At 64.0% G+C, this 113075-nt stretch carries 112 protein-coding genes (2 of these 112 cut by a window edge); 52 read left to right on the top strand and 60 right to left on the bottom strand.

All coding sequences use genetic code 11. From position 1 onward, the window contains the following. The 3 genes from ACOJSI_RS12355 to ACOJSI_RS12345 form a co-directional block, all read left to right on the top strand. Positions 1-86, top strand: the 3' end of a protein-coding gene (locus ACOJSI_RS12355; protein WP_420138589.1) for a CopD family protein. The gene continues 373 nt to the left of window position 1, outside the view; only the last 86 of its 459 coding nucleotides appear in the window; its start codon lies beyond the left edge, outside the window; the stop codon is at positions 84-86. A gap of 253 nt (positions 87-339) precedes the next feature. After that, entirely contained in the window at positions 340-1596 is a 1257-nt protein-coding gene (gene rho, locus ACOJSI_RS12350; RefSeq protein WP_420138588.1) for a transcription termination factor Rho, read from the top strand. A 206-nt stretch (positions 1597-1802) separates the two neighbouring features. Further along, on the top strand, positions 1803-2447 hold the full coding sequence (locus tag ACOJSI_RS12345) for a TerC family protein (protein ID WP_420138587.1): 645 nt from the start codon (positions 1803-1805) through the stop codon (positions 2445-2447). Between the two features lie 20 nt (positions 2448-2467). Here the strand turns inward: ACOJSI_RS12345 and ACOJSI_RS12340 are convergent, their stop codons facing one another. Further along, positions 2468-3163, bottom strand: a complete 696-nt coding sequence (locus tag ACOJSI_RS12340) for a dienelactone hydrolase family protein (protein WP_420138586.1) — start codon at positions 3161-3163, stop codon at positions 2468-2470. Further along, on the bottom strand, positions 3160-3621 hold the full coding sequence (locus ACOJSI_RS12335) for a methylated-DNA--[protein]-cysteine S-methyltransferase (protein ID WP_420138585.1): 462 nt from the start codon (positions 3619-3621) through the stop codon (positions 3160-3162). The genes ACOJSI_RS12340 and ACOJSI_RS12335 overlap by 4 nt, the downstream gene beginning before the upstream one ends. Before the next feature lie 62 nt (positions 3622-3683). Between ACOJSI_RS12335 and ACOJSI_RS12330 the strand changes: the two genes are divergently transcribed. From ACOJSI_RS12330 to ACOJSI_RS12300, 7 genes are read left to right on the top strand one after another with little or no spacing between them, the layout of a single operon-like run. Further along, entirely contained in the window at positions 3684-3920 is a 237-nt protein-coding gene (locus ACOJSI_RS12330; protein WP_420138584.1) for a DUF6489 family protein, read from the top strand. Continuing rightward, the gene (mnmE, locus tag ACOJSI_RS12325; RefSeq protein WP_420138583.1) at positions 3875-5215 is read left to right on the top strand and encodes a tRNA uridine-5-carboxymethylaminomethyl(34) synthesis GTPase MnmE; all 1341 of its coding nucleotides are present in this window, start codon (positions 3875-3877) and stop codon (positions 5213-5215) included. Before ACOJSI_RS12330 ends, mnmE begins: the two co-directional genes overlap by 46 nt. A gap of 49 nt (positions 5216-5264) precedes the next feature. After that, positions 5265-7058, top strand: coding sequence for a tRNA uridine-5-carboxymethylaminomethyl(34) synthesis enzyme MnmG (gene mnmG, locus ACOJSI_RS12320; RefSeq protein ID WP_420138582.1), 1794 nt, complete (start codon positions 5265-5267; stop codon positions 7056-7058). Continuing rightward, positions 7055-7681, top strand: a complete 627-nt coding sequence (rsmG, locus tag ACOJSI_RS12315) for a 16S rRNA (guanine(527)-N(7))-methyltransferase RsmG (RefSeq protein WP_420138581.1) — start codon at positions 7055-7057, stop codon at positions 7679-7681. Before mnmG ends, rsmG begins: the two co-directional genes overlap by 4 nt. Then, a complete protein-coding gene (locus ACOJSI_RS12310) occupies positions 7678-8457 on the top strand; it encodes a ParA family protein (protein ID WP_420138580.1) in 780 nt (259 codons plus the stop codon). The genes rsmG and ACOJSI_RS12310 overlap by 4 nt, the downstream gene beginning before the upstream one ends. Positions 8458-8470: 13 nt before the next feature. Beyond that, a complete protein-coding gene (locus ACOJSI_RS12305; RefSeq protein ID WP_420138579.1) occupies positions 8471-9349 on the top strand; it encodes a ParB/RepB/Spo0J family partition protein in 879 nt (292 codons plus the stop codon). Continuing rightward, positions 9319-9708, top strand: coding sequence for a nuclear transport factor 2 family protein (locus ACOJSI_RS12300; RefSeq protein WP_420138578.1), 390 nt, complete (start codon positions 9319-9321; stop codon positions 9706-9708). Before ACOJSI_RS12305 ends, ACOJSI_RS12300 begins: the two co-directional genes overlap by 31 nt. Here ACOJSI_RS12300 and ACOJSI_RS12295 read toward each other — a convergent pair. Genes ACOJSI_RS12295 through ACOJSI_RS12280 form a run of 4 tightly spaced genes read right to left on the bottom strand, consistent with a single transcriptional unit; the run spans position 9705 to position 14696 of the window. Beyond that, the gene (locus ACOJSI_RS12295; RefSeq protein WP_420138577.1) at positions 9705-10757 is read right to left on the bottom strand and encodes a PepSY-associated TM helix domain-containing protein; all 1053 of its coding nucleotides are present in this window, start codon (positions 10755-10757) and stop codon (positions 9705-9707) included. The two genes, ACOJSI_RS12300 and ACOJSI_RS12295, sit on opposite strands and share 4 nt — an antisense overlap. A gap of 8 nt (positions 10758-10765) precedes the next feature. Further along, positions 10766-11440: a Fe2+-dependent dioxygenase gene (locus ACOJSI_RS12290; RefSeq protein WP_420138576.1), complete on the bottom strand. Its 675-nt coding sequence runs from the start codon at positions 11438-11440 to the stop codon at positions 10766-10768. Then, a complete protein-coding gene (locus ACOJSI_RS12285) occupies positions 11437-12207 on the bottom strand; it encodes a tetratricopeptide repeat protein (RefSeq protein WP_420138575.1) in 771 nt (256 codons plus the stop codon). The genes ACOJSI_RS12290 and ACOJSI_RS12285 overlap by 4 nt, the downstream gene beginning before the upstream one ends. After that, the gene (locus tag ACOJSI_RS12280) at positions 12207-14696 is read right to left on the bottom strand and encodes a TonB-dependent receptor (protein ID WP_420138574.1); all 2490 of its coding nucleotides are present in this window, start codon (positions 14694-14696) and stop codon (positions 12207-12209) included. The genes ACOJSI_RS12285 and ACOJSI_RS12280 overlap by 1 nt, the downstream gene beginning before the upstream one ends. Positions 14697-14890: 194 nt before the next feature. On the opposite strand from ACOJSI_RS12280, the gene ACOJSI_RS12275 reads away from it, so the two are divergent. Beyond that, positions 14891-17008, top strand: coding sequence for a RelA/SpoT family protein (locus ACOJSI_RS12275; RefSeq protein WP_420138623.1), 2118 nt, complete (start codon positions 14891-14893; stop codon positions 17006-17008). A 14-nt stretch (positions 17009-17022) separates the two neighbouring features. On the opposite strand, the gene ACOJSI_RS12270 is transcribed toward ACOJSI_RS12275, so the two are convergent. From ACOJSI_RS12270 to ACOJSI_RS12230, 9 genes are all read right to left on the bottom strand, one after another. Beyond that, positions 17023-17361 (bottom strand): hypothetical protein, encoded by a 339-nt coding sequence (locus ACOJSI_RS12270; protein ID WP_420138573.1) that lies wholly within the window; start codon positions 17359-17361, stop codon positions 17023-17025. A 161-nt stretch (positions 17362-17522) separates the two neighbouring features. After that, positions 17523-17975 (bottom strand): transcription antitermination factor NusB, encoded by a 453-nt coding sequence (nusB, locus tag ACOJSI_RS12265; RefSeq protein WP_420138622.1) that lies wholly within the window; start codon positions 17973-17975, stop codon positions 17523-17525. Continuing rightward, positions 17975-19258 (bottom strand): histidinol dehydrogenase, encoded by a 1284-nt coding sequence (gene hisD, locus ACOJSI_RS12260; protein WP_420138572.1) that lies wholly within the window; start codon positions 19256-19258, stop codon positions 17975-17977. Before hisD ends, nusB begins: the two co-directional genes overlap by 1 nt. 27 nt (positions 19259-19285) lie before the next feature. Continuing rightward, a complete protein-coding gene (gene hisG, locus ACOJSI_RS12255) occupies positions 19286-19951 on the bottom strand; it encodes an ATP phosphoribosyltransferase (protein ID WP_420138571.1) in 666 nt (221 codons plus the stop codon). Positions 19952-20030: 79 nt separating this feature from the next. Further along, positions 20031-20270: a hypothetical protein gene (locus tag ACOJSI_RS12250; RefSeq protein ID WP_420138570.1), complete on the bottom strand. Its 240-nt coding sequence runs from the start codon at positions 20268-20270 to the stop codon at positions 20031-20033. Positions 20271-20393: 123 nt separating this feature from the next. Then, a complete protein-coding gene (locus tag ACOJSI_RS12245) occupies positions 20394-21041 on the bottom strand; it encodes a hypothetical protein (RefSeq protein ID WP_420138569.1) in 648 nt (215 codons plus the stop codon). Positions 21042-21065: 24 nt separating this feature from the next. Then, positions 21066-21371 (bottom strand): hypothetical protein, encoded by a 306-nt coding sequence (locus ACOJSI_RS12240; protein WP_420138568.1) that lies wholly within the window; start codon positions 21369-21371, stop codon positions 21066-21068. A 213-nt stretch (positions 21372-21584) separates the two neighbouring features. Continuing rightward, positions 21585-22190, bottom strand: coding sequence for a DUF4328 domain-containing protein (locus tag ACOJSI_RS12235; RefSeq protein ID WP_420138567.1), 606 nt, complete (start codon positions 22188-22190; stop codon positions 21585-21587). A 61-nt stretch (positions 22191-22251) separates the two neighbouring features. Continuing rightward, complete coding sequence (locus ACOJSI_RS12230; RefSeq protein ID WP_420138566.1) at positions 22252-22881, bottom strand: DUF4328 domain-containing protein; 630 nt, start codon at positions 22879-22881, stop codon at positions 22252-22254. 233 nt (positions 22882-23114) lie between these two features. Here ACOJSI_RS12230 and ACOJSI_RS12225 point away from each other — a divergent pair, with 233 nt between their 5' ends. Next, positions 23115-24131, top strand: coding sequence for an alcohol dehydrogenase (locus ACOJSI_RS12225; RefSeq protein ID WP_420138565.1), 1017 nt, complete (start codon positions 23115-23117; stop codon positions 24129-24131). 79 nt (positions 24132-24210) lie between these two features. Continuing rightward, on the top strand, positions 24211-24507 hold the full coding sequence (locus tag ACOJSI_RS12220) for a hypothetical protein (RefSeq protein ID WP_420138564.1): 297 nt from the start codon (positions 24211-24213) through the stop codon (positions 24505-24507). 402 nt (positions 24508-24909) lie between these two features. Here ACOJSI_RS12220 and ACOJSI_RS12215 read toward each other — a convergent pair whose 3' ends face one another. The 3 genes from ACOJSI_RS12215 to ACOJSI_RS12205 all read right to left on the bottom strand — a co-directional run bounded on the left by ACOJSI_RS12215 (position 24910) and on the right by ACOJSI_RS12205 (position 28130). After that, positions 24910-25194, bottom strand: a complete 285-nt coding sequence (locus ACOJSI_RS12215; protein ID WP_420138563.1) for a hypothetical protein — start codon at positions 25192-25194, stop codon at positions 24910-24912. A gap of 122 nt (positions 25195-25316) precedes the next feature. Continuing rightward, positions 25317-26915, bottom strand: a complete 1599-nt coding sequence (locus ACOJSI_RS12210; RefSeq protein WP_420138562.1) for an FAD-dependent oxidoreductase — start codon at positions 26913-26915, stop codon at positions 25317-25319. A gap of 204 nt (positions 26916-27119) precedes the next feature. Then, positions 27120-28130 carry a cation diffusion facilitator family transporter gene (locus ACOJSI_RS12205; protein ID WP_420138561.1) on the bottom strand — a complete coding sequence of 337 codons (1011 nt, stop codon included), beginning with the start codon at positions 28128-28130 and terminating at the stop codon, positions 27120-27122. A 144-nt stretch (positions 28131-28274) separates the two neighbouring features. On the opposite strand from ACOJSI_RS12205, the gene ACOJSI_RS12200 reads away from it, so the two are divergent. Genes ACOJSI_RS12200 through ACOJSI_RS12185 form a run of 4 tightly spaced genes read left to right on the top strand, consistent with a single transcriptional unit; the run spans position 28275 to position 31435 of the window. Further along, complete coding sequence (locus ACOJSI_RS12200; RefSeq protein WP_420138560.1) at positions 28275-29411, top strand: 3-oxoacyl-[acyl-carrier-protein] synthase III C-terminal domain-containing protein; 1137 nt, start codon at positions 28275-28277, stop codon at positions 29409-29411. Then, complete coding sequence (locus ACOJSI_RS12195; protein ID WP_420138559.1) at positions 29408-30070, top strand: iron-containing redox enzyme family protein; 663 nt, start codon at positions 29408-29410, stop codon at positions 30068-30070. The genes ACOJSI_RS12200 and ACOJSI_RS12195 overlap by 4 nt, the downstream gene beginning before the upstream one ends. After that, positions 30063-30950, top strand: coding sequence for a DUF6999 family protein (locus ACOJSI_RS12190; protein WP_420138558.1), 888 nt, complete (start codon positions 30063-30065; stop codon positions 30948-30950). The genes ACOJSI_RS12195 and ACOJSI_RS12190 overlap by 8 nt, the downstream gene beginning before the upstream one ends. Then, positions 30947-31435: a lysozyme inhibitor LprI family protein gene (locus tag ACOJSI_RS12185; RefSeq protein WP_420138557.1), complete on the top strand. Its 489-nt coding sequence runs from the start codon at positions 30947-30949 to the stop codon at positions 31433-31435. The genes ACOJSI_RS12190 and ACOJSI_RS12185 overlap by 4 nt, the downstream gene beginning before the upstream one ends. A gap of 7 nt (positions 31436-31442) precedes the next feature. Here ACOJSI_RS12185 and ACOJSI_RS12180 read toward each other — a convergent pair whose 3' ends face one another. Further along, positions 31443-31889, bottom strand: coding sequence for a hypothetical protein (locus ACOJSI_RS12180; protein WP_420138556.1), 447 nt, complete (start codon positions 31887-31889; stop codon positions 31443-31445). Between the two features lie 92 nt (positions 31890-31981). Here ACOJSI_RS12180 and ACOJSI_RS12175 point away from each other — a divergent pair, with 92 nt between their 5' ends. Beyond that, positions 31982-32584 carry a TetR/AcrR family transcriptional regulator gene (locus tag ACOJSI_RS12175; RefSeq protein ID WP_420138555.1) on the top strand — a complete coding sequence of 201 codons (603 nt, stop codon included), beginning with the start codon at positions 31982-31984 and terminating at the stop codon, positions 32582-32584. A 21-nt stretch (positions 32585-32605) separates the two neighbouring features. On the opposite strand, the gene ACOJSI_RS12170 is transcribed toward ACOJSI_RS12175, so the two are convergent. Next, positions 32606-34285: a DUF4153 domain-containing protein gene (locus ACOJSI_RS12170; RefSeq protein ID WP_420138554.1), complete on the bottom strand. Its 1680-nt coding sequence runs from the start codon at positions 34283-34285 to the stop codon at positions 32606-32608. A gap of 119 nt (positions 34286-34404) precedes the next feature. On the opposite strand from ACOJSI_RS12170, the gene ACOJSI_RS12165 reads away from it, so the two are divergent. The 6 genes from ACOJSI_RS12165 to ACOJSI_RS12140 all read left to right on the top strand — a co-directional run bounded on the left by ACOJSI_RS12165 (position 34405) and on the right by ACOJSI_RS12140 (position 38853). Further along, positions 34405-34941: a hypothetical protein gene (locus ACOJSI_RS12165; RefSeq protein ID WP_420138553.1), complete on the top strand. Its 537-nt coding sequence runs from the start codon at positions 34405-34407 to the stop codon at positions 34939-34941. Between the two features lie 337 nt (positions 34942-35278). After that, the gene (locus ACOJSI_RS12160; RefSeq protein ID WP_420138552.1) at positions 35279-36040 is read left to right on the top strand and encodes a lysozyme inhibitor LprI family protein; all 762 of its coding nucleotides are present in this window, start codon (positions 35279-35281) and stop codon (positions 36038-36040) included. Positions 36041-36077: 37 nt separating this feature from the next. Beyond that, positions 36078-36491 carry a hypothetical protein gene (locus ACOJSI_RS12155; RefSeq protein ID WP_420138551.1) on the top strand — a complete coding sequence of 138 codons (414 nt, stop codon included), beginning with the start codon at positions 36078-36080 and terminating at the stop codon, positions 36489-36491. A gap of 121 nt (positions 36492-36612) precedes the next feature. Further along, positions 36613-36996, top strand: a complete 384-nt coding sequence (locus ACOJSI_RS12150; protein ID WP_420138550.1) for a hypothetical protein — start codon at positions 36613-36615, stop codon at positions 36994-36996. A 62-nt stretch (positions 36997-37058) separates the two neighbouring features. Further along, a complete protein-coding gene (locus ACOJSI_RS12145; RefSeq protein ID WP_420138549.1) occupies positions 37059-37601 on the top strand; it encodes a DUF4189 domain-containing protein in 543 nt (180 codons plus the stop codon). Between the two features lie 163 nt (positions 37602-37764). Then, positions 37765-38853 (top strand): DUF5694 domain-containing protein, encoded by a 1089-nt coding sequence (locus ACOJSI_RS12140; protein WP_420138548.1) that lies wholly within the window; start codon positions 37765-37767, stop codon positions 38851-38853. 25 nt (positions 38854-38878) lie between these two features. Here the strand turns inward: ACOJSI_RS12140 and galA are convergent, their stop codons facing one another. Both galA and ACOJSI_RS12130 read right to left on the bottom strand, forming a co-directional pair. Next, positions 38879-41788 (bottom strand): beta-galactosidase GalA, encoded by a 2910-nt coding sequence (gene galA / locus ACOJSI_RS12135; RefSeq protein WP_420138547.1) that lies wholly within the window; start codon positions 41786-41788, stop codon positions 38879-38881. Continuing rightward, the gene (locus tag ACOJSI_RS12130) at positions 41785-43026 is read right to left on the bottom strand and encodes a glycoside hydrolase family 27 protein (protein ID WP_420138546.1); all 1242 of its coding nucleotides are present in this window, start codon (positions 43024-43026) and stop codon (positions 41785-41787) included. Before ACOJSI_RS12130 ends, galA begins: the two co-directional genes overlap by 4 nt. Before the next feature lie 248 nt (positions 43027-43274). On the opposite strand from ACOJSI_RS12130, the gene ACOJSI_RS12125 reads away from it, so the two are divergent. Next, positions 43275-44027, top strand: coding sequence for a FadR/GntR family transcriptional regulator (locus ACOJSI_RS12125; protein ID WP_420138545.1), 753 nt, complete (start codon positions 43275-43277; stop codon positions 44025-44027). An 11-nt stretch (positions 44028-44038) separates the two neighbouring features. Here the strand turns inward: ACOJSI_RS12125 and ACOJSI_RS12120 are convergent, their stop codons facing one another. The 3 genes from ACOJSI_RS12120 to ACOJSI_RS12110 form a co-directional block, all read right to left on the bottom strand. Then, positions 44039-45562 (bottom strand): tryptophan halogenase family protein, encoded by a 1524-nt coding sequence (locus ACOJSI_RS12120; RefSeq protein ID WP_420138544.1) that lies wholly within the window; start codon positions 45560-45562, stop codon positions 44039-44041. A gap of 2 nt (positions 45563-45564) precedes the next feature. Further along, complete coding sequence (locus ACOJSI_RS12115; protein WP_420138543.1) at positions 45565-47112, bottom strand: tryptophan halogenase family protein; 1548 nt, start codon at positions 47110-47112, stop codon at positions 45565-45567. Between the two features lie 111 nt (positions 47113-47223). Further along, on the bottom strand, positions 47224-50253 hold the full coding sequence (locus ACOJSI_RS12110; protein WP_420138621.1) for a TonB-dependent receptor: 3030 nt from the start codon (positions 50251-50253) through the stop codon (positions 47224-47226). 475 nt (positions 50254-50728) lie between these two features. Between ACOJSI_RS12110 and ACOJSI_RS12105 the strand changes: the two genes are divergently transcribed. Beyond that, on the top strand, positions 50729-53575 hold the full coding sequence (locus ACOJSI_RS12105; protein WP_420138542.1) for a TonB-dependent receptor: 2847 nt from the start codon (positions 50729-50731) through the stop codon (positions 53573-53575). Positions 53576-53763: 188 nt separating this feature from the next. Beyond that, a complete protein-coding gene (locus ACOJSI_RS12100) occupies positions 53764-54738 on the top strand; it encodes a hypothetical protein (protein WP_420138541.1) in 975 nt (324 codons plus the stop codon). Here ACOJSI_RS12100 and ACOJSI_RS12095 read toward each other — a convergent pair. The 4 genes from ACOJSI_RS12095 to ACOJSI_RS12080 all read right to left on the bottom strand — a co-directional run bounded on the left by ACOJSI_RS12095 (position 54735) and on the right by ACOJSI_RS12080 (position 58177). Next, on the bottom strand, positions 54735-55463 hold the full coding sequence (locus tag ACOJSI_RS12095) for a 2OG-Fe(II) oxygenase (RefSeq protein WP_420138540.1): 729 nt from the start codon (positions 55461-55463) through the stop codon (positions 54735-54737). The two genes, ACOJSI_RS12100 and ACOJSI_RS12095, sit on opposite strands and share 4 nt — an antisense overlap. Positions 55464-55529: 66 nt before the next feature. Continuing rightward, positions 55530-55910 (bottom strand): VOC family protein, encoded by a 381-nt coding sequence (locus ACOJSI_RS12090; protein WP_420138539.1) that lies wholly within the window; start codon positions 55908-55910, stop codon positions 55530-55532. A 124-nt stretch (positions 55911-56034) separates the two neighbouring features. Next, positions 56035-57264 carry an MFS transporter gene (locus ACOJSI_RS12085; RefSeq protein ID WP_420138538.1) on the bottom strand — a complete coding sequence of 410 codons (1230 nt, stop codon included), beginning with the start codon at positions 57262-57264 and terminating at the stop codon, positions 56035-56037. A 52-nt stretch (positions 57265-57316) separates the two neighbouring features. Further along, positions 57317-58177, bottom strand: a complete 861-nt coding sequence (locus tag ACOJSI_RS12080; protein WP_420138537.1) for an SDR family oxidoreductase — start codon at positions 58175-58177, stop codon at positions 57317-57319. Between the two features lie 75 nt (positions 58178-58252). Here ACOJSI_RS12080 and ACOJSI_RS12075 point away from each other — a divergent pair, with 75 nt between their 5' ends. Beyond that, positions 58253-58669, top strand: a complete 417-nt coding sequence (locus tag ACOJSI_RS12075; RefSeq protein ID WP_420138536.1) for a winged helix-turn-helix transcriptional regulator — start codon at positions 58253-58255, stop codon at positions 58667-58669. Here the strand turns inward: ACOJSI_RS12075 and ACOJSI_RS12070 are convergent. Next, complete coding sequence (locus ACOJSI_RS12070) at positions 58666-59010, bottom strand: hypothetical protein (RefSeq protein ID WP_420138535.1); 345 nt, start codon at positions 59008-59010, stop codon at positions 58666-58668. The two genes, ACOJSI_RS12075 and ACOJSI_RS12070, sit on opposite strands and share 4 nt — an antisense overlap. A 149-nt stretch (positions 59011-59159) precedes the next feature. Here ACOJSI_RS12070 and ACOJSI_RS12065 point away from each other — a divergent pair, with 149 nt between their 5' ends. The 5 genes from ACOJSI_RS12065 to rutA are packed head-to-tail and all read left to right on the top strand — an operon-like array spanning position 59160 to position 63751. Further along, a complete protein-coding gene (locus ACOJSI_RS12065; protein WP_420138534.1) occupies positions 59160-60632 on the top strand; it encodes a tetratricopeptide repeat protein in 1473 nt (490 codons plus the stop codon). A 56-nt stretch (positions 60633-60688) separates the two neighbouring features. After that, complete coding sequence (gene rutB, locus ACOJSI_RS12060; protein WP_420138533.1) at positions 60689-61438, top strand: pyrimidine utilization protein B; 750 nt, start codon at positions 60689-60691, stop codon at positions 61436-61438. 56 nt (positions 61439-61494) lie between these two features. Further along, complete coding sequence (gene rutC / locus ACOJSI_RS12055) at positions 61495-61881, top strand: pyrimidine utilization protein C (protein WP_420138532.1); 387 nt, start codon at positions 61495-61497, stop codon at positions 61879-61881. Beyond that, positions 61874-62680: a pyrimidine utilization protein D gene (rutD, locus tag ACOJSI_RS12050; RefSeq protein ID WP_420138531.1), complete on the top strand. Its 807-nt coding sequence runs from the start codon at positions 61874-61876 to the stop codon at positions 62678-62680. Before rutC ends, rutD begins: the two co-directional genes overlap by 8 nt. Before the next feature lie 12 nt (positions 62681-62692). Continuing rightward, positions 62693-63751, top strand: a complete 1059-nt coding sequence (gene rutA / locus ACOJSI_RS12045) for a pyrimidine utilization protein A (RefSeq protein ID WP_420138530.1) — start codon at positions 62693-62695, stop codon at positions 63749-63751. 213 nt (positions 63752-63964) lie between these two features. Here the strand turns inward: rutA and arfB are convergent, their stop codons facing one another. Beyond that, positions 63965-64378 (bottom strand): alternative ribosome rescue aminoacyl-tRNA hydrolase ArfB, encoded by a 414-nt coding sequence (gene arfB, locus ACOJSI_RS12040; RefSeq protein WP_420138529.1) that lies wholly within the window; start codon positions 64376-64378, stop codon positions 63965-63967. Between the two features lie 135 nt (positions 64379-64513). Here arfB and ACOJSI_RS12035 point away from each other — a divergent pair, with 135 nt between their 5' ends. The 4 genes from ACOJSI_RS12035 (at position 64514) to acnA (ending at position 70596) form a co-directional block, all read left to right on the top strand. Further along, on the top strand, positions 64514-65989 hold the full coding sequence (locus tag ACOJSI_RS12035; protein WP_420138528.1) for a circularly permuted type 2 ATP-grasp protein: 1476 nt from the start codon (positions 64514-64516) through the stop codon (positions 65987-65989). Continuing rightward, positions 65990-66925, top strand: a complete 936-nt coding sequence (locus tag ACOJSI_RS12030) for an alpha-E domain-containing protein (protein ID WP_420138527.1) — start codon at positions 65990-65992, stop codon at positions 66923-66925. Between the two features lie 23 nt (positions 66926-66948). After that, positions 66949-67761, top strand: coding sequence for a transglutaminase family protein (locus ACOJSI_RS12025; protein WP_420138526.1), 813 nt, complete (start codon positions 66949-66951; stop codon positions 67759-67761). 150 nt (positions 67762-67911) lie between these two features. Beyond that, the gene (gene acnA, locus ACOJSI_RS12020; protein WP_420138525.1) at positions 67912-70596 is read left to right on the top strand and encodes an aconitate hydratase AcnA; all 2685 of its coding nucleotides are present in this window, start codon (positions 67912-67914) and stop codon (positions 70594-70596) included. A gap of 401 nt (positions 70597-70997) precedes the next feature. On the opposite strand, the gene ACOJSI_RS12015 is transcribed toward acnA, so the two are convergent. Further along, positions 70998-71732 (bottom strand): YgfZ/GcvT domain-containing protein, encoded by a 735-nt coding sequence (locus ACOJSI_RS12015; RefSeq protein ID WP_420138524.1) that lies wholly within the window; start codon positions 71730-71732, stop codon positions 70998-71000. Positions 71733-71760: 28 nt separating this feature from the next. On the opposite strand from ACOJSI_RS12015, the gene ACOJSI_RS12010 reads away from it, so the two are divergent. The 3 genes from ACOJSI_RS12010 (at position 71761) to ACOJSI_RS12000 (ending at position 75025) form a co-directional block, all read left to right on the top strand. Continuing rightward, on the top strand, positions 71761-73104 hold the full coding sequence (locus ACOJSI_RS12010; RefSeq protein ID WP_420138523.1) for a dihydroorotase: 1344 nt from the start codon (positions 71761-71763) through the stop codon (positions 73102-73104). A 61-nt stretch (positions 73105-73165) separates the two neighbouring features. Further along, on the top strand, positions 73166-73441 hold the full coding sequence (locus tag ACOJSI_RS12005) for a DUF3297 family protein (RefSeq protein WP_420138522.1): 276 nt from the start codon (positions 73166-73168) through the stop codon (positions 73439-73441). 264 nt (positions 73442-73705) lie between these two features. Beyond that, positions 73706-75025, top strand: a complete 1320-nt coding sequence (locus ACOJSI_RS12000; RefSeq protein WP_420138521.1) for a cystathionine gamma-synthase family protein — start codon at positions 73706-73708, stop codon at positions 75023-75025. A 23-nt stretch (positions 75026-75048) separates the two neighbouring features. Here ACOJSI_RS12000 and ACOJSI_RS11995 read toward each other — a convergent pair whose 3' ends face one another. After that, on the bottom strand, positions 75049-76560 hold the full coding sequence (locus ACOJSI_RS11995) for a glycosyltransferase family 39 protein (RefSeq protein ID WP_420138520.1): 1512 nt from the start codon (positions 76558-76560) through the stop codon (positions 75049-75051). Positions 76561-76662: 102 nt separating this feature from the next. On the opposite strand from ACOJSI_RS11995, the gene ACOJSI_RS11990 reads away from it, so the two are divergent. Continuing rightward, on the top strand, positions 76663-78273 hold the full coding sequence (locus ACOJSI_RS11990; protein ID WP_420138519.1) for a hypothetical protein: 1611 nt from the start codon (positions 76663-76665) through the stop codon (positions 78271-78273). Here ACOJSI_RS11990 and ACOJSI_RS11985 read toward each other — a convergent pair. The 3 genes from ACOJSI_RS11985 to ACOJSI_RS11975 are packed head-to-tail and all read right to left on the bottom strand — an operon-like array spanning position 78189 to position 80349. Continuing rightward, positions 78189-78911: a class I SAM-dependent methyltransferase gene (locus ACOJSI_RS11985; protein WP_420138518.1), complete on the bottom strand. Its 723-nt coding sequence runs from the start codon at positions 78909-78911 to the stop codon at positions 78189-78191. The two genes, ACOJSI_RS11990 and ACOJSI_RS11985, sit on opposite strands and share 85 nt — an antisense overlap. Before the next feature lie 23 nt (positions 78912-78934). Next, the gene (locus ACOJSI_RS11980) at positions 78935-79909 is read right to left on the bottom strand and encodes a glycosyltransferase family 2 protein (protein WP_420138517.1); all 975 of its coding nucleotides are present in this window, start codon (positions 79907-79909) and stop codon (positions 78935-78937) included. A 38-nt stretch (positions 79910-79947) separates the two neighbouring features. After that, positions 79948-80349, bottom strand: coding sequence for a GtrA family protein (locus tag ACOJSI_RS11975; protein ID WP_420138516.1), 402 nt, complete (start codon positions 80347-80349; stop codon positions 79948-79950). A gap of 68 nt (positions 80350-80417) precedes the next feature. Here ACOJSI_RS11975 and ACOJSI_RS11970 point away from each other — a divergent pair, with 68 nt between their 5' ends. The 4 genes from ACOJSI_RS11970 (at position 80418) to ACOJSI_RS11955 (ending at position 87671) form a co-directional block, all read left to right on the top strand. Then, positions 80418-82199 (top strand): AcrB/AcrD/AcrF family protein, encoded by a 1782-nt coding sequence (locus tag ACOJSI_RS11970; RefSeq protein ID WP_420138515.1) that lies wholly within the window; start codon positions 80418-80420, stop codon positions 82197-82199. Positions 82200-82274: 75 nt separating this feature from the next. Then, the gene (locus ACOJSI_RS11965; protein WP_420138514.1) at positions 82275-83006 is read left to right on the top strand and encodes a hypothetical protein; all 732 of its coding nucleotides are present in this window, start codon (positions 82275-82277) and stop codon (positions 83004-83006) included. After that, a complete protein-coding gene (locus tag ACOJSI_RS11960) occupies positions 83003-85264 on the top strand; it encodes a hypothetical protein (protein WP_420138513.1) in 2262 nt (753 codons plus the stop codon). The genes ACOJSI_RS11965 and ACOJSI_RS11960 overlap by 4 nt, the downstream gene beginning before the upstream one ends. A gap of 139 nt (positions 85265-85403) precedes the next feature. Further along, positions 85404-87671 (top strand): hypothetical protein, encoded by a 2268-nt coding sequence (locus ACOJSI_RS11955; protein ID WP_420138512.1) that lies wholly within the window; start codon positions 85404-85406, stop codon positions 87669-87671. A gap of 12 nt (positions 87672-87683) precedes the next feature. Here the strand turns inward: ACOJSI_RS11955 and ACOJSI_RS11950 are convergent, their stop codons facing one another. From ACOJSI_RS11950 to gluQRS, 12 genes are all read right to left on the bottom strand, one after another. After that, the gene (locus ACOJSI_RS11950; protein WP_420138511.1) at positions 87684-88796 is read right to left on the bottom strand and encodes a rhomboid family intramembrane serine protease; all 1113 of its coding nucleotides are present in this window, start codon (positions 88794-88796) and stop codon (positions 87684-87686) included. 142 nt (positions 88797-88938) lie between these two features. Then, a complete protein-coding gene (locus ACOJSI_RS11945) occupies positions 88939-89574 on the bottom strand; it encodes a MarC family protein (RefSeq protein WP_420138620.1) in 636 nt (211 codons plus the stop codon). A 25-nt stretch (positions 89575-89599) separates the two neighbouring features. Continuing rightward, positions 89600-90490, bottom strand: a complete 891-nt coding sequence (gene folD, locus ACOJSI_RS11940) for a bifunctional methylenetetrahydrofolate dehydrogenase/methenyltetrahydrofolate cyclohydrolase FolD (protein WP_420138510.1) — start codon at positions 90488-90490, stop codon at positions 89600-89602. Continuing rightward, positions 90487-90786 carry a YggT family protein gene (locus ACOJSI_RS11935; protein ID WP_420138509.1) on the bottom strand — a complete coding sequence of 100 codons (300 nt, stop codon included), beginning with the start codon at positions 90784-90786 and terminating at the stop codon, positions 90487-90489. The genes folD and ACOJSI_RS11935 overlap by 4 nt, the downstream gene beginning before the upstream one ends. Before the next feature lie 38 nt (positions 90787-90824). After that, a complete protein-coding gene (gene argB / locus ACOJSI_RS11930) occupies positions 90825-91694 on the bottom strand; it encodes an acetylglutamate kinase (protein WP_420138508.1) in 870 nt (289 codons plus the stop codon). A 10-nt stretch (positions 91695-91704) separates the two neighbouring features. After that, a complete protein-coding gene (locus tag ACOJSI_RS11925; protein ID WP_420138507.1) occupies positions 91705-92352 on the bottom strand; it encodes a queuosine precursor transporter in 648 nt (215 codons plus the stop codon). A 73-nt stretch (positions 92353-92425) separates the two neighbouring features. Next, positions 92426-93295, bottom strand: a complete 870-nt coding sequence (locus ACOJSI_RS11920; protein ID WP_420138619.1) for a 3-hydroxybutyryl-CoA dehydrogenase — start codon at positions 93293-93295, stop codon at positions 92426-92428. A gap of 37 nt (positions 93296-93332) precedes the next feature. Continuing rightward, positions 93333-94325 carry an L-histidine N(alpha)-methyltransferase gene (egtD, locus tag ACOJSI_RS11915; RefSeq protein WP_420138506.1) on the bottom strand — a complete coding sequence of 331 codons (993 nt, stop codon included), beginning with the start codon at positions 94323-94325 and terminating at the stop codon, positions 93333-93335. Further along, positions 94325-95593, bottom strand: coding sequence for an ergothioneine biosynthesis protein EgtB (egtB, locus tag ACOJSI_RS11910; protein ID WP_420138505.1), 1269 nt, complete (start codon positions 95591-95593; stop codon positions 94325-94327). Before egtB ends, egtD begins: the two co-directional genes overlap by 1 nt. A 71-nt stretch (positions 95594-95664) precedes the next feature. Further along, on the bottom strand, positions 95665-96237 hold the full coding sequence (locus tag ACOJSI_RS11905; RefSeq protein ID WP_420138504.1) for a cob(I)yrinic acid a,c-diamide adenosyltransferase: 573 nt from the start codon (positions 96235-96237) through the stop codon (positions 95665-95667). Between the two features lie 4 nt (positions 96238-96241). Further along, positions 96242-96481, bottom strand: a complete 240-nt coding sequence (locus ACOJSI_RS11900) for a hypothetical protein (protein WP_420138503.1) — start codon at positions 96479-96481, stop codon at positions 96242-96244. 9 nt (positions 96482-96490) lie between these two features. Then, positions 96491-97348: a tRNA glutamyl-Q(34) synthetase GluQRS gene (gene gluQRS / locus ACOJSI_RS11895; RefSeq protein WP_420138502.1), complete on the bottom strand. Its 858-nt coding sequence runs from the start codon at positions 97346-97348 to the stop codon at positions 96491-96493. 188 nt (positions 97349-97536) lie between these two features. On the opposite strand from gluQRS, the gene ACOJSI_RS11890 reads away from it, so the two are divergent. From ACOJSI_RS11890 to ACOJSI_RS11875, 4 genes are all read left to right on the top strand, one after another. Next, entirely contained in the window at positions 97537-98103 is a 567-nt protein-coding gene (locus ACOJSI_RS11890) for an HNH endonuclease (RefSeq protein ID WP_420138501.1), read from the top strand. Positions 98104-98270: 167 nt separating this feature from the next. After that, the gene (locus ACOJSI_RS11885; RefSeq protein WP_420138500.1) at positions 98271-99458 is read left to right on the top strand and encodes an acyl-CoA dehydrogenase; all 1188 of its coding nucleotides are present in this window, start codon (positions 98271-98273) and stop codon (positions 99456-99458) included. After that, complete coding sequence (gene pdxH / locus ACOJSI_RS11880; RefSeq protein WP_420138499.1) at positions 99458-100036, top strand: pyridoxamine 5'-phosphate oxidase; 579 nt, start codon at positions 99458-99460, stop codon at positions 100034-100036. The genes ACOJSI_RS11885 and pdxH overlap by 1 nt, the downstream gene beginning before the upstream one ends. After that, positions 100033-100815, top strand: coding sequence for a PhzF family phenazine biosynthesis protein (locus tag ACOJSI_RS11875; protein ID WP_420138498.1), 783 nt, complete (start codon positions 100033-100035; stop codon positions 100813-100815). Before pdxH ends, ACOJSI_RS11875 begins: the two co-directional genes overlap by 4 nt. An 8-nt stretch (positions 100816-100823) precedes the next feature. Here the strand turns inward: ACOJSI_RS11875 and mnmA are convergent, their stop codons facing one another. Then, a complete protein-coding gene (gene mnmA / locus ACOJSI_RS11870) occupies positions 100824-101930 on the bottom strand; it encodes a tRNA 2-thiouridine(34) synthase MnmA (protein ID WP_420138618.1) in 1107 nt (368 codons plus the stop codon). A 164-nt stretch (positions 101931-102094) separates the two neighbouring features. Here mnmA and ACOJSI_RS11865 point away from each other — a divergent pair, with 164 nt between their 5' ends. After that, a complete protein-coding gene (locus ACOJSI_RS11865) occupies positions 102095-102349 on the top strand; it encodes a GlsB/YeaQ/YmgE family stress response membrane protein (protein ID WP_420138617.1) in 255 nt (84 codons plus the stop codon). Between the two features lie 59 nt (positions 102350-102408). Here the strand turns inward: ACOJSI_RS11865 and ACOJSI_RS11860 are convergent, their stop codons facing one another. From ACOJSI_RS11860 to ACOJSI_RS11850, 3 genes are all read right to left on the bottom strand, one after another. Then, a complete protein-coding gene (locus ACOJSI_RS11860; RefSeq protein ID WP_420138497.1) occupies positions 102409-103101 on the bottom strand; it encodes an SIMPL domain-containing protein in 693 nt (230 codons plus the stop codon). 120 nt (positions 103102-103221) lie between these two features. Then, positions 103222-105294 carry an NAD-dependent DNA ligase LigA gene (ligA, locus tag ACOJSI_RS11855; protein ID WP_420138616.1) on the bottom strand — a complete coding sequence of 691 codons (2073 nt, stop codon included), beginning with the start codon at positions 105292-105294 and terminating at the stop codon, positions 103222-103224. A gap of 46 nt (positions 105295-105340) precedes the next feature. After that, on the bottom strand, positions 105341-106264 hold the full coding sequence (locus tag ACOJSI_RS11850) for a LysR family transcriptional regulator (protein ID WP_420138496.1): 924 nt from the start codon (positions 106262-106264) through the stop codon (positions 105341-105343). A gap of 115 nt (positions 106265-106379) precedes the next feature. Here ACOJSI_RS11850 and ACOJSI_RS11845 point away from each other — a divergent pair, with 115 nt between their 5' ends. Together ACOJSI_RS11845 and wrbA are read left to right on the top strand one after the other, a co-directional pair. Continuing rightward, positions 106380-107078 (top strand): pirin family protein, encoded by a 699-nt coding sequence (locus ACOJSI_RS11845; RefSeq protein ID WP_420138495.1) that lies wholly within the window; start codon positions 106380-106382, stop codon positions 107076-107078. 84 nt (positions 107079-107162) lie between these two features. Beyond that, positions 107163-107762, top strand: coding sequence for an NAD(P)H:quinone oxidoreductase (wrbA, locus tag ACOJSI_RS11840; RefSeq protein WP_420138494.1), 600 nt, complete (start codon positions 107163-107165; stop codon positions 107760-107762). 40 nt (positions 107763-107802) lie between these two features. Here wrbA and ACOJSI_RS11835 read toward each other — a convergent pair whose 3' ends face one another. From ACOJSI_RS11835 to trpD, 8 genes are all read right to left on the bottom strand, one after another. After that, positions 107803-108756: an alpha/beta hydrolase gene (locus tag ACOJSI_RS11835; protein WP_420138493.1), complete on the bottom strand. Its 954-nt coding sequence runs from the start codon at positions 108754-108756 to the stop codon at positions 107803-107805. A 140-nt stretch (positions 108757-108896) separates the two neighbouring features. Beyond that, complete coding sequence (locus ACOJSI_RS11830) at positions 108897-109418, bottom strand: DUF1697 domain-containing protein (protein ID WP_420138492.1); 522 nt, start codon at positions 109416-109418, stop codon at positions 108897-108899. A gap of 9 nt (positions 109419-109427) precedes the next feature. Continuing rightward, positions 109428-109772: a VOC family protein gene (locus ACOJSI_RS11825; protein ID WP_420138491.1), complete on the bottom strand. Its 345-nt coding sequence runs from the start codon at positions 109770-109772 to the stop codon at positions 109428-109430. 1 nt (position 109773) lies between these two features. Further along, the gene (gene lexA, locus ACOJSI_RS11820) at positions 109774-110451 is read right to left on the bottom strand and encodes a transcriptional repressor LexA (protein ID WP_420138490.1); all 678 of its coding nucleotides are present in this window, start codon (positions 110449-110451) and stop codon (positions 109774-109776) included. Between the two features lie 57 nt (positions 110452-110508). Further along, positions 110509-111687, bottom strand: coding sequence for a molybdopterin molybdotransferase MoeA (locus ACOJSI_RS11815; RefSeq protein WP_420138489.1), 1179 nt, complete (start codon positions 111685-111687; stop codon positions 110509-110511). After that, positions 111684-112154, bottom strand: coding sequence for a cyclic pyranopterin monophosphate synthase MoaC (gene moaC, locus ACOJSI_RS11810; RefSeq protein ID WP_420138488.1), 471 nt, complete (start codon positions 112152-112154; stop codon positions 111684-111686). Before moaC ends, ACOJSI_RS11815 begins: the two co-directional genes overlap by 4 nt. Next, entirely contained in the window at positions 112151-112939 is a 789-nt protein-coding gene (gene trpC, locus ACOJSI_RS11805) for an indole-3-glycerol phosphate synthase TrpC (protein WP_420138487.1), read from the bottom strand. The genes moaC and trpC overlap by 4 nt, the downstream gene beginning before the upstream one ends. A gap of 48 nt (positions 112940-112987) precedes the next feature. Next, on the bottom strand, positions 112988-113075 hold the end of the coding sequence (gene trpD, locus ACOJSI_RS11800; RefSeq protein WP_420138486.1) for an anthranilate phosphoribosyltransferase. 905 nt of this gene lie beyond the right edge of the window; the window shows 88 of its 993 coding nt (coding positions 906-993); the start codon falls outside the window, past its right edge — the gene reads right to left on this strand; it ends in the stop codon at positions 112988-112990.

Raw genomic sequence — 113075 nt, 5'->3', positions numbered from 1 at the left:
GCGGCAAGGCGTTGCGCCTGATGAACGAAATTCCGGGAATCGTGACCGCGGCGATCGTCATCCTCGTGGTATTGAAGCCTTTCTAAAACGCGTGCTCCTTAGCGGAGCGGTCCGCGGAGGTCATGGTCGCGCCCGAAAAGGCCCACCGACGGGGCGGATGGCACTTGAAGCCGATCCGCTCCGGCACCATCTCCCGCTTGACGATGGCGTCGCCGTCACTTACGCCGCGACCACCTTGGGCCCGCATTCCTTGCGAGCGCCCGATTAGCCATCCAGCTTCGAACAGTCGCTTGCCTGCGCGGTTCTTCCCTCAAAATCTCCCCACCGGATACGCACCAGATGCACCTCAAAGACCTCAAAAAGAAATCTCCCGCCGAACTCGTCGCCATGGCGGAAGAGCGCGGCGTCGAGGGTGCATCGACGATGCGCAAGCAGGACCTGATGTTCGGCATCCTCAAGGCGGAAGCCGAGGAAGGCGAGACGATCCTGGGCCTCGGCACGATCGAGGTTCTGCCCGACGGTTTCGGTTTCCTGCGGTCGCCCGAGGCCAATTATCTGGCCGGTCCCGACGACATCTACGTCAGCCCCAATCAGGTTCGTAAGTTCGGCCTGCGCACCGGTGACACGGTCGAGGGCGAGATCCGGGAGCCGAAGGACGGCGAACGCTATTTCGCGCTGACGAAGCTGCTGCAGGTCAATTTCGACGATCCCAGCGTGGTGCGTCACCGCGTCAATTTCGACAATCTGACGCCGCTCTATCCCGAACAGAAGCTTACGCTCGATCCCGCCGACCCGACCGTCAAGGACAAGTCGGCGCGCGTGATCGATCTGGTCAGCCCCCAGGGCAAGGGCCAGCGCACCCTGATCGTGGCGCCGCCGCGCGTCGGCAAGACCGTGATGCTGCAGAATATCGCGCGCGCGATCACCGACAATCATCCAGAAGTGTTCCTGATCGTGCTGCTGATCGACGAGCGGCCGGAAGAAGTGACCGACATGCAGCGTTCTGTGCGCGGCGAGGTCGTGTCCTCGACCTTCGACGAGCCCGCCACGCGCCACGTCCAGGTTGCCGAGATGGTGATCGAGAAGGCCAAGCGCCTGGTCGAGCACAAGAAGGACGTCGTGATCCTGCTCGACTCGATTACGCGTCTGGGCCGAGCTTACAACACCGTCGTGCCGAGCTCCGGCAAGGTACTGACCGGCGGTGTCGACGCCAATGCGCTGCAGCGGCCGAAGCGTTTCTTCGGTGCCGCGCGCAATATCGAAGAGGGCGGTTCGCTTTCGATCATCGCCACCGCGCTGATCGATACGGGCAGCCGCATGGACGAGGTTATCTTCGAAGAGTTCAAGGGCACCGGTAACTCGGAAATCGTGCTGGACCGCAAGGTCGCGGACAAGCGCATCTTCCCGGCACTCGACGTCGGCAAGTCGGGCACGCGCAAGGAAGAGCTGCTGCTCGACAAGGCCAAGCTATCGAAGATGTGGGTGCTGCGCCGCATCCTCATGCAGATGGGCACCACCGACGCGATGGAATTCCTGCTCGACAAGATGAAGGATTCCAAGACCAACGAAGACTTCTTCGACTCGATGAACCAGTAAGAGGCATCGCGATCGGCGCGTCCTTTCCGGGGCGCGCCACCTTTGCTCGTGATCGCTACTCGTGGATGGCAGGCGCGTAATCGCTATGCCGGCGGTGCTGACGCGGCCGATCTTTGCTGCACCTTTTCTGCGATACAGGGCCGAAGAGGATCTATTTCCGCGTGTCTATCATCGACAGGCCCGGTCCGGTTCAATAACATCCTCATATGACTGAACTTTGGCAGCATATCGTCGCGGACTTCGCGAACATCGGTTCGCCCGCGGCGCTGTCGGCGTTCTTGCAGGTGTTGCTGATCGACATCATGTTGGCCGGCGACAATGCGATTGTTGTCGGTGCCATTGCGGCTGGGCTGAGTGCGGATCAGCGCCGCAAGGTCATCATGATCGGCATCATCGCCGCGCTGGTGCTGCGCATCGCCTTTGCGCTGGCGGTCACGCAATTGCTGCAGATCGTCGGTCTCACATTCGCCGGCGGATTGCTGTTATTGTGGGTCGCCTGGAAGATGTGGCGGGAATTGCGCGGCGATCATGCGGAGACGCATGACGGGCTGAAGCCCGCAAAAAGCTTCGCAGCTGCTGCCTGGGCGGTGGCCGTTGCCGACGTTTCGATGAGCCTGGATAATGTGTTGGCCGTCGCCGGCGCGGCACATGCCCATCCCGGCATCCTTATCATCGGCCTGATCCTGTCGGTCATCCTGATGGGCGTCGCCGCGAATTTCCTGGCCCGACTGATCGAACGGTATAGCTGGATCGCTTATGTCGGCTTGGCTGTCATCTTCTTCGTGGCCGTGAAGATGGTGTATGAAGGCGTGGTCAATCCCAAGGTGGGCGTCCTGACCTTATTCACCTAAGCGGTTGTGGCGCGTGCCGCTCAGGCAAGATGCTGCGCGACGAAAGCCTCCGTCCTGGCATCCGCTTGCTGCGCGGCAGACACGTTGCGACGCTGACCGAAGGTCGCTGCGAAGCCATGGCCCGCCCCCGCATAATCATGAATCTCAACGCGTGGACTGCCGCTCAGCGCCGTCCGAACGTTGGCGCGCATCTCGGCGGGAATGGAGGCATCCATCTCCCCGAAATGCAACAGCAGCGGCCTCGCAATCGCATGCGCTTCGTTGAGATGATCCGTAATCTGCCGCCCATAATAGCCGACGCAAGCATCGGCATCGGTACGGGTGGCGGCGAGGTAAGCGACGCTGCCGCCCCAGCAAAAGCCGACGACGCCGACCTTGCCGCTGGCGCCGATCACTGCGCGGGCATGGCGGATCGCCGCCTCGACATCGGCCACGGCCTGGTCGAAATCGAAATGGGTGCGGAGCGCCATGGCCTGTTCGAGCTGATCGGGAATGTCGGGATCGGCGTCGAATCCGGGTGCGAAGCGCCAGAACATTTCAGGCGCAATCGCAAGATAGCCAAGCGCGGCCCAATCATCCGCTTTGCGCCGGATACCGGCGGTCAGGCCGAATATCTCCTGGACGACGATGATTGCGGCCTTGGGCGGGCCGGCCGGCTCGGCGAGATAGGCGGGAAAGCGATCTTCGCCATCGAACGTCACGATGTTGATCATCATGCCCATAGATCACCTGCCTCATGTGCCAGCAGCCATTGCTTGGTCTTAACGCCGCCACCCCCGGAATAGTTACCCAGCCCCTTGCTTGGGAGCACACGGTGGCAGGGGATGATGAGCGGTATGGGATTGCGTGCGCATGCCTGTCCGACCGCCCGAGCGCTTGAGCCGATCCGCGTAGCGAGATCGCCATATTGTGCCGTCTCGCCGTAGCTGATCCCGACAATAGCGGCGCGCAAGGCGGCGCCGCGCGGAGTCGCAAGCGGCGCCAAAGCAAGATCGAAGTGACGGCGACGCCGATGAAAATATTCGTCGAGCTGTGTCGCCGCCTGATCCAGCAAGGCGTCGTCGCCGGCAAGATCGGGCTCGGGCGGCGGGTTGATCCGTAGCGTGGTGATATGTCCCGCTTCGCTGAACAGGCGAAGCGGCCCGATGGGGCTGGCGATCGTTCGTTGCGGCATGGACGCTCTCCCGCGCTTGTTCTACCAGTCGGCTGCAGCAGTAACATGGGAAGGCGCGGGCGATGAACATCACTATGAACATCGAATGTTCGCCCGAGGAAGCACGTCGGTTCATGGGCCTGCCCGACATGACCCCGATCCACGATTTGTATCTCGACAAATTGCGTGAAGCCATGACCAACGGGATGACGCCCGAGCTTCTGGAAAATATGATGCGAAGCTGGTCGCCCATGGGCGAGATGGGCATGAATGCGTGGCAGAAGATGATCGAACAATTGACGGGCACCGCCAAGACGTGAGTGCCGGCGCAAGCGCGCAATCCACCATCTTTGCGCTGTCCAGTGGCGCGCTGCCCGCGGCGATCGCCGTAATCCGGGTGAGCGGAACTGCGGCGGGAGCGGCCTTACGCCAGATTGCGGGACGCCTTCCGCCAGCGCGGCGCGCCGTAACGGCTACGTTGCGCGATTCCGATGGCGCAATGCTGGATCGCGCCCTGGTTTTGTGGCTGCCGGGGCCGGGAACCGCGACCGGCGAGGATAGCGCGGAGTTTCACCTGCATGGAGGACGTGCGGTTGCCGCAGCCGTATTGTCCGCCTTGGCGGCGGTGCCCGGCCTGCGCATGGCTGAACCGGGGGAGTTTACACGGCGTGCCTTCTCCAATGGCCGGCTCGACCTTGCACAAGCGGAAGGCCTGGCTGACCTGCTTGCGGCGGAGACCGAAGGTCAGCGGCGTCAGGCGCTACGTCTGGCGGAGGGCGGGCTCGGTCGCCGTGTGGGGGAATGGCAGGCCAGATTGCTGGCGCTTTCGGCCAGGATCGAAGCCGCCATCGAATTCGAGGAGGATGAGGACGATGTCCCTGCGTTGAGCGCCGCTGATCAGCGGGAGTTGGACGGCTTGGCTCAGGACCTTGCGGCCGCTCTGGCGCAACCGCCCGCCGAGCGTTTGAAAGATGGCGTCCGCATTGTCGTTGCCGGCCCGACCAACGCGGGAAAATCAAGTATTATCAATAGCTTATCAGGGCGGGAAGTGGCGATTGCGTCAGCCGTCGCGGGCACGACCCGCGACATAATCGAAGTGCCACTGACGTTGAATGGGATGCCGTGTGTGCTGATCGATAGCGCAGGGCTTCGGCGTTCGGCGGGCAAGTTGGAGCAGATCGGGATCGCGCGGGCGTTCGCGGCGATCGAGGATGCGGATCTTCTTCTCTGGCTCGGCAAGCCGGAGGATTGTCCGCGCCTGCACGATATCGTCCAGCTACATGCGAAAGCGGACCTCGATAAGCGGGCTGGGGCGGGGGCGGCGGGTTTGCCGGTGTCGGTGATTACCGGGGAAGGTTTGGACGCGCTACGTTCGATTTTGGCCGAGCGGGTTGCGGCGCTCCTCCCAAGGGAAGACCTAATCGCACTGAATGCACGACACCGGCAGCTGATTGCCGAAAGCGCAGATGAACTCGCTGCTGCACGGCAGCAGGATCCGCTCCTTGCCGCCGAACATCTCCGTAATGCGCGAACGGCTTTGGATCGCATTACCGGACGCGCTGGTGTAGAGGAGATGTTGGACGCGTTGTTCGGACGTTTTTGCATCGGCAAATAATGTTCCACGTGGAACATCGTCCGAGCTCCCTATAAGCAGAGCCGAGTAGATGCAGAATTTTGATGTCATCGTCATTGGCGGCGGGCACGCCGGATGCGAGGCAGCCACGGCTGCAGCGCGCAGAGGCGCACGCGTTGCCTTGGTGACAATGGACCCGCGCCAGATCGGCGCCATGTCGTGCAATCCCGCAATTGGGGGCGTCGGAAAGGGGCACCTTGTTCGCGAACTCGACATCTTCGACGGCCTGATGGCACGTGCTGCAGACGCGGCAGCGATCCATCACCGGATGTTGAATCGCAGTAAGGGCGCGGCCGTTCATGGCCCCCGCGTTCAGGCGGACCGCCGACGATTCAGAGATGCCGTTCAGGCGTTAACGGCTCGTCAGTCCGGCCTTTCGATCCTTGAGGGCGCAGCCGAGTCGCTCCTTATAGATAGCGGCACGGTGGTCGGGGTTGTGCTAGCCGATGGCCAGCACCTGTCCACACGGGCGGTTGTCCTCGCTACGGGTACGTTCCTGGGTGGACGGTTGCACCGCGGCCTGGAACAGGTGGCGGGAGGACGAACCGGCGAGCCAGCATCGATCACGCTGGCGGCGCAGCTGCGCGAACTGGCGCTGCCGATGGGGCGGCTCAAGACGGGAACGCCACCGCGCCTCGACGGAAGGACGATCGACTGGGCGCGGCTGGAACGGCAACCGTCCGACACGGTCGCATGGACAATGTCACCGCTGACGCGCGAAAGACAGCTGCCGCAGCTTGCCTGCGCGATCACGCGCACGAACGAGAAGACGCACGACATCATCCGCGCTGGGCTCGTCGAATCGCCGATGTTCACCGGCGCGATCGAGGGATCGGGTCCGCGCTATTGTCCGTCGGTCGAGGACAAGGTGGTCCGCTTTGGCGATCGTGACGGCCACCAGATCTTTCTCGAACCGGAAGGGCTGGACGACCCGCTGATCTATCCCAACGGTATTTCGACATCGTTGCCGGTGGTGGTCCAGGCAGAGATGATCCGCTCGATCGAAGGGCTGGAGCGGGCGGAGATTGTCAGCCCGGGTTATGCGGTGGAATATGACTTCCTTGATCCCCGCAGCCTGTCCCACACGCTTGAGCTGCGTGCTCTACACGGGCTCTTCTGCGCGGGGCAGATCAACGGAACGACAGGGTATGAGGAAGCGGCAGCCCAGGGGCTGATTGCGGGACTGAATGCCGCATCCCATGCATGCGACCTTATGCCCGTGCTCCCTGACCGGGCGGATTGCTATATCGGCGTGATGATCGATGATCTCACGCTGCAGGGCGTGACCGAGCCATATCGGATGCTCACGGCTCGGGCGGAATATCGCCTGAGGCTGCGGGCGGATAACGCGGTATCCCGACTCGGGCAGCTGGCTATTCAGAGCGGCGCGATCGGGCAGGAGCGCCGGGAGATGATCGAAGCCCGTTTGGCGCACATCGAACATGTAAGCGAGGTGGCGCATGTACGGGGCCGCGGTGGGATTTCGCTGGCAGATCGCGTTCGCCAGAATGAGGATGTCTTGACCGAGCTGAAGAGTAAGGTGCCGCAGGTGGATGACGATGTGCTAAGCGAAGTCGTGGATGACGCCCGCTATGCGCCTTATCTCGAGCGCCAGAAGTTGGAGGTGGAGCGCATACGGGCAGAAGCGTCAACCTCGCTTGATCGAATCCACAGCTACCGTGCGATTGGCGGTCTCTCGGCCGAAATGGTCGAGCGGCTCGAAGCCGCGCGGCCTGCCAATCTGGCGGCAGCAGGACGGATTCGAGGAATCACGCCGGCAGCACTCGCCGCTATTCTGGTTGCAGCGCAGCGTCGTGCCGCGTGACGGAGGAAGAGGCGCTCGAATGGCTGGCAGTTCGCAATGTTCCACGTGGAACATTGGATAAGCTGGATCTGTATACGCAACTGCTGAGGCGTGAAGCTTCCGCACAGAATTTGGTTTCGGCATCCACGCTGGATGCCATCTGGTCGCGTCACATTGTCGATTCGGCGCAGCTGCTCGACCATGCTGGATCATGGGGAAAGTGGATCGACCTTGGCTCCGGCGCTGGTTTTCCTGGGCTGGTGGTCGCGCTGATAGGGCAGGGGAAGGTGACGCTGGTGGAAGCGCGGGCCAAGCGCGTGACCTTTTTGCGCGAAGTTGCCGCTGCCACTGGCATCGAAGACCGTGTCACTGTCATTGCCGGGCGTGTCGAGACCGCCGAAAAACGGCGCTTCGATGTCATCAGCGCGCGTGCGTTCGCGCCATTGGAGAAGCTGCTTACCTTGGGACTTCCCTTCTCCGACAAAGCGACGCGATGGGTGCTTCCCAAGGGCAAAAGCGCCGCTGAGGAACTGGCAGCATCCCATGGATCGTGGCAAGGTAGCTTCGAACTGGTCCCCAGCGTCACCGATTCCCAAGCGTCGATTATCGTCGCGACGGGCGTCGCCTCAAGGAAGCGCCGATGATCCGCATCGCCATTGCCAATCAGAAGGGCGGGGTCGGCAAGACGACGACCGCGATCAATCTTGCGACGGCGTTGGCTGCCACCGGATTTCGCGTCCTGCTGATCGACTTCGATCCTCAGGGTAACGCCTCGACGGGGCTAGGTGTCGAGCGCAGTGCGCGAGAAACATCGATTTATCAAGTACTTATCGGTGAAAGCGAACTTAATGCAGCCGCCATTGCCACCCAGGTGCCGCGGCTGGACGTGATCGCTGCCACGCAGGATCTTTCCGCCGCCGAAATCGAGCTGTCCGATCTTCCCGACCGCACACGTCGGCTCGATAAGGCAATCGAGCGCGCCGAAGCCCGCTGGGATGTTTGCCTGATAGACTGTCCGCCCTCCTTGGGCCTGCTGACGATCAATGCGCTGGTCGCGGCGCGCAGCCTGCTCATCCCGCTGCAATGTGAGTTCTTCGCATTGGAGGGCATGAGTCAGTTGCTCCACACGGTCGAACGGGTGCGCGGCAGCTTCAACCCGGATCTTGCCATCCTTGGCGTTGCGCTCACCATGTATGATCGGCGCAACCGCCTTTCCGAACAGGTGGCTGCCGATGTCCGGGAGGTGGTCGGCGATCTGGTTTTCCAGACCGTCATACCGCGGAACGTGCGCCTGTCGGAGGCTCCCAGCCACGGCCTCCCGGCGCTGGTCTATGACCACCGGTGTCCCGGATCGGAGGCGTATATCGCGCTGGCGGGAGAGATGATTGCGCGGCTGCCGGTACCCGCGGTCGCGGCATGAGCAAGGACACAGCATGAGTGAAGTGAAACGGGGGCTGGGACGGGGCTTGTCGTCGCTGCTCGGGGAAGCAGCGCGCGAACAGCCGATTGCCGCGGATGCACCGCGCGCGGCTGGCGTGCAGATGATCGCCATCGCGCAGATCGTCGCGAACCCCGATCAGCCGCGCCGCCATTTCGACGACGCGGCGTTGGACGAGCTTGCGGATTCGTTGCGGGAGCGCGGCTTGATCCAGCCGATCGTGGCGCGGCCGGTTGCGGACGGCAAATATCAGATCGTTGCAGGGGAGCGGCGCTGGCGCGCAGCCCAGCGCGCACAATTGCACGAACTGCCGGTTATCGTCCGCAAGCTCAATGATGCTGAGACGCTCGAACTGGCGATCATCGAAAACATCCAGCGGCAAGACCTCAACGCGATCGAAGAGGCGGAATCCTACCAGCGCCTGGCGCGCGAATATGGCCACAAGCAGGAAGCGCTGGCCAAGATCGTCGGTAAATCGCGCAGTCACGTGGCGAACCTATTGCGGTTGCTGGACCTTCCGGAGAGCGTGCGAGCGGCGGTGGCGGACGGCCGGCTGACGATGGGGCATGCCCGTGCGCTGGCGGCTGCCGGCGATCCTGCCACGCTGGCGAGCGAAGTGATGCGGCGGAGCCTGTCAGTTCGTGAAACCGAGGAACTGGCGCGCGGCGGCAAGGCCCCCCGGGAACGCCAGCGCGTGCAGGCTCCGGCGGCCGTAGATGCCGACGTGGCCATGCTGGAGCGTCAGCTACGCGACCAGCTAGGTCTCAAGGTGGGCATCGCGCACACCGCCAAAGGCGGCAGTGTCACCATCACTTACGCAACGCTAGATCAGCTCGACATGGTGTGCCAGCGGCTTACCGGAGATCGCATCTGACTCCCGACGGCTGGGCCTTTGCCCGGAGCTGGGCGGAGGCCTGGAACCGCCACGATGTGGAGGCGGTGATCGGTCTGTTTGCAGAGGATGTCGTTTTCACATCTCCGCTGGCGCGGTCGCTGCCGGGCTTTCCCGACGGGGAAGTGCGCGGCAAGGCGGCTTTGCGCGATTATTGGACGGCCGCGCTGGCACAGGTGCCGGATCTGCGTTTCGATATCCGCTTCGTGCAGGTCGGCATCGACCTCATCATCATCGGATTTCGCAATCAGCAGGGGGTGGAGCGCTGCGAAATCCTGAAGCTTCGTGATGGCCTGGTGCTGGAGGGGCATGGCACGTATCCTGCCCCGTTCGGGGCTTAGACTGTAGCAGCCCGTCGCCGCGCGACGTCGCTCCGCCATTTGCGCGTTCGCAGCCACATCAGGATTCCGGTCACACCCAAAAGGGCAGGTGCGATCCCCGCCAGGAAGATGATCAACTGGAAGACGAAGCCCATATTCGTGCCGTCGTGCAGCCTGCGATAGAGCGGGCGCGTACGGGGGCGCTCCGGTTCCTGGTCTTTTGGCGCAATCGTGCCGCTGGCGTCGTCGATCTTGATGAGCGCGCCCTTGTCGCCGCGGATCGTCCAGGTCGCGCTCTTGTCGGTCGGCCAACTGATCGTCGCCTTGCCCTTCACAGCCGCCGCCGCGAGCGCCTGATCCACGCTGAGCCGTGGTGAAGACAGGGGTGTCGGCATCTGCCGGCGCGCGCCGCCGGCGCCGATCATCTGCGGCCATGCGATGATGATGCCCGTCAGCGACAGCAAGGCGAGCGGCAGCGACATCCAGAAACCGACCATATGATGCAGATTGCCGTCCAAAGCGGGCTGCCGCCGCCACCGGAGGCCGCGTGTCCACCGGCCGGAAATGGGCCACCACAGCCAGATTCCGGTCAGCGACGAGATGAGCATCAGCACGCCCAGCCAGCCCACCACCGCGCGGCCGGACGCGGGCAATTGCAGGCTGCCATGGAAGATATGCGCCCAGCGCAGCAGCGGGCTCGCCGCCGGGCCCGCGTCGATCAGCGTTCCCTTGGCGGGGTCGATCCAGGCCGCCAGGCGCGCCGGGGGCCCGCGCCTCTGGCCGGGCTTCGGCACCGTGGCCGTCACCATCACCGGCCCTTCGCCGATCGACAGGCCGGAAATGACACTGCCCTTCGGCAGCGCCTCCCGGGCGGTCGCAACATAGGCAGAGGCGGGGAGGGCGGCCGGGCCCAGTTCGGCATGATGCGCAGGCTGCAGCAGGCGGTCGAGCGGTTCATCCCATACCAGCATGGATCCGGTGAAGGATAAGGGGATGAAGATGATCGCGACGATGATGCCGATCCATTTGTGGATCTGAAACCAGAGGTTCCTCAACTGCCCCTTCGTCATCCTGCCCCCTAAAGCTCCGCCCAGCGGCGTAGTAAATTGTGATAGACGCCGGTCAGTCGAACGAGCGCCGGGGCGCCCGCCCCTGCCACGCTGGTCAGCTGCTGGATCGACCGGTCGAGATCGAACAGCATGTCGCGCGCGCTCTGGTCGCGCACCATCGACTGGATCCAGAAGAAGCTCGCGCAGCGCGTGCCACGCGTCACCGCCGCGACGCGATGGACGGTCGACGCCGGGTAGAGGATCATGTCGCCCGCCGGCAGCTTAACCGGTGCATGCCCCTCCGCGATCAGCTCGCCACCGTCATATTCGGCGGGATCGTTGAGGAAGAGCGTCGCGGACAGATCGCTCCGCACGCGAAAATCGCTACCGGCGCGGATCCGTACCGCGCTGTCGACATGATCGCCGAATGTTTCGCCGACGCCATATCGGTTGAACAGCGGCGGATAGATTTTGAGCGGCAGGGCAGCGGCGATGAACAGCGGTGAGCGCCCGAGCGCATCCAAAACGATATTGCCCAGCTTTCGGGCTTCGGGACTGTCCTCGGCAAGCTGCCGGTTCTTCTTGGCGAGCGCCGATTGATGCCCCGACGTGGCATTGCCGTCGACCCACTCCGCCGACGCCAAAGCTGCGTTCATGCTGCGCAGCAATTCGGCATCTGCCACCTGCGGGATGACGATCATCAATGGGCTCCCGCGAGCCTGGCTGCGGCCGCAGCATAAGCGTGACCTTGTGTGCGAAGATGGTCGATCATCTGGCGGCGGAAGCGTTGATTGCCACCGGCCCAGGCACGCTCCATCCACGCGATCGCATCGTCGTGCGCCCCGCGCATTGCCAGGATGCGGCCATGATTGAACTGTCCGCGAAAATCCCCGCCCGCGGCCGCAATGGCATAATGACGCGCCGCTTCCTCCATGTCGCGATCGACAACCCAGCCATCTTCGTAAAAACTGCCGACGAAATTATGCGCCTTGGCAAAGCCGTCGTCCGCTGCCTCGCGGAACAGCAGCAAGGCCGCGGCCTTGTCTTCCGGAACGCCTCGGCCCAGCGCGAGCATGGTCGCATAATTATACTTGGCCCAGGTCAGCCCGCGCGCTGCGGCCTGGCGGAACCAGCCCGCAGCATGGACGTGATCGACCTCCACGCCCCAGCCAAGATCATAGCAGCGACCTACCATATTGGCGGCCTCCAGATGCCCCGAACGTGCGGCCCGTTCGAACCAGTGGAACGCCTGCTGCGGATCGCGGCCGACGCCGTCTCCGTCCAGCAGCATCTGACCGAACCGCGCTTGTGCTTCCGCCGATCCCGCCTGCGCGGCGGTGGCGACGAAGGCGGCGACGTCCTCGCGCGATCCCGACAGGCGGCGCTGGATGTCCTCTACGCTCAGCGCGTTGAGTGCATCGATCGCGACGGCGGGCCGCCTAACATTGCTCCGCTCGGACAGGCCCACCATCAATAATCGAAGCTCAAGGTACCGAAGACGGTGCGGCCGGGCGCGATAGACGCATAATGGCTGGAATAGGCCTGGTTGAAGTAGCGCTTGTTGGTAAGGTTCTGCGCATTCACGCTGAGCTCGACATGATCGTTGAGCTTGTAGCTCGCGCGCCCGTCGAAGCGCCAATAGCTCGGGATAGATCGGGCGAGGATGGTTGTGGCGGGGTTGATCGTCACCACGCCGGCGGCGTTCTGCGTCGCCGTGCGGTTGTCACTGAAACCGCCGAACACGCGGCTGGTGTAGAAGGCGCCGCCGCCCAGTGAAAAGCCATGCGTTTCATAACTGGTCCAGGCGGTGAAACTGTCCTTGGCGGTTTGCGGGAAGCGGCGGCCATTATTGACCGAGGGTACATAGACGGTCTTTTGGGCCTGGCCGGCAACCGCGGCGACGGTGAGCGCGGTCATGCCGGCTTCGCGGATCTTGGCGTCGAGGTGCGAATAGCCGCCGAACACGGTCCAGCCATTGATGATGCGGCCGTTGAAGCCGATCTCGAACCCGTTGACGCGCTTCTTGCCGATGAAGGCGACCGTGTTGGCGTCCACGGATACGCGGGCATTCGTGCTTTCGGTCCGGAAGATGGCGGCGGTCAAGGACAGTCGCTCATCGAAGATGTCTGCCTTCGCACCGGCCTCCAGCGACTTGGTCTTTTCAGGCTTTAACTGGTCCAGCAGCGGCGTGACCGTTGTGCCGAGCGAATTCTGCTCCTGGCCTTCGCCCAGCAGGCTGTTGGGCGGCGTCGTGCTGGTCGCGTAGGACAGGTAGAGACTGCTGTTCTTGGTGGGCTTGGCGACGAGGCCGGCCTGATAGCTCCAGTTGCGATCGCGCCGGCGCAATTCGATCGAAGGCGCGGTCGGGGTCGCGCGACCGGGGCGGATCTTCGATGTGAAATCATCGTACCGCACGCCGAGGTTAGCGATCAGCCAATCGTCGAGCGAGATGGAGTCGAAGAGGTAGGCCGCGCGGGTGATGCCGGTATTGGCGGTGTCGCCGTAGCTGGGGCTGCGCACCACCGGCGTCTGCACGGTGGAGGTGTCGCTGGCATAATTGACCCATGGGTCGTTCGGGTTGGGGTCGAACAGCGACGTGCAATAATAACGCGCGATCGTGGTGCTGTTGCAGCGCGGACTGATGCTCGCGCCGTTGGACATGACGTAGGTGCCACGGCGCGCGTCTTCGCTGGAAAATTCCAGGCCGGTGGCCACGCTATGCTTGAGCGGTCGGGTGGCGAATTTGGCGGTCAGGTCGGTCTGGTTGATCAGGCTGTTGGTGACACCCGCACGGGTATTGGCGCGACGCCAGACATAGCCGCCACTGGTGAATTGAGTAACGCCGCCAACGACCGCGTTGGTCGTCGTCGTGCCGATGACATTGCCGGTGGAATCGTCGGGCAGCAGGAAGCTGTAGCCCTGCCAGGTATGGCTGAAGCGCGCCGTGTTGCGCAGCATGACGTTGCTGCCGAAATCATGTTCGGCCCGCAGCGTGAACTGATCCGTGTTCGATTTGCGGAAGTCGCGATCCTTCAGCCCGTAGAAGGTCGAATAGGGAACCGTGCCGGTGACGCCGCCTGTGGTGGTGACCTTATGGACCGGTTCCGACAGCACGAAATTGCCGGCTGGCGCGTTGCAGATCGTAGCCGAGCAGACATAGCCGTAGGGCAGGCCACTGTCCGGCAGCTCGTTGGTGTGGAGATGGTAATAAGATGCGGTCAGCCGCGTCGGCGTGCCGAGCCCGATCGCGATCGACGGGGCCACGCCCCAACGCTTCTGCCAGATCGCATCGCGGCCGGCGACATCCTGATCGTGCCACATGCCTTCGATCCGCACCGCGATCATGTCGTTCAGTTGGTGGTTCACGTCGATCGTGCTGCGCTTGTAATCGGCGTTGCCGTAACTGGCATCGGCGTGGACGAAATCGGCCTGCTTGGGCAGCTTGGACACGATGTTCAGCGTGCCGCCGGCCGAACCGCGCCCGCCCAGCACGCTGTTGGAGCCCTTCACGACCTCGATCTGCTCGACCGCGAACACTTCCCGGCTCTGCGCGCCGATGTCGCGCACACCATCCAGATAGGTCGAACCCTGGCTGTCAAAGCCACGGATGAAGGGACGATCGCCGATGGGATTGCCGCCTTCGGCAGCACCGAAGGTGATACCGGGAATGGTGCGCAGCGCATCGACCAGGCTGGCGGAGCCGGTGTCCCGGATCAGCGATTCCGGCAAGATGGTGATCGAGCGCGGCGTATCGATCAGCGGTGCGGTGAGCTTCAGGTTTACCGGCGCTTCGTGCCGGCCGGTGACAATCACGTCGGATCGCTCGGCGGCGTCGGCATCGCCCGGGTCGGCTGCTGCGTCGGCAGTGGCATGGGCTGAGGAGACAAACCCCACACACGACAAGGCCAGAAAGGCCGGCTTAGCCCAATCGGACGGCTTCGGTTCAGCAACGCGCGCCATGATTTCCCTTTGCTTTTCGGGGCAATTGTTTCGCCTCTGATGCGGAATCCCGCTAATGCGAATCGTTCGCAAGGTCAACCTTATTGAGAACCGCTCGCATTGTTGCTGCGGTTTGGCGATGGCGGTGGCGAGTTTCTGCATTCCGAACAGGATGATGCTTGCGTTGTGCCCGCCTCAAACCCCATCTTGTTGGGATGCTGCGCCAATATGAGCTCGTCGATCGGGTCCTGAGTTACGATCCCACCGCCGATGAGGCCCTGCTGAATCGCGCCTATGTTTTCTCGATGGCGGCGCATGGATCGCAAAAGCGGGCCAATGGCGATCCCTATTTCAGCCATCCGATCGAGGTGGCCGGTATCCTGACCGATCTCCATCTCGACGACGAGACGATCGCAACCGCGATTTTGCACGATACCGTCGAAGACACCGTCGCCACGCCGGAGCAGATCGAGAAAAGCTTCGGGCCGTCGGTCGCGCGGCTGGTGGATGGGGTCACCAAGCTCAGCAAGATCGAAGCGCAAAGCGACAATGAGCGTGCTGCGGAAAACCTCCGCAAATTCCTGCTCGCCATGTCGGATGATATCCGCGTGCTGCTGGTCAAGCTGGCGGACCGGCTGCACAATATGCGCACGCTCAAGTTCATCCCGGCCGAGGCCAAGCGCCGCCGGATCGCGCGCGAGACGATGGATATCTATGCGCCGCTCGCCGAGCGGATCGGCATGTACGAATTCATGAAGGAGATGCAGACGCTCGCTTTCGCCGAGCTCGAACCGGAAGCGTTCGATTCCATCACCAAGCGGCTCGAACAGCTCAAAAAGGGCGGTGGCGATCAGGTTGCGCGTATCTCGTCCGGCATTCGCCTCCTGCTTGCCCAGAAGGGGATCAAGGCGGAGGTCGAGGGGCGGGAAAAGCATCCTTATTCGATCTGGCGCAAAATGACGGAGCGCCACATCAGCTTCGAGCAATTGTCCGACATCATGGCGTTTCGCGTCATCGTGGACGAGAATGAGCAATGCTATCGCGCGCTCGGCTTGCTGCACGAACGTTGGCCGATGGTGCCCGGACGGTTCAAGGATTATATCTCGACGCCCAAGCGCAACGGCTATCGCTCGCTTCACACCGCGGTCATGCACCACGAGCGCGTCCGGATCGAAATCCAGGTGCGGACGCAGAAGATGCACGCCGAGGCGGAATTCGGGGTGGCCGCACATTGGGCCTATAAGGCCGGCGGCATGATCCAGCCGGACGTGAATTCGCGCTGGATCCGCGATCTGGTCGAAATTCTCGATCACGCCGCCAGCCCGGAAGAGCTGCTCGAACATACGCGCATGGCGATGTATCAAGACCGCATCTTCGCCTTCACCCCGCAGGGCGAACTCATCCAGCTGCCCAAGGGATCGACCCCGGTGGATTTCGCTTATGCGGTCCACACCGACCTGGGCGACCAGACCGTCGGCGCCAAGATCAACGGGCGGGTCGTGCCGCTGCGCACCGAGCTGAAGAATGGCGACCAGGTGCAGATCCTGCGATCCAAGGCACAGGAGCCACAGGCCGCGTGGATGGGCTTTGCCGCCACCGGCAAGGCGCGCGCGAAGATTCGACGCTTCGTACGCCAGAAGGAACAGGCGGAGATGATCGCACTGGGCCGGCGCTTTTATGACGCGATCGTTGCCCGCATGCCCGCGCCTTTGTCGAGCGATGCGCTGGCCGAGGCGCTGAAACGGCTGAAATTGCCTGACGCGGACCGCCTGATGGAGGATATCGCGCGGGGTGCGATCGATGACGAGCAGGTGATGGAGGCGCTGATGCCGGGCTCGACCGGCGGCCTCAGCGCCAGCGTCCGCCGCGCGCCGCGCAGCGCGATCTCGATGAAGGGGCTGACGCCCGGTGTCGCCTTCACGCTGGGTGCCTGCTGCACGCCGGTGCCGGGGGATCGGATCGTCGGCGTCCGCCGACACGATGCGGCGGTGGAGGTCCATGTGATCGAATGCCCGGTGCTGCAGGCGGCACCGGAAGAGGACTGGGTCGATCTCGCCTGGGGCGACAGCAGCGAGGGCGGGACGGGCCGCTTACGCGTGATCGTGCGCAACGAGCCGGGCTCGCTCGGCATCATGGCGGGCATTCTTGGCGCGCAGGGCGCCAACATCGTGAACATCAACCTGTCGGAACGCGATGCGAGCTTCCACACATTCCAGGTGGTGGTGGAGGTGCATGACGTTGCCCATCTGATGCGGATCCTCGCTGCGCTCCGCGCCGCCGACGCGATCGTCAGCGCCGAACGCCTCGAGCCGCGCGCACCGCTCGCGGCGTGAACGGCAAGACAGGATCAGCCGCTTAGGCGGTCGTCCCCGTTGCTGATCTTCGCCCTATAGCGATAGACGGCAGCCCAGGCGGCGGTAAGGCTGATGGGCGTCGCCATAATCGCCCCGATGAGAGATCCCGAAAGCGCTATGAAGGGTTCATCGCTTTTCGGATATTCGGCATGCTCGCGGTGAAAGAAACCCAAGGCCAGCACGAAAAAGCCCAAGGGAAGGATGAGGCCCGAGATAAGAATAGCAACCGCGCGGAGCTTGGCAGCAACCAGCCTGATCGTCACCGCCGTCAGCAAATAACTGCCGGCCGCGGCTGCCGCGAGCGCGCCGATCACCACGGCTAACTCAACCATTTCGTCCCACCGATTTGAGGCACGTGCTGCGTCAACGCTATAGCCCAGGGTGATATCACCTTCCAGTCGATGGCCGGTTGTGCTGGGCTCTGATCTTGGTGCACACGATTGAGCGATGCAAAAACGAGCCTACCCGAAGCTGATGCTCATCAAGGACGCTGTTACGCGCGGACGTCCTTGGCAACGGAATCGAGCAGGCCGTTGACGAAGCCAATTTCGCGCTTTTCGTAGAAGGCGTCGGCCACGTCGACATATTCGCTGATGATCGTCGCGGTCGGTACATCCGCGCGGGCGATCAGCTCATAGCCGCCGGCGCGCAAGATCGCGCGCATGGGCCGGTCTAGCCGCGCGAGGCTCCAGCCGGCGCTCAGGCGCTTGGTCAGGGCTGCGTCGATTTCGTCGCGGCGGGCATCGACGCCGCGCACCACATCGTCGAAGAAATCGACCTCGGCGTCGGTATATTCGACATCCTCGATCGTCGCGCCCAGGCGGTGCTGATGGAATTCATCCAGCAGCCTGGCCATCGGCGTGCCTTCCATCTCCTGCTGATACAGGGCCTGCACCGCAGCCAGCCGCGCCGCCGAACGGGAACGCGATCGTCCACCGGGCCGCATCACAGCCGGATCGCCACGGATGCGGCGTGGGCGGGCAGCCCCTCTGCCTGGGCAAGTGCGACGGCGGCCGGTCCGATGGCGGCCAGCCCGCGCCGATCGCAGGCGATGAAGCTCGTCCGCTTCATGAAATCGAGAACCGACAGGCCAGACGCGAAACGGGCGCGGCGACCGGTAGGAAGGACGTGATTGGGGCCTGCAACATAATCTCCCACAGCCTCGGGCGTGTAGCGGCCGAGGAATACCGATCCAGCGTGGCGGATCTTCGCGAACAAGTCTTCGGGGTCATCGACCGCAAGCTCGAGATGCTCGGGCGCGAGCCGATCAACCAGCGGCAGCGCCGCATCCAGCTTCGGTACCACAATGATGGCACCATTGTCGTCCCATGCGGTGGCGGCGGCGTCGCGCGTGCTCAGCCCGGCCAATTGCGCGGCGACCGCCCGTTCGACCGCGTCGGCAAAAACCGCGTCATCCGTGAACAGGATGGACTGGCTGGTCGGATCATGTTCCGCCTGGCTGAGCAGGTCCGCCGCGATCCAGGCGGGATCGTTCGCGCCATCGGCGACGACCACGATTTCCGAAGGCCCGGCGACCATATCGATGCCGACCACGCCGTATAATTGGCGCTTGGCCTCCGCCACCCAGGCATTGCCGGGCCCGACGATCACGTCGACCGGGCGGATACGATCGGTCCCATAGGCCAGGGCCGCAATCGCTTGGGCGCCGCCGACGCGCCAGATCTCATCGACCCCGGCGATCTCTGCTGCAGCGAGCACCAGCGGGTTGATCTCGCCATTCGGGGTCGGCGTGACCATCGTCACGCGTGCTACGCCTGCCACACGCGCCGGAATTGCATTCATCAGGACGGTAGAAGGATAGGCCGCACGGCCGCCCGGCACGTACAGGCCCGCCGCGTCGACCGCATTCCAGCGCGCGCCCAGCCGTACGCCGGCAGTGTCGGTCATGTCGCGGTCGGCGGGCTTCTGATCGCGATGATAGGCCGCGATCCGCTCTGCGGCGAGTTCCAGCGCCTGACGCAGCGCGGGATCGAGCGCGTCCAAGGCGGCGCGGCGTTCGGCCCGGCTGACATCCCAGCCGGTTACATCCAGATCATGCCCGTCGAAATCGCGTGTATAATCCCTAAGCGCGCCGTCCCGCGCCACCCGAACCGCGCGGATGATGGTGGTGACGTCGCGCGAGACGTCGCCATCCGCCTCCCGTCGTGCGTCGACAAGCGTCGCAAACGCCGCTTCGAAGCCGGTGTCGGCCGTATCGAGCCGGATCATGCGTCTGCTCCCGTACGACAGCGTAAGTCAGGCTGCACAGCGCATTCCCGCAGCATCGCGAAAGCCCTCGATCAGCGGCAGCACGTCCCGTGCGCGCGTCTTGAACGCGGCGCGATTGACGATCAGCCGGGCGCTGACTTCGGCAATCGTCTCCACCTCGACCAAGCCATTCTCTGCCAGTGTGCGGCCGGAGGAAACGAGATCGACGATACGGCTCGATAATCCCAGCACTGGGGCGATCTCCATCGCGCCGTTCAATTTGACGCATTCCGCCTGAACGCCCCGCGCCTCGAAGTGGCGGCGGGTGACGTTGGGATATTTCGTCGCAACGCGAACATGGCTCCAGTCGCGCGGATCGTCGCGCGCGGCCAGTTCGCGCGGCTCGGCGACGCTCAGACGGCAATGGCCGATGCCGAGATCAACAGGCGCGTAGAGCTCCGAATAATCGAATTCCATCAGCACGTCGGATCCGACGATGCCGAGCTGCGCGGCGCCATGTGCAACGAAGGTGGCGACGTCGAACGCGCGCACACGAATCAGGCCGATATCCGCGCGATTGGTCGCAAAGCGCAACGCGCGACTATCCTCATCCGCAAAGGCGAGTTCGGGCACGATCCCCGCGGCCGCAAATAGCGGCATTACTTCCTTCAGGATCCGCCCCTTGGGAACGGCGATGATGATTGGCTCAGCCATAGCGGCGCGGCTTTACGGTTCTCGGCGCAGCGGAGCAACCTGCGAGGGGCAGCTGGGCTGCTATCGCAGGCTGACGGGTTCAGCTGGCGCGGCGCGCCACGCGAAAGAGGATCGCACAATAGAGGATCGAGGCGAGAATGAGACCCCAGATGCTGATCCGCTGCTTGTCGGCGACGCATTGCCGCATCGCCTCGTCCGTGCCCGCGCAATGTCCGTGCAGGATGGTCGTAAGACCTAACAGCATCAACGCGGCGAGCCAGTAGACGGCAGATATGCCGATCAGCCTGGTCTTCATGTCCACCTGCTTGCGCTCTACCATATTCCTAGCCTGGATCGTTCAACTCCATCTGGTCAACAACATGGGCTACCTTTTGGGCCGCCCATGTTGTCGATTGGCTTGTTCTTGGCGGAACCGGCTGTTTTGCCAGCCGGTCCTCATCCGTCACAGGATCGATGGTTCGCGACGAGAGGCGGCGCGATCGCGCTCGATTTCCTCCGGGCTATACGGCGCGGCCGTTTCGTCGAAGCGGTTCCAGCCCGCCTGACGGTAGGCCGATCCCCGCGTTGCCGCGGTCACACCGCGGTTACCGTCCAGCACGGCTTCGGCCTGACCCACGAGATGGTCGTCAACCTTGGCGCTGACGAGGGTGCCACCGCGCCGAACGCCTTCGGAATAGACATTGGCCTCGTCTTCGCTGTGGCCCGCATTCTTCAGCGCACCGACCAGGCTGCCCGTCGCCGCACCCCCGACGCCGCCGATCGCCGCGCCGGCGGCGGTCGATGCCAGCCAGCCCGCTGCGACGATCGGGCCCAGCCCCGGAATGGCCAGCAAGCCGAGGCCCGCCAGCAGGCCGCCGACGCCACCCAGCACCGCACCGGTCGATGCGCCGCGACTGACGTCACCATGCTCGTTCACATCGGTCACGTCATGGTCGCCCTCCCGATGCGCGCCATCGCGGCCGTGAAGGCCGTGCGCATTGTTGGCGAGGATGCTGAGATTATCATGGGGGATGCCCAGCCGTTCCAGTTCGGTGACGGCGGTTTGGGCGTCCGCATAATCGTCGAACAGCCGCGTAATGGTGCGGGTCATAAGCCTTACTCCTGAATTCGGGGATTAGCGGGCGGTCACATTGCCCTTGTAGTCGAGCGTCACGACGACCGATTTGCCGTTGCGCGTGGCGCGGCCCTGCCAGCTGCCGGCATCCGTCTTGCGCAGCTCACCAATGTTGGTGAAGCCGGCCTTGGCGATGCGCCCGCGTGCCTGATCTTCGGTGAAGGAACTGCTCCCGCGTGCGGGCGCGGGGACGGTATGGACCCTGCTGTCCTTCACGATCGGATTGTGGGATCCGCGCTGATCATGCTGCGCCAGTGCGCCCGTACCGAGCGCGGCCGCGAGCGCCGCGGCGGTATAGATATTCATGGACGATCCTCTCTCCGGATCCATCACCGCAGCCGCGACAAATCGTCCCCAAAAGGCGAGGAAAGTCACCGCTAAATGCGGTTATGGTGTTGCGAATATTGGGTTAACCCTTGAGCGGCGGCTTAGGGTGCAAGCCCGCGAAATAAAGCTGCCGCTACGCGCTGTCGGTGAGGCAGTGCGCCTGCTTGCCCGGAGAGGAACTGACGATCCTCGCTATGCAAATACGCCTTGATTGCGAGTTGCGTCCTGGTTGGCAGCGATGTCGCGCATGAGCTGGATCAGGATGAACGACAGCGGCACTGCTACTACCCCCTGGAGAAGGTTTAACACAGCGCTTGGCCCTGCCATCCTGCTGGCAAGCTGACCCGATGCATTGCCGGCAAAAGAGAAGAACAGCCACAAGGCCCACCATGCCGTCAGGCGCCCGGGGGCTTCCTGCGACTGCCAATTGAGACCGAAACGGCTGGCCAGCCAGATCTCCTTCATCGCCTGGAACGGCTTGAACAGGTTGGCGACCGGAATAAAATACCATCCCACCGCCCAGCCGGCCTTGATCGTGAGATCCGGCGCGATCGTATGCGCATTGGCACTGGCCCGGTAGATCCACATCCCGATCACGATGAGGCATATCAACATGCAGAAGAAGCTCAGCAGGCCTACGATTTCGGGCAAGCCGACGGCCGTCTCATTGAGCGACGGCACGCGCATAACATTCTGTAAATAGTCGAGAATACCGTAGAGCAGCAACAATGGCATAAAGATCCACAGCGCAATTGTTGCGCCGCGGGTGAGACGGGACAGATCTCGAAAGACGTACATCGCTTCCCACCATGATCGTCGAGTTTATTCGTCGGCTCTCAAGCCGGTCGAGCAACGTGCGTCAAGCCGCGCCGGAAGCGTCCTGCTCCGCCGGCCGAAATGTTAGCGCCGCCCGGTCCTGCGCGCTTGCTACATTCCGAACGATATTGATCAGCAGCAGGCAGAGCGGCACGTTGAGCACGCCTTCGGTCAATCCCAGCTTCGCCGCCAGCGCCCAATTTCGGTCGGCCACATAGCCCGCCATGTTGTGCAGGCACAGCGTCACGACCCACAGGCCCCACCAGACCAGCAACCGCAGGGGCGCCGCATGGCCCTGCCAATTGCGCGGATCATGGCTGGCCAGCCAGATTTCCTTCATCGCGTCGAACGGCTTGAACAGGTGCGCGATGGGGATGAAGTACCAGCCGACCGCCCATCCGGGGCGGACCGTGAGGTTGCCCGCGAGGGCGTGCGCATTGGCACTGGCCCGATAGATCCAGCAGCCCATGACGATCACGGTCGCTATCGCCCAGATCAGCGGCAGCAGCATCAGCTGATCCATCCATGCCGTGGCGGTCGGCGCATCGTGCTGTCCGGCCGGACGCGAATGGTAGAATAGATAGGCGCCGACCCAGAGCTGAGGGACCATATGCACCCACAGCATGATCGTGGCCATCCGGGTGAGGCCGTCGATATTCCGAAACCGGTACATCGGCTCCCTTCTTGCTCGAGGTCATCCAATCCCCGGCAACCCTGCCGCAACCCGATCGGGAAGATCAAGCCGACAGGATCGGCATCGCTGATAGCGCTGGACGCCATTGGCGATGGACCGACACCCCCAGATCCCATGCTTGATGCCTGTCCGAAGCGGGCTCAACAGCGCCTCGATGTTTCAATTGTAATGTTGGCCGCTATCATCGCGCATCCCCTTCTGGAGACGATGCCATGGCGACGATGCGTGCGATGCAATTCCCCGAACCCAATGCACCGCTGCAATTGGTGGAGCGTAGCCTGCCCGAGCCTGGCCGGCGCGAGGCGCTGGTCACTGTGCAGGCCTGCGGTGTTTGCCACAGCGACACGGTCACCGGCCGCGGTCTGGTGCCTGGCCTCCAATATCCGCGCATCCCCGGGCATGAGGTGATCGGTACGATTGCCGCGCTCGGCGCAGATACCGATGGCTGGTCGGTCGGCGATCGCGTTGGCGTGGGCTGGTTTCCGGGCGCCTGCGGCCATTGCCCGCATTGCCGCCGTAGCCAGGCGTATGCCTGCGACAATGTGCATGGCGCGACCGGCGTTACCCGTGACGGCGGCTATGCCAGCCACATGCTGGCCGACATCTCAGCCTTGGCGCATATTCCAGCCTCGCTCGACTCGATCGAGGCGGCACCCCTTATGTGTGCGGGCGTGACGACCTTCAACGCGATCCGTAACTCCGGCGCGAAGGCGGGGGATCTGGTCGCCATCCACGGCGTCGGCGGCCTTGGTCATCTTGGCATTCAGTTCGCGGCGAAGCTCGGCTTCCGCACCGTTGCGGTCAACCGGGGTCGCGACAAGGAAGCATTGGCCCGTCAGCTCGGCGCGCATGACTATATCGACAGCACGGCCGGCGATCCCGCCCAGGCATTGCAGGCGCTGGGCGGCGCCAAGGCAATCATCGCCACCGTGACCAACGCCGATGCCATGCAGGCTATTGTCGGGGGCCTGGCAGCAGGCGGTACGATGATGTTGATCGGCGCGACCGGCCCGATCAGCATCAGCCCACTCGAACTCTTGTCCAAGAATGCAGGCGTGCGCGGCTGGTATTCGGGCGTCGCGGCCGATTCCGAAGATACGTTGGTTTTCAGCGAGCTTCATCAGATTAGCTCGATGAACGAAGTCTTCACGTTCGAGGAGGCGCAGGCCGCCTATGATCGCATGGTCAGCGGTGACGCCCGCTTCCGTGTCGTGCTCAAGATGGATTGACGTCGTTCCGAGCGGCGGCAATTCTGGCATGTGCCACCGGTAAGTTGCGTCTTGTTCACGTTCATCGACAGGGCATAATGTGACACGATCTGGCGCAACTTTTCCGGCGATCGTCAAGGTCTTCCCCTTGCTCGCCTCGATAGCGGCGCCCTTGATCGCTGCGCCGCGCCCGTCCTATTTTCCAGCGGTTGCCGCACGATCGGATCGACTTTGCTTCCATAGCTTGCTGGAGTTGCCGACCAAGGAAAGGTTGGACGTTCAGGCATTGAACGAGCGGGCCTCACCCTATCTGGCGGCCCTGCACGAGCCCCAACTCTTTCGGACAAGCCTGGCGCTCGCAGATCGGGCGCTGGTGCGCTCCGGTTCATTTTCCTGACAAGCCGCTACGAGAATATCGTGGTGCGCGTCGCTTGGAAGCGAAACCAGGCGGTGCGGCTGATCGGCGCCGTGCTTTGGGATGATGGCAGTAGGTTTACGATCCGGCATCGCGTCTATCGCACCCTCACGCGGGCCGAGGTCTCCGAGCTGCGGAATGTCCTTGTCCGAACGCGTGCACTGGATGCGGCGGGCCCCAACTGCGAACTGGGAATGGATGGCCAGACCTAGCTGTTCGAAAGCAGGAGCGATGCAGGATATAGGCTACTGGAGCGATGGAGCCCGCGACCGGGGCCGCATTATGACCTAGGCCGCGCGCTGGTGCGCCTTTCCGGCTTGCCGCACCGCGAGATCGAATAGCCTTGAAGCCGCGTCGTCACCGCCAAGTGCGTGACGCGATGGCTCATTCCGCCGGGTCAGGGAGCGGGGTGGTTCCATCCGAGCGCGCCACATGCAGCACCGCCACCTTGCAGCCATGCGCCCATGCCAGCCCCGCGGATTCCGCTGCGTCATAGGTCGGATACGGATCGCTCGCGATCAGGCTGACGGATTCGGCGATATCCTCGGCATCGGCAGGTGCCAGCAAATTGCCTTCCAGCGCAAAGGCGCCTCCCGGCAGTTCCTGGATGCGGATACAGTCGGCGTCGGCCGGAGCAGCGATTCCCACCGGCAGCTTCACGATCTCCATGGTCTTCCTCTCTGCCACGATCGGAAACAACAAAGGATGCGTGCTACCCGTTCCCATGGGCGGTATCGCGCCTTACGAGCTGATGACCCCTATCGGTGTCATGCCCGGTTGACCCGCATCGCTTAGGCCGCCTGAGGCTGACGCGCCCGGTCGCCCAGGATGTGATCGGCGGTGCGCATGGCCAGGGCCACGAGCGTCAGCGTCGGGTTGGCCCATCCGGAGGTGGGAAACAGCGAACTGCCGGCGATGTAGAGATTGGCCATGCCGTGGACGCGGCCGAAGCCGTCGGTGACGCCGGTCTTGGCGTCGGCCGACATGCGCGTGGTACCCATATGATGATAGCCGCCGATCGGATGGGTGCTGATCAGAGGATCGGTGACCCACTCGCGCGCCTTATGCTTCAGCCAGGGAGCGGCTTCGACGTCGCCCCATTGGAGCCGCGACAATTCCCGCCCGACCGCCGAGACGAGCCCGGACACGCTGTCGACATCGAGCGGGACGGTACGCCAGTCGAGTGCGACGCGCGGGACCCCAAGGGCGTCGGTTTCGCGGGATAGCACCACCCGGCTATCCGGATTGGGGGCCTGTTCGGCCCGCACGAACAGCGCGAGGTCCAATTGTCCGGTCTTGTGGAGCAGCCATGGGCGCACCGGATCCACCACTTTCTGCGCGGCATGGACGGTGCGTTTGACGCCCTTCCACAAGGCGCGGCCCACACGCGTCGGATCGGCGCGGTGCTTCGCATGAAGGTAGGCGCGCATCGCCCAGGCATGTCGACCTTCCGTTGGACGCGATGGCGCGATCGTGAGCGATGTGTTGAGCAAGCCTTCCTTGGACTGCAGCGCGGCGGAAGGCGCGATCAGCGCTGCGACGTTTCGCCCGGCGTGGCGCCGCTTTCCGAAAGCGGACAGCAGCTTCCAGGCGGCGCCATCCACCACCCGGCCGCCGCGCGCGTGGGGATGCTCCATGAAGAAGCGACCGACCAGATCATTGTCGTTGCCGATCCCCGCCGGGTGCACGCGTTGCGAGGCGAGCAGGATACGCGGATTCTCGATGCCGCCTGCTGCCAATATGTAGGTCTGGGCCTTCACCTGCAGCTGGTGGCCGCGCAGGCTGGCCACCGCGAGCCCCTCGACATGGCGCCCCGCCGTGCCGGAGACGATTTCGCGTACGGTGGCATGGGTGACGACGGTTGCGTGGGGATGCCGCGCGAGATCCTTGCTGCGCGCAAAGGAGAAACGATCGCCCTGATTGTCGAAGGACCAGATCGGGGTCACCAACTCGTCGTTGGAGAAAGCGGGAAGAACATCCCGCAGGTCGGCGGAAGTCGGCGGCTGCAATCCGAACGACGCCCAGGCTTGCCGGTAATAAGGCTGGAGCTCAGCGTGGGAGAATGGCCAGCCGGAATGCGGGACCCAGGGCCGTCGCTCGAAATCGATGGGATCCAGTTCGGCGCATCGTCCGCCCCAGATCGCGGTCGTCCCGCCGAAGAAGCGCAGCCGCGCATGATCCAGGTCGTAATAATCCTGGCCGACATTCTCGCCGACATTCAGATCGGCCGTGGCCTTTTCGTAATCCAGCCCCCCGCTTTCCAGCAGGACGACGGACAGGCCGCCATCGAGGAGCCGGCGCGCCATGGTCAGCCCCGCCGCGCCCGCGCCGATGATGGCCACATCGGCAGAAAGGCGCTCGGGCCCGCCAAGATCCAGGTCAATCAACATGCTAGTGGGTCAATCGCCGCATGCCGGTGGGCGGCAACTGCCGGCATGCCGTATCAGGAGCGCGCGCAACGCCGCCCGCCGGGACAGGCCCGGCCGCATCAACAAGGTTGCCCCGCGTCATGACCCACATACGCGTTGCGCTCAGGCTTTATTCCCTCGGCCCGATCAGATTTTACACGATGGGATGAAGGGGCCGGCGCGAGGCTATAGGATTGGGTCGTCCCGGCGGATCACGTCATCCTCTTCGTCCCGCTCGAGCGCGTCCACATCCTCGCCAATGCCCTGCAGCGCATCGCGATGGCGATCGCTGGACTGCGCCTCGATATAGACGCGGCGCACCTCGGCAAATTCCTGGCGAATTCCGTCCTCGACGTCGGAGACGATGCGTTCGACCGTTCCGGCCAGCGTGTCGTCGACGAAATCCGCCGACACGAGCACCAGCACCTCCGACGGACCGAAATGCATGGTGCGGACTTCGTTGACCTGCTCGATCGGCTTCACCCGGGCAAGGATTTCGCGAAGCCGGTCCTCAATGGCCGGATCGGCCGCCTGCCCTGTCATCAGCACGTAGCACCGCCGCGCCAAGCTCAGCGCCGTTATCGCCAGGATCACACCGATGATGATCGAGGTCCAGCCGTCGAGCACCGGCATGTCCAGCAGCACGGCCAGCCCGATTCCGATCAATGCCGCGAACAAGCCCGCAAGCGCGGCCGTCTCCTCGTAGACCACCGCAAACACCGTCGGATCGCGGTGGCGGCGCAGGGTATCGCGCATGGACAGACCGCGGCGCCGTGCTTCCTGGCGGACGTGGCGCAGCGCCACCGTCAACGACGACCCTTCCAGCAGGATCGCCACCAGCAGGATGACCACATTGACCCAGGCGCTGTGGATCGGCTCCGGATGCGCGACTTTCTCCGCGCCTTCGTAGATCGCCACGCCCGATCCCAAAGCGAATACCGCCATGGCAACGACGAAACCCCAGAAGTAGAGGCGCAAGCCATAGCCGAAAGGATGGGACGCATCCGCCGGCCGGCTGGCATCCTTCATGCCGAACAGCAGCAGCACCTGGTTGCCGGTATCGACCAGGCTGTGGATGCCCTCGGATGCCATGGCTGCGGATCCGGTGTAGGCGGCGCCGGCGAATTTCGCGATGGCAATCCCGGCGTTGGCGGCAAGCGCGGCAAATAGCGTGGCCTTAGAGGCATGTGCGGACATATCTGCCCCTATGGCCGCAATGGGATCGCCGCGCCAATCGCCAATTGGATGCGCTCCCGATACAAGCAGCCTCTATTGAACGTTGATCAATTCCTGCTATAGCGCCTGCGAGGTGCTGATCGCGCCGTGCCAAGGGAGCGATTGATGGAGGCCTATGTCACCGGCAGCGGGCAATGCCTGCCGGGCCCCCCCATTAGCAATGCGCAGATGGAAGCGCATATCGGCCATCTCTCGCCGCGTGCGCGACGCATGGGCCAGCTCATGCTCCGGCGCAACGGCATCCGCAGCCGCCATTATGCGATCGATGCCGAAGGGCGCAGCGACTGGACGGTCGCGAAGCTTGGGGCTGCGGCGATCGCGGATCTGCTGAGCCGCGCCAATCTGGATCCTGCCGCCATCGGCTTTCTCGCCACCGCGACGACGCAGAATGACCTGATGGTGCCCGGGCTTGCCAGCGGCGTGCAGGCGGAAAGCGGACTGCCGCCGTTGGAAGTTGCGAGCCTGCAGAGTGTCTGCGCCAGCTCGATGATGGCGATGAAATCGGCCGCCTTGCAAATTGCGGCGGGTGAACATCGCGCAGCGCTCGCGGTGGGGGCTGAATTTGCCAGCCGCTATTTTCGTTCCGGCCAGTATCGCGATACCGATACGTTGGCAGACGACATGACGCTGGCGAGCGACGCCGAATTCCTGCGTTGGACGCTGAGTGACGGCGCGGCGGCACTTCTGATCGAGGATCGGCCTTCGGCGCGCGGCCTCTCGCTCCGGATCGACTGGGTGTCCCAGCGCTCCTTCGCCGATCGGTTCGCGCCCTGCATGACCGGCGGGGCGATCCGCGGCGCTGACGGTTCGATCACGCCCTGGAGCATGGTGGGGGACATCCACGCGGCGGCCCGGGCCGGCGCCTTCCAATTGCGCCAGGATGTCGACGCGCTCCATCGCATGCTGCCGGTCTGGCTGGCGGAATTGATGCGGCTGATCGATGAAGGACGGGTGGTGCCCGAAGAGGTCGATTGGTTCCTCTGCCATTTTTCGGCGCATGCGCTGCGCGAGGAAATGACGCGGCTCGCCACGCGCGCCGGCTGTATGATCCCGGCCGAGCGCTGGTTCACCAACCTGTACGACAAAGGCAATGTCGGCGCGGCATCGCCTTTCTTGATGATCGACGATCTGTTGCGTTCCGCTGCGTTGACGCCAGGCCAGCGCGTCCTGTGTGCCGTGCCGGAAAGCGGACAATGCATCATGGCCTATGCCATGCTGACCGTCGTGGGAGAAAGGCGATGAGCGTCCATGTCGAAGCCGCCCATCGCGGATTGGCGCGTGTGTGGATCGATTTCGAAAGCGGTCTGGCGCAGGTGCCGATCATCGCCCGCTTGCTGTCCGGCCGATTGCGCATCGAGGATTATCGCAGCCTGTTGTTCAATCTGCGCCAGCAAGTGGTCGATGGGGGACGCTGGATCAGCCGCGCCGCGTCCAACCTGTCCCAGGAAGACTTGCGGTCGCTGTTCATCCGCCACGCCGCCGCGGAACATCGCGATTATCGCCTGCTGGAGGATAATTATGTCGCCGTCGGGGGCGACCGATCAACGATCCGTGGCGGGACCAAGAATATCGGATCGGAAGCCCTGTCGGCCTTCATGTTCCACGCCGCTTCGCAGAACGAGCCGGTTGGCCTGCTCGGCGCCATGTTCGTGATCGAAGGACTCGGCAACCGGCTGGCGGGCCCGTGGGCGGACGCCATCCGGACGCAGCTGAATCTCGCGGAAGATGCCGTCAGTTTTCTCGCTTATCATGGCGCGAATGACGAGGACCATCTTGCGATGTTCGATGACGCGCTGGCGCTGGCCGTGACGGATGCGGCGACGGCGTCCAGCATCGTGCGCCACGCCAAGGTCGTGGCACGATTATACCGGCTGCAGCTGGAGGAGCTGGACAATGTCTAAAGATCTCCGGCTGGAAGATTGGGATCGCAGCGATCCGGATCCGTGGCTGGCGCTGATGATGGATCGGTCGCTGCCGATCGACCCAGAGGCCAAACGCGCGTTGCTGCGCGACCAGCGTTCCCGCAGCCGCCAATTCCTGCTGCCGTTCGCGCGGCCGATCGCGCGGCTTTCGATTATCGGCGCGCAATTGCTGCACACGATCAGTCCCAATTGGCCGCATGCCCCTAAATTGCTCCACCGGACGATCGCCTATGGCATGCGGCATTTCCTGACGCCCGACGCCAATCGGCTGATCCTGCGGCATTTCCACCTCGGCTCGCAAATCCTGCGTTTCATTGCCGATAACGCCACTCCCGGATTTCAGCCCGAATTGTGGCCGATGCGCCCGCGCCGGATTGACGACGTTCGGGACGACCTGTTCCTGCGCCACGACCTCAACATCTACAATTTCCTGATCGCCTTGAACGCCGAACTGGATCGGCGCGGCGGATCGATCGGCCGGGTGGAGGCGCTTAATTTCTCGGCGATCGAGGACGAGATAGCGCTGGATCCGCTTCCTTCAGGCCGCTTCAACGTGATCGATCTGCAGACGGCGATCGAACTTTACACGCCGGCCTACGCCCTGCTGCTGACCGATCGCGATTTCTGGCGCGCCACCAATTCGCTTCAGCTGGACGAGACGATCGGTCTGTATGTTGCCCGCCTGACGGGGGAGGAAAAGCATTTGGCTTTGGTGGTCAATGGCCACCCCATGGTGCCGCACTCGACGCTGCGGGCAGGCTTTCGCCTGGTGCTGCATGGGCTGTCGACCGAATTGCTGCACGGCTTCCTGCGCGAGTTGAAAGCCAGGCATGCGCAACCGCCCGTCGCATCCGGATGAGATACGCCGCGCCGTCCCGCCCAGCAAGCCTGGGCAATCTTACCTTCCTTTCGGAGACGCAGATGATGAAGTTCCGCCTGGCTGCGACGATAGCCGCGATCGCAGCGGCCTTCCCGGCCGGCGCGCAGACCCGCGCGCAGGTGGATGCTGCTTATTCGCCGGCATTCGACAGCTGCATGAAATCCGGCGATGCGGCGCAGGGCGTGACAGCCGCCATGATGGATTGCCACGGCCAGGAGAACAGGCTTCAGGACGAGCGCCTCAATCGCGCATACCGCACGGCCATGGCCCCTTTGCAGCCAGCCCAGAAGACAGCCTTGCGCGCCTCGCAGCGCCTGTGGCTGGGCCAGCGCCGCAAACGGTGTCAGGACGCTGCCGATGCGGCGGGTGGCGGCTCGGCGTCAGGCCTGATCTACAGCAGCTGCTTCCTGGACGAGACGGTCAAGCGCAAGATCTGGCTGCAGCACTATCAGCCGAAAGGCTGATCGGTCATCAGGGCGCAGGCTTGTCCTCCATTGGCGCATAACCTTCCAGCGCATAGCCCTGCGTACTCGTGCCGCGCAGGTGCTTGCCGGCGCATTCATAGCGCCGCTGATCATAGCTGTACGTGGTGCGGATCTGATGGGCGTCGGGCACGGGTACGCGAAACTGCCATCCTTCCTCGACCGCATATTCGGCATGCGTTGCATCGATCGGGATCACGCCCTTCGTGGAGATCAGGGTCTGACGTTCGCCGCCGTTTGCGGCAATGGGTTTCGGGTCTGCCTTGGCGATATCCTGATGCCATATCGCCTCCAATGCTGCTCGGCAGGCAGCGAAGCTTGCCAGGTTGCGATCCTCGAGCGGGAGGGGCGGCATTTGTCCACTCGCGGTCGCGGCGGATGCAACGGATGTTGCAACCCCTATTGCCAGCAGTCCATTGCGGGTAAGGAACGCCACAAGCTCTCTCCTTCGTTGCAGGAGTAGCTTACGAGTGAGCGGCGTTCAATTGTTGAAATCGACGCGGTCCAAATTCCTGCTATGATATTGTAATGGGCAGAAGATCCGATCACTCCCGGCCGGAGATCGAGCGCATGCTGGTGGTCGAGGGCCACAAGCATCTCGCCGAGGTCGGCTTTGCGCGCTTTTCCGCGCGGGAGGTTGCGAAACGGATCGGCTATTCGATCGGTACTCTCTACAATGTGTTCGGCACCTATGACCGCTTTCTGGTGGCGCTGAACACGCGCACCTTCCAGCTATGGGCCAAGGATCTGCGCACCGCGTTGGATGCCTGCGAAGGCGATCGGATCCGCTGCCTGGTCGAAAGCTATTTCCGCTTTGCCCATGCCAATCGTAATCTGTGGCTCGCTATTTACGACCACCATCTGCCGGCCGACTTCGTCATGCCGGAAGAGCATGATTGGCTGCGCAGCGAACTGACGCACATCGTGGTTCATGAAGTGACCGCGGTGCTGCCCGAGGCGGTGAAGCCGGACGCGCCCACGCTTACCCGGTCGCTGCTCGCCTCCGTTCACGGCCATTGCGTGTTTGATCTGAGCGGCAGTTTCGCCTTGATGGGTCAGGAAGAGCCGGTTGAGATGGCACTGGCGCGCGTGCGCGACACGCTCGCGATGGCAGGCGCGGCGGAGGCCTAAGCGTCCGCCGACGCGAGCGCCTTATTCAAACGGATCTCCGACCGGCTTGCCACCGACGAAAACCTGACGGCGTGGAACGGTGCGAATTTCGACGTCGCCGCGACCGACAGCATCCTTGGCCGGCCCGGTGAGGCTGGCATTTGCCGGCTCTTCGGCGCGCCATTCCTTGCCGTGCGCACGCCAGCGTTGCACGCGCTGGCCACTAAGGATCACCGCCTCGTCCCCGTCCGGCTGTAGCAGCACAACGCACGTGTCGTAGCTGAAACAGGCGTCATAATCGGGCAGATGCGCCTGGAGGTCCGTCGGCACTTTGGTACCGCGCGGCAGTACGACCAGGTTCTTGAGGTCGACCCGGCGCGGCTCGGCAAAAGAGACCCAGCGCTCCTTTTTTTGAAGAGCGGCCTTTGCCGCATCGCGGATGGCGGGGGTGGAGCCGTGCTGGGCCAGATTCTGCAGGATCGCCACGCCGGCGGGACCATAGTCGAACCGCATCGCCTTCCAGTCAAAATCTTCCACCGTCACGACACCGCGTGCCAGGCGGCCCGCCTGATCGTTTGCCGACAGCCGTCCGAAGGCCGCCAGCGGCGTCGAGAGCAATAGCGCCAGCGTACAGACCCCAAGCGCGAGCCGCACATTCGCGTCGCGTAGGCCGGCTGCCAATCCGGCCCGCCGTCGTACCAACACCACCGCATAGGCCAGGGCATAGGCGCAGGCGAGCGCGGTGAAGGTCAGCGCCCAGAGCCGGTCCGGGGTGAGCCCATGCTGATGGATCCGCAGGCCGGTCGACACGGCGGCGATCAGGCCGAGCGGCAGCATCGCGCCGCTCAGGATCATCACGCTCACCCGCAGGACCATAGGGCGGGGATCATGTTCCGGCACGTCGCCGATCACCGCATTGGCGAGGATCAACGCGCCGGCGATGCAGGAGAGCAGGATCGGTGTGGTCGCGCGGGTTGCCTGCCACAATGGGGCGAGGCCGGTGAAGGGCAGAGCGACCAGAAACAGGAGCAGACCGGTCGCCAAGACAGGTGCCAATACCGCCAGGATGGTCATGACGACACGCTGCAAGAGGCTCATCATCGCGACACGATCGCGCAGCAAACCGATACCGGCGCCAAATGCTGCCCCCGTCAATGCCCAGATCACTGGGTCGCGGCCAAGCAGCTTGCGCAGGAAGCCCAGGCCGATCAGGCCGAACAACTCGCCCAACAGCAAGGCAAGTGCCCATACGACGGCCACGAAAAGCCAGCCACCAAACCAGAGCACTACGCCGGTCCAGGCATGGCGATGGACATCGGCATAGGGCCAGCGTGGCGAGCCACCATGCCAGCTTTGAAACAGGGGAATGGCGATGCCCGCGGCTAGCACGGCACACAGCATCCGCCAGGGGTCGGACGAATAAAGCGGCGTGGCGGGGATGTTCCACCAGACGATCAGCGCCAGGATCGCGCCAACGAGCGCGGCAAAGCAAAGCGAGCGGGCGATCGCCTGCCGTTGCACCACGAAGGCTGCGACCAGCCCTGTGACGGCGAGGAAGGTCGCGATCGCATAATAGGCGTCGCGCATGGCGCCGGCCGGCCCGGCTCGATCCAGCAGGAACTGGATGGTCAAGCCGATCACCCCGCCTGCAAGGCACAGCGCCCAGCTGCGCTGGGGCCATTCTTCGCCGCGATCCAAATCGCTTGGCGATATTTCGGTCATCGTCTCTCTCCACTCGAGCCAGCAGAGTAACAATAAATTGAACGCCGTCTATATTTTTATTGAACAGTGGATGGGTGGGTGATAGCGGCGTTGCAGCGACACGATCGAACGGCGGGAGAATGAAGATGGTGCGTTTTGCCTGGATGGCGCTTGCCACCATGCTGCTGGCCACTCATGCTGCGGCCGAGGTGCATGGCGAGGACCACCCGCTCCTGCCGCGCTATGACGGTGCCGAGATCAAGGACTATCGCGCCCCTTCGCTTGATGAGGTGACGATCCCGGTCGCCCGCATTGGCGATGCCGACGCCACCACCGGCGTCCGTCGCATGGAAGGGACTGTCACGCATATCGATTATGCCGTCACGCCTGCGACGGCGACGCTGCAGATCGGCCGTTACTATGAGACGCTTCTGCAAAGCGCGGGCTTCCGCTTCGTCTTCACTTGTGCCGGCGAACAGGCGTGCGGCGGCGACATGGGCAAGCTCATCTTCAATTCGGGCAAGGTTGCGCCGACCGGATTTGCCGATGGCCTATTCGGCGATCGTATGCGGGTGATCGTTGCACAACGCGGCGCCACCTGGGTGCTGCTGCACATCTACGAAGGTCCTGACCGTTCGACCATCTACGAAGTCGTGGTGGACGGCGCGACGGGGTGATCTGCGGATCGCGCAACACATTCCATGATCGGTGGGGAGATCAAAGGGTGATGTCCTTTCGCATGCTGACCATGACATCGCAGCCTGCCTGGGCCACGGTGGCCTACCCCCCTATCGGCTGGATCGAGGGCGCCATCGCCACGCTGCGCACCCAGGCGACCAAAAGCTATGCGCGGCCGGATATCCGTAACGGGACGCTGGTGGACCTCGATGGACGGCCATCGAGCGTCTCGACGGAGCCGTCGCGTGCTTGGTTCCAAGTCGCTTGCGATGTTGGCGGGGCGAACTGCGCTGGCCCGCACTTGCTAGCTCATGGCGTACGGACTCATTGATCGCGATGCCTGTTCCGCTGATATCGCTCCTCCTCGCGCTGGCCTCTGCAACGCCGGAAGGCAGCAAGGCGGCGGGGTCGTTTGATCGCTGCCTGAAGCAAGCCTCCTCCATGCTGGAAGATGCTGCCTGTTATTCGACGGAACAGGAACGGCTGGAGAAAGAGCAGCAATTGCTTCTCCAGGGTCTTGCCGCGCGCCTGCGTCGGCCTGGCCTTGCCGTCACCGATTATCCTCCCGCGATAAAGTTGCTGGCCAGGGCGCAGGCGGCCTGGACCGACTATCGCGATGCCGATTGCGAGGTCATGGACCATGTGTTCGGCGCGGGAAATGCGGCGGGGTTGGCGGGCGCCACGTGCGTGATCGACCATGACACCAACCGCAATGCCGAGTTGCGGGCTCTGCTCCAGAAGGATCATGGCGAGGGTTGTCCACGCAATCCGCATGCATCCCACCCTGAGACGGTGGATTGCTTTCAGCAGGAGCGCGAACGGCTGGAGGTCGAGCAGGGAATCCTGCTGGAGCGCGTGACATCGCGTCTGAAGCAGCCGGGGCCACCCTCTACGGATTATGCAGCGGCCGCCGCCGCAATGGCACGGGCGCAGGTGGCGTGGACGACATATTTCGCCGCGGAGTGCGCCATCGACGATCACCTGCAGGTTCGGGTTGGATCCCCAGCGTCAAGCTTCGCGCGCTGTGTCGTTGACCGCTACCGCACCCGTAATGCCGTACTGCGTGCTTGGCTGGAGGATTATATCTCCGGTGCCTAAGCGATCCAGGCGACCTCTTCCTCACGCTGTAGGACTGTTGATCGCCACCGGCGTCAGCGCGTTCTTTCTCTCGTCCCCATCGATCGCGGTCGCATCGACGGAGAAGGCGCCGACGCCTGCGGACCTCGCGTCCTTGCAGCGGCAAGCCTTCAAGGCCGCGGCGGTGCAGGCGATGCGGGTGAATCGCTTGTCCAATATCGGCCGGCTATGTCACTTGTTATCACCAGAGCAGGATGCCGCCATTCGCCGCCATGCCCAAGCGATGGTGGATGATGAGCGTTCGCTGCTTGCGCCTGAGGATCGCGGGTTTGCGGAAGCCTATAGCGAAGGCTTGCAGGATGGCGCCTTCCGCGCGGCCGACCTGTTCGACCAAATCGGCGAGGAGAATTGCCGCCGCTTCGCCGCACCGGATGGGCCGTTGGAGAAGATCAAAACCTGGCAAGGGCGATAAGCGCCAGCTGGCCTCACCCTAAAAGCGTGATCGGAGTCCGATTGCATATTGAACATCGATCATTTTAGGGCTAATGCCAAACTGCGGCGTCGGGGAACGTCGTTCAGAAAAGGATCGTATCGTGCGCGTATCCGCTATCCTGCTGCCTCCATTCCTGCTCATCGCATCGGCAACCCACGCCGCGACACCGGCAGACCCGCAGTCGACCAATGCCGCGGCCGGGCCCAAAGTGCATGCCTCCAAATCGAAGGACGTCACCGATTGCGGAAAGACGTCTGGCGGGATCCGTTCTGTAGCTGGCCTGGCGGGCGGCGCATTGCTGGGTAACAAGGCCGCGCGGACACCAATGGGAATTTATGGCGGCGCTGCGGCCGGTAATGCGATCGGCGATGCGCTGGATCGTCAGGATCGCTGCGGCCCGAAGGCGACCATAGAGAACAATGCCGCCGACGGCGATGCGCCGAAAAAGAAGAAGATCAGTCTCAGGGGGATTCTGGGCCACTGATCGTCCTTCGTCGCGCAGCGGCGCGGCGGACAGGATCTTCCATTGATGATGGGGACTTTGTCGTGAAATCCAGAGCCATCCTGATCCCGATCCTTCTGTCTCTTCTGGTTGCGGCAGCGTGGATGTTCGGAACGCGATCAGCCTTTGCGCAGCAGCAGACGGTGTTCATCTGCAACGGGGTGGCCCAGGGCAGCCCCAATTGCGCGCCCCCTACGCCAGTATTGAAGCATTACATCCACGTGGATCGATCCTTTGGCGCGCTTGCCTATGATGAGGCCAAAGCCTTCTGGTACGGCAGCTATCAATATCCCTCGAAATCGTCGGCGCAGAAGGGCGTCATCGAAAATTGCGAGGCGAATGGCGGCACGGCGTGCAAGCTGATGCTATCCTATACCAACCAATGCGCGGCGGTGGCGCGAGCGGTCGATCACGGCGTGGCGATCAAGGGCAAGGATACGGTCAATACGGGCAGCACCCAGGAAGAGGCCGAGGCCAATGCCAGGAATTCCTGTGTCTCGGATTGGGGTGTCAAAGGTTGCGCGGTGGAATTGTCCAACTGCAGCCACCATAGTGTCACCCGCTGGAGCCAATGGGTTTACGAGTGACGGGGAAACAGCGATCACGCGTGGTTGACGCCGAGATTGAGCTGCCGTCCTAAAAACATGGGCTGATCTTCGCCCGGCGAAGCAACTTATACACTTTACCAGTGGCCAGCCCAATCCAGCTGTCGTACCGTATTATATCGGTGTGACAGCTGGGGAGTGACGGATGCGTGTCGTGCTAGCGCTAGGCGCGTGTTTCCTGATGATGGGCTCGCCCCTATCGGGTCGGGATTATCATCCACGCTTTCGACCGGAGGCGCTGAAAGGCCCGCCTGCCGGACCGGCCAACCAGGTGCTGGTACTAGGATCGACACACCTCTCTGCCGCGCCGTCTTCCTTCGCACCATCGATGCTCGAGCCGCTGCTCGTTCGACTGGCGGCGTGGCGCCCGACGGCGATCGCGACGGAGGATCTGTCCGGCCTGCAATGCGATGCTCTCCGCCGCTACCCATCCCGCTATGCTCAGACGGTCGAGGATTATTGCCCGGATGTCACGCGCGCTGGACTGGCAACCGGCCTGGACGTGCCTGCCGCCAATGCCGAGGCGGAGCGTCTCCTCGCCGCGTGGCCGGCAGCGCCCCTCGCTGGCGACCGCAGGCATCTCGCCGCCATCTTTCTCGCGGCGGGCGAACGCAATTCGGCGCTCGTCCAGTGGCTGCGGCTGCCCGCTGTCGAGCGCGGCGCCGGTGACGGCCTGACCGAAGAACTGGTCGCGATGCTGATCAAGCTCGCGACACGCCGTAACGAATCGTCGCTGATCGGCGCGACACTGGCCGCTCGGCTCGGATTGGAGCGCGTGTGGAGCGTGGACGATCATTCGGCCGACACGCCCGACAGCCCGGATCCCACCGAGCATAAGGCGGCCACCGACGCGATGACACGCATGTGGGACAATCCTGTCACCCGTGCCCGGCAGGTGGAGGATGCGCGGCTGGACGCCGGGCTGCAAAAGCCGGACGGGATTTTGACGATGTACCGCGCCATCAACCGGCCAGGCATCCCGATGATCGCCTACCGATCGGATTTCGGAGCGGCTCTCACGGAGCGCTCGTCGCAACACTTTGGCCGCCAATATCTCGGCTTCTGGGAGACCCGCAACCTACGCATGGTCGCGAACATACGCGACGTGCTGGGCCGCTATCCGGGCACGCGGATGCTCGCGATCGTCGGTGCGTCGCACAAAGGCTATTACGAAGCCTACCTCGACCAGATGCACGACGTGCGGCTGGTCGATCCCCTCACCGTCCTGAAATAATTGGACGGACGGCTGGCCTTCCCGATCAACGGGCCGCCACGTCCCCTCCACTGTTATAACGCAGCGAAACGGTGGCGGGACGTAGCCCAGGCGCGCTTGCCGTCAGTGTCGCAAGCGGATGTGCCTTGTCCAGCTTCACGATGATTTGCGCGTGACCGCTGAACAATTTGCGGTGCCAGCCGCCGGCAGGCGTGACGGTCTGCAGATAGGCGACATTCTTGCCGCCGATGCCGACATTTTCCAGGGCACTTAGCGCCGCCTCGACCCGGCCGGGTATGACGATTACCAGATCGATCGTGCCGCCGGCTTGCCCGTCCAGCGGGACCGCCCAGCCAGTGCCGTCACGCCGTGCCGATGCGGTCAGATCGACGCCATTCACAATCAGGCGCTGGCCGTCCACGAGATGGGGCAGGAATAATGTGCGACGCCCCGGTCCACCTTCGCCGGGCTGGGCCAGCCGTCCGCGCAGCGCGAACGCCTGCGGCGTCGCCGGGCCAGTGCCGGGCGCGTACCAGCGGAACGGATCGCGCCAGCTGAGCGTGGCCGCGTCCGGCATCGTCGTGGCGCCAGCGGGAAGATCCGCAATCTGCCAATTGTCGAAGCTCTGGATTGCATAGGCATCGATGAAGCGATCGGCCTCATGGCTGCCCGGGTCGCCATTGCCGACGCCCAGGATTTCCGCATCATTCGTCGAGAAGTGCACATCGTCCGCAGCGATGGGGACGATCCGGCCCGTTGCGTCGCGTGCCGTAACGTCGACAACGGCGATATTGCCCTTGCCCGCAGGCGTGTCCGGGCGATCCACCGACAATGACAGGGCACGCGCCGCACCGGTGGTGACAACCTCATCGGCCGAGACGCGCTTGCCGGCGCGGTAGCTGATCGCGATCAGCTTGCCTGGGGCATAAGGCACCTGCCATTCGGCATGGCCGTTGGCCGGAATGGCGCGGCGGCCGAGACTGTGCCCGTTCAGCGTCAATTCCGCCGCATCGGCATTGGCATAGACCCAGATTGGGATCGGCTGGCCTTCCCGGCCGGCCCAGTTCCAGTGGCCGACAATGTGCGTCATCGGCGCATCGGTCCACTGGCTCTTCAGATACCAGGCACTGTCCTTGAACAGGCCGGTCGTATCGAGCATCCCGAATTGCGAGCTGATGGCGGGCCAATCGAACGGCGTGGTCTCGCCCCGATAGTCGAAGCCCGTCCAGACGAACATGCCCGCCATCCAGGGCCGTTCCACAACAGCCCGCCAGCCCTGTTCGATGCTGCTCGATCCGGTCGGGCGTTGCGGCTTGTCATAGGCGGCGAGGTGAACATTGCCGCGATCGTCAAAATAGATGCCGCGCGTGGCGAAGGTCGATCCTTCTTCCGTCATCGCGATCGGCGTGCGCGGATAGTCGCGATGATAGGCATCGACATCATGCTGCGAGCGATAGTTGAAGCCGGCCACCTGCGTCGTCGTCGAAATGCCCTTGCCGTCATTGCCGGCGGTCGCGGCGGTCGCGGGACGGCTGTCGTCCAGATCGTGCACGCGTTCCTGCATCAATTTGGTCAGGCGGGCGCCGATTTCCCTGCCCTCGATACCCCATTCCTCGTTACCGACGGACCACAGGATGACCGACGGATGATTGCGGTCGCGCAGGATCATCCGATCGAGCTGATCGCGTATCTCTGGTGTGGTGCCCATCATGCGATGCTCGTCGATCACCAGCATGCCCAGCCGATCCGCCGCGTCCAACATCTCTGGCGTCGGCGGGTTGTGCGAGGCCCGATAGGCATTGCTGCCCATCGCCTTCAGCCGTTCGAGCCGATAGACCTGCATTTCGTCAGGAAGCGCCACACCGATACCGGCATGGTCCTGATGGTTGTTGGTCCCTTTCAGCTTGATGTTGCGGCCATTCAGCCAGAAGCCGGTATCGGCATCCCACCGGATCGAACGCACGCCGAAAGCGGTGACATAGCGATCGCGGATCTGGCCTCCCTCGCGCACCGTGGTGACGAGCTGGTGGAGGCGGGGCTGCTCAAGCGACCACAAGGCGACATTCTTGAGGTCGATCGTTGCCGAGACATCCGTCGCGCCACGCGCCGCGATGGTCCGCGAATCCGTCGCCACCAGCGCCAGACGCTTGCCGTCCGGCGACAGGATCTCCTGGTCGATCACGACATCATGCGGCTGGCCGTCATCATTGACGATGGTCGCGCGCGCGGTGACCTTTGCATCCGCACCATCGATCTCCGAGGTGACGAACGTGCCCCAATGGCCGACATGCAACGGCGCCGTTTTGGTCAGCCAGACATGACGATAGATGCCGGCGCCTTCGTAGAACCAGCCTTCGAAGGTTGACGTGTCGGCGCGGACGACCAGCACATTGGGTCCGCTATAATTGACATAGTCGGTCAAATCGTAGCGGACGCCGGAATAGCCGCTATGGTCCTCGCCGATATAATGGCCGTTGAACCAGACGACGGCGTCGCGAAATACGCCGTCAAACTCGACCGCGATCCGACGCCCGCGATCCTGTTCGGGGATGTCGATCGTCTTGCGATACCAGCCGATATTATGGTGCGGGAAGCCGGGGCCGATCGCGCGCGAGCCATGGTTGGTTTCGGCCTTCGGGTCAAACGGAACCTCGACGCCCCAATCATGCGGCACGTCGATCCGGCGCCATGCGCGGTCATCGAATTTGGGACTTGCCGGGCCATCGCCATAGCCCGCTTTGGCGAAGAAGAAGGGCGCGGTGCCATAGCCGAAGTCCCGGATCGGATCATGGGCATCGCCAAGCGCGAACCGCCAATCATCGTCGATCCGGATCCGTTCGCGTGGCGCCGTGGATATCGACGATACCGCCGCTATCGGGGCGGCGGCGGTTCGCGTGGCCGTTACGAAAACGACCGCCGCTGCGCTCGCTGCGAGCGCCATCCGCATGCGCATCATGGGTGCAACCTTACCATCACGACGCCGTGGGGCGGGACGGTCGAAGAAAAGCGCGCGGATGTGCGGCCCAGATCCTTGTGTGCCCACAGATCGCGCACCTGCATGCCCAGCGATGCGGGCAAGCCCAACGTCACCCAATCCGCCGTGATGGTGCTTGGCGTGTCGTCGCGGTTCCACAGCAATACCGCACGACCGCCATCGGCGAGCGGCTTGCTCCACACTTCCTGCTTGCCTTCGCGCCAGACGCGATGGCCCTGGCGGCCCAGCCTATCCTGATCCACCGCAATGACATCGCGGTTCAACAATATGTCGCGCGTCTGCGGCGTCATGTTGGCAACGTCATTGCCGGCGATCAGCGGGGCCGCCATCATCGCCCACAGCGAGAAGTGCGCGCGATATTCGGTGTCGGTCAGGCCGCCATTGCCGACCTCCAGCATATCCGGATCGTTCCAGTGGCCCGGTCCGGCATAGGGCCATAGCGGCTCGTTCATGTCGACGATGGACGCGACGCCCCAGCTATGCCTGTGCTTGCCTTCCCATTTGTCGGTGATGTCGCCGGTCGTGCGCCACATATTGCCGATCTTCGACGCCCACAGCCACGGCTTCGAATTGCCCCATTCGCACATCGAGAAGAGAATCGGCCGGCCGCTGGCGCGCAGCGCGTCTGCCATCAGCGCATAGGCTTCTTCGGCATTGCGGGTGCCCGTCGAGCACCAATCATATTTCAGATAATCGACGCCCCAACGCGCATATTGGGCGGCGTCCTGATATTCGTGGCCCTGGCTGCCGGGCCGGCCGCCGCAGGTCTTGCTACCGGCATCCGAGTAGATGCCGAACTTCAGCCCCTTGGAATGCACATAATCCGAAAGGGCACGGATGCCCGACGGAAAGCGAGTACGATCCTCGGTGATGAAGCCGTTGGCATCACGTTTACCGTGCCAGCAATCGTCGATGACAACATATTCGTAACCCGCATCCTTCATCCCATTGCTGGCCATGGCATCAGCCGTCGCGCGGATCGTACGCTCATCGACCTTGCAGCCGAACTTGTTCCAGCTGTTCCAGCCCATCGGCGGCAGTTGGGCAAGGCCGTTCGCCTGGCGATTGGGATCCTGGCTCGCCGGCAATGTATTGGGATCGGGATCCAGCACCTCCTGCGCATAAGCCGAGCCCGTAAGGTGGAGGAGGAGCGCAAATATCCACGCTGCCCGAACGCGCAAAAACCGCTGCAACACCATCCATTCTCCCTGGCCGAGCCGGTTCTGCTTACCCGATCATGGGCTGCAGTGTGCCTGATCCCGTGGCGGCCGAACGCTTTGCAGATAAATCATACAAATGCAACGCGGCCCGGCCTTGTTTTACCGGTCAATCAGGTTCTTCGCCGCGATGCTGCGCGAATTTCCAAGTCAGAATGAATGGGATCAGCCGATCGGATCCGACCATCGCCTATCTGTTCATCGCTCCTCGACTGTGACTATTATCGTGCATGAGTCGGTCGCTGCTTTTCACGCAACCGGATGGCGACACCGTGGAGCTCGGCCGTAACCTTACCTACGGAATGCTGGAAAAACTGGGCCGCGCCATCGTCACCGGCGCCTATGACGCACAAACATTCCCCACCGAGGCGCAACTCGCCGTCCAGCACGGTGTCAGTCGTTCGGTGACCCGCGAAGCCGTGAAGATGTTGACGGCAAAGGGACTGCTTACTGCACGGCCGCGTATCGGAACGGTGGTGCAGCCAACGCCGGCCTGGAACCTGTTCGATGCGGATGTTCTGCGCTGGCTACTGGAACGGGAATCCTCCGTCGATCTGTTGCGTCAGTTCAGCCAGTTACGTCTTGCGATCGAGCCGGAGGCGGCGGCGCTTGCCGCGCGCTTTGCCAGGGACGCGGACTTGCGCAGCATCACGGCAGGCCTGGAGCGGATGGAAGCCGCCGAACAGGGATCCGACGATACGCTGGATGCGGACATCGCGTTTCACGTGGCGATCCTGCGCGCCACGCAGAACCGCTTCTACGCGCAGTTTCGGGACGTGGTCGCCACAGCGTTGCAGACATCCATTCGGTTCACCAACCGCATCCGCGGGCGTAACGCCAGCCTGCCTGATCATGCGCAGGTGCGCGACGCGATCGTCGCCGGCGATGCCGAACTGGCACGGCGGACAATGCGTCGGCTGATCACCGACGTTCTGGATACGGTTGAACATCCACAATCGGCGCGCCACCCGGACGCCGTCTGACCAGAAGCAGCTTAGACGTGGATGGGCGAACCGTTGGTGTAGTGCGCCAGAAAATCGGAGTGCGCAGGGAGAGGCTCCACGGCGCGGGCCAGTGCAGCGCGCAACGCGGTCATCTGCTGCCGCAAGGCGTCGACCGGGATCGCATCCGCGAGCGGATCGTGGCCGGCCGGCATGATCGCCTGTCCGATCAGCACCGCCAGCCAACTGTCCTGTGAAAAGAGGTCGTCCGCATCGCGCAGGATACGCCCCTTCGATCGAAACAGATCGATCTTGCGCGCCAGCGTGTCCGGAACCGCCATGGTGCGACACTGCTGCCAGAAGGGCGTATCGGTCCGTTCCGTTGCCTTATAGTGAAGGATCAGAAAGTCGCGAATGGCTTCATATTCGCGCGCCGTCTGCTGGTTGAACGCATCCCGATCGGGCGCCGCAAACTGCATGTCCGGGAAGAAGGTCATCAGCCGTGCAATGCCGGTATGAACCAGATGGATGCTGGTGGATTCCAGCGGCTCCAGAAAACCGGCGCTTAGTCCGATCGCGACGACGTTTTGACACCAGGCCCTGCGGCGGCGGCCGGCGCGAAAGCTCAGCCGGCGTGGTTCCCCGCAGGCGGGTGTCTCCAGCGTCGCAATCAATCGCGCCTGTGCGGCATCGTCGTCGATGTGCGCGCTGCTGTAGACATAGCCGTTCCCGGTGCGATGCTGCAGCGGAATGCGCCACCGCCAGCCCGCAGCATCGGCGATCGCCCGCGTGAAAGGCGGCAGCGGATCCAAGACAGCGCTGGGAATGGCGATAGCGCGATCGCAGGGCAGCCACGCGCTCCAATCCTCGAACGGCTCCGCCAATGCTTCGCCGAGGAGGAGGGCGCGAAAGCCGCTACAGTCGATAAAGAGGTCGCCCTCGATCGCGCTGCCATCGGCCAGCGTCACCGATCGAACGAGGCCCTTCTCTCCATCGCGGCCCACCGATTGGACGGTGCCTTCATGCCGGATCACACCCTGCCGCTCGCTCCAGCCGCGCAAATAGCGGGCGTAGAGCGCGGCATCGAAGTGGAAGGCATAGTTCAGCGTCGACAGCGGATGATTTCCATTGCTCTCCGGCAGGCTGAACCGCCCGCGCCCCGCCGCAAGCGCCGAAATGCTGTAGGCGGCGAGATCGTCCTCGGACGTCGCCAGGCCATCGTGGATCAGCTTCAACCATAATTGGTGGAAACGCACATTCTGCGTGTCGCGCCCATGCGTACCGAAGGGATGCAGATAGTGGTGGCCGACGCGGAGCCAATTGACAAATTCGATACCCATTTTGAAGCTGCCCTGCGTCGCGCGCAGAAAGTCGCGCTCGTCAATGCCGAGCAGCGCGTTGAAGTCGCGTATCGCCGGGATCGTCGCCTCGCCGACGCCGATCGTCCCGATCGCGTCCGATTCGATCAACTGGATCGAAACCCGTCCGCCACCCAGCAGGCGCGCCATCATCGCGGCCGCCATCCATCCAGCCGTGCCGCCGCCGACGATAACGATGTTGCGGATGGGATCAGCCATGGTCAGCGCGCCGGAAAGCGCATGCCGGGGCGGATGATCTGGTCCACCAGCGCGCGATGGGACGGCAACAACCGGGCGGCATTGGCCTGCTGCTGGCGCACGTCCGCGAAGACGCGCTGTGCATCCTCGAAATACCGGTACGAACTGGCCTGTGCGCTCAGATCGGTATGATAGCCCATCCCATAGAGGACATATTGCCAATTGGCGGCGGTAAAGACGTCGTGGTTCAAGTCGACGTCGATAAAATCGGGTGCGCGATGCCGCCAGCGGTCGAGCCGATCCTGCAACGCATCGGATCGCGTCGATCGGTCGGTATTGTCGCGCCAGAACGCCGTGTCGCGCCGATCGCTCAGGCAATAATGCAGCTTGATGAAATCGACCACATTATCGTAGCGCTTCGTCATCATCCGGTTGAACTGGCGCGCGCCGATATCGAAAGCGCCTTCCCACGGAAACAGATTGGCCAAGTAAAGCGCCGCGATCTCGGCGAAGCCGATTCCGGTGGCTTCGAGCGGTTCGATAAAGCCGGCAGCCAGTCCGATCGCGACACAATTTCCGTGCCATTGCTGTTGGCGATAGCCTGCTTCGAACCTCAGCCGGCGCGGCTCCAGATCCTTCGCGCCGTCGCCCAGATAAGCACGCAATTGACCCACAGCTTCGTCATCGCTGACATGATCGGCGGAATAGACATAGCCGGTGCCGCGGCGTTCGTGCAGGCCGATATCCCAGATCCATCCGCCCTCCTGTGCCGCGGCGAACGTCTGGGATGGGATCGCCGCATGGGGGCGATCATACGGAATCTGGATGGCGGCGGCGCGGTTTACGAACAGCTCGCTTCGCCGCGAGTGGAAAGGTCGGCCCAGCGCCTCGCCGATCAGCTGCGCGCGAAAACCGGTGCAATCGATATAGAAGTCGCCCGTGACGATACCGGACGCGTCGCACTGGAGATGCGCGATATGGCCGTTCTCGGCGAGCGCAACACCGCGCACCTTATCCTGCACATGCCGCACGCCTAGGCCGATCGCGGTGGAACGCAACAAATGCGCCAGGCGAACCGCATCGAAATGATAGGCATAAGCCAAGGGGCCGACATAGTCGGGATGCGAGATCAGCTTCGGCGCCAGGCACCCGTCCGCCGCAGGCTTCTGTACCGTGTTGACGGCTGCCCACGGTGTATCTCCGGCAGCGCCGAGCAACCAATAGGGTAGCAGGTCTAACCCGTCATGATCGGCGCTGATCTGAAACGGATGGAAGTAATGGTGATCCGGCTCGCCTGCGGGCGCGGTGCGCCAGCCAGTGAAGCGAATGCCCTGCTTGAACGTCGCGCTGCAGGTGCGGATGAGCTCGGCTTCGTCGATGCCGATGGTTTGCAGCGTCTTGCGGATGCTGGGGAAGGTGCCTTCGCCAACGCCGATGATGCCGATGTCGGGAGACTCGATGACGGTGATGGTGACCCCGCCGGGCGCACCCGCATTCAAGCGCTTGGCGAGGTAGGCGGCAGTGATCCACCCGGCCGTTCCGCCCCCGACGATGATCACATTGCGGATCATGCCCATCCTTCCCTCACAGCAACGGCCGCGCCATCCGCAAGGATCGCGAAGCCGTGCTGTGGGCCCGGTCGGGTGATGCGATCAAGCAGCGTTCCTTCATCGCTGCCACGATCAGAAGCTGAGGTTGATGCCCCCTTCATAGCGCGTATCCGACACGAACCAGCTGCGGACCAGGTTCGAACCGCCGGGGTAGCCGCCCATTAAGGTCTTCGTCTTGGCGTTGGTCAGGTTGGTGCCCTGCACATAGGCCTTCAGATGCTCGTTGATGGTGATGGTAATGCCGCCGTCGAGCTGGCCATAGGAGGCGCCATAGACCGGCAGCAGCGCGTTGATCGTCTGCTGCGAACCATCTGCTGCGACGCGCAGATAGGTCGGATTGGTGCCGTTGCCGTTGGTCGTCTGCAGATATTTGCTGCGCCACGAATAAGCGAGACGGAAGGAGATCGGCTCCTTCTCATACAGCAACTGCACATTGTAATTATGCTTCGAGAGCCCGACGATCGGCAGGCCGCCGATCAGTTCGCCATTGATGTCGCGCGCCAGCGCGCTGGGCGACTTGCTGTCGATATAGGTGTAGTTCGCTTCGATGCCGATCCCGTCGAACGGCGCGGGCAACCCATCAAAGAATTTGCGTCCGCCAATCTCGGCACCTGTCAGCTTCGATACCTGGGTCGCGTTATAAACTTCGTTGGCGTTGATCAGGCCGGTGGCATTAACCGTGCTGCCATCGGGACGGGTGAAGGTCTGCGAATAGGGACGCAGGGTGTTGCCGTACAGGATCAGGTCCTTCAGCCTTTTGTGGAACAGGCCGACATGCGCGTTGAAGCTGTTACCCTGATAATATTCCGCACTCAGATCGAAGTTGAGCGCCATCGTCGGCTTCAGATCCGGGTTACCACGTTCTGCCGTGAAGCCGTTGAAGATGGGCGCATAGCTGTTGGTGCCATTATTATTGGCGTTGGTGGCGGTGTTGATGCCGATTGTGCGCGTGACGCGCGTGGAGACGAAGTCCGGCATCGACATGGTGCGCGTCACCGCGACGCGCAGCGCCAGCTGATCGGTCGGTCGTACGTTGAGATTGAACGACGGCAGGAAGCGCGTGTAGTTATTGCTGGCGGCGCGCACCTCTGAGGAGCTGAAAGCGGCAATGGCGTTGCCGCCGCCGGCGGCCAGATCCGCATTGGCGTCCGCCTGGGAATAATAGAATTGCGGGAAATTCAGCACCTCATTGCCGGTGCCGTTCACGTTGATCCGCACAACGCGCAAGCCGATATTACCGTCGAACCGTACATCGGAGCCGCCGCCAAAGCGTGCCTGCACATAGGCCGCCTTGTTCTTCACCCGGGTGAAGAATTCGCCGTAACGATTTTGCTGGCCGACCGGATTGGGGCCGTTCGGATTGACGCTGGTGTCATAGCCATAGGTCTGTTGCAGATAGACCGGGTCGAACGTCCCGATCGTGCCGAAGCTGGGGATGAAGAGCGCAACGGGCGCGCCGATATCGTTCTTGAAGAAGTTGCTGAACCCTTCGAACTGCGAATCCCCCGGACCGCCGTCGGCCAATGTCCGCTGCGGCGATCCATTCCAGTCGCGGCCCAGCGCCGACCAATAGGTGCCGATCTGATTGTCGCGTTCGCGCCGGTTGGCATAGCGTGCGCCGACCTGAAGCTGGCGGATGAAGCCATCGCCGACCGTCCAGGTCAGATCCAGGTTGGCAGCGGTCGACCGCGCGCGATTGCGATCCGGCGCGAACGAGAAGCTCGTCCACTGATAGCTGGAACGGTCGCTCAGATCGTTGGTCGGTACGAGCGAGAAGTTCGGCAAGCCCCCGGTCGCATCGAAACCGAAGCTGCTCATCGAATTCTGATTGGCCGCGCCCATCCGGTCGGTGTGAGAGAAGGATTGGATGAACTGTAGCGCGCCGCCGACACGAAGGTTGGAGGCTGGTTCCCAGGTAAAGCCCTGGCTGAAGTCGCGCGTTTCGTTTTCCTGATTGGAAACGGTCGTTTGGCCGGTCAGCGATCCGGCAGTGAAGTTCGCCTGGCCGCTGGGCCGCAGGCTGCTGGCGCTCTTCAATATGCCATTGTCGTCATAGACGGCGTCGCTGCCGGGAACGGGGAACAAGGTCGGATCGGTATTGCTGGGCACGGCGAACACGCCGGTCTCGTTCCGATCGCTGCGATAATTGCTGATGAAGGCGGTCTGGAACAGGCGCAGATTGCTCGCCGGCTCCCACTGCACCGCTTCGTAAAAGCCTTGCCGGCGACGGGAGAATTGCTCCTGCCCGTAATCGAAGCCACCGGGAATGTAGCGGGTCTGGCCATCGATCACCCGCGGGTAATACGGCTCCGCGCGAATGAAGGAGCTCTTCGAGCGCAGCTTGTTATAGGCAACGTCGATCAGGACGCCGATCTTGCCGATGCCGGTTTCCCACGTGTCGGTCGCCAGTACCGATCCGCCATAAGACCCCTTCTTCGATAGATCGCCATAGCCGCCGGATAACGTTCCCGCGATGGACGGCTTGCTGAAGTCGAAGGGCATTTTAGTGCGCAGATCGACCGCACCGCCGATGCCGCCTTCGATACGGTCCGCCGTGCTGGCCTTATAGACGTCCACCGCAGCCATCAGCTCCGGCGTCACCTCATTCCAGCTGAGACCGCCGCCACCATTGGCGCCGGTAATCTCCCGGCCGTTCAGCGTTGCCAGCACGCTGGACAGACCGCGCACCTGGATGCCGGATCCCTCAACCGAGAAACGATCGGGATCGCCCAGCGCGGCAAAGCGCACGATCGTCACGCCCGGGACGCGCTGCAGCACCTCCGTGATGGAGTTGTCGGGCAATTTGCCGGCATCGTCGGCAACGATCGAGTCGATCACGGTGTCGGAATTACGCTTGCGCTCGGTGGCATTCTGCAAGGCTTGGCGGCGCCCGGTCACGACCACTTCCTGTGCGTCGGCGCCTGCACCCACCGGAGCCGTTGCAGCGGGATCGGCGCCCGTCGGCTGATCGGTATTGGGCAAGGTCGCCGCCGGGCCCACGGGCGCCGGACCCGTCTGTGCAGCGGCTGGTGCCGCAGCCGTGATGGCGCCAGCCGAAACGCCGGCGAGAAGCAGGATCTTGGAAAGGCCAAGCACGGTCATCTCCCTCAACAGGGGCAATGCCGCGCACCCCCCAATTTAATTAATTTTCATTAATACGATAAATGTGAGGATTATCAGCGTCAAGCGTGCGAATTGACGTTGCAGCGGTAGCGGAGGGCGGAGAGAAAACTCGGGAAGAGCGCGGCATTGCTGTGACAAATCTGGACACGCACGGCCGGACCGACTCGGCGGACTCCTGGTCCGAACATTTCAATTCACTGGTATCGGCTGTCTCTGGGCACGCCGCACAGTGGGAGCGATACGCATGAATGTTACAATTGCGACGAGCTGAGCCACATTTTGGCGGCCGCCTGTAACCGTTCGCCGCATAATGTTGCTGATACGTGACAGCGTGGCAATTAAGCTTCCAATCCGTCCGAAGTGGGGCTTTCCGGCGGGTATCGTGCAGGCGTAACGGCCCGCCTCGCCACGGCCGCGCCGCCCCTTCGCGCGATCGGTGGAGAAGGAAACCACCATGCCTCATGTAAGCTTCTTGCGTGCCACCTCCGCATTGGCGGGTGGCTTTACCCCTATGGCTCTTGCCCTACTGATTGCCTCACCTGCCGCTGCGCAGGATAGCGCGCCGGCCGCCAGCACGGCGGCGACTGTGCCGGCAACGCCTGACACCACCGGCACTGCCGCCGACCCATCGCAGGAAATCGTCGTCACCGGCTCGCGCATCGAGCGTCCGGATCTTACCTCCAGCAGCCCGGTCTCGACGATCAGTGGCGCCGCGCTCAAGGTCAACAATGCGGTGACCGTGGAGCAGATCCTGAATGCCAACCCGCAATTCCTGCCGTCGGCTGGCGCCGCCAGCAACAATCCCGGCGATGGCACGGCAACGGTCGATCTGCGCGGCCTTGGCGCGCAGCGCACCCTTGTTCTGATCGATGGCAAGCGCGCGCCCGCCTACGACACGAACGGTACGGTCGACGTCAACACCATCCCGACCGCGCTGATCAAGCGGGTCGACGTGCTGACGGGCGGTGCTTCGGCTGTCTATGGCTCGGATGCGATCGCCGGCGTCGTCAATTTCATCCTCGACGATCGCTTCACCGGTCTGCGCGCAGACGGCAGCTCCCAGATCAGCAAATATGGCGATGGAGCCCAATATGACGGCAGTCTCACCGGCGGCGTCAAGCTGGGCGAGCGCGGCAACCTTGTGGTATCGGCCGGCTATTCCAAGCGCGACGGCGTGAAATTTGGCGCCCGCCCCCGCAACAGCAACGCCATCGAATCCAGCGATCTGAAGAGCAGCGCGGGTTCATCCAACACCAATCCGACCGTGTTCGACCTTGCCAATGGCGATCAGCTCCAGGTCAATGATGCCGGCGCCCTGGTCCCGATCTACAATCTCTATAACTTCACGCCGGTCAATTACGCCCAGACACCGTTCGAACGCTATAACGTCATGGCGCTCGCTCGCTATGAACTGACCGACAATATCGAGGCGTTCGGTCGCGCCAATTATGTGCACTCCAAGGTTTCAACGGTACTCGCCCCGACGGCAACCGCCGGATACACGTTCGATATCTCACCGGATAATCCCTTCCTCACCGACGGCGAGCGAGCCACTTTCTTCGCACCGGGCGTTGCTCTCAACCCGGACGGCACGTCGACGGTCGGCATACGCCGCCGCATGACCGAAACCGGCGGACGCGAGCAGAATTTCGTCACCAAGAATTATCAGGTGATGGCAGGGCTGCGCGGCGACCTATCCGGTTTCAACTGGGAAGTGTACGGCCAATATGGGCAGACCAAGCGCCATCAGGATCTGCTGAACGACCTGTCCTATAACGCGCTCAGCCAGGCGATCGACGCCGTGGCCGGTCCCAACGGGCCGGTGTGCCGCGATCCTTCCAACGGCTGCGTTCCGATCAACGTCTTCACCACCGGGACGATTCCCGCCAGCCAGCTCGCCTTCGTCGAGCGCAACGGCGCCGTCGACAGCAAGTCGAGCCAGCTGGTGTTCGGTGCCGACATCAATGGTGACCTGAACTTCCTGAAGAGCCCGTTTGCGGATCGCTCCGCTGCCGTCTCGATCGGTGTGGAATATCGCCGCGAACGTGCCAGCAGCGTCGCCGACGCCGCGTATGCGTCGGGCGACCTGATCTATTACGGCCAGGGGCAGAGCATCTCCGGCAGCTACAACACCAAGGAAGCCTATATCGAGTTGAAGATGCCGCTGGTGACGGACAAGCCGTTCATCCGCGCGCTCAATTTCGAAGGCGGCTTCCGCTATTCCGATTATTCGACCGTCGGCAGCGTCTACACCTACAAGGCGGGCGGAGACTGGAGCCCGGTGGAAGGCGTGCGCTTCCGTGGCATCTACCAGCGCGCGGTGCGTGCACCGAACATCTATGAGCTGTTCTCGCCGGTGGTCGGCGGCACCGGCAGCCTGTCGAACGATCCTTGCGCCGGCGGCAACGTGCCGGCCGCTATCGCCAGCATCTGCACCGCGCAGGGCGCGCCGGGCGTGGGCAACATCCCGCAGCCCATATCCGGCCAGATCAACGTCTTCACCGGCGGCAACCCCAATCTGCGGGCGGAAAAGTCGGACACCTATACGGTGGGTGTCGTCATCAACCCGGTGCGTTTCCGTGCGCTCACGGTCTCCGTCGATTATTTCAACATCAACATCGCCAACGCGATCGACGTGACGCCGCCGCAGATCATAATCGATCAGTGCTTCAACCAGTCGCAGGATCCGACCAGCGCGGTGTGCCAGAGCATCAAGCGCAATCCGCTGAACGGTTCGCTAAGCGGCAATCTGCAATATGGCGTTCCGCAGCAATTGGGGAATATCGCGAACAAGAAGACCGACGGCATCGACGTGGCGATCGGCTATAATGGCGGCAACGCGGACCGCTTCCATTATGCCTTGTCGTTCGCCGGCACCTATACGATCAACTATAAGCAGCAGGCCGATCCGACGTCGGCGGCCATCCAGTGCGCCGGCCGGTTCGGCTCCGCATGCAACCTCCAGCCGATCCCGAAATGGAAACACACGGCGTCGGTCGATCTCGGCTTCGCCGGTATCGATCTGCAAACACGCTGGCGCTTCCTGGGTGCGGTCAAGGAGGATATCGGCACCGACATCCTGAAGTCGCGTATCCCGGCCTACAGCTACTTCGATGAAACCGCGAGCATCGACGTCAGCAAGGCGTTCACCTTGCGCCTTGGCATACAGAATCTGTTCGACAAGAAGTCGCCGATCGTCGGCGATACGGTCGGTAACGACTACAATGCCGGCAGCACCTTCCCGGTTGCTTATGACGTGATCGGCCGCACCTTCTTCGCGGGCTTCACCGCGAAATTCTAAGACGGACTGCCGGGGGCTCGGGCGCCCGGCAGATCCCTTGTGAGATTTCGACGAGGATCGTCATTCTTGCGGCGCGCGAGGCTTCGTCTCGCGCGCTCGCCTGTTCTTGGCGAAAAAGCAGTCTTCGTGGGCCGACGGGCTTATAAGGCGGCCGGGCATGGCTCGCGCTCGCCTGACGGAAGCAGCAGATGGCACCACGATCGCATAACTTTCTCCACAAGCTCGATCCTGCGGCACGGCTAGGCACGTTCGTATCGACGACCCCGGCGGCGCTGCGGGCTACACCTTTCCTCGATGGACGCATTCCCTATTGGGAGGGGGATCCGGTTGACGCCGCGCTGCCAATATCATCACCCGCGGTCGCGACGGTCGACCGGATTGTGTTCCACGTCGGCTTTTGCGGTTCGACCCTGTTGGCAAGCCTGCTTGACCGGCCTGGAGCGGCGCTGGTCCTGCGTGAGCCGCAGGCTTTGACTGACCTCGCCGCCTACCGCTCGATCCTCGATCGCGATGGCCAGCATGATACGACCTTCCCGGATCTTCTCACCGCCGTCCGCGTCGCCCTCTACCGCCGCTGGGCGGACGGCGAGGCAGTCGTGATCAAGCCCTCCAACTGGGTGAACGCGCTGTTGCCTGACCTTGTTGCGGCGCCGGCGCGCCTGCGACCACTCTTCCTGACGATGGAGCGCCGCGCCTTCGCCGTGGCGGTCCTGCGCGGCGGGCCGGCGCGGATCGCTTTTGCCGCACGCGCCTGCGTCCATCTTGCCAATGCCGACACGACCTCCGCACATCGCCTCGCTGCCATTCTGGCGCTCCCCGAGGAACCCGACGATCGGTTGCTGATGCTCGCAATCCTGCTGTACGATTTTCAGCTGGCGCTGTTCCGCGCGGCGGCCGTCGTGGGTGGCTGGAATGCGGATCATTGGCTGTGCTTCGAAGCCTTGCGTTCTGATCCCCATGCTGCGTTGCTCAAGGCCGCGCGCACCTTGGATATCGCGCCCCCGCCGGACCGGATGCTGATCGATCATGCCAAATATCCCGGCACGCGCTATTCCGCGGACGAGGAGGCCGCTGCCAACGCCGCCATCGAAACCGCGCACGGCGCGCGCATCGACCGGGCCATTGCTCTGGTCGATGCAGTAACCGGAAGTTCCCCCCTCTAGCTTTGCGTTCGCAACCAACCGGTGACGGATAGACGCGCCATGCCCGCATAAGGCGCGATAAAGCTGACACTATGGGGCTGAGGTACGGTGAAGAGACTCAGCGTGTTGAAGCGCGGCGCGAAAGCTTCGATCACGCTGCCGTCCGGTCCGTGGAAGAGCAGCAGCCCGCCCCATTCCGGTGCCCAGTCCGGGGTCAACCCCAGGACATAGGCCATGCGCCGGCCCTTACCCGCCACGGCGTCATCATGCCGCGTGAGGAAATCGCCGTGCGTGTAGCGCGTCGCCTGCGCGTCAGCGAAGGTCACATCCGTGTCCGGATCCAGCCTGCGCAGCGCGTCCAGCGTGGCGGGCGCGTTCATCAGGCGGGCAAAGGCGATCAGCGCATCCTCGTCCGGATCATCTGCAAGGCCTTGGGGAAGCGGTTCGGGCACGCGGATCAGATCATAGCGGAAGCGGAAGCCGTGCGTCGCTTCCGCATGAAGCGCCTGCTCAAGGATCGTACGCTGCGCCGCAGCCATCGCGTCAAGATCGGTACGGGCGATCTCGAACACATTGCTTTCCCCGCTTATGACATGGCGCCAGTCCTGACGACGCAGCAACGCGCCGCGCAACGCCTCGGCGGATCCATGTGCCAGGAAGTTCGGAATCTGCACCCGACCGCCGGCGGCAAAGCGATCGCGCAGCACGCGCCAATCGTCGCGGGGATGGAGGTGGGGGGCAAGCACGGCGGTGGCGTCTACCGCCTTGGCTCTATCTCCGGCAAGGCGTCGGTGATACGCGTTGCCGGGTGATCAGGGCAGGCGCTCACCCACATCGATCCGATTGCCGTCCGGATCGGCGAACACGAACGCGCGTTGGCCATAGGCTTTGTCGGTCAGCCGCTTGATGATCCGAATGCCGGCATTCTCGCAGATCGCGTAAAGCGCCGCTGCATCGCTCACGAAGAGATGCATCACGTTGACCGTCGATGCTTTGTGATCCGGCTTCAGGCTCAGATGGATTTCGGCGCGATCCTTTTTCAGGACCATGAAGCCGACCGGATCGCCATTCTCGAACACTTTCCGGAAGCCCAGCCGACCCGCATAGAAGTCATGGGCTTTCTGAATGTCGCGCACGCAGATGCCGGGTGCTGCACGCCCAAACGCAATGTCGGACACGCTGACGTCAGCCATATCATCTCTCGCTTGGGCAGGGGCGGCGGTGCGCGTACCAGACAGGAGCGGTGTCCTTGATGGGATGCTGCTACGCGCCTCGGCGCCTGTCAACCGATGCCGCCGACGCGGCGTCGGGAGCTGACTACAGCTTGCTCCCGGCCAGCCTGAAGTCGCCGTCGTGCTTCGATCCGGTCGCGCGGTCCGCCAGAACGGCAATGCCCCAAATTGTGAGACCGCCGAGCGCAAGGCCGCAGCCAACCCAGCCGGTCGAAGTCCAGCCATAACCGGCCGCGATCGCCATGCCGCCGAGCAGGGGGCCGAGCGCGTTGGCGGTGTTGAACGCCGAATGGTTGAGAGCGGCGGCCAGCCCCTGGGCATCGCCGGCCACATCCATCAGACGCGTCTGCAATACCGTGCCCAACGCGCCGCCAATGCCGATGGCAAGCACGGCCAGCGTGATCGACCACAAGTGGCCCGCCGCGAACGGATAGAGCGCCAGCGAAACCGCACTCCACACCAGCAATCCGCCCGCTGTCGGCATCAGCGCGCGATCGGCAAAGCGCGGCACGATCAGATTGCCTAGCGTCAAGCCGACCCCGAACACCGTCAACACCAGCGTGAGACCATAATCGGGCGCGTGCGTAACTTGGCTCAAGGTGGAGGCGAGGTAGGTGTAGACTGCGAACATTCCGCCGAAACCGATCGCCCCGATCGCTAATGTCAGCCACACCTGCCCGCGCCGCAGAGCCGTCAGCTCGCGGAGGGGCGACGCACCCTGTGCCGGTGGATCGGCGGGCGCGATCGCCAGCACCAGCAGTGCGGTGAGCACAGCGATGATCGCGACGATGCCGAAGCCCCATCGCCATCCCAACCAATGGCCCAGCGCATTGGCGAGCGGCACCCCGATGATTGTCGCCACCGTCAGGCCCAGCATGACGCGGCCCACCGCCATCGTTCGCCGCTCTGGCGGAACAAGGCTGGCGGCAACCAGCGCAGCCGTCCCAAAATAGGCGCCGTGCGGCAGCCCGGCGAGGAAGCGGAAGATCAGCAGAACGCGGAAGGATGGCGCTACCGCACTCAGCGCATTGCCGACCGCGAACGCGGCCATCAACAGCACCAGCAGCATCCGCCGGCTCATGCGCGCGCCCAGCACCGCCAGCAACGGCGCACCAACGACCACGCCGAAGGCATAGGCGCTGATCACATGGCCGCCGGTCGGCGCGTCCACGCCCAGCCCCCGGCTGAAATCCGGCAGCAAGCTCATCGTAGCAAACTCGGTCGTACCGATCGCAAAGCCGCCAAGGGCCAGCGTGATATGGACGAGCCCGGGTGCGAAAGTCCGCCGGGGGGCGGGCGTGTCGGCGTCTGGCAAGCGAAATCCTTCATGAAAGCCGGCCGCGCAGACATTCCGTACGACCGGTGCGTCAGGCGTCCTGCACGGCCTGCGCCACGGTAACCGACAAAGACGTCGTCGGATGCCCGATCAACGAAGAAAGCTGGTGCCCATCGTCGAACAGCGCGTCTTTTGCGGCGCCCGCGTCCCACCCCGCTACCGCATGCGCTAGGCCCTCGGGAAGTCCCGCACTGATCAGCACGGCCGCATAATCCTGCTCCGGCAGGTTGCGATAGGGGATGTCGCGGCCGGCCTGATGGGATATTTCGGCCGCCAGATCCGCCATCTTCCAGGCCGTATCGCCCGCCAGCTCATATGTCTTGCCGTCATGCGCGTCGCCGGCAGCGACGACGGCCAGCGCGTCCGCATAATCCGCCCGTGCCGCCGAGGAGATGCGGCCCTCCCCGGCGCTGCCGATCAGCGCGCCATGATGAAGCGCCGCGTGGATCGAGCCGACATAATTTTCCGAATACCAGCCGTTGCGCAGGATGGTGAAGCGCAGGCCCGACGCGGCCAGATCCGCCTCGGTCGCCAGATGCTCCTGCGCCAACGAAAGCGGCGAAACATCCGCATGGAGCAGGCTTGTATACAGGATCCGGCCGACGCCGGCGGCCTTGGCCGCGGCAATGACGGCACGATGTTGCGCGATCCGCTTTCCGACTTCGCTCGACGAAATCAACACCAGCGTCTCAACGCCGGCAAGCGATACCGCAAGGGCGTCAGGGCGATCATAATCGAAGCTGCGTGTCTCGACCGAGGGATCCGAAAGCTTGGCGGGATCGCGGGCGAGCGCGATCGGGCGCGCGCCAGGCGCGCCAGGCGCGCGAGCGGCGAACGATTTCAGCGCAAGACGACCCAGATGTCCGCTTGCACCCGTGACGGCGATTGTCATGGTAAACCTCCAGCTTGAGCCAGCGCGAGATAGAAACCTTGCTAACTAGAAGTAAGTACGTACGTTAGCGTAAGTATGGAAAAGTCCGCCGCATCGCCGCCATCGCCGCCATCGCTATCCGATAAGCTGTTGCGCGGCGACCTGATGGCGGCCAATTGCCCCTCGCGTGAGGTGTTGCGCCACATCACCAGTCGCTGGGGCGTGCTGGTGTTGATTGCGCTCAGCCAAGGCAAGCGTCGATTCAGCGCCCTACGCCGCGAGATTGGCGGCGTCAGCGAACGGATGCTGGCGCAAACGCTGCAATGGCTTGAGCAAGACGGGCTGGTGGATCGCACCGCATATGCCGTGGTGCCGCCCCACGTCGAATATAGCCTGACGCCGCTTGGTCGGGAGGCCGAGGAGAAGGTGCGCGCGCTGGCGGACTGGATCGAAACGCGTATGCCGCTGCTTGGCCGGCCGGATCCCTCCGCGCGCGACGTGGCCGTGGGCTAGCGCAACTTGGGGTCGGGGAAAGGCAGATCTTCGTCCGTCGGCCCTGCCACCCACTTGCCACCTTCCCGATAGAAGCTCGCCTGGGTTTCCGTGGAGGCTGCCCCCGCGACCAGCAGGATGGTGCAGGCGACCTCGCCGCCATGTTCGGGCTTGCTGCTTTTCTTGCACGTCCCGATCCCGACGCGACCGGCCTGTAGCGATTTGGTCATCCCCGGTTCGTCGAACATGGTGATGATTGCCGCCTTGGCCTCTTCGGGCGTCGGCACCGCCAACGGTTGCGCCGTGGCCGCGCCGCTCCAGGCGGCCAGCGCGAGCGATGCGAAAGCGGGTGCGAACCTCATGCGCATAATCCCCTGCCACAGGCGGCCCATAGCAATCGCACGAGCGCCGGATGCCGGCAAGGGCGGCGAACATTGACGCGGAAACCGGTGCGGCGGAAGGCGGTTCTGCAGGAAGGCAGCCATTGAAGCTGCGGGGCAGGGGGAAAGCGATGGCGTGTCGATCATGGAAAGGCCTTGCGACATGTCTGGCCGCTTCGTTCGTTGCAATGCCGGCTGCGGCGTCCGAATGGTGGTTCGTCAACACTGGGCCGGGCCGGGTTGTGTTCATCGACGCCAAATCGATCGAGCGGAAGAAAGACAGCGTCACCTATTGGACCATGTATGTCATCCACCCCGGCGAGCCGCAGGTGATGATGAAGACGCATATGCGCGCGAATTGCACGCGCCGTACCCTCAGCTTCCTGGGGCAGTTCAAGTTCGATGCGCAGGGCCGACAGATCGGTCAATCGCCGACCCGGCCAAGCCCGATGCAGCCGGTGCCGCCCGATTCGCTGGGAGATGCGGAGATCAACTTCGCCTGCGGAGACGATGGCGATCATGTTGCCAACGACCAGTTCCGGATGGAGGTGGACGAGGTCAAGTTCGCCGAGGCCTTGCTGGCTGGCGGCAACAAGGCCGCACAGGCGCATGATCTGCATGATGCGATGGCCGGCAAGACCCCGCCGCCGCGACCGCAGGATGACGCCGCGTCAGAGACGATCGCATCCACCGCGCCCACCTCCGACGTCCCGGCGGATCCTCCCGAGGACATGATGGAGCGAGCGTCTTCGTCATCGGACGAAGCCGAGGAACTGCAGAAACAATGCGACGGCGGCGATCCGCCTTCCTGTCGGAAACTCGGCCGGCTCTATGCGGAGGGCGACGGCGTCGCGCGGGACTCGGCGCATGCCGCGTCGCTCTACGATCATGCCTGTCGGGCAGGGGATGCGAGCGCCTGCACCTGGCTCGGCATCGCGCACAACAAAGGTGAAGGCGTTGCCAAGGATGCGGGCGCCGCATCGGCCGCATTCGCGCGGGCGTGCGCGCTCGGTGGCGCGGCCGATTGCACCAATATCGGCCTGGCCTACGCCACCGGCGGCGGCGTGCCGAAAGATCCGGACCGTGCGGCGCGATACTTCAAGGCTGCGTGCGATCACGGCAATGCCGCCGGCTGTTCCGGCCTCGGCGCCTCCTACATCCTTGGTGGCTCCCACATGTACAAGCCTGCGCGGGCCCGTGCGCTGTTCCAGAAAGGGTGCGACGGCGGCGACAGCAATGGCTGCTACAATCTGGGCGTCTTGTACGAACAGGGCATCGGCATGCGGAAGATGCCGGAACGAGCCGTGCCCCTTTACGAACGTGCGTGTGAGGCGGACGAAGCCGGCGCGTGCGGCAATCTGGGCACGATGGTCCAGAGCGGCATCGGCGTTGACAAGGATGCGGCGCGCGCAGCCGCACTGTTCGAAAAGGCCTGCGACCTGGGCGCTGCCGAAGGCTGCTTCAATGCCGGCCGCGCCTATCAGGCCGGGGCGGGTATCGTGCGCGACACGAGCTGCGCCGCGGACTTTTACCGGCGCGCGCTGGCGATCGAGCCGGACAAAGCGGATGCACGCCGGGCGCTAACGGCGCTGGAGGGGCGCTAGCGCATCATTGCCGATCGAGGCTTGCGATCAACGGACTTAGCCTGCACCATCCCCTCATGCAGAACGGTACGATCGTCGAGCCGGCCCTTGCCCCCTCTCGGATGGTGACGCTGCCCGCACGGCCGGAACCATTGCGCTTAGCTGTCGATCATACGGCCGTCGTGGTGATCGACATGCAGAACGCTTATGCCTCGCCCGGCGGCTATGTCGATCTGGCTGGCTTCGACATCGCCGGCGCCTCCGCCACGATCGAGAAGATCGCGAGCGTGCTCGATACCGCGCGCGCCGCGGGGGTGCAGGTCATCTACCTGCAGAATGGCTGGGATCCCGATTATGTCGAGGCGGGCGGCCGGGGATCGCCCAATTGGCACAAGTCGAATGCGCTGAAGACGATGCGCATGCGCCCCGAGCTCAACGGCCAATTGCTGGCGCGGGGCGGGTGGGACTATGCGCTGGTCGATCGGCTGGCGCCGCAGCCCGGCGATATCTCGCTGCACAAAACGCGCTATTCCGCTTTCTTCAACTCGCAGCTGGATCAGACGCTGCGCGCCCGCAACATCCGCAACATCGTCTTCGTCGGCATTGCCAGCAACGTATGCGTCGAAAGCACATTACGCGACGGCTTCCATCTCGAATATTTCGGCGTGATGCTGGAGGATGCGACCCATCATCTCGGGCCCGATTTCGTGCGGCAGGCGACGGTCTATAATGTCGAGAAATTCTTCGGCTGGGTCAGCAGCGTCGCCGATTTCTGCGGCAGCTTCGGGCAGATGGCCGACCCGGAGTCATCCGTTCGTGCCGATTAGCGTCGTCGGTTTCGCTTGGAATCAGGCTGTTAACGGGCGGTAAGGAGGTCCCAAATATGCCGTTTGAAACAATCAACCCACCCCAATTTCCGACCCCGATCGCGCCCTATTCGGCTGGGGCGAAGGCCGGAAATACGGTCTATGTCTCGGGCGTTTTGGCGCTCGGTGAGGGCGGTGCGGTGCTGCATCCCGGCGACGCCGCGGCACAGACGCGCCATGTGCTGGAGGTGATCAAGACAACCTTGGAAGCCGCCGGCGCCACCATGGCCGACGTCGCGATGAACCACATTTTTCTCAAGGATCTCGCCGATTATGCCGCCTTCAATACGGTTTATGCCGAATATTTCCCCGGGCCGAAGCCGGCCCGTTATTGCGTGAAGTGCGAGCTGGTGAAGCCGGATTGCCTGGTTGAAATCGCCTCCGTGGCGCACATTGGTGGCTGAGGCCGCCGGCCTCTATTACGAATTGCACGGGCCGCCGGACGGCGAGCCGCTTCTTCTTTCGCCCGGTTTGGGCGGGTCGGCGCATTATTGGGATGCCAATCTGGCCGCGCTTGCCGCCCGCTACCGGGTCATCCTTTATGATCATCGCGGCACCGGCCGGAGCGATCGCGCACTGCCTGCGGACACCACCATCGGCACCATGGCAGGCGACGTGATCGCCCTGCTCGACGCGATCGGGATCGAAAAATGCCACTTCATCGGCCACGCGCTCGGCGGAATGATCGGGCTGGCATTGGCCCTGCGCGCGCCCGCACGCCTGTCGAAGCTCATCGTCGTCAATGGCTGGGCGAAGCTCGATCCCTTCACCGCGCTCTGCTTCGACACACGGCTTGCGCTGCTGCGCGATAGCGGGCCGGAAGCCTATGTCCGGGCACAGCCGATCTTCCTGTATCCGGCGCACTGGGCGTCGGCGTTTTTCGACGAGCTCGAAAAGGACATGGCGCAGCAACTTGCGAGTTTTCCGCCCGTCAAGACAATTGAACGGCGGATCGCCGCCTTACGCGCTTATGATCCCGGTTCCGATCTGCAGCGCATCGATCACCCGGTGCTCGTGATTACGACGAGTGATGACCTGCTGGTGCCATGGCAGGCAGGGCGCGCGCTTGCGCAAGCCTTGCCCAACGCGACCCGCTGTCAGCAATTTGGCGGCGGCCATGCGGCCAGCCGGGTCGAACCGGAAGAATTCCACGATCGCGTCCTGCCGTGGCTTGCGGGGGAGAGTTGGGACGATGACGAATAAGGGGGAATAGCCATGCAGGTCGGCGTCTTCGTACCCATCAACAATAATGGCTGGCTGATCAGCGAGAATAGCCCGCACTATATGCCGAGCTTCGATCTCAATAAGGAGATCGCCTTGCGGGCCGAGCGGTACGGGCTCGATTTCCTGCTCTCGATGATCAAGCTGCGGGGCTTTGGCGGCAAGACGGAATTCTGGGAATATGGCCTGGAAAGCTTCACGCTGATGGCAGGGCTCGCCGCCGTCACCGAAAAGATCAAGATCTACGCCACTTGCCCGACGCTGATCATCCCGCCCGCCTTTGCGGCCCGCATGTGCAACACGATCGATTCGATCAGCCATGGCCGTTTTGGCCTCAACCTGATCACCGGCTGGCAGCGCCCCGAATATAGCCAGATGGGGCTTTGGCCGGGCGACGAGCATTTTCGTAACCGCTACGACATGCTCGCCGAATATGCCCAGATCCTGTGCGAATTGTGGGCGACCGGCGTGTCCGACTTCCACGGCGCATATTATCAGATGGACGATTGCCGCGTCCGCCCAATGCCGACCGGCGACATGAAGATCATCTGCGCGGGCTCGTCCGATGCCGGCCTCGCTTTCTCGGCGCAATATGCCGATTATGCCTTCTGCCTGGGCAAGGGTGTCAACACGCCCACGGCGTTTGCCTCCAACAACGAACGGCTCGCGCTCGCCACGGCCAAGACCGGGCGGTCCGTATCCGTCTTCGTGCTGATCATGATCATCGCCGCGGAAACCGATGAAGAAGCGATGGAGAAATGGATCCACTATCGCGAAGGCGTCGATCAGGACGCGGTTGCCTGGCTCGGCGAACAGGGCGCCGCCGACAAGACCAGCACCACCACCAATGTCCGCCAGCTCGCCGATCGGGAAAGTGCGGTCAATCTCAACATGGGCACGCTTGTCGGCAGCTATGAAACCGTTGCCCGTCTGCTCGACGAGATGGCGGAGGTACCGAATACGGGCGGCGTCCTGCTGACCTTCGACGATTTCATCGAAGGCATCGAGGCTTTCGGCACCCGCATACAACCGCTGATGAAAAGCCGCGGCTGACCAGCCAACGAAGGCAGACCTTCTGCCATCGCCGCCCTCCCCCTCCGTCAGGCTACGCCTGCCACTTCCCCTTGGCGGGGGAGGATTGGAAAGGTTCCTAACAGCTCGCCACCCTAATCCTCCCCCGCCAGGGGGAGGTGGCGCCGAAGGCGACGGAGGGGGAGGACAGCGACGCGCGTCGCCGCGACGCGTTATGCCGACGAAGCTGGCCTCTCAATCGACGGCCGGTTTCCCCCGCCCGCGCTTGATCGCGCCGGCTCGCGCTTTCGCTTCGACGCGCCTCGTCTTGGCGGCCTTGCTCGGCTTGGTCTTGATCCGGCGTTCGGGCCGGACATGGGCTGCGGCGATCATTTCGGCCAGCCGCTCCCGGGCGTCGGCCCGATTGGCTTCGCGCGTGCGGAAGCGGCGCGCCGTCACGATGATCCCGCCGTCGGATGTCCAGCGGCTCCCGGCTAGACCCTTCAACCGCGCGAACACATCTGGTGCCAACCGAAGCGCAAAGACATCCAGCCGCAGCTGTACGGCGGTGGCGACCTTGTTGACGTTCTGGCCGCCTGGCCCGGTGGCGGCGAGGAATCGCTCTTCCAATGCCTCCTCGGGCAAAGCTGCTGGTTCGGGGCGGTTCATATTTCCTCGAAATTCACGCTAATCGCCTGCAACGCTTTGGCAATTCCAATCGTTGTGGGCCGGATACACTACCTCTTGTGCATTGCAGCGAACAGCGGCAGTCTGCACCAGCCGAACACGTTTACCAGGAGCGGGATGCGCGACGCCTTCGATGAAGTGTGGGGAACTGGCGGCGATCGTACCGGTCGGCCGGGATTCACCGAACTGGCCAGCTGGATCGACAATACGCCGCTGCAGGAACTGGATCGGCGCCAGAAGGCGGCGGAGGCGGCGTTCCGACAATTAGGCATCACTTTCGCCGTCTACGGGGAGGAAGAAAGTGCCGAGCGCATCATCCCGTTCGATATCGTGCCGCGGATCTTCACCCACAATGAATGGGAGCGATTGAAGGAAGGCTTGGTCCAGCGGGTCGAGGCGATCAATGCCTTCCTGACCGATGTTTATGGGCGGCAACGGATCATCGCCGATGGCGTCGTGCCGGCCGAACTGGTGCTGGCCAATCCGCAATTTCGTGGCTTCCTCCACGGCCAAAAGCCGCCGCACGGCGTATTCGCCCATATTTGCGGGATCGATCTGGTGCGCACCGGCCCGGACGATTTCTTCGTGCTGGAGGATAATGCCCGCACGCCCTCCGGCGTGTCGTACATGCTCGAAAATCGGGAGGCGATGCTGCGCCTCTGTCCCGAACTCTTCCGTCGCTTTCCGGTATGCCCGGTCGATCGGTACCCGGATCAACTGCGTGATACGCTTCGCTCGGTGGCGCCCCGCGGCAGCGCGTCGGAGCCGGTGTGCGTGTTGTTGACGCCCGGCCATTATAACTCCGCCTTCTACGAGCATAGCTTCCTGGCGGATTCGATGGGCATCGAACTGGTCGAGGCGGCCGATCTTGAGGTCGATGATGACGTTGTGTGGATGCGCACGATCGATGGACGCGTGCGTGTCGACGTCATCTACCGGCGTATCGATGACGATTATATCGATCCGCTCGTCTTCCGACCGGATTCGCTGCTTGGCGTTCCCGGGCTGATCGCGGCCTATCGCGCGGGCAACGTGGCGTTGGTCAACGCCCCCGGCACCGGCATCGCCGACGACAAGGCGATTTATTCCTACATGCCGGAGATCGTAAAATATTATTCCGGCGAGGATGCCAAGCTTCCGAACGTGGAGACCTATCGCTGCCGCGAGCCCGAGGCGCTTCAGTACGTGCTCGACAATCTCGAGCAACTGGTCGTGAAGCTGGTCGATGGATCCGGCGGTTATGGCATGCTGGTCGGGCCGACGGCGAGCAACAAGCAGATCGAGGATTTCCGCGCCGCGCTGATTGCCGAGCCGCAGCGTTATATCGCGCAGCCGACGCTCGCTTTGTCCACGGTGCCGACGCTCACCGAACATGGCGTCGCGCCGCGCCACGTGGATTTCCGTCCGTTCGTGCTGACCGGAGCCGAAGGCGTGCACATCGTGCCCGGCGGCCTGACGCGCGTCGCGCTGATCGAAGGATCGCTGGTGGTGAATTCCAGCCAGGGCGGCGGCACCAAGGACAGTCTGATCCTGTCCGACGTGACGCAATATCAATCGCAAGGCCCGGACGGGCAGACGCAGCGGCAGGGTTAGATGCTCAGTCGCACCGCAGCCCAGCTCTACTGGATCGGCCGCTATGTGGAGCGGGCCGAATTTACCGCGCGCCTACTGGAGGCGACGCTTCGGCTCGACGCTCTGTCGCCGCGGCCGGCGGGTAGGGCGGCGTGGGAGAGCGCCTTGCTCGTCACCGCCTGCGAGCTGGGCTTTGCCGCAACGGGGCGTGCCGTCGATCCCGAAGCCGTTGCGGGCTATTTGACGCTTTCGCCCGACAATCCCAGCTCGATCCGCTCCTGCCTCGATTTCGCGCGGTCGAACGCGAAATCGGTCCGTACCGCGCTGACGCGCGATGCCTGGGAGGCGATCAACCGCGCGTGGCTGGGGCTGCGCGGTCTCGCCACCACGGGCGGCTATGAAGAAACCCTTGCGCTGACCGCGATGATCCGAGCGGAAACGCGCGGCTTCGAAGGCGCGCTGCACCACATGCTGCGCAACGAGGCCTATCATTTCATCGGCCTGGGCGCCGCGATCGAGCGGGCCGACAATACGGCGCGGCTGATCGACGTAAAATATCATCTTCTGCTGCCGGTGGGTGAGAAGGTCGGCGGCGTCATCGATCGCGATCAATGGACGACGATCCTCCACACGGTATCGGCGAATACCGCCTATCGGTGGCTCTATCGCGAGGGCCTCAAGCCATGGCTGGTGGCGGATATGCTGATCCTGCGGAGCGAGGTGCCCCGCAGCCTCGCCGGTGCGATTGATGAGGTGGTCCAGCACCTCGCCATCATCGGCAAGCGGCGCGGGCGTCAGGGTGAGGCCGACCGGCTGGCGCGCCGCTGCCAGACGACGTTGAGCCGTACCAGCATCGATGCCGTATTCGGTCAGGGCCTCCACGAATATCTGGAAGCCTTTGTCGTCGAGGCCAGCCAGATCGATCGCGCGATCGGCCAACAATTTCGCTTCGCGTGACGATCCGGTAGGGCAGGTCGATCATGCGCCTTTTTGTTTCCCATCGCACGGAATACCGCTTCTCCGAGCCGCAGAAGCGGCTCGTCCAATTGCTGCGGTTGACCCCCGGCAATCATGCCGGCCAGAGCGTCGTGTCCTGGTCGATCGACGTCGATCGCGACGCGCGGCTGAAGCCCGCGCGCGACGGCTATGGCAACGAAACGACCATGCTCTACGTCGATGGGCCGCTGGACCATATTACGATATCCGTGTCGGGCGAGGTGCTGACGGAGGACCGCGCGGGCCTGCTGGATGCCGCGGCCGAACCGTTGCCGCCGCTCCATTTCATGCAGGCTACGCCGCTTACGCGTGCCGACGCGAGGCTGCAGGGCTATGTGGCCGGGCTGGAATTGCCGGCCGATCCGTTGGCCGGCGCACATTTGCTGGCCGAGCGCATCCACGATTATCTGATGCTCGAAGATCCGCAGGTTGGGGGCGATCACAGCGCCGCCGCGGCTCTGGCCAGCCGTCGCGCCGATGCGCAGGCGGCAGCCCATCTGCTGATCGCGGCCGCCCGCCTGTCGGGCTATCCTGCGCGCTATGTCGCCGGCCACCTGTACCGACCCTATCAAGCGGAAGGGAATGCCGCCCACGGCTGGGCCGAACTCTATGTCGAGGGCTATGGCTGGATCGGCTTCGACGCGCATGAGGGTCGTTGCCCGACCGAATCCTATGTGCGTGTCGCGGTGGGATTGGACCATGGCCAGGCGGCACCGATCTCCGGCGCACGAATCGGGGGCGGCGGCGAAGAGTTAACGGTAAACGTCCACGTCGGGCCCGAGCCGGCACCCCAATAGCCGATCCGCTGCCGCGGCCTGCCATTTCCCGAGCTTTTAGCCGGTGTTTGGGGCTAAGTCGGCCGTCGGGGCCGCCAAACGCCTTCCCCCACCCCCTCCAGCTTGCTAGTGCGCCCGCCACACACCGCATCGCAGCAAGGGACCCTGCCCATGACCGCCGTCGGCCACGACACGCTTAACACTCGTTCGACGCTCGACGTCGGCGGCCGCAAGTTCGATTATTATTCGCTCGCCAAGGCAGCCGAGACGATCGGCGACATTTCGCGCCTACCCTTCTCGATGAAGGTGCTGCTGGAAAATCTGCTGCGGTTCGAGGATGGGCAGACGGTCACGGCCGACGATCTGAAGGCGATGGTCCAGTGGCTGGTCGATCGCTCGTCGGAACGCGAAATCCAATATCGTCCTGCCCGCGTGCTGATGCAGGATTTCACGGGCGTGCCCTGCGTTGTCGATCTGGCGGCGATGCGTGATGCGATCACCAAGCTCGGCGGCGACGCGCAGAAGATCAACCCGTTGGTGCCCGTCCATCTCGTCATCGATCACTCCGTGATGGTCGACGAGTTCGGAACGCCCAAGTCGTTCGAGCAGAATGTCGAGATCGAATATCAGCGCAACATGGAGCGCTATGAGTTCCTGCGCTGGGGGTCGAAGGCGCTCGACAATTTCAAGGTCGTGCCGCCCGGCACCGGCATCTGCCACCAGGTCAATCTGGAGCATATCGCGCAGACGGTCTGGGTCTCCAAGGGCGCCGACGGCGCGGATATCGCCTATCCCGACACGTGCGTCGGCACCGACAGCCACACCACGATGGTCAATGGCCTGGGCGTGCTCGGCTGGGGCGTGGGCGGGATCGAGGCGGAAGCCGCGATGCTCGGCCAGCCGGTCTCCATGCTTATCCCCGAAGTGGTCGGCTTCAAGCTGACCGGCACGTTGGCCGAGGGCATCACCGCCACCGATTTGGTGCTGACGGTCACGCAGATGCTGCGCCAGAAGGGCGTGGTCGGCCGCTTCGTCGAATTCTACGGTTCGGGTCTCGACGCGCTGAGCCTCGCCGATCGCGCGACCATCGCCAACATGGCGCCGGAATATGGCGCGACCTGCGGCTTCTTCCCGGTCGATCAGGCGACGATCAACTATCTGCGCCTCACCGGCCGCGACGAGAGCCAGATCGAACTGGTCGAGGCCTATGCCAAGGCGCAGGGCATGTGGCGCGATGCCAACCTGCCCGATCCGGTCTTCACCGAGACGCTCGCGCTTGACATGTCGACCGTGCAGCCCAGCCTCGCCGGCCCGAAGCGCCCGCAGGACAAGGTGCTGCTCAGCAACGTCGACGAGAATTTCAATAACGAGCTCGTCAAAGGCTATAAGAAGACGGGTGAGAGCGATAGCCGCGTACCCGTCCAGGACGGCGACTTCGACGTCGGCCATGGCGACGTGGTCATCGCGGCGATCACCAGCTGCACCAACACGTCCAATCCCAACGTGCTGGTGGCGGCCGGGCTTGTGGCGCGCAAGTCGCTCGCGCTCGTCCTGAAGCCCAAGCCCTGGGTCAAGACCAGCTTGGCGCCCGGCAGCCAGGTGGTCACCGACTATCTCGACAAGGCCAAGCTCAGCGACGATCTCGACGCGATCGGCTTCAATCTCGTCGGCTATGGCTGCACCACCTGCATCGGCAATTCCGGCCCATTGCCGGGCCCGATCAGCAAGGCGATCAACGAGAATGACCTTGTTGCCGCGTCCGTTCTGTCCGGAAACCGCAATTTCGAAGGGCGCGTGTCTCCCGACGTACGGGCGAACTTCCTCGCATCGCCGCCGCTGGTGGTCGCTTATGCGCTGAAGGGCACGGTGCGCGAGGACATCACCACCACGCCGATTGGCACGACCGAAGACGGCAAGGCGGTGATGCTGAAGGACATCTGGCCGACCAACCACGAAATCACCGACATCATCACCTCGGTGATCGACTCGGAAATGTACCGCACGCGCTACGCCAATGTGTTCGAAGGCGACCGCAAGTGGCGTGCGATCACGATCGAGGGATCGGATACCTATAGCTGGTCGGCAGGCTCGACCTATGTCCAGAACCCGCCTTACTTCGAAGGCATGACGATGACGCCGAAGCCGGTGGAAGACATCGTTGACGCGCGGCCGCTCGCCATCCTGGCGGATTCGATCACGACCGATCACATCTCCCCCGCGGGATCGATCAAGGCGGACAGCCCGGCGGGTCGCTATCTGAACGAGCATCAGGTCTCGAAGTCGGACTTCAATTCCTATGGCGCGCGGCGCGGCAACCACGAAGTGATGATGCGCGGCACCTTCGCAAACATTCGCATCCGCAACGAAATGGTGCCGGGCGTCGAAGGCGGCATGACCCGTTACGTGCCCACTGGCGAGACGCTCGCCATCTACGACGCCGCGCAGAAATATAAGGCGGACGGCACGCCGCTCGTGATCGTCGCCGGCAAGGAATATGGCACCGGCTCGTCGCGTGATTGGGCGGCCAAGGGCACCAACCTGCTGGGTGTGCGCGCGGTGATCGCCGAGAGCTTCGAGCGTATCCACCGCTCGAACCTGGTCGGCATGGGCGTGCTGCCGCTGCAATTCCTGGACGGCACCGATCGCAAGACGCTGGGCCTCGATGGCAGCGAACTTTTCTCGATCGACAATGTCGCCGGCCTGCGCCCGCGCCAGACGGTCACCGTGCGGATGAAGCGCACCGACGGCAGCGAAGAGACGTTCGAAGCCCGCTGCCGGATCGATACGGTCAACGAGCTGGATTACTTCCTCAACGGCGGCATCCTGCCCTACGTCCTGCGCAAGCTGGCGGCGTAAGGGCGCCGAAATCTGCTTCACCGTTCGTGTCGAGTAGGGTTCGAGCCTGCCGAGAACCCGTATCGAGACATCCCTCGATACGCCGTCTCGACAAGCTCGACGGCTACTCGGGACGAACGGCGGGGTCGGGTGCAGCGTGAGCGATCGCCCGCGCCAGCCACCTACCCCGTTCGTGTCGAGTAGGGTTCGAGCGTAGTCGAGAAGCCGTATCGAGACATGCTGCTCTACGCCCTGCGCAAGCTAGCGGCGTGGGCATCCTCGTCAACCGTTCGCCCCGAGCGAAGTCGAGGCTTTTCTCGGCTGCGCTCGAAGAAGGGTCTCGATTTCATGCCGGCGGCATGAAGTTTATCCTGCGCGCCTGCCTTGCAGGCAGTCGAAGGGCTCGACCCGAACGGAAAATATTAAGCTTGTGAGGCCGAACTGACCGCCGCCGCCAGCCAATCCGGCACGATCACCCCGTCATCCCCCGCCGCGATCCGATCGATCTGCACACGCCGCACGGCAAGCCCCAGCTCCGGATAATAAGCATTCACCGCGTCGCCGGGATCCGCGTCCGTGCGCATTACCACCAACCGGCGATTGACCTTCTGGCGCCAGTTCATCCGCGCTGTATTCTCCTGCCCGACATAGCAGCCCTTGGAAAAGCTGACCCCGTTCAGCTCGATCGCATTGGCTTCCAGCCATAGAATCTTGTCGGAGCCGAGTTCCGCCACACCTTCGGTGACGCCCAAAGCAAGCCGGTGCGCACGCCATCCCTCCGCTGCATCGTCTGCCGGCCCTATCCACCGACGGCCAAGTGTCGCCAGTCGCGGATCGGGCACGCCTTCTTGCCCGTCCGGCGCCCAATGCACCGCCAGCGCTTCATCCACGGCGATCGTAATCGCCCGCCGCAACCGGTAGAGCGACAGACGCCTTGCAAGCGCCTCCGCTTGATCACGCTCGGAATCGATCAGCAGATCGTCACCGTCGTTCCAGATCAGGAAATCGAACAGGGCCTTGCCCTGCGCCGTCAGCAATCCAGCCCACGCCGGCAACGGGCCGGTCACGTCATTCGTCACCAAGCCCTGGAGGAAGCCGCGCACATCCTCCCCGGACAGGCGGATCAGGGCGCGGTCGGCAAGGGTGGTCGCGGTCATGGGAGCGAGGTAGGGATGCCATCGTCAGATGCCAACGGAGTCGCTTGTGGCCACCTATGATCTTCTCCTCACCAACGGTGTTGTCTGGACGCCGGGCGGCCCGGTAGAAACCTCCGTCGGCGTACGCGATGGCCGTATCGTTGCGATCGGTGAGACTGGTGATGCCGGCGAGACGATCGATTGCACCGGCCTGACCGTGCTGCCGGGCGTGATCGACAGCCAGGTCCACTTCCGCGAACCCGGGCTGGAGGCGAAGGAGGATCTGGAGAGCGGCAGTCGCGCCGCCGTCCTCGGCGGCGTGGTCGCCGTGTTCGAAATGCCGAACACCAAACCCAATACGGATAGCGAAGCCGCGATTCACGACAAGCTGGCGCGCGCCGAGGATCGCATGTGGTGCGACCATGCTTTCTATGTCGGCGCCACCAGCGCCAATGCCGAGCTGCTGGGCGAACTGGAGCGGTTGCCGGGGACGGCCGGCGTCAAGATCTTCATGGGGGCATCGACCGGCGACCTGCTGGTGTCGGAGGATTCCGAACTGGCGCGCGTGCTGGCCCATGGCCGCCGCCGCGTCGCCATTCATGCCGAGGATGAGCCGCGCATGCAGGCACGTCTGGGCGAACGGGTTGCCGGGGATCCCATGTCCCATCCGGTCTGGCGCGATGACGAGAGCGCGATGCTGGCGACGCAGCGCATCCTGCGCCTGGCACGGGCGGCACGCCGTCCGATCCACATCCTGCATGTCACCACGCCGGCGGAGCTGGAATATATTTCCCGCAACAAGGATATCGCCACCTGTGAGGTGACTCCGCAGCATCTCACGCTGGCCGGCGAAGATGCCTATCCGCGGCTCGGCACCTATGCCCAGATGAACCCGCCGATCCGCTCCGGCGCGCATCGCGATGGCTTGTGGCATTGGTTGAACCAGGGCGTGCCGGACGTGCTGGGTTCGGATCACGCGCCCCATACGAAGGAAGAGAAGGCGAAACCCTATCCGGACTCGCCCAGTGGCATGCCGGGGGTGCAGACGCTGCTGCCCCTGATGCTGAACCATGTCGCGCATGGGCGGCTTTCGCTTCAGCGGCTTGTGGAACTGACCTCCGCCGGGCCGCAGCGCGTGTTCGGCATGACGGCCAAGGGCCGGATCGCGGCCGGCTATGATGCCGATTTCACGCTGGTCGATCTCAAGGCGAAATGGACCATCGAGGATGATTGGTTGGCATCGCGCTGCGGCTGGTCGCCCTTCACCGGTATGGAAATCACGGGCAAGCCGGTGGCCACGATCATCCGCGGCCGCACCGTGATGCAGGACGGCGCCCTTGCCGCCAAGGCGATCGGCCGACCGATCCGGTTCGATTCGGCATCCTGGGAATGACTCGAACGCCGCTGCTGCGCCGGGATGACGGACGCCGCGGGGCCCGCTAAGAGGCGCCACCATGAACGACACCACCACCAACCCGACGCCGCCCGATCGCCTCTCGGTCGATCCTCGCAGTCCTCATTACGATCCCGATTCGCTGGGCCGTGGCGTGGGCATCATCTTCAACGGGCAGGAGCGCTTCAACGTCGAGGAATATTGCGTGAGTGAGGGCTGGGTGCGCCTGGCCATGGCCAAGACGCGCGATCGCAAAGGCAATCCGCTGACGATGAAGATGAACGGTGTTGTCGAGCCCTTCTTCCGCGACAGCGCGCCGGCATCGGAACAGCCCTGAACACCGCTCGTTAGTTTCCTGTAACATGGCCCCATCGGGGCCGGATTTCGGGAGACTGTCGATGGGTAAAGCTTTCATCCTGTGGCTGTTGGGTGTTCCGCTCGGCCTGGTCGTCGTCCTCTACTTCCTGTTCTTCCGGTAACGACAGCTCCGGGTTTGCCGACGCGCGATCCGCTGCTGTCATGACTTTGGAGCAGGTGGCGGGTAAACCGGTTTCATCGCTGATCGGCAACACCCTCTAATTGTCTGCAAAGGTCCAGTTCCTTGGCTAAAACGCCCCCTATCACCGAAGCCGAACTCTCGGCGGGTCAACCTCGCCCCCGTCCGCGCCATCAGGCGCTGGAGATTGGCGGCCGGGCGCTAAGCCCCTCGACGCTGATGATGGGGCATGGCTTCGATCCGGCTTTGTCGGAAGGATCGCTGAAGCCGCCTGTCTTCCTGACCTCAACCTATGTGTTCGAGAGCGCAGCGGCCGGTAAGCGCTTCTTCGAAGGGGTCACGGGCAAGCGGCCGGGCGGCGCCGAAGGGCTGGTCTATTCGCGCTTCAACGGGCCCAATCAGGAAATCCTGGAGGATCGCCTCGGTATCTGGGAAGGGGCCGAAGACGCGCTGACCTTCTCCTCCGGCATGTCGGCAATTGCGACCGTCTTGCTGGCGATGGTTCAGCCGGGCGATACGATCGTGCATTCGGCTCCGCTTTACGCCGCCACCGAAACGCTGATTGGTAAGATCCTCGGCAAGCTGGGCATCAAGTGGCTGGATTTCCCGGCAGGCGCGACCCGCGAAGAGATCGACGCGGTGATGGCCAAGGCCAAGGCCGGCGGCCGCGTGCCGCTCATCTATCTGGAAAGCCCGGCCAACCCCACCAACGCCCTGGTCGATATCGAGGCGGTCACGGCAGCGCGCGACGCGCTGTTCGAGGGCGAAAAGCCGGTGGTGGTGATCGACAATACCTTTCTCGGCCCGTTGTGGCAGCAGCCGCTGAAGCATGGCGCCGATATCGTCATCTACAGCCTCACCAAATATGCCGGTGGTCATAGCGATTTGGTCGCCGGCGGCGCGGTCGGATCGAAGGCGGCGCTGGCGCCGATCCGGCTGATGCGCAACACGATCGGCACGATCCTCGATCCGCATCCGGCCTGGATGCTGCTGCGCTCGCTGGAGACGCTGGAGCTGCGCATGAGCCGCGCGGGCGAAAATGCCGCGAAGGTCTGCGGCTGGCTGCGCGATCAGCCCAAGGTCGAACATGTCGGCTATCTCGGTTTCCTGGAAGAAGGATCGCGCCAGGCGGATATCTACAAACGCCATTGCTCAGGCGCGGGATCGACCTTTTCGCTGTATCTGAAGGGCGGCGAGGCCGAAGCCTTCCGCTTCCTCGATGCGCTCAAGATCGCCAAGCTTGCGGTCAGCCTGGGCGGCACCGAAACGCTCGCCAGCCATCCCGCCGGCATGACCCATCTCTCCGTCCCGCAGGAGCGTAAGGATGCGCTCGCCATCGGCGACAATCTCGTCCGCATTTCGATCGGTGTCGAGAACGCCGACGATCTTATCGCGGACTTCGAACAGGCGCTGGCAGCGATCTGACGCGAAGGCGCCGCGACAGCGGATTAGCGGGCGGCGTGCGTCGGAAGCTTGCGCAGCCCAACGATATCGATCGCGCCATCGCGCCAGTGCCGAACGATGGAGCGGCCGCGATGCAGTTCGTGGAGGAAGCGATCGTCCGGATCAAAGGTCGACGGTCCCAGCCGCAACAGCCAGATCGTCGGCACGGCTTGGGTTGCAGGCTCCTGGGCGACCGCGTGCAGCGTCGCCGGCGGCAGGACGGAGACGCCGCGCGTGCCGGTCGGATGCCAGCCGCCGCCCTGCTCGAGCGCCGGTACGTCGGTCGGGATCGCGCGGATCGGAAGCTGCCGACCCTTGTCGCGTAAAGCATAAGCCAGCGGCAATTTGCCCTCGTTGGGATAGGCGAAGACGACATCGCCCGGCTGGGCATGCTGCATCAGCCAATCGACCGTGCGATACCAGTTCGTCTCCGGCCCACGCATGCGGGACTGCACGTTACCTGCCAGCATCGATCCGCCCAGCAGGAGCGCCGCCGCAGCGCGCGCCCGCCAATAGGCACCGTCGGACGTTGCCCCGATCGCCAACAGCAGCAGCGCCGGCACGGCCACCGGGGTCATGATGCGAGTGATGAAGATCGGCGTGACCGTCAAAGACACCAGGATCGCACAGCAGACAGGCACCAGCGCCAATGTCGCCAGAACAGCTGCCAGCCGCCCGCCGCTGCGCCGTCGCGAAAGGGCGACGATCGCGCAGATGGCCAGGACAGGAGAGGCAAGGCCCGCCCATCCCGCCACGCCATAGAGGGTCATGATGCGGTCCAGCAGCAGCCGGTCCAATCTGAACTGCAGCCAAGTACTGGCGGTCCACGCCTGGGCCTGCGCGCGCAGGATGGCGAGGCCGGGCAGGTAGAGCATCGCGACCAGCATATGGCCCGCCACCAGCCAAGCCCAATCCGCCCGCGTCAGCCGGCGGCCGAACAGTGCGATCGCAAGCGCGATCGTCAGCGCCAATCCGAATAGCGGCCCCAGATTGTGAAGCCACAGCAGTGCCTCTTCCAGCAGCAGATAGCCGCCATAGCTGACGCACCCGATCGGCTGCTCGCGCTCGATCCGCCGCGCCAGCCGCAGCAGCAATGCCAGCGCGCCGGCATAGACCAGGATCATCAGCGGATAGGGCCGGACCTCACGCGCCATTTCAACGAGCGCCAGCGAAACGCAGGCAAAGGCGAGGGCGACGGCCTGTAGACGCCGCCGACGGCAATCGCCCCAGCCGATCCAGTACGCCGCTTCGCGTGCCGCCACGATCACGGCGGGCAGGGTAGCCAGGCTGGCGGAGAGGCCGAGCAGCCGCAGCGCCGGCATGCTGTCGCCAAACAGCGCCACCCAAAGATGAAGCAGGCTGTAATAGAAAGGCGGATGCGTCTCGTAGAGCGGCACGATCCGCCACAGGAAAGCCCAGTCGTGGCTGGCGGCATAGGCGCTATAGGCTTCGTCCAGCCACAAGGGGGCAGCGAAGATGTCCCAGCCCCGCAGCAGCAGCCCGAACGCCGCCAACACGCCAATTATGGACCAATATCTGCGTGCCCCCTGCATCCTGACGATGCTTAGGTCGTATACGGGCACTTGTCGCGCCGGCTGAGACCGCCATAAGGGAAGTTCATGTTCCGCTCAGCGCTTCCCGAAAACGAGACGCCTGCCGGTTGGTGGAACAGCTGGTGGTTCCTGGCTGCCTTGGTGCTGATTTCGGCACTTCCGCTGATCATTCCAGCTGTGCCGCCGCTCACCGATCTGCCCGAACATATGGGCCGCTATCGTATCCAGCTGTCCGATCCGGCGTCCCCGCTGCGGCGCGACTATTTCGATTTCCACTGGGCCTTCATCGCCAACCTCGGCGTCGACCTGCTGATCGTGCCGATGGCGGCCCTGTTCGGACTGGAACTGGGCGTCAAGTTGATCGTGATCGCCATCGTGATGCTGACCATCACCGGCATGTTGTGGATCGCCCATGAGGCCCATGGGCGGGTGCCGCCACCGGCGTTGTTCGCGCTCCCGCTGGCGTATAATTTCCCCCTTATCTGGGGCTTTGCGAACTTCCTCTTGTCGATGGCGCTGGCGCTGAATGCCTATGCGCTGTGGCTCCGGCTGGGACGGCAGCAAAGGTGGCGACTGCGCCACGCTCTGTTTGTGCCGATCGGCCTGATCCTGACGACGGCCCATATTTTCGGCTGGGCGGTTTTGTGCTTGCTCGCCTTCGGAGCAGAGGTGGTGCGCGAACGCGACGCGGGCCGCACGCTCATTCCCAGCCTGTGGCATGGCGGCTTGGCCTGTCTGTCGCTGGCGCCGCCGCTCTTGCTGCTGATCATATGGCGCAGTGGCGATGCGGGCGGCCAGAATGTCGACTGGTTCTATTGGCGCGCCAAATATGTCTATCTGATCTCCAGCCTGCGCAACAGCGTGATGTCGCTGGATATCGCCAACGTCTATCTTCTTTGGACCCTGATCGCGCTCGGGCTGGCGGGCCTGTGGGTCCGGATGAACCGTACGCTTGGCATTGCCGCGCTGATGCTGATCATCGCCTATGTGCTGCTTCCGCGCATTCTGCTCGGCTCGGCCTATGCCGACATGCGGCTTGCCCCTTATGTACTGTTGATCGCGGTCGTGGCGATCGCGATGCGGTCCCAAAGCCGGCGCTGGGCAGCCATGGTTGCAGGCATCGCCACCCTCATCTTCCTGGCCCGTATCGCGATCCTGACCGACAATTTTGCGCAGCATGAGGCCGCCAATCGCCGCCAGCTGGCCGCGCTCGACCATGTAAAGCCGGGCAGTCGCGTGTTCGTGCAGGTCTGGCTGCAATGTATCGGCCGGTGGGAGACCAGCCGCATGGATCATCTGGGCGCGATGGCGATTGTCCGGCGCGAGGCCTTCGCCAACGGCCAGTGGACCGATCCGGGTGCCCAGTTGGTACGGATCAAATATGCGCCGGCCAAGGGCTATGCGGAGGATCCGACCGAAATTCTGCGCCCGCATCGCTGCCGCGACCGGCGCACCAAGCCCTATCCGGAAGGTATCAACAACCTTCCGCATGACGCCTTCGATTATGTCTGGCTGATCGACATTCCGCGCGCGCGCTGGAACAGCTTTCCCGGCCTGGAACCCATCTGGACGGGTGGCCGATCCGGCATTCTCTATCGCGTGCTGCCGCCGGAATCGGGCTCCGCGACCAAGGCCAGCGACACGCCGACCGGCAACAACCCGCGGACCGCGGCATGACGTTCCGCCCCGAATAAGGCGGTCAACAGCCGGTTGAGCGGCTTGGCGGGAACGCGATCGTCGTCGCCGCCGGTACGGCCAAGCAGGCGGTTGACCAACCGGACGCCGACGATCGCCGGCAGCATCAGACTGTTGAACGCGGCCCGGTGCAGCCGCCGAAAGCCGGCGGCGTGCACGGCCGCCTCAAGGGTCTTCGCGGTATAGCGGCGCTGGTGATGGTGGGCGACGTCATGGCCGCTCCACAAGGCCGGGATCGCCGGCACGGCGAGCAGCAACCGCCCGCCCGGCGCCAGCTTCGTCCGCAGCGCCGTCAGTGCGCCGACGTCGTCCGGAATATGTTCCAGCACGTCCAACAGCACGATCAGGTCATATGCGCCGTCTTCCAGCGGGACGTTCGGCAGATAGCCGCCCTTGATGGCCAGGCCGGTGCGCTGTGCCGCAAAAGCGCGAGCATGATCGTCGGGTTCGATCGCCTCGACCATGCCGAACTGTTGCAGCATCTCGATATTGGATCCCGTCCCGCAGCCGACCTCCAGGATCCGCATCGGCCCGGGCCGGGGGCGGAATCGTTCGATCAGGGCCGTCAGGATCTTGCGGCGGCCGACGAACCACCAATGGTGGCGATCAATTTCAGCCATGCGGTCGTAAACGTGACGTTCCATCAGCTCTGATCGCTCGTCGCGCCGATCCGCTCACGCACGACGTAGATGGGGCGCCGCTTGGTCTCGACCAGGATGCGCCCGACATATTCGCCCAGGATCCCGAGCGACAGCAATTGCACACCACCGAGGAACAGGACCGCGACCATCATCGAGGCATAGCCCGGAACATCGACGCCGTAGAGGATGACCCGGCCGATCAGCAAAAAAGCATAAAGCAGGGCGATCGCCGCCACGCCGAATCCGATGTAGGACCAGACGCGCAACGGCGCGGTGGAGGCGGATGTGAGACCATCGATCGCCAGCTTCCACAATTTGAGATAGTTGAATTTGGTGCTGCCGACGGTGCGCTCGGCCCGGTCATATTCCACCGCCGCCTGGCGGAAGCCACCCCAGGCGAACAGGCCCTTCATGAAGCGGTTGCGTTCGGGCATCGCCCGAATGACGTCGACGACCTTGCGGTCGAGCAGGCGGAAATCGCCGGCATGCTCCGGGATCTTGTCTTCGCTTAGCCAATTATGCGCACGGTAGTAGAGATCGGCGGTCAGGCGCTTGGGCAGGCTGTCGGTCATGCGATTGCGCCGCACGCCGAAGACGACCTCATGGCCCAGCCGCCATTCGTCCAGCATCGCGCCGATCACCTCCGGCGGATCCTGCAGGTCGACGTCGATCGGGACGACGGTCTGGCCGCGTACATGATCGAGCCCGGCCGACAGGGCTGCCTCCTTGCCGAAATTGCGGGACAGCGAGATGCCGACGACGCGGGGATCGGCGCGGTTGGCCGCCATGATCGCGGCCAGGGTGGCATCCGAACTGCCGTCGTCGACGAACAATATTTCCCATAGCACCGGCGCGCCGTGCGGATCGCGCAGCGCCTCCAGCACTCTGCCGACCCGCGCGACGAACGGCTGGATGGCGTCTTCCTCATCCTTGACCGGCACGATGACGGAGATGAGCGGAATGGCGTTGGGGTCCATGATCGCTTGTGGCGCGCTTGCGGGGGCAGAGGCAAGTTTCACCGAAAGACCCACCAACGATTGAGGACGAACAAGAGTGCGGGCGTTACAAACCATATTGGCACATACAGCGTCCAATGCGGGAGTTTTAGTGCCTCGGTAAGGAGCCATGCCCAAAAAGCATTGAGCGCCAGGCTTGGGAGCGATGCCAGGACGAAGCGAATCTTGCTCGCCCGGTCCCTTTTGCCATGATTGCGGAACGTGACCCGGCTGTGCAGCACGTAGCCCAGCGTCACCGCTGCCAGATATCCCGCGATATTGCAGATTTGCAGCGGCAAATGGCTCCAGCTGTCGAGCACCACCAGGACCGCCGAATAGAGTGCGGTGACGATGCCACCGTTCACGCCATAGCGCACGATCTGCCAAAACATCTCGCGCCGCTGATGCGCCACCGCGGTCATCCCGAAATACAGCCCTTTGCTCTTTCCCAACGGGCTCGTAGAGCGCCGCCAGCGGCGAGGGAAGTGTGGTGATCGGCGAAAACTGGGTTCGGGGCTTCGACAAGCCCGCACATTGGCGCCGCTGGTTCCTGCTCTTCTGGGCGGCGACGGCCGCCTATATGCTCTATTACAAGTGGAACGCGATCCACTGGTTCGCGCTGAGCGACACCGACGACAATCTGCGTTTCGCGCAGGTCCGTGCCCTGCTGGACGGGCAGGGCTGGTACGATTTGCGCCAGCACCGGATCGATCCGCCCAATGGGATCTCGGTCCATTGGTCGCGGCTGGTGGATCTGCCGATCGCCGGATTGATGCTGATCCTGCGACCCATCCTGGGCTGGCAGGATGCCGCGCGCTGGTCCTGCGCGATCGCGCCCATGCTCGCATTGGGTGCTGGCTTGTACGGTATGATGCTGACCGCGCGCCGCCTGGTGGACCGCTGGGCATTTCTACTGGCGGGTGCGATCCTGGTGTGCGCCAATACCACCATGCTGATGTGGATGCCGTTGCGCATCGATCATCATGGCTGGCAGCTGGCCAGCCTGATCGTGACCGTTGCCGGCATGGCCGATCGGCGCAAGCTGCGCGGTGGTCTCACCGCTGGCCTCGCGACCGCCTTCTCGCTCACGATCGGGCTGGAATTGCTGCCCTATCTCGCGGTGGCGGGCGCCCTGATCGTGTTGTGGTGGGTGATCGAGCAGGATCAGGCCGATCGCCTGCGCGGCTATGGGCTCAGCCTCGCTGCCGGCGCGGCGTTCGGCTATGCCGTGTTCGCATCCTACGACAACCGCCAGCTGCTGTGCGATGCGCTCACGCCCGTTTATCTGTCGACCTTGCTGGTTACCGGCGGGTTGGCCGTGGCATTCGGGTCGTTGCCCTTCCGGCAGCGCTGGCTGCGGATCCTCGCGGCGCTGGTGGGTGGCGCGGCCATCTGCGGGGGCTTCGCACTGGCCTTCCCGCAATGCCTCGGCCGTCCTGAAAACCTCTCGCCCGAACTCTACAAATTGTGGTTCAGCCACATCAAGGAGGCCAAGCCGCTCTATCAGCATGGCTGGCGCATCGCTTTCCCCACGCTGACGCTGTCCGTCATCGGCGTCCTTGGCTCGGCCTGGGCCTTCTGGCGTGCGCGCGGCACGGACAAGGCGATTCCCTGGGCGCTCGTCGCCTTGCTCTCGCTCTTCTCGGCCTTGCTGCTCTTCTGGCAGACGCGCGCTGGACCGGGCTCGCAGATGCTTGGTACGATTGGCGCGACCGCGCTGGGATGGCATATGCTGCGCTGGACGCTGGTGCATCGCAACCTTCTGGTGCGCGTGTTCGGATCGGTCGCCGTCTTCCTGTTCGTGTCCGGTTCGTTCGCCGGCATCATCGTGCAGAACATACCCCAGCAGCGCCCGGCCTATCGCAAACGCGTCGACGCGGCCAACCGGCGCTGCCCGACCTTGCCCGCGCTTCGTCCCATCGGGGCGCTCCCGCCCGCGACCATCCTGACCTTCATCGATCTTGGTCCGCGCCTGATCGCCACGACCCGCCACAGCGCCATTGCCGGCCCCTATCACCGTAATGGCGGCGACATCCTGGATATCCAGCACAGCTTCCGCGCCACCGATCCGGAAGTCGCGCATGAGGTGATGCGCCGGCATGGCGCCAGCCTGCTGCTGATCTGCCCTGGCCTGTCGGAATCCACCGTCTACGGCAGCGAGGCGCCTAAGGGCTTCTACGTCCAACTGGTGAAGGGCCAGATCCCGAAATGGCTGGCCCCCGTGACTCTGCCGAAGGATTCGCCCTACCGGCTGTGGCGGCGGATCGATTAGCGCAGGAAGTTCAGACGCCGTCCGCCGCATAACAATATCGCTTTGCGTAAGGGCAGAGCAGGATAAGCTGTTGCCGTGCGCGTCCTCCTGCTCATGTCGGTTCTGTTGATCGGCGGCTGCCGCGAGCAAAGCGCGACACCGCCCTCGCACCTGATCTTATGGGCGTGGGAGCGGCCAGAGGACCTCCGCTTCGCACCGGATACGGAGATCGCGGTCCAGACCGGCTTCATCGGTCTGTCGGGGGAAAAGCTACAGGCACGCGGTCGTTACTTCCCGCTCAAAAGCGCGAGGCCGCCCCAAACCGCCGTGGTGCACGTACAGATTGATCACGCCATACCGCTGCGCTGGGACCCGGAACTGCGTGCCAAGCTCGCCGCCGCCGTGCGTCACTATGCAACGGTGATACCAACGCCCCGCGTCCAGCTCGACTTCGAGGTTCGCCAGTCGGAGCGGCAGGTATTGCTGGATACGCTGACCGATTTGCGCCGGGCGCTCCCCGCATCGACGACGCTGTCGATGACCGCGCTCACGTCCTGGTGCATGTCGGAAAATTGGCTGGAGAAGGCGCCGGTCGACGAGATCGTGCCCATGCTGTTCCGCATGCAGGACGATGGACCCGCGATCCTGAAGAGACTGGCGGCGGGGGGCGATTTCCGTAATCCTCGCTGCCGCACCGCTCTAGCGATCTCGAGCGACTCACCCGTGTCGCGGGCGCCGCGCGGACGGCGCGTATACCTCTTCAGTCCACAGAGCTGGAAGGCAGGCTCGTTTGATACGGTGCGGCGAGAGGTGGAGGCGTGGCAATGATGCGGCTGGCGGCTTCGCTCATGACATTCGTCCTGCTCGCGCTGGCCGCGCTACCGGCAAACGCGTCGGGTCCCGATCCGCTTCCGTACAGCTTCATCCATAATCGGGGCGGTGAAGCAGCGGATCGCGCCCGTCTCTATCGGGGCCATATGGGCGTGCTGCTGCCGACGGGGTCGGACGCACGCCTCTATCTGCAGTGGCGGCTCATGAACGGCCTCGACGTCGATCCCGCTGTTGCGGACACGCTCAATCGGCGCTGCTGCGCCAGCGGGGGCTGGCCGGATTCAGGGGACAGCATCGACAAATGGCTCAGCGCGGTAGGCCAAGTTACCGGGGTCAAACCGTCAGAAACCTGGATCGCCACGGATCGGCCCGGAACCGAATATGGCGAGGTAGAGAATTGCTTCGGCGACGCCTTTCTTAGCGCCGCCGCGACGCTGACGGAACGTGCCGCGCGCTATGGGCGGCGCAGCCCAGCCGTACGCGCATGGCTGGCGACCCAGAATGCGGTGTTCGCAGCGTGCAGCGATCCCAAGGCCACTTTGCCCGCCCCGCTCGCCAATGGGCCCAGGTGGCTGATGGCCGATCGCGCCTATCAGGAAGCGGCATTCGCGCTGTACCAGCTCCGCACGGAAGAAGCATTCCGTCGCTTCCGTGCCATTGCCGCCGATCCGACCTCGCCCTGGGCGCCGCGCGGTCTCTACCTAAGCGCACGGGTCATGTTTCATGCCGCCCTGCTCCACCGCTCGCCCCAGGCCTATGCCGCAGCCCGCGCGGGGATCGCCCCGCTGCAAGCCAAACCGGACGCTTACGGTTACGGCGAGGTCCGGCGCATGCTGCACGCGCTGGCCTTTCGGTATCGGCCTGCGGCCCTCTTCGCGAAGCTCGACCAGGAACTCAACGCGAAGGCGCCGGACGACGATCTCGCCCGAGGTTTGCGCGATTATGTCAATCTGTCGGAGCGGCTGCCCATGCGCCCCGATCTCGCCGACTGGTTGGAGACGCTCCACAATCAGAAGCGCGCGGTCGCACTTGTCCATGCAAGCCAGCGTTGGACGGCCACCCGCAAAGTCCACTGGCTCGTACTCGCCCTGACGCTGGTCAGGCCGGGCGATCCGCAGGCGGCCGGGCTCGCCGCGGCGGCGGCGCGCGTGCCGCGCAACAGTGCCGCCTGGACCACCGCGCAATATCACCTCGTCCGGCTGACCCTTGCCACCGCGGATCCGATCGCTTTGCGAAAGCGGGTCGATGCCATGCTCGCTTCGGATCTGTCCGGTACGGATCGCAACCTGTTCCTCGGCCTTCGCGCGCAGCTGGCGACCGGCCTTCCCGACATGATGCGGAACGCGGTCCGCCGTGTCTTTTGCCCTGATTATTCGGACACCTGCCCCGCCAACAGAAGGTTTGATCACGATCCCTCGTTGGTGACCCGACCGCCGGGAAACCACTATGTCGCCTTGGGGTCGGAGACGAAGGCGATCCTCGATCGCTTGCCATTGCGCAGCCGGATGGCAGCCGGCGCAGGTATGGCACCCCAGTTCCGGCTGGATGTGGCCCTCACCAATTTTGGACGCGCCGTCCAGCTTCAGGACAATGTCGCGATCGATCGGCTCGCGGCCGATCTGGCGGTGCTGCTTCCTGCCATCCGTCAGGATTGGCTGACGGTCCGGAATACGCGGCCAGGGCCGGCAAAGCTTTTCGCGGAATTCTTCATTCTCGCCAAGATCCCGGGAATGTCCCCTGATTTTGCCGGTTATACCCGCCCAGAAGGCGTTGTGCGTAAATGGCAGGGCGGCTGGTGGGACTGGATGATCTTGCCGCGAACCAGGGCGGTGCCGGCCGCGCCGCCGGGCGAAGACCAATATAATCTTTGGGAATCGGGCATCAGTCCCGACATGGGCCATCCCGACATCATCTGCGGCGCCTTTTGCGGGCTCAGCGGTTTCCCGCTGCACCTGCCCGGTTTTGCAATGGCGGTGCAGCCGCAGGCGCGTCTCGAACGTGCTCGCTTGCTGTTCTATACGGACGATACCAAGACCAGGCTGCCGTTGGGTGCCGTATCCGCCTGGACCTATTTACTGGATTATGCCCGCGCTCATCCGCGCGACCCACGCGCACCAGAAGCATGCTATTGGCTGATACGAATTGCGCGCTGGGGCCATGCCCACGATCGGGTGGGCTATAAGGCGTTCAAGCTGCTTCACGGCGCGCACCGTCATTCGGTCTGGGCAAAGCGCTCGCCTTTTTACTTCGACTGAGCTTGCACAAAGAGGCTGGTGGCGGGCCGCGATTTCCGCAATCCTCGCCGCCGCGCTGCCCTCGTGGTCTCCGACCGCCGGTGACGCGTCTATCTCTTCGGTTCACAATCGTGTGTCAGGCGTGGGACGTAGTGGAGGCATGGCGGTGAAGCGTCTGGCGATCGCTCTCCTCACGACAATCGTTGCTTCATTATTGGCGACACAACCGGTCCGCGCTTCGGGCGCGGATTTTGGTCCCTACAGCTTTATCGACCGTCACGGCGGCAGTCCGGAGGAGCAAGCCCGGCTCTATCGGGGGAAAATGGGCATGTTCCTGCCCGCCGCGTCAGACAGTCTCCTATATCTGCAATGGCGGCTGATGAACGGACTGGACGTCGGCCCTGTCGCAGGAGCGGCATTGAACGCCCCGTGCTGCGACATCGGCGACCCCAACAAGCCTTGGGACGATATGGTCGCGTGGACCGAGGCCATTCGCCTTGTGCCGGGTGCCGACACGTCCAAGACCTGGATCGCGACGGAATTGCCAGGGCCGGACTATACTCAGATCCCCAATTGCTTCCCCGACGCATTCAGCACGGCCGCGAGCACGCTGAAGGATCGGGCCGCGCGCTTTGGCGGCGCCAATCCCGCCGTGCGTGCGTGGCTGGCCACGCAGAATGCCGTATTCGCCGCGTGCAGCGATCCCAAGGCGGTCCTCCCCGCACCACTTGCCGATGCGCCACCCTGGCTCAAGGCCGACCGCGCGTATCAGGAAGCGGCGTTTGCGCTCTACAAAGGCCAGACGGAGGAAGCATCGCGTCGTTTTCAGGCGATTGCGCGCGACCCAGACTCTCCTTGGGCGTCGCGGGGTCTCTATCTCCGCGCGCGGACGCTCTATCGGGAGGCGCTCAGGCATCGCTCGCCGCAAGCCTATGCCGCCGCGCTAGCCGCGATCGTGCCGCTTCGCGCGCGCGCCGGCATGTATGGCCACAGCCAGGTCCATGGCATGGTGCGAGCCCTGGCCTATCGTTACCGTCCCGAGATTCTGTTCCGGAAGCTGGACGAAGAACTGAACGCCAAGACGCCGGTATTCGATATCGCGAAGGGCCTGCGCGACTATGTAAACCTGTCGGCCCGCCTTCCCGACCGGCCCGATCTTGCCGACTGGTTCGCTACCCTGCACGCGAATGATCGCGCGCCTGCGCTGGCACATGCTGCGGAGCGTTGGACCTCGACGCGCAAGCGCCATTGGCTCGTGCTGGCATTGACGCTGGTAAGAACGGGCGATCCTCAGGCAGGGGCACTTGCCGCCGCAGCCGCACAAATCCCCCGGACCAGTCCAGCGTGGACCACCGCGCAATATCATCAAATGCGACTGACGTTCGCCACCGCCGACCCGGCGGCGTTGCGCGCCCGTGTCGATGCAATGCTTGCATCGGATCTTACCGCGTCGGACCGCAACCTCTTCCTCGCAATGCGCACGCAGCTTGCCACGGATCTTCCCGATATGCTGCGCTTTGCCGTGCGTCGCGTCTTCTGTTCGGAAGATCCGCGCGACTGCCCGGACAGTACGAAAAGGATCTACGACACCGTTCTCGCCAGGGCCGGCTCGGACCGCCAGCCGGTCGCACTTGGACCTGAGAGCAAGGCCATACTCGACCGCCTGACGCTGCGCACCCGCATCAGCGCCGGCCGCCATGTGGCAGGCGCATTCCGCCTCGATCTGGCGCTGACCAATTTCGCGCGTGCGGTGCAATTGCAGGACAATGTCGCGATCGATCAGCTGGCAACGCAGCTTGCGGTTCTGCTGCCCGCGATCCGGCAGGACTGGCTCGCCGTCCGCCGCACGCCGCCCGGTCCGGCAAAACGCTTCGCCGAATTCTTCATTCTCGCCAAGATACCCGGAATGTCGCCCGATCTTCCCGGCTATCAGCGGCCGGAAGGTAGCGTGCGCGAGTGGCAAGGCGTGTGGCAGGACTGGATGATCCTGCCGCGCCCAGCGATAGCGCCGGTCGCCCCGCCCGATGCCGCGCAATATAATTTCTGGGTCGATGCAGCGTTCGACGATGCGCATCCCGATCTCGTATGCGGCAGCTTCTGCGGCGTTGGGGGCTTCCCCTTGCGCCTGCCCCGCTTCGCCGCGGACGAGCAGGCGCGCGCACGGGCGGAGCGCCAGCGGCTGATGCTCTACACCGCGCAGGACAAAGCGAATTTGCCGCCGGGCAGTATCTCCGTCTGGGCGTCATTGCTCGACTATGCCCGCGCGCATCCGCGCGACCCGCGGTCCTCCGAAGCACTCTACTGGCTGATCCGCATCGCTCATTGGGGCCACACGCATGATCGCGTCGGCTATCGCGCCTTCCGCTTGCTCCACACCGTGCATCCGCGCTCCGTCTGGACGAGGCGCTCCCCCTTTTACTTCGACTAGGCCATACCCGGATCAGAGCTGTGCTGCGTCGGCCAGCTTGGCTCGATCCCGCCTGTTCGGCAGGAAAAATGGGCCTATCAGCAGGCCGAACAGGAAGCCGCCCATATGCGCTTCCCAGGCAAGGCCACCGCCGGGTCCGACACTGAGGATCGAGAGGAGAACCCACAGGAACGCGTTGCTTTTGATCAAGTCCGACGCGAGCTTCCGCAGCTGCGGCGAGCCGAGCGGCAAGAGCGGCGCCTGGTCCGCCGGCGCTCGGATCAGCAACCCGATCACCCCATAAAGCGCGCCGGAGGCGCCGATCATCGGCACCGCTCCGGAAGGGTGAAAGAGGAGGTAGCAAACCGCACCGGCCAGCCCGCTGCACAGGAACAGCGACAGGAATCGCAACCAGTTTTGCGGGACCGTTCCCATCCGCACCATCAGCGGGCCGCCGAACGCCGCCAGCGCGACCATATTCAGCAGGAGATGTATCAGGTTGCCATGCGCGAACATGTGTAGGAGGACCGTCTGGAACCGCCCCTGCGCCAATGTCTGTGCAGACACGCCCCAACTTGCCATCCCGCGGCCGGGATGCGCCAGCCATGCCACGATACAGAAAGCGCCGATCAGAGCGCCCGGTCCGTGCGCCGTCCACGGCAGAGGGGTGGCCGGCTCCTCCTCATCCTCCGGTGCAGCATGATCCCTTAACGTCGCCTCCAGCCCATCCTCCTCCACAACCGCGAGGTCCAGCCAGAGGCGCTCGAGGACATTGTGCGGAGCGGTCACCGTCATGCCTTCCGGGTGCGGCACGAACGCGACATAGCAATGCGGCCACGGCTCCCACCCCGACCGGCCCGTCGCGCGCCAGCGCCCGTCCCAGTCGGAGCGGGCGTAGATGTTCTGCGCGCGCATCAAGGTCATCAGCCGGTCCGCCTGCCCAGCTGAAATGTCCACATGCGCAGGTCGCAACCTGTATTGATATACCCAAGCGAGCAAGGCGGGGACGAGCATGACCGGCCACCACACGCCGAAGAACGCCCAGAGCGCCATCAGAAACGCAAGACCGATCACGTTGAAGACAAGCTGGTAGGCACTGTAGACCGGCACCACATCACGCCACGCGCCGCCGCATGAACGGATCACCAATGGCTCGATAGCGGGCTCCACCGCGTCTTTGTGTGCCGCCCTGGCGCCCTTGGCAATCGCGGGCAGCGGTGCGCGTCCGAGGCGGATCGCCCGGTACCGGGCAAAACACGCTATTCCTCCGTGAACGCGCCGGTGCCGTTCAGGCGAAGCTCGCCTTCAATCCATCGATCACATATTGCGCCGCCAGCGCCGCCAGCAATACGCCTAGGATGCGCGTGATCATCGCTTCCAACTTATCACCGAGCACCCGCATGATCGCGCCCGCCGCCAGCAATGCGATCGCGCTGATGACCAACACGGCCGCAAGCGCGCTCAATACAATCGCCAATTGCAGACCATGATTATGTGCGGTGACAAGCATGACCGTGGCGATCGATCCCGGCCCGGCCAGCATCGGGATAGCCATGGGGAAGACCGAGATGTCGTCCGGCTCGGTCAGCGCCTCCTGCGCGCGGTGCCGATTGATTTCCTCCGCGCGCTCCTCGCGCCGTTCGGTACGCTTCTCGAACACCATTTCCAGTGCGATCAGAAACACCATGATCCCGCCGGCGACGCGGAACGCATCGAGGCTGATGCCAAGCGTCTTGAGCAGCGGTTCGCCCACCAACGCGAACAGGATCAGCACGACGGCTGCGAGCCCGACCGAGCGCAATGCCATCGACTTGCGATAGGAATTGCTGCCGCCGCGCGTCAGGCTGGCGAAGATCGGCGCACAGCCCGGCGGATCGATGACCACGAAGAAGGTCACGAAGGCTGAGAGGAAGAGCGAGATCACGGCCGCACCGCCGCGTCCGCCCGCATCATATCGCGTCTGGAGCGAGCGGCACGCCGGCATTGCGATGCGCGGCGACAAGCGTGTTACGCAACAGGACTGCGATCGTCATCGGGCCAACACCGCCGGGCACCGGGGTGATCGCACCGGCCACCTCCGCCGCTTCCGGAAAGGCGACATCGCCGACCAGCTTGGTCTTGCCTTCACCCGCATCGATCCGGTTGATGCCGACGTCGATCACCGCCGCGCCGGGCTTGATCCAGTCTGCCTTCACCATTTCTGGGCGGCCAACCGCGGCAACGACGATGTCGGCGCGGCGGACGATCGACGGCAGATCGCGTGTCCGCGAATGTGCGATCGTCACCGTGCAGCTTTGCCCCAGCAACAGCTGCGCCATCGGCTTGCCGACGATATTGGAACGGCCGATCACCACCGCCTCCTTGCCCGTCAGATCGCCCAGTTGCGTCTTGAGCAGCATCAGGCAGCCCAAGGGGGTGCAGGGCACGAAACCCGCCAGCCCGGTCGCAAGCCGGCCGGCATTGACCGGATGGAAGCCGTCCACATCCTTGTCCGGATCGATCGCGGCGATCACCGCATTCTCGTCAATCTGTTTGGGCAGCGGCAGCTGGACGAGGATGCCGTCGACGCTGTGATCGGCGTTCAGCGACCGGACGAGGTCCAGCAATTCGTCCTGCGTCGTCTCGGCCGGCAGGCGGATCGTGTCGCTCTTCATGCCTGCGGCTTCGGTCGCCACGCCCTTGGACCGGACGTAGACGGCGCTCGCCGGATCCTCGCCGACCAGGACAACCGTCAGGCCGGGCTTGCGGCCGGCTGCGGCAACGAAATCCGGGACCAGCGCCGCGATACGCGCGCGCAGGCTCTGGGCGGCGGCCTTGCCGTCGATGACGGTCGCGCTCACGAGGCGGCGGAGATGGCGATGGCGGGAAGGACGGTGCTCCGCAGGATCTGGATGAGCAGCAGAACCACCAGCGGCGAGAAGTCGAGCGCGCCGAAATCCGGCATGATCCGCCGGATCGGCGCATAGAGCGGCTCGGTGATCCGACTCAGCCCGTACAGCAGCTGTCGGACGAAATCATTGTGGGTATTGACCACGTTGAAGGCCACCAGCCACGACAGCACCGCCTGGATGATGATGATCCACATCAGGACGGTGAGCAGCAGCGAGATGATCTGGACGAGCGTGAGTATCAGCATGTCACTGTCCTAGCCGAGTGGGGCACTTAGCGCCACCCTCAGGCGCGTCGCACCAGCGTGCCCGCACCCTGTCGCGTAAAGATTTCAATCAGCATCGCATGCGGCACCCGCCCGTCAAGGATCACCGCCGCATCGACGCCACCTTCGACCGCATCGATGCACGTCTGCAATTTGGGGATCATGCCGCCGTGGATCGTGCCGTCGGTCTGGAGCCCGGCAATGTCCGCCGGCGTCAGATCGCTTAGCAGACGTTTGCTTTTGTCGAGCACGCCCGGTACGTCCGTCAGCAGGAACAGGCGCTCGGCGCCGGTCGCGATCGCGAGCGCACCCGCCATGGTGTCGGCGTTGATGTTATAGGTCTGGCCGTCGGTTCCGACCCCGATCGGCGCCACGACCGGGATCATGCCGGCCTTGCTGATCGTATCCAGGATGCGCGTGTCGACATCGTCCGGCTCGCCGACAAAGCCAAGATCCTGTGCGCCCTGCACCTTGGTGGCGGTAACCAGCCGGCCATCCTTGCCGGAGATGCCGACCGCGCGGCCGCCTTCGGCTGCGATCCAGGAGACGATCTCCTTGTTGATCGCGCCGGAAAGGACCATTTCCGCGACCTTCATCGTCGCCGCGTCGGTCACCCGCAATCCGTCGACGAAGCGGCTCTCAATCCCTTGTGCCTTCAGCGCCGCGCCGATCTGCGGTCCGCCGCCATGGACGACGATCGGATTGATGCCGACCGCTTTCAGAAGCACGATATCCTCGGCGAAGTCCTCCGCCGCCTCGGCATCGCCCATCGCGTGGCCGCCATATTTTACGACAAAGGTGCTGCCGGCGTAGCGCTGCATATAAGGCAGCGCCTCGGCCAGCGTTTCGGCCTTGAACAGCAGAGCGGGATCGACGGAGTGATCGGTCATGCGCGCGCCCTTAAGCGGGGGTGGCGCCTGCGTCCAGTTTTCGCCCGATCGCGACGAACAATGTGATCAGCCACGGCACCAACACGATCGACAGCAGTACCTTGGTCAGCATCTGCCCACCCATCAGGGCCAGGATCGGCCGTTCGCCATAGAAGGAAATGGTGATGAAGATCAGCGTGTCGACCACCTGCGACACCACGCTGGCCACCATGCCGCGCAGCCAGAGGAGCCGGCCCGCGCCAGCGGCCAGCTTGGAGAAGATCAGGACGTTGAGCGTCTGCGATGTCCCATAAGCGATCAGCCCGGCCACCATCATGCGGGCGCCTTGCCCCACCACGATCGGGAAGGCCTCAACCGCGGGGGCATACATGCCGGGATCGGTCGGCAAGGCGAGCACCAGCCGGATCAACAATGCGGCCGAAATCAGCGGAAGGAAGCCCCAGCGCACCATCGCATCGGCAGTCTTGCGGCCGTGCAGTTCGGATACGGCGCTGCCCATCACCACGAGCAGGAGGAAGGCGAAGATGCCCGCTTCCACGGCCAGCGGCCCCAGGGCGACCTGCTTCACCCCCAATATGCCCGCGGTCGTGACCATGCCGCCGTAAAAGAGCGAGAAGACGAACAGGGAGCGGGGGATTGCGGGCTTCGGTCTTTCCATCCCCGCACTGCCTAACGCATGGCGCGCGCCTGTCATGCAAAAAAGTGCGAAGGCTGCCGGCGACCGGATCGGTCTAGCGCGTCGGCACCGGCTCCGGCCCGGAATAATCGTAAAAGCCGCGGCCCGTCTTCCGTCCCAGCCAGCCGGCATCGACATATTTGACCAGCAAGGGCGCGGGCCGGAATTTCGGATCTCCGGTACCCTCGTACAGCACCCGCGCGATTTCCAGGCAGGTGTCGAGACCGATGAAGTCCGCCAGCGTGAGCGGGCCCATCGGATGGTTGAGGCCCAGGCTGACCGCCGCATCGATATCGCGCACGCCGGCGACGCCCTCGCCCAAGGCGAAGATGGCCTCGTTCAGCATCGGCAGCAGCACGCGATTGACGATGAAGCCGGGCGCGTCATTGGCGTGCACGACCGTCTTGCCCAGGCTGTTCGCAAAGGCTTCGACCCGGCTGACCGTATCCTCCGACGTGGCCAGCCCGCGGATCAGCTCGATCGGCTTCATCACGGGGACCGGGTTGAAGAAGTGGACCCCCATGAAGCGGGTGGGATCCGGTGCGGCCTGCGCCAGCCGCGTGATCGGGATGGAGGAGGTATTGCTGGCAAGAACGGCGTCGGGCCGCATCACCTTGCCGACTTCAGTGAAGATGGCGCGCTTGATCTGCTCGCGCTCGGTTGCGGCCTCGATCACGATCTCCGCATCCGCAAAAGCGTCATAGTTGGCCTGCGGGTCGATCCGGGCGGCTGCGGCCTCGGCATCGGCGGTGCTGATCTGTTCCTTCTCGGCCGCGCGGGCGAGGCGCTTGGCAATCCCGGCTTTTCCCTTCTCCGCCTGCGCGATGCCGATGTCGGACAGCAGCACGCGATAGCCCGATTGCGCCGCAACCTGTGCGATCCCCGCGCCCATCTGTCCCGCGCCGATTACGCCTATGGCCTTCATCATGATTCCCATGTTGTTCGTGTCGAGAGGGGTGCGTTCAGGGCGCGATCGGCTCGGGCCGGGCCTCTGCCAGGATCAGCGAGAACATCTCTTTCTCGTCGCTCCATTCCCGCACCGGGGTCCATCCGCCGGCGGCGAGCAGCTGGCGGGCGCTGCGTGGCGTATATTTGTGGCTATTTTCGGTGTGGATCGTCTCGTCCGCGCCCATTTCGAAATGCCGGCCTGCAATCATGAAGCTGACATCGCGCGTAGCCGCAAGGTGCATCTCGATCCGGGACCAGGTGTCGTTCCAGATCGCGCGATGCTTGAATGCGTCGAGCGGGATGTCGCCATCCAGCTCGCGATTGATCCGGTGCAGCAAGTTGAGGTTGAACGCCGCTGTCACCCCGGCCCGGTCGTCATAGGCCCGGATCAGGATATCCGTTTCCTTCACCCGATCCATGCCGATCAGCAGCATCGCGCCGACGCCCATCGTCTCGATCATGTCGCGCAGCAGGTTCACGCCCGACCGCGGCACCAGATTGCCGATCGTCGATCCGGGGAAAAAGCCCAGCTTGGGAAGGTCGTCGATATCCGCCGGCAGGGCGACAGGCTGCATGAAATTGGCTTCGACCGGCAGAACCGAAAGCTGGGGGAAGCGCCCGGACAAGGCGGCCGCCGATTCGCGCAAAAAATCGCCGGAAATATCGATCGGCACATGGGCCGAAGGCTCGATCGCGGTGAGCAGCAGCGGGGTCTTGACCGAGGATCCCGATCCAAATTCCACCACGGCGCGGCCCGGGCCGGCGATCCGCCCGACATCCACGCTATGGGCCGCCAGCAGGCCGCTTTCGGTGCGCGTCGGATAATATTCCGGCAGCGCGGTGATCTCTTCGAACAATTCCGAGCCGCGCCGGTCATAGAACCAGCGGGCTGGGATGGCCTTCTTGCGTTGCGACAGGCCTTCGATCACGTCGGCCAGAAAGGCAGGGTCCGCCTCCGGCGGCGTGGGCAGATCACGCTCCGCCAGGATCGTCTCTGACTGAAGCATTACAGATCTTTCGCAAGCCGCATGCCGGTGAATTGCCAGCGTTGCCAGGGGTAGAAAAAGTTGCGGTAGGAAGCGCGGCTGTGGCCGCGCGGGGTGGCGCAGCTCGCCCCCTTCAGCACCGCCTGCCCGCTCATGAATTTGCCATTATATTCACCGACCGCACCTGCGGCCGGGGAAAAGCCCGGATAGGGCAGGAAGGCGCTTGCGGTCCATTGCCACACATCTCCGAACATCTGCCCGGGGGAATTGCTCCAGTGCGCGGCGCGCGGGCGGACCGGTCCGGCGCGATCGAGCTGGGTTCCGGCGGTCGGATCGAGCGCGGCCGCCGCGCTTTCCCACTCCGCCTCCGTCGGCAGGCGCGCGCCGGCCCAGCGCGCATACGCATCCGCTTCATAATAGCTAATATGCGTCACCGGGGCGGCAGGATGGACCGGGTGCAGTCCATCGAGCGCGAAGGCGAACCATCGTCCCTCCACCATCCGCCAGTAAAGCGGCGCCGTGACGCCCTCGCGCTTCACCCAGGCCCAGCCATCGGACAGCCACAGGTCCGGGCGGCGATAGCCGCCGTCGGCGATGAAGCCCTGCCACTCGGCATTGGTGATCGGACGGTCTGCCAGCGCATGCGGCGCCAGATAGACGCGGTGGCGCGGGCCTTCCGCGTCGAATGCGAAGCCGTCGCCGTCATGGCCGATCTCGACCAGACCCTCATGCCCCTCCATCCAACCGAGCGGAGCCGGCATTGGTACGGGTATGTTGCGCGGCTGATCCCAAACCGCCGGATCGAGCGGATTGGCGGCAAAGCTGGCCAGCAGGTCGGTCAGCATCAATTCCTGATGCTGCTGTTCGTGGTTGATGCCGAGCCGGATCAGTTCCTGGGCGGCCGGCGCTAGCGAGGGCAGTGCGGCAAGCAGCTGCGCGTCGACGACCGCACGCCAGGCCTTGATCTCGTCCAGGCTGGGACGCGCCAGCATGCCGCGGCGGTCGCGCGCATGGCGTGCCCCTTCGGCCTCGTAATAGCTGTTGAACAGGAAGGCATAATGGGGGTCGTACGGCTGATGCCCGGTGACATGGTCGCGCAAAACGAACGTTTCGAAAAACCAAGTGGTGTGGGCCAGATGCCATTTGGCCGGCGAAGCGTCGGGATAGGGCTGGATGGTTGCGTCGGCATCGGACAAGGGCGCCGCGATGTCGATCGACAGATCGCGCGTGCGCTGAAACGCCGTCTCGAGTGGATATGCCTCAGCAAGCTCTTGAGCGCGCGCGGCCATGGCGATGTCCCCCGTTGGCCCAGCGCCGACGTGGCGCCTTTACCTTTAAGATCGTTACGATAACGCTTCAATCAACCCCGTGTTGCGCCGGGCTTCCACAATATGTCGCCACCCGCTTGCATATTCAGCAGCCTGGCGAGAACGAAAAGATGATCCGAAAGCCGGTTGATATAGGCCAGCGCTTGCGGATTGAGCGCCACTTCGGTCGCCGCCGCGACCGCGGTTCGTTCGGCGCGGCGGGTCACGGCCCGGGCCAGATGAAGCTGGGCGGCGGCGGGCAAGCCACCCGGCAGGATGAAAGACGTCAGCTCCGACAAGGCGTCGTTCATCCGGTCGATCTCATGTTCCAGCCGCGCCACCTGCGCTTCCGTGATGCGCAGCGTCATGTCCGACGGGGCGAAATCCTCCCCCGGCGTCGCAAGATCGGCGCCGAGATCGAACATCTCGTTCTGGATGCGCGCCAGCATCTCGCGCTCCGGTCCCGCGCTCAGGCTCGCCGCGGCAATCCCGATCGCACAATTGGCCTCGTCGACATCGCCGATGGCGGCGATCCGCAGCGATGCCTTGCTGACGCGCGATCCGTCGACCAGCCCGGTGCTGCCGGCGTCGCCGGTGCGCGTATAGATGCGGTTGAGCTTGACCATCGCCTTAGCCGGCGTGGCCGCGGGCGATCATCAGGAACAAAGCGGCCAGCACGACGGCGATCGCCTGGAACTGGATGCGCCGCCACATCATGCGGTTCTGCTGCAGGCCCGACGTGCTGACACCCTGGCCGTTCACCTCGTCGCGATTGGCTTTCAGCATCACGATCACACCCCGCACGACCGAAACCAGGGCGCCGATCGCGCACAGGATGATGAGGATGAACAGAAAGGTTTGCATGGTCATGACCCCTATCTAGGCCTTGCCTGGCGCCACGCCAATGGGGACGCGCCCGCTTCGAAGCGAGGCGATCAATCTGTCCGGGTCGGCACCCTCGGCGCGCAGTGTCGCGAGCGGCATGGCCCCATTCCGCTTGGCCAACCGCGCACCGTCTGCGCCTACCAGCAGCGGATGGTGGTGGTAGGCCGGGGTCGGCAGGTCCAGCAGCGCCTGAAGCAGGCGATGGACGTGGGTCGCCGCGGACAGATCGACCCCGCGCACGACATCGGTCACGTCTTGCGCCGCATCGTCGATCACGACGGCCAGATGATAGGATGTCGGCGTCTCCTTGCGCGCCAGCACCACGTCGCCCTGCGGCAGCGGATCGGCCGCGATCCAGCCGGCCGTGGCGTCATGCCACCGCAGCGGGCCGACGCGGGCGACGGCACGCGCCATGTCCAACCTCCAGCAATGCGGTTCCCCCGCCCGGCGGGCGCGCACGTCGCTGTCCAGGCTGCGGCAGGTGCCGGGATAGACCTGACCTTCCGGGCCATGCGGTGCGCTGGCGCTGGCCGCGATCTCCGAACGCGTGCAGAAGCAGGGATAGAGCAGGTCCTGGTCCTTCAGCCGCTCCAGCGCGGTAGCATATACCGGCATCCGGCGCGATTGCCGGATCACCTCGCCATCCCATGTCAGCCCAAGCCAGCGGAGATCCTCCTCGATGCCGGTGACGAAGGTTTCCCGGCTGCGCGTCCTATCGATGTCCTCGATCCGCAACAGGAAGCGGCCGGCGGCATGGCGGGCAAGGTCGTGCGCCCGAACGGCGGAATAAGCATGGCCCAGGTGCAGGCGCCCGGTGGGGCTGGGTGCGAACCGCGAAATGCGCAAAGTCATTGCCTCCCGTAAAAACGGCGCTTGACCGCGAGTCGCGACAATGGTGTCATGCTTACGTCACGCTGCTCTGGCAGGCGGCAGGACGACGGAGACGCAGCGGCAATCAGCCTCTTGCCTCCCGAGTGCGACGGGACCGAGTGACGATCCTGGCCGGTGCGCTCCGCCGACGCGGAGGGCTTGGTCGTTCCATGTATCATCCTGATCTTATTCGGCATCCGGACTCGTGTCCCACTCTGGTCTTGAACGCGGATTATACGCCGCTGTCTTATTACCCGCTGTCCATCTGGCCGTGGCAGACCGCGATCAAAGCGGTCTTCCTCGATCGGGTCGCCATCGTTTCGCACTACGAACGCGAGGTGAGAAGCCCGACGCATACACTCAAGCTCCCGTCGGTGATCGCGCTCAAGCAATATGTGCGGCCATCGGCGCATCCCGCCTTTACGCGGTTCAACCTGTTCCTCCGGGATCGGTTCTCCTGCCAATATTGTGGCTCGCTGAGTGATCTGACCTTCGATCATGTCGTCCCCCGCGCGCAGGGCGGCCGCACGACGTGGGAAAATGTCTCCACCGCCTGCGCACCCTGCAATTTGCGCAAGGGTGGACGAACGCCGCGCGAGGCCGGCATGCGGTTGGATGAGCAGCCCTATCGGCCGACATCCTGGCAGCTGCAGGAAAATGGTCGCAGCTTCCCGCCAAACTATCTGCACGACTCCTGGCGCGACTGGCTTTACTGGGACATCGAATTGGAGGCGTAGACAGTCCGGCTGGTACGCCGTTCGTCCCGAGTAGCTGTCGAGCCTGTCGAGACAGCATATCGAGGGATGTCTCGATACGGGTTCTCGGCTGCGCGCGAACCCTACTCGACACGAACGGCTCCTTGGATGTTGCCACGTCTCCGCAGACAGTCGATGGAGCAGAGATCGTGGCCGCCGGTAGCGTATTCCAATGGGACGACCCGCTGTTGCTGGAAGACCAGCTCGGCGAAGAAGAAAAGATGATCCGCGATACGGCCCGTGCCTACGCGCAGGATCGTCTCGCCCCACGCGTGCAGGAAGCCTACGCGAACGAGCATACCGACCGCGCAATCTTCGACGAGATGGGCCAACTCGGTCTGCTCGGCGTAACCTTGCCCGAACAATATGGCGGCGTCGGTGCCTCCTATGTCAGCTACGGCCTGGTCGCACGGGAGATTGAGCGTGTCGATTCAGGCTATCGTTCGATGATGAGCGTCCAGTCCTCGCTCGTGATGTTCCCGATTCACGCTTACGGCTCCGACGCGCAGCGTGCGCGTTGGCTGCCGAAGCTGGCCGCGGGCGAGACGGTCGGCTGCTTCGGTCTGACCGAGCCGGAAGCCGGCTCCGATCCGGCCGGCATGCGCACACGCGCCGAAAAGATCGACGGCGGCTATCGGCTGACCGGCGAAAAGATCTGGATCACCAATTCGCCGATTGCCGACGTGTTTGTCGTGTGGGCCAAGTCCGATGCGCATGACGGCAAGATCCGCGGCTTTGTGCTGGAAAAAGGCATGAAGGGTCTGAGCGCCCCCAAGATCGAGGGGAAGCTTTCGCTGCGCGCCTCGGTCACCGGCGGGATCGTGATGGAGGGCGTCGACGTCCCGGAAGATCATCTCCTGCCCAACGCGCAGGGATTGGGCGGCCCGTTCGGCTGCCTCAACCGCGCCCGCTACGGCATCGGCTGGGGCGTGATGGGCGCGGCTGAAGATTGCTGGCATCGTGCCCGCCGCTATACACTCGACCGGCGCCAGTTCGGCCGGCCGCTGGCCGCGACCCAGCTCGTCCAGAAGAAGCTGGCCGACATGCAGACGGAAATCACGCTTGGCCTGCAGGCGGCGTTGCGCGTCGGCCGGCTGTTTGACGAGGGCAAGATGGCGCCGGAAATGATCAGCCTGATCAAGCGCAACAATTGCGGCAAGGCCTTGGATATCGCGCGATTGGCGCGTGACATGCACGGCGGCAACGGTATCACCGGGGAATATCACGTCATTCGCCACGCCCAGAATCTGGAGACGGTGAACACCTATGAAGGCACGCATGACGTCCATGCCTTGATCCTGGGCCGCGCCCAGACCGGCCTGCAGGCGTTCGGCTGATGGTGACGGATCCCTTCGCCCTGTTCGAAAGCTGGTACGCCGAAGCGCGTGCAAGCGAGCCCAACGACTCCAATGCCATGACCGTCGCCAGCGTTGGCGCCGACGGGCAGCCGTCATCGCGCATGGTGCTGCTGAAGGGTCATGATGCGCGCGGCTTCGTCTTCTACACCAATCTGCAGAGCCGGAAGGCGCGCGAGCTGATCGACCGTCCCAAGGCGGCCCTGTTGTTCCATTGGAAGTCGTTGCGCCGCCAGATCCGGATCGAAGGGCCCGTCAGCGAAGTGTCGCAGGATGAAGCCGACGCCTATTTCGCGACGCGCGGGCGGGATTCGCAACTGGGTGCGTGGGCGTCCGATCAGTCGCAGCCTTTGCCCTCGCGCGAGGTGTTCGAAGCGCGCTTCGCCGAGATTCAGGCCCGGTTCGACGGCCAGGACGTTCCACGGCCGCCCCATTGGTCCGGCTTCCGCGTTGAACCGCAGACGATCGAATTCTGGCAGGATCGGCCGCATCGGCTGCACGAACGCAGGCTGTTCCGGCGTGTCGCCGATGGCTGGCAAGAAGGATTGCTCTACCCATGACCACCTTGCCCTTCACCCAGGTCGATGCTTTTTCCGATCGCGCGTTCGGCGGTAACCCGGCCGCCGTGATGCCGCTCGAGGCGTGGCTGGATGATGCGACGCTTCAAGCGATCGGCGCCGAAAACAATCTGTCGGAAACCGCCTTCACCATTCCGGCGATCGGCGATGTCGACTTCGAGCTGCGCTGGTTCACGCCTGCGAACGAAGCCGCCCTGTGCGGGCATGCGACGCTCGCCACCGCCCACGTCCTGATCGGCGATCGGGAGGAGATCCGGTTCCGGACGCGCAAGGCCGGCATCCTGACGGTCCGCCGTGACGGCGACGGCTATGCGATGTCGCTTCCGGCGTGGAAGCCGGTGCCCAAGCCGATGCCGGAAATCGCGCAGGCGATCGGCGCCGTGCCGGTCGAAACCTTATGGCATGAGGGCGGATATTCGGTGCTGGTCTATGAGGACGAGGCGGCGATACGCAGCCTCAGCCCGGATTTTGCAGCGCTGCGCCCGGTTGGCGACATCCTGTATATCGCGACGGCTCAAGGCGACACGGCCGACATCGTCAGCCGCGCCTTTGCGCCCGGCGCTGGTATCGATGAGGATCCGGTGACGGGCTCCGCCCATGCCGTGACGGCGCCTTACTGGGCAGAGAAGCTCGGCCGCAACCGCTTCACTGCCTTCCAGGCCTCGGCCCGCGGCGGCCACATGACCTGCATTGTCGAAGGCGATCGCGTGATCCTTGGCGGAAAGTGCGTGACCGTCATCGAGGGGCGGTTCACGCTGTAACGCCGCCCTCAGGCGGCCTCCAGCTCCATCGCCACCGTCTGTTCGATCCAGCCGCCGCCCAGCACGCGATCGCCATCATACAGGACAGCGGCCTGGCCTGGCGCAACGCCATATTCGGGCGCATCGAAGTGGACGATCTCACCATCGAAGTGCGCCGGTACCGGCTTGGCCAGCGACCGCACCTTCACCGACAACGCGCCGCCGGTCGAGCCTCCCAGCCAATTGACGTCACTTAGGCGGGCGGCGCGCACCGCCAGGGCCTGACGCGGACCTACCACCAGCCGTCGTTCTGCGGGTTCGATCCGCACCACGTAAAGCGGTTCCGGCGTGCCCCCGATCTCGATGCCGCGCCGCTGGCCAACCGTGAACCCGGTGATCCCGCGATGCTGGCCGATCACGCGGCCGGAGAGATCGACGATGTCGCCGGCCGCCGCCGCTTCCGGGCGCAGCTTGCGCACCAAGGCGCCATAATCGCCATCCGGCACGAAGCAGATATCCTGACTGTCCGGCTTGGCTGCAACCGTCAGGCCGTACTCTGCCGCCAATTCTCGCACGCGCGACTTGGGCATGCCGCCAAGGGGAAAGCGCAGATAGTCGAGCTGGTCGCGCGTTGTCGCAAACAGGAAATAGCTCTGGTCGCGCGCGGGATCGAGCGCGCGGTGCAGCTCGGCGCCATGGGGGCCGACCACACGCCGGACATAATGGCCGGTTGCCAGACAGTCCGCGCCCAGCTCTCTTGCAAGTCGGAACAGATCGGTGAACTTCACGCTCTGGTTACAGCGGACGCACGGGATCGGCGTTCGGCCGGCGACATAATCGTCCGCGAAGCGATCGATCACGGCTTCGCGAAAGGCGCTCTCGTAATCGAACACATACTGGGCGATGCCGAGCCGCTCGGCGACCGCCTGCGCGTCGGCGATATCCTTGCCCGCGCAACAACTGCCGGCGCGCCCAACCGCGGCGCCATGATCGTAAAGTTGCAGCGTGACGCCGATCGTCTCCGCGCCGCTTGCTGCCGCCAATGCGGCCACGACCGAACTGTCGACGCCGCCCGACATGGCGACGACGATCCTGCGCTTGGCCGCGCTTCCCAGTTGAAACAGATCATCCACGATCGGTTGCCCATAGCGGATTGCTGCCAATATGGAAAATACTCTCCGGGCGTGCGCGCCTCGCGGTGCATCGGCACCGGAACAAAGCGGGCTAGCGGCGCGTATCCACCTCAGATCGCCGTAAAATTGTATCTGTTCGGCGGCGGCGAACAGGAGGGAAGAATATGATCGGATTTCTGGTATGGCTTATCGTCGGCGGCGTCGTCGGCTGGCTGGCAAGCATCATCATGCGCACGGATGCGCAGCAGGGGATCTTCTTGAACGTCATCGTCGGCATCGTCGGCGCGTTCATTGCAGGTTTGATCTTCAATGGCGGCACCATCAATCAAGCCATTACGCTCTACACGTTCTTGGTTTCGTTGGTCGGTGCGATCATTCTGCTCGCGATCGTGAATCTGGTCCGTCGCGGTTCGGTCCGCTAACCAGATTTCTTTTGGGAAAAGGCCGTCACGCGAAAGCGTGGCGGCTTTTTCATGTCCGCTTAATTCAGTTCGAACACGACCGAGAGTGTGACCGTCAGTTCCTGCTCCCCCGCCTCGACCGGGGTGCTGTCCGCCTTGCGCAAAGACATCGCCATCGGCCGCACGATCGGTGGCGAGCTATTCTCGCTTTCGCTGATCCGCACGATCCGCCGCACCCGCAGCCCGGCGGCCTTGGCGTAAACCTCGGCACGCGATCGTGCCGTCGCCAACGCCTTGGAGCGCGCTTCGTCCAAGGCTGCCTCGGGATGGTCGACGCTCAGTGTCGGCCCCTCGATCTGATTGGCACCGGCCGCCACCAGCGCATCCAGCACGCTGCCGGCGGATTTCAGGTCGCGCAGCCGGATCGAAACGCGGTTGCTCGCCTGATAGCCGATCAGGATCGGCGGCACGTTATCGGCATAGCGATATTGCGGCTGAAGATTGATCGCCTGGGTCTGGATATCGTTATCCGCCACGCCCGCCCGCTTCAGCGCGGCGACGGTGGAGGCCATGGCGTTGGCGTTGGTGCGCATGGCTTCGCCCGCTTTGTTGGCCTGGGTGACCACGCCGGCGCTGATCGTCATCAGGTCGGGCGTCCGGGTGGAGCTGCCCGTTGCGGAGATGTCCAGTTCGGTGCCCGAAATCGGTGTTGTCGTCACGTCCGCCATCGCAGGGTTGGCAGCCAGCAAGGTGAGCGGCAGCAGCTTTTTCATCGCACGATACTCCTGTTCCGGGAACGCCTGATCACTGAGACGCCCTGCATCCGCGCTGAACGCATGCGGAGGCGATCGTTCATGCGACGAAACGACCTCGGCAGCCGATCATCCGTGCGATCAGGCCAGACCGTCGGATCCAGCGACGATCGCGACCCAGCCGGCCTCGTCGATCACGCGAACCCCCAATTCCTTGGCCTTCTTCTCCTTGGAGCCTGCCCCCGGGCCCGCAACGACCAAATCCGTCTTCGCGGATACCGACCCGGAAACGCGCGCGCCAAGCTGTTCCGCCTGCGCCTTCGCCTCGTCGCGGCTCATCGTTTCCAGCGTTCCCGTGAAGACCACCGTCTTTCCGCTGACCGCGGATTGACGCACGTCGTTCGCGAAGGGCAGCGGATGCACCTGCGTCAACAGATCGTCCCACGCCTCGCGATTATGCGGTTCGGCAAAGAAATCGATCAGCGCTTCCGCCACTGCCGGCCCGACCCCGGATATCGCCTCGATCTCGGCGCGGGCCTGCGGATCGTCCTGCGCCGCGGTCGCAACCTCGGCGATGCGCTCGACCGTTCCGAACGCCTTCACCAGATCGCGCGCGGTGATCGCGCCAACATGGCGGATGCCCAGGCCAAACAGGAATCGCACCGGGTCGGGATGACGCTTCTCGTTGATCGCCTGGAGCAGGTTCGCCGCCCAGACATCCCCCTTCTTCTTGCGCGGCAGTAGCTGCTCTTCGGTCAACCGGAAGATGTCGGCGGGCGCATGGATCAGGCCGTCGTGAAAGAAGTCCTCGATCTGCTGCAAGCCGAGCCCGCGTATGTCCAGCGCGCCGCGCGAGCAGAAATGGATCAGGCGTTCGACCCGCTGTGCGGCGCAGATCAAGCCCCCGGTGCAGCGGTAATCGACCTCGCCTTCTTCGCGCTCGACCGTCGAATCGCAGACCGGGCAGTGAGTAGGGAAGGTCCAGCCAGCGCGCTGCTCCTCGCGGGTCAGATTCTCCACGATCTGCGGGATTACGTCGCCCGCGCGCTGGATCAGGACGCGGTCGCCCGGCCGTACGCCCAGCCGCTCGATCTCGTCCGCATTGTGCAGGGTCGCATTGGTGACGACAACGCCGCCGACGGTCACCGGCTCCAGTCGCGCCACCGGCGTCAGCTTGCCGGTGCGACCAACCTGGATGTCGATCGCGCGCAACGTGGTCTGCGCCTGCTGCGCCGGGAATTTGTGGGCGAGCGCCCAGCGCGGCGCCCGGCCGATCTGGCCCAGCCGATCCTGCCAATCCAGGCGATCGACCTTATAGACGACGCCGTCGATATCATAGTCGAGGTCCGCGCGCTGCGCCTCGATGCGACGATATTGGGCGAGCGCCGCAGCCACGTCCTCGCAGCGCACGCGTAGCGGCGTGGTGCCAAAGCCCCAGGCCTCCAGCGCATCCATCACCCCACTTTGCGTCTCTCCCGGCAAGGACGTCGCTTCACCCCACCCGTGGAAGATGAACCTCAGCGGGCGCGTGGCGGTGACCTTCGCATCCTTCTGCCGCAACGAACCGGCCGCTGCATTGCGCGGATTGGCAAATTGCCGCGCCTTGCTTTCATCCCCCGCTTCCCGGGCCGCCTCGATCAGACGTTGGTTCAGCGCGGCGAAGTCGGCTTTCGCCATATACACCTCGCCCCGTACCTCGAAGATGTCGGGCGCACCGGCCGGCAGGCTCTGCGGTACACCTTTCACGAAGGCGATATTGGGGGTGACATCTTCCCCGATCGTGCCGTCCCCCCGGGTCGCCGCTTGCACCAGACGACGCTGCTCATAGCGCAGCGAGCAGGACAGGCCGTCAATCTTGGGCTCGGCCGTCAGGGCAACCGGTGCGTCGTCGGCCAGGCGCAGGAAGCGGCGCACGCGCTGGACGAAATCCAGCACATCCTCGTCGGAAAAACCATTGTCCAGGCTCAGCATCGGTCGCGCGTGGCGCACCTTCGCCAGTGGGCCGCTCGGCGTTGCTCCTACTTTGCGCGACGGGCTGTCCTCCCGCACCAGGCTTGGGAAGCGCGCCTCCAGCGCTGCGTTGCGCTGCATCAGCGCGTCATATTCGGCGTCCGAAATCTCGGGCGCATCCTGATCATGATACAGCCGGTTATGATGCGCAATCTCGGCCGCCAGCCGTTCAAGCTCGGCAGCGGCATCGGCTTCGGTCAGCAAGTCGGGATCAGCCATCTCCCCCGCTTTCCACGCGTCCCCAGGCGGGTCAACCGGCTTCGCTTGTGCGTGCCCATGGTGCCTGGGCAAAGCGCTTGGCGAGATAGTCGATCAGCACGCGCACGCGGGCCGGACGCAGCGCATTGGGCGGTGTGAGCAGGTTGAGCGCGATCGCGGGCGCCGACCAGTCCGGCAGAATTTCTTCCAACTTTCCCTCGGCCAATCCCCGCCAGACAATGAAATCGGGCAACATCGCCATGCCATGACCCGCACATAAGGCCGGCAAGAACGCATCGCCGTTGTTGGATCGAATCCGCCCCCGCAGCGGCACGGCATATTCGCCCTCGGACCGATGGTGGAGCCGCCAGATCTCGGGATTGGCGACGCCGGTGTAGATCATCGTCTGGTGATCGACCAGTTCGCGCGGATGCTGCGGCCGGCCGTAGCGATCGAGATAGGCGGGGGCAGCCACGATCGGGGTGCGAATGGCACACAGGCGCCGCGCCCGCAGGCTGGAATCGCTCAGCGCCGCGATGCGCAGCGCGATATCGAAGCCGTCCCCGATCAGGTCGACCAGCGCGTCGCTCAGCTGCAGATCCAGATCGACATCGGGATATTGGGTCAGAAATTCGGGCAGGGCCGGTGCCAGATGTTCGAACCCGAACGACATAGGTGCGGCTATGCGCACCATGCCCCGCGGCGTATCGGCCTGATCCGACGCCTCCGCCTCCGCCGCTTCGCCTTCCGCCAGGATCCGCGCTGCTCGTGTAAGCGCCGCCTTGCCGGTTTCGGTCAGCGACAGCCGACGGGATGTGCGATGCAGAAGGGGGGCGCCCAAGCGCTGCTCCAGCCGCGCTACGGCCTTCGATACCGTGGGTTTCGACAGGCGCAATTCGCTCGCGGCTCGCGCGAACGAGCCCGTTTGGGCGATCTTGGCGAAAATCGCCCAGGCATCGAAATCGGGGAGACGCATCGGCGATCCGTAAACTTCTGGAAACGGTGTCTTGCTTTCAATTCTATTTTCTTAGCCTCTCCGTCAACTATTTAGGTTGGCGACGCCGGACACAGGCCCGGCACGGAGACACACCATGATCGACGTTCGTCCTTTCGATACTCTGGGTGCTGCCAACCATGGCTGGCTGGACGCACATCACCATTTCTCGTTCGCGGATTATTATGATCCCAAGCGCATGAACTGGGGCAACATCCGCGTCTGGAACGACGATGCGATTGCGCCCAACACCGGTTTTCCGCCGCATCCGCATTCGGACATGGAAATCATTACCTATGTCCGGGAAGGGGCGATCACCCACCAGGATAATCTCGGCAACAAGGGTCGCACCGAAGCCGGCGACGTGCAGGTCATGTCAGCGGGCAGCGGGATCACCCATGCCGAATATAATCTGGAAAAGGACACGACCCGCATCTTCCAGATCTGGATCATGCCCAGCCAGCGCGGCGGCAAACCCACATGGGGTGCGCGGCCGTTTCCCAAGGGCGATCGTTCCGGCAAGTTCGTAACACTGGCCTCTGGCTTTGCCGAGGATGGCGAGGCGCTACCAATCCGGACCGAAGCCCGCGTGCTCGGCGCGACGCTGAAGAAGGGCGAAACGACCGATTATCCGCTCGGCGCCCATCGCCATGCGTATCTCGTGCCCGCTACGGGGCGGATCGAGATCAACGGCGTGGCAGCCAATGCGCGGGATGGTATCGCCATCAGCGATACGGAAACCCTGTCGGTGACCGCGCTGGAGGATGCGGAACTGGTGATGGTCGACGCGGCCTAAGCAGCTACTTCTGGCCGGGGCGGGGGCGTGCATGTCACGAACCTGCCCCGGTCGTTCTGATAGTCACATCATGGGAGAATGACGATGAGCAAGGTTCTGGTCGTCTATTATTCGAGCTACGGCCATATCGAGCAGATGGCGCAGGCCGTCGCGGAAGGCGCGCGCGAGGCCGGCGCGACCGTGGACATCAAGCGCGTGCCGGAAACGGTGCCGGAAGAGATCGCCAAGGGTGCGCATTTCAAGCTGGATCAGGACGCGCCGATCGCGAACGTCAACGATCTCGCCGAATATGATGCTGTCATCCTCGGCCTGCCGACCCGCTTCGGCCGCATGCCGTCGCAAATGGCCGCCTTCCTCGATCAGGCCGGCGGCCTGTGGGCCAGCGGCAAGCTGAACGGCAAGGTCGGTTCCGCGTTCGGTTCGACCGCCACCCAGCATGGCGGCCAGGAAACCACCTTGTTCTCGGCCATCACCAACCTGCTGCACTTCGGCATGGTGATCGTTGGCCTGCCCTACAGCTATGAAGCGCAGATGGGCTTGAGCGAAGTGCATGGCGGCACACCTTACGGCGCCACCACCATCGCGGCTGGCGACGGCAGTCGCCAGCCGAGCAAGATCGAACTCGACGGTGCCCGCTTTCAGGGCAAGCATGTCGCCGAAATCGCGAACAAGCTGTTCGCCTGAACGTTCAAGGGCCGGGGCCGCGAACGCCCCGGCCTGTCTATCATACGAAGCCGTGCGTTTGCGCGAAGGCCAGGAACAGATCCGGCCAGCGCGTCGCGGTATTGGTCAACGGCATGCGCAATCCGAAACCGTGACCGCCGGCCTGAAAGACATGCAGTTCCGCCGCAATATGACGGGCGCGCAGCGCGGCGAACATCTGCAGGCTATTCTCCACCGGAACCACGTCGTCATCCGCCGCATGGATCAGGATGGTGGGCGGCGTCCGGTCCGTCACCGTCCGGTCGGGCGAGTAAGCGATAACATAGGCCGGGCTGGCGTCCTTGCCGATCAATTCGTTGCGTGAGCCGATATGGGCATGCTCGCCCATGCTGATCACCGGGTAGAGCAAGGCGGCAAGGTCGGGACGCGCCGAAAGCCGGTCGGCGGCATCGACCGGTGCGTAGACCGACGCGCCATGTCGAACCGCGAGCGAGGCGGCGACATGGCCGCCTGCCGAAAATCCCATTACAGCAACACGGCCTGGATCGATCTGGAACGTGGCGGCCCGAGCGCGGATCAGCCGCATCGCCCGCTGCGCATCCTGCAGCGGCACATCCGCCCGCTGCGCCCAGCCCCCACCCGGCAGCCGATAGCGCAACACGAAGGCAGTCACACCGCGTGCGTTCAGCCAGCGTGCCGTTTCATAGCCCTCCTTGTCGGTGACGACCCGCACATAGCCGCCGCCCGGTGCGATCAGCACCGCATTGCCGGTGGGTCTCGCCGGGCGAAATACGGTGATCGACGGCTCCGCAATCTGGTCGGCGTAGCGGTCGTGCGGCTGTCCAGGCGGTGCGCGTTCGATATAGCGTTCGGCAGGCAAGTTGGCCGGCGATCCCGGCGGTCGCCCCGGCCACAGCGGGATGATCTCGGTGGGATCGCCGCTTGCCGCGCTGGCCGCCCTACCTATGGTCGCGCTCGCCGCGGCAAGGGCCAATATGCTTCGCCGATCGATCATGCCGCTCTCCTATCGCGGCAGGATGGCGCCGCTTCGCAGCGGGCACAAGCGCGACGCCGCGTCGAATGCTTGATGCCGTACCGCAGCGGGAAGCATTATGTCATCGACACCACTGAAGCCGGAAAAGCGGGCGAACGCTTTTATTGTTGGGAGAGGATCTTCGCCATCTCCGCTAATTTCGTGACGCTGTTCATGTTCCGCGCCGTGCCCGCCTTGGCCGCCGGAATGCTCAGGCGGGAGTCCGCCATCCCCGCCCCATAAGAAATGTAGATAGCGCGATGGCCGAGGCGCATTTCCTCGTCCTTCACGTTCTTTGCTGCTGAGATCACGGCCTGGGATAGCGGTGCGTCAACGAACAAGGCGACTGTGCGGTTGCCGGGCCGATCGGAGAAAGGGTTGGCCTCAACCAGCGCATCCATCTCCGCCGCCGATCGGATCAGCACGCCGACCGGCTTGCCCGCATAGGTTTCGAGCGGCGCCTCGATCGCGGCGCGAACCTCGGCTTCGGACTTTTCGCTCGTGAAGACCACATTGCCGCTGGCGATATAGGTGCGCACCTGCGTTAGCCCCGCCGCCTCGCACATCGCCTTCAGATCCGTCATCGGCAGCTTGCCGGTTCCCCCGACATTCACCGCCCGCAATAGCGCGACGTAGGCGGTCATACCGGCATCTCAATCCGGCTTGTGCGCCGCCAGTTCATTGCCGTCGGGATCGCGAAAGTGGAAACGGCGCCCGCCCGGGAAGGTGAAGATCGGCTTGGTGATCGTGCCGCCATTCGCCTCCACCAGCGCCTGGGCCTCTTCCAGATCCTCGACCCGGATCACGATCAACGGGGCACGTGTCTGTTCCGCGGGATCGGCCTGCAGCCCCACATCGACGTCTCCTGTCAGCGTACAGGCATAGGTCGGGCCGAACCCGGTCATGGTCCAGCCGAAGGTCGCATCGTAAAAAGCCTGGGCGGCGGCAACGTCTGCCACCGGCAACTCCAGAAAGTCGGGCCGTGGCAGATCGGCCATATCAGTAACGACGCAGCAGGCCGGCCAGTCGGCCCTGAATGCGCACCTGGCCTGGGCGATAACGCTGCGGGTCATAGCTGCGGTTCGCCGGGTCGAGCCGGATCATCGAACCTTCGTGGCGGAAATATTTCAGTGTGGCTTCGGCATCGTCGATCAGCGCGACCACGATCTCGCCGTCGCGGGCGGTCTCAGCCTTGCGCACCAGCGCATAATCGCCGTCGAGGATACCGGCTTCGACCATCGAGTCGCCCGAAACCTCCAGCGCATAATGTTCGCCGGGACCGAGCAAGGCGGCCGGCACCGACAGGCTGTTCTGACCTTCCATCGCCTCGATCGGCATACCGGCGGCGATCCGCCCGTGCAGCGGCAATTCCAGCACGTCATTGGCGGCAGCCGGTGCAATCCGCGACGGTGGCGTGGCCACATTGGCCTTGGCGGCAGGTTCGCTGCCGGCCGCCTTGATCTGATCGGGCAGCCGCAAAATTTCCAGCGCGCGGGCCCGGTTCGGCAGGCGCCGGATGAAATGCCGTTCCTCCAGCGCAGAAATCAGGCGATGCACGCCCGACTTCGACTTCAGGTCGAGCGCCTCCTTCATCTCCTCGAACGACGGCGACACGCCCGTGTCGTTCAGGCGATCGTTGATGAAGCAGAGTAGCTCATGTTGCTTGCGGGTCAGCACAGCGTTTCCCCAGTGAAGGAACGTACCGGGAACGTGTAGGAAACGTTCTGGACGCTGTCAAGCGATCCTCATAATATCCACAATTTCATCCACAGCGGCCGGCGGTGCCCCCGCAGGGCGGACGATCAACGTATCGGCCAGCGTCAGCGCCGGCACCGACCCGCTGTCCTGACGGGTGAGCGGACAGGCCTTTCCGTCTACCATCACCGCCCGCACATAATCGTCACGCGCGCCGCCCGTCGGCAGCGGCGCCCCCAGGGGCGCGGACAGGAGCGGCGGTACAGGTTTGGCGGCGCCGCCCAGACGGGCCAACACCGGCAGCAGGAACAGATGCGCCGTCACGAATGCGGACACTGGGTTGCCGGGCAGACCCAGCACAATGGCATCTCCCAACCGTCCCGCGAACAGCGGTTTGCCGGGCCGCATCGCCACCTTCCAGAAATCCAGCGTAGCGCCAGCATCCATCAGTGCCGGCCGCACCAGATCATGATCCCCGACGGATGCGCCGCCAATCGTGACGATCACGTCGGCCTCCTGCGCACGTAGGGTGGCGACCAGGGCGTCCAGCCGGTCCGGCACCACGCCGGCATCGTGCACATCGGCCATGGTGCCGATCAGCGCCTGCAGCATGACGCCGTTGGAGGCAGGCAGCATGACCCCTTCGGTCGGAGCACCCGGCGCCACCAGCTCGTCGCCGGTCGAGATCAGCGCGACTCGCGGCCGCCGCCGCACCGCGAGCGTGCCATATCCGCCCATGGCCGCCGCAGCGATCCGTCCCGGCGTCAGCCGCTCGCCCGCGGCGATAAGACGTGCGCCATCGTCGAAGTCGGCGCCGCGCGGGCGGACGTGGGCGCGCGCCTGCGGTGGCCCCTCGCCTGCGAGCTGCAGCCGGTCGTCGCTGCGGGCGGCCTCCTCCTGTACCAGGATCGTGTCCGCGCCGTCCGGCACGGGGGCACCGGTGAAGATACGTGCCGCTTCGCCCGCACCGATGCGGCGGTCCATCCCGCCGCCGGCGCGGCTCTCCCCAATCACCCGCCAGGGGCCAGGCATATCGGTAAAACGGATGGCATAGCCGTCCATGGCGGAAAGGTCGGCCGCAGGCTGTGTCCGTCGCGCCGTCACATCCTCGGCGGCCCACCGGCCTGCGGCGTCGGCCAGGGTTTGCGTCTCGATCGGCAAGGGATCGGCCAGCGCGAGCAACCGCGCCTGCGCCTCGGCGACCGGAAGCAGGCTCACGGGCGCTGCCAATCCCCGGATCGGCCGCCGGCCTTGGCAACGAGCTGCACCGGACCGATCGTCATCGCGCGGTCGATCGCCTTCGCCATGTCGTATAAGGTCAGGAGCGCCACCGACACCGCCGTTAGCGCTTCCATCTCCACGCCGGTCTGGCCGGTCGTGACCACCGTCGCCCTGCAATCGATCCCGCCTTCCGTGAAGCTCAGGTCCACGCTGACCTTGGAAATGGGCAAGGGATGGCACAGCGGGATCAGATCCGATGTGCGCTTGCTTGCCATGATGCCGGCAATCCGTGCCACCGCCAGCGCGTCGCCCTTGGCAAGCGCGCCGGCGCGCATCGCCTCCAGCGCCTCGGCCGACATGGCGATATGCCCTGTCGCGGTCGCCTCGCGCCGGGTGGTCGCCTTGTCGGACACGTCCACCATATGGGCGGCGCCGGCATCGTCCAGATGCGTGAGCTTGCTCATGCGGCCAGCAACATACGGGTCGCGGCCTCGACGTCGGGCTGACGCATCAGGCTCTCGCCGACCAGGAAAGCCCGAACCCCATGCGCCGCCATCGCCTCAAGATCGGCGTGGCTGCCGATGCCGCTTTCCGCCACGAACAGGCATTCCGCCGGCGCCTGTGCAACCAGCTCATAGGTCCGGGCAAAATCCACCGAGAAATCGCGCAAGTCACGGTTATTGGCGCCGATCAATCGGGATTTCAGCCGCAGGGCCCGCTCAAGCTCGCCCGCATCATGGACTTCCACCAACGCGTCCATGCCCCTCTCGATGGCAGCCGCCTCGATCTCCGCCATCTGGGTGTCGTCCAGGGCGGCGACGATGATCAGGATCGCGTCCGCGCCCAGAGCGCGTGCTTCCGCCACCTGCCAGGGATCGATCATGAAATCCTTGCGCAGGCACGGCAGGGCGCAGGCCGCACGGGCGGCCATCAGGAAGGCGTCGGACCCCTGGAAATAGGGCTCGTCCGTCAGCACGGACAGGCATGCCGCCCCGCCCGCTTCATAGGCACGCGCATGTTCGGGGGGATTGAAGTCGGCGCGGATCAGGCCCTTGGACGGCGACGCTTTCTTGATCTCCGCGATCAGGGCGAAACCGTCTTTCGACTTGGCCTCCAGCATCCGGCGAAAGCCGCGCGGCGGCGACTGGCTTGCCGCGGCGTCATCCAAATCTCCCACGCTGCGAAGCGCCTTTGAAGCGGCGACATGGGCATATTTGGTTTCGAGAATCTGGGTGAGGCGGTTGCTCATGGTGCGCTTTCCTCCAGGTGGCGGACGGATCCGGGAATCGCCGCCATTCTAGAAAGCGATCCAGCAATTGAGCAGGGCATTGGCCAACCCCTTGTCGATTGCCTCGGCCGCTTCATCCACGCCTTCGCGCAAATCG

It is taken from the genome of Sphingomonas sp. (assembly GCF_048595155.1).
Classification (GTDB): Bacteria; Pseudomonadota; Alphaproteobacteria; order Sphingomonadales; family Sphingomonadaceae; genus Sphingomonas_I.
The sequence above is the reverse complement of the archived record's forward strand: the minus strand, read 5'-3'. Positions and strand labels throughout refer to the sequence as shown.

Bases quoted from the DNA above. Each gene is read 5' to 3' on its own strand.
- rho (WP_420138588.1), top strand. From the start codon at position 340: ATGCACCTCAAAGACCTCAAAAAGAAATCTCCCGCCGAACTCGTCGCC.
- ACOJSI_RS12345 (WP_420138587.1), top strand. From the start codon at position 1,803: ATGACTGAACTTTGGCAGCATATCGTCGCGGACTTCGCGAACATCGGT.
- ACOJSI_RS12340 (WP_420138586.1), bottom strand. From the start codon at position 3,163: ATGATGATCAACATCGTGACGTTCGATGGCGAAGATCGCTTTCCCGCC.
- ACOJSI_RS12335 (WP_420138585.1), bottom strand. From the start codon at position 3,621: ATGCCGCAACGAACGATCGCCAGCCCCATCGGGCCGCTTCGCCTGTTC.
- ACOJSI_RS12330 (WP_420138584.1), top strand. From the start codon at position 3,684: ATGAACATCACTATGAACATCGAATGTTCGCCCGAGGAAGCACGTCGG.
- mnmG (WP_420138582.1), top strand. From the start codon at position 5,265: ATGCAGAATTTTGATGTCATCGTCATTGGCGGCGGGCACGCCGGATGC.
- ACOJSI_RS12310 (WP_420138580.1), top strand. From the start codon at position 7,678: ATGATCCGCATCGCCATTGCCAATCAGAAGGGCGGGGTCGGCAAGACG.
- ACOJSI_RS12305 (WP_420138579.1), top strand. From the start codon at position 8,471: ATGAGTGAAGTGAAACGGGGGCTGGGACGGGGCTTGTCGTCGCTGCTC.
- ACOJSI_RS12295 (WP_420138577.1), bottom strand. From the start codon at position 10,757: ATGACGAAGGGGCAGTTGAGGAACCTCTGGTTTCAGATCCACAAATGG.
- ACOJSI_RS12285 (WP_420138575.1), bottom strand. From the start codon at position 12,207: ATGGTGGGCCTGTCCGAGCGGAGCAATGTTAGGCGGCCCGCCGTCGCG.
- ACOJSI_RS12280 (WP_420138574.1), bottom strand. From the start codon at position 14,696: ATGGCGCGCGTTGCTGAACCGAAGCCGTCCGATTGGGCTAAGCCGGCC.
- ACOJSI_RS12275 (WP_420138623.1), top strand. From the start codon at position 14,891: ATGCTGCGCCAATATGAGCTCGTCGATCGGGTCCTGAGTTACGATCCC.
- ACOJSI_RS12270 (WP_420138573.1), bottom strand. From the start codon at position 17,361: ATGGTTGAGTTAGCCGTGGTGATCGGCGCGCTCGCGGCAGCCGCGGCC.
- nusB (WP_420138622.1), bottom strand. From the start codon at position 17,975: ATGCGGCCCGGTGGACGATCGCGTTCCCGTTCGGCGGCGCGGCTGGCT.
- hisD (WP_420138572.1), bottom strand. From the start codon at position 19,258: ATGATCCGGCTCGATACGGCCGACACCGGCTTCGAAGCGGCGTTTGCG.
- hisG (WP_420138571.1), bottom strand. From the start codon at position 19,951: ATGGCTGAGCCAATCATCATCGCCGTTCCCAAGGGGCGGATCCTGAAG.
- ACOJSI_RS12250 (WP_420138570.1), bottom strand. From the start codon at position 20,270: ATGGTAGAGCGCAAGCAGGTGGACATGAAGACCAGGCTGATCGGCATA.
- ACOJSI_RS12245 (WP_420138569.1), bottom strand. From the start codon at position 21,041: ATGACCCGCACCATTACGCGGCTGTTCGACGATTATGCGGACGCCCAA.
- ACOJSI_RS12240 (WP_420138568.1), bottom strand. From the start codon at position 21,371: ATGAATATCTATACCGCCGCGGCGCTCGCGGCCGCGCTCGGTACGGGC.
- ACOJSI_RS12235 (WP_420138567.1), bottom strand. From the start codon at position 22,190: ATGTACGTCTTTCGAGATCTGTCCCGTCTCACCCGCGGCGCAACAATT.
- ACOJSI_RS12230 (WP_420138566.1), bottom strand. From the start codon at position 22,881: ATGTACCGGTTTCGGAATATCGACGGCCTCACCCGGATGGCCACGATC.
- ACOJSI_RS12225 (WP_420138565.1), top strand. From the start codon at position 23,115: ATGGCGACGATGCGTGCGATGCAATTCCCCGAACCCAATGCACCGCTG.
- ACOJSI_RS12215 (WP_420138563.1), bottom strand. From the start codon at position 25,194: ATGGAGATCGTGAAGCTGCCGGTGGGAATCGCTGCTCCGGCCGACGCC.
- ACOJSI_RS12210 (WP_420138562.1), bottom strand. From the start codon at position 26,915: ATGTTGATTGACCTGGATCTTGGCGGGCCCGAGCGCCTTTCTGCCGAT.
- ACOJSI_RS12205 (WP_420138561.1), bottom strand. From the start codon at position 28,130: ATGTCCGCACATGCCTCTAAGGCCACGCTATTTGCCGCGCTTGCCGCC.
- ACOJSI_RS12200 (WP_420138560.1), top strand. From the start codon at position 28,275: ATGGAGGCCTATGTCACCGGCAGCGGGCAATGCCTGCCGGGCCCCCCC.
- ACOJSI_RS12195 (WP_420138559.1), top strand. From the start codon at position 29,408: ATGAGCGTCCATGTCGAAGCCGCCCATCGCGGATTGGCGCGTGTGTGG.
- ACOJSI_RS12190 (WP_420138558.1), top strand. From the start codon at position 30,063: ATGTCTAAAGATCTCCGGCTGGAAGATTGGGATCGCAGCGATCCGGAT.
- ACOJSI_RS12185 (WP_420138557.1), top strand. From the start codon at position 30,947: ATGAGATACGCCGCGCCGTCCCGCCCAGCAAGCCTGGGCAATCTTACC.
- ACOJSI_RS12175 (WP_420138555.1), top strand. From the start codon at position 31,982: ATGGGCAGAAGATCCGATCACTCCCGGCCGGAGATCGAGCGCATGCTG.
- ACOJSI_RS12170 (WP_420138554.1), bottom strand. From the start codon at position 34,285: ATGACCGAAATATCGCCAAGCGATTTGGATCGCGGCGAAGAATGGCCC.
- ACOJSI_RS12165 (WP_420138553.1), top strand. From the start codon at position 34,405: ATGAAGATGGTGCGTTTTGCCTGGATGGCGCTTGCCACCATGCTGCTG.
- ACOJSI_RS12160 (WP_420138552.1), top strand. From the start codon at position 35,279: ATGCCTGTTCCGCTGATATCGCTCCTCCTCGCGCTGGCCTCTGCAACG.
- ACOJSI_RS12140 (WP_420138548.1), top strand. From the start codon at position 37,765: ATGCGTGTCGTGCTAGCGCTAGGCGCGTGTTTCCTGATGATGGGCTCG.
- galA (WP_420138547.1), bottom strand. From the start codon at position 41,788: ATGATGCGCATGCGGATGGCGCTCGCAGCGAGCGCAGCGGCGGTCGTT.
- ACOJSI_RS12130 (WP_420138546.1), bottom strand. From the start codon at position 43,026: ATGGTGTTGCAGCGGTTTTTGCGCGTTCGGGCAGCGTGGATATTTGCG.
- ACOJSI_RS12125 (WP_420138545.1), top strand. From the start codon at position 43,275: ATGAGTCGGTCGCTGCTTTTCACGCAACCGGATGGCGACACCGTGGAG.
- ACOJSI_RS12120 (WP_420138544.1), bottom strand. From the start codon at position 45,562: ATGGCTGATCCCATCCGCAACATCGTTATCGTCGGCGGCGGCACGGCT.
- ACOJSI_RS12115 (WP_420138543.1), bottom strand. From the start codon at position 47,112: ATGATCCGCAATGTGATCATCGTCGGGGGCGGAACGGCCGGGTGGATC.
- ACOJSI_RS12110 (WP_420138621.1), bottom strand. From the start codon at position 50,253: ATGACCGTGCTTGGCCTTTCCAAGATCCTGCTTCTCGCCGGCGTTTCG.
- ACOJSI_RS12105 (WP_420138542.1), top strand. From the start codon at position 50,729: ATGCCTCATGTAAGCTTCTTGCGTGCCACCTCCGCATTGGCGGGTGGC.
- ACOJSI_RS12100 (WP_420138541.1), top strand. From the start codon at position 53,764: ATGGCACCACGATCGCATAACTTTCTCCACAAGCTCGATCCTGCGGCA.
- ACOJSI_RS12090 (WP_420138539.1), bottom strand. From the start codon at position 55,910: ATGGCTGACGTCAGCGTGTCCGACATTGCGTTTGGGCGTGCAGCACCC.
- ACOJSI_RS12080 (WP_420138537.1), bottom strand. From the start codon at position 58,177: ATGACAATCGCCGTCACGGGTGCAAGCGGACATCTGGGTCGTCTTGCG.
- ACOJSI_RS12075 (WP_420138536.1), top strand. From the start codon at position 58,253: ATGGAAAAGTCCGCCGCATCGCCGCCATCGCCGCCATCGCTATCCGAT.
- ACOJSI_RS12070 (WP_420138535.1), bottom strand. From the start codon at position 59,010: ATGAGGTTCGCACCCGCTTTCGCATCGCTCGCGCTGGCCGCCTGGAGC.
- ACOJSI_RS12065 (WP_420138534.1), top strand. From the start codon at position 59,160: ATGGCGTGTCGATCATGGAAAGGCCTTGCGACATGTCTGGCCGCTTCG.
- rutB (WP_420138533.1), top strand. From the start codon at position 60,689: ATGCAGAACGGTACGATCGTCGAGCCGGCCCTTGCCCCCTCTCGGATG.
- rutC (WP_420138532.1), top strand. From the start codon at position 61,495: ATGCCGTTTGAAACAATCAACCCACCCCAATTTCCGACCCCGATCGCG.
- rutA (WP_420138530.1), top strand. From the start codon at position 62,693: ATGCAGGTCGGCGTCTTCGTACCCATCAACAATAATGGCTGGCTGATC.
- arfB (WP_420138529.1), bottom strand. From the start codon at position 64,378: ATGAACCGCCCCGAACCAGCAGCTTTGCCCGAGGAGGCATTGGAAGAG.
- ACOJSI_RS12035 (WP_420138528.1), top strand. From the start codon at position 64,514: ATGCGCGACGCCTTCGATGAAGTGTGGGGAACTGGCGGCGATCGTACC.
- ACOJSI_RS12030 (WP_420138527.1), top strand. From the start codon at position 65,990: ATGCTCAGTCGCACCGCAGCCCAGCTCTACTGGATCGGCCGCTATGTG.
- ACOJSI_RS12025 (WP_420138526.1), top strand. From the start codon at position 66,949: ATGCGCCTTTTTGTTTCCCATCGCACGGAATACCGCTTCTCCGAGCCG.
- acnA (WP_420138525.1), top strand. From the start codon at position 67,912: ATGACCGCCGTCGGCCACGACACGCTTAACACTCGTTCGACGCTCGAC.
- ACOJSI_RS12015 (WP_420138524.1), bottom strand. From the start codon at position 71,732: ATGACCGCGACCACCCTTGCCGACCGCGCCCTGATCCGCCTGTCCGGG.
- ACOJSI_RS12010 (WP_420138523.1), top strand. From the start codon at position 71,761: ATGCCAACGGAGTCGCTTGTGGCCACCTATGATCTTCTCCTCACCAAC.
- ACOJSI_RS12005 (WP_420138522.1), top strand. From the start codon at position 73,166: ATGAACGACACCACCACCAACCCGACGCCGCCCGATCGCCTCTCGGTC.
- ACOJSI_RS11990 (WP_420138519.1), top strand. From the start codon at position 76,663: ATGTTCCGCTCAGCGCTTCCCGAAAACGAGACGCCTGCCGGTTGGTGG.
- ACOJSI_RS11985 (WP_420138518.1), bottom strand. From the start codon at position 78,911: ATGGCTGAAATTGATCGCCACCATTGGTGGTTCGTCGGCCGCCGCAAG.
- ACOJSI_RS11980 (WP_420138517.1), bottom strand. From the start codon at position 79,909: ATGGACCCCAACGCCATTCCGCTCATCTCCGTCATCGTGCCGGTCAAG.
- ACOJSI_RS11975 (WP_420138516.1), bottom strand. From the start codon at position 80,349: ATGACCGCGGTGGCGCATCAGCGGCGCGAGATGTTTTGGCAGATCGTG.
- ACOJSI_RS11960 (WP_420138513.1), top strand. From the start codon at position 83,003: ATGATGCGGCTGGCGGCTTCGCTCATGACATTCGTCCTGCTCGCGCTG.
- ACOJSI_RS11955 (WP_420138512.1), top strand. From the start codon at position 85,404: ATGGCGGTGAAGCGTCTGGCGATCGCTCTCCTCACGACAATCGTTGCT.
- ACOJSI_RS11935 (WP_420138509.1), bottom strand. From the start codon at position 90,786: ATGCTGATACTCACGCTCGTCCAGATCATCTCGCTGCTGCTCACCGTC.
- argB (WP_420138508.1), bottom strand. From the start codon at position 91,694: ATGACCGATCACTCCGTCGATCCCGCTCTGCTGTTCAAGGCCGAAACG.
- ACOJSI_RS11925 (WP_420138507.1), bottom strand. From the start codon at position 92,352: ATGGAAAGACCGAAGCCCGCAATCCCCCGCTCCCTGTTCGTCTTCTCG.
- ACOJSI_RS11920 (WP_420138619.1), bottom strand. From the start codon at position 93,295: ATGAAGGCCATAGGCGTAATCGGCGCGGGACAGATGGGCGCGGGGATC.
- egtD (WP_420138506.1), bottom strand. From the start codon at position 94,325: ATGCTTCAGTCAGAGACGATCCTGGCGGAGCGTGATCTGCCCACGCCG.
- egtB (WP_420138505.1), bottom strand. From the start codon at position 95,593: ATGGCCGCGCGCGCTCAAGAGCTTGCTGAGGCATATCCACTCGAGACG.
- ACOJSI_RS11905 (WP_420138504.1), bottom strand. From the start codon at position 96,237: ATGGTCAAGCTCAACCGCATCTATACGCGCACCGGCGACGCCGGCAGC.
- ACOJSI_RS11900 (WP_420138503.1), bottom strand. From the start codon at position 96,481: ATGACCATGCAAACCTTTCTGTTCATCCTCATCATCCTGTGCGCGATC.
- gluQRS (WP_420138502.1), bottom strand. From the start codon at position 97,348: ATGACTTTGCGCATTTCGCGGTTCGCACCCAGCCCCACCGGGCGCCTG.
- ACOJSI_RS11890 (WP_420138501.1), top strand. From the start codon at position 97,537: ATGTATCATCCTGATCTTATTCGGCATCCGGACTCGTGTCCCACTCTG.
- pdxH (WP_420138499.1), top strand. From the start codon at position 99,458: ATGGTGACGGATCCCTTCGCCCTGTTCGAAAGCTGGTACGCCGAAGCG.
- ACOJSI_RS11875 (WP_420138498.1), top strand. From the start codon at position 100,033: ATGACCACCTTGCCCTTCACCCAGGTCGATGCTTTTTCCGATCGCGCG.
- ACOJSI_RS11860 (WP_420138497.1), bottom strand. From the start codon at position 103,101: ATGAAAAAGCTGCTGCCGCTCACCTTGCTGGCTGCCAACCCTGCGATG.
- ACOJSI_RS11850 (WP_420138496.1), bottom strand. From the start codon at position 106,264: ATGCGTCTCCCCGATTTCGATGCCTGGGCGATTTTCGCCAAGATCGCC.
- ACOJSI_RS11845 (WP_420138495.1), top strand. From the start codon at position 106,380: ATGATCGACGTTCGTCCTTTCGATACTCTGGGTGCTGCCAACCATGGC.
- wrbA (WP_420138494.1), top strand. From the start codon at position 107,163: ATGAGCAAGGTTCTGGTCGTCTATTATTCGAGCTACGGCCATATCGAG.
- ACOJSI_RS11835 (WP_420138493.1), bottom strand. From the start codon at position 108,756: ATGATCGATCGGCGAAGCATATTGGCCCTTGCCGCGGCGAGCGCGACC.
- ACOJSI_RS11830 (WP_420138492.1), bottom strand. From the start codon at position 109,418: ATGACCGCCTACGTCGCGCTATTGCGGGCGGTGAATGTCGGGGGAACC.
- ACOJSI_RS11825 (WP_420138491.1), bottom strand. From the start codon at position 109,772: ATGGCCGATCTGCCACGGCCCGACTTTCTGGAGTTGCCGGTGGCAGAC.
- moaC (WP_420138488.1), bottom strand. From the start codon at position 112,154: ATGAGCAAGCTCACGCATCTGGACGATGCCGGCGCCGCCCATATGGTG.
- trpC (WP_420138487.1), bottom strand. From the start codon at position 112,939: ATGAGCAACCGCCTCACCCAGATTCTCGAAACCAAATATGCCCATGTC.